The sequence below is a fragment of the Gordonia sp. 11cp genome (assembly GCF_057767225.1).
In genome coordinates this window covers 2,873,155-2,988,497 of the sequence record NZ_CM173437.1, presented here as the reverse complement: position 1 = coordinate 2,988,497, position 115,343 = coordinate 2,873,155, and the positions used below count along the sequence as shown (strand labels likewise).

The 115,343-nt window shown below is 65.9% G+C and carries 98 protein-coding genes, 4 tRNA genes and 1 pseudogene (1 of these 103 running past the window's edge); 45 read left to right on the top strand and 58 right to left on the bottom strand.

Annotated elements, in window-relative coordinates; translation table 11 throughout:
* Window positions 1-41, top strand: partial view of an HNH endonuclease signature motif containing protein gene (locus AC3B6C_RS13360; RefSeq protein WP_488373090.1) — the end only. The gene continues 1,576 nt to the left of window position 1, outside the view; only the last 41 of its 1,617 coding nucleotides appear in the window; its start codon lies beyond the left edge, outside the window; its stop codon occupies window positions 39-41.
* 70 nt (window positions 42-111) lie between these two features.
* Here the strand turns inward: AC3B6C_RS13360 and AC3B6C_RS13355 are convergent.
* From AC3B6C_RS13355 to AC3B6C_RS13345, 3 genes are all read right to left on the bottom strand, one after another.
* A tRNA-Phe gene (locus tag AC3B6C_RS13355) sits at window positions 112-185 on the bottom strand.
* Window positions 186-217: 32 nt separating this feature from the next.
* Window positions 218-294, bottom strand: a tRNA-Asp gene (locus AC3B6C_RS13350).
* A gap of 47 nt (window positions 295-341) precedes the next feature.
* Window positions 342-414: transfer RNA gene (locus AC3B6C_RS13345), tRNA-Glu, on the bottom strand.
* 182 nt (window positions 415-596) lie between these two features.
* On the opposite strand from AC3B6C_RS13345, the gene AC3B6C_RS13340 reads away from it, so the two are divergent.
* From AC3B6C_RS13340 to AC3B6C_RS13330, 3 genes are all read left to right on the top strand, one after another.
* Window positions 597-669: transfer RNA gene (locus AC3B6C_RS13340), tRNA-Lys, on the top strand.
* Window positions 670-1,199: 530 nt separating this feature from the next.
* Window positions 1,200-1,682, top strand: coding sequence for a serine O-acetyltransferase (locus AC3B6C_RS13335; protein WP_488373089.1), 483 nt, complete (start codon window positions 1,200-1,202; stop codon window positions 1,680-1,682).
* A 164-nt stretch (window positions 1,683-1,846) separates the two neighbouring features.
* Window positions 1,847-2,689 (top strand): SGNH/GDSL hydrolase family protein, encoded by an 843-nt coding sequence (locus AC3B6C_RS13330; protein WP_488373087.1) that lies wholly within the window; start codon window positions 1,847-1,849, stop codon window positions 2,687-2,689.
* A gap of 15 nt (window positions 2,690-2,704) precedes the next feature.
* Here AC3B6C_RS13330 and AC3B6C_RS13325 read toward each other — a convergent pair whose 3' ends face one another.
* On the bottom strand, window positions 2,705-3,133 hold the full coding sequence (locus AC3B6C_RS13325) for a hypothetical protein (protein ID WP_488373086.1): 429 nt from the start codon (window positions 3,131-3,133) through the stop codon (window positions 2,705-2,707).
* An 802-nt stretch (window positions 3,134-3,935) separates the two neighbouring features.
* Between AC3B6C_RS13325 and AC3B6C_RS13320 the strand changes: the two genes are divergently transcribed.
* The 3 genes from AC3B6C_RS13320 to AC3B6C_RS13310 all read left to right on the top strand — a co-directional run bounded on the left by AC3B6C_RS13320 (window position 3,936) and on the right by AC3B6C_RS13310 (window position 7,566).
* Entirely contained in the window at window positions 3,936-5,456 is a 1,521-nt protein-coding gene (locus AC3B6C_RS13320) for a sugar transferase (protein ID WP_488373085.1), read from the top strand.
* Between the two features lie 62 nt (window positions 5,457-5,518).
* Window positions 5,519-6,550 (top strand): GDP-mannose 4,6-dehydratase, encoded by a 1,032-nt coding sequence (gmd, locus tag AC3B6C_RS13315; protein WP_488373084.1) that lies wholly within the window; start codon window positions 5,519-5,521, stop codon window positions 6,548-6,550.
* Window positions 6,547-7,566: a GDP-L-fucose synthase family protein gene (locus tag AC3B6C_RS13310; protein WP_488373083.1), complete on the top strand. Its 1,020-nt coding sequence runs from the start codon at window positions 6,547-6,549 to the stop codon at window positions 7,564-7,566. The genes gmd (AC3B6C_RS13315) and AC3B6C_RS13310 overlap by 4 nt, the downstream gene beginning before the upstream one ends.
* Here AC3B6C_RS13310 and AC3B6C_RS13305 read toward each other — a convergent pair.
* Complete coding sequence (locus AC3B6C_RS13305) at window positions 7,534-7,977, bottom strand: LbetaH domain-containing protein (RefSeq protein WP_488373082.1); 444 nt, start codon at window positions 7,975-7,977, stop codon at window positions 7,534-7,536. The genes AC3B6C_RS13310 and AC3B6C_RS13305 overlap by 33 nt on opposite strands.
* Before the next feature lie 77 nt (window positions 7,978-8,054).
* Here AC3B6C_RS13305 and AC3B6C_RS13300 point away from each other — a divergent pair, with 77 nt between their 5' ends.
* The 11 genes from AC3B6C_RS13300 (at window position 8,055) to AC3B6C_RS13250 (ending at window position 18,657) form a co-directional block, all read left to right on the top strand.
* Complete coding sequence (locus tag AC3B6C_RS13300; protein WP_488373081.1) at window positions 8,055-9,347, top strand: glycosyltransferase family 4 protein; 1,293 nt, start codon at window positions 8,055-8,057, stop codon at window positions 9,345-9,347.
* Window positions 9,344-9,922, top strand: a complete 579-nt coding sequence (locus AC3B6C_RS13295; RefSeq protein WP_488373080.1) for an LbetaH domain-containing protein — start codon at window positions 9,344-9,346, stop codon at window positions 9,920-9,922. Before AC3B6C_RS13300 ends, AC3B6C_RS13295 begins: the two co-directional genes overlap by 4 nt.
* Window positions 9,919-11,058: a glycosyltransferase gene (locus tag AC3B6C_RS13290; protein WP_014925683.1), complete on the top strand. Its 1,140-nt coding sequence runs from the start codon at window positions 9,919-9,921 to the stop codon at window positions 11,056-11,058. Before AC3B6C_RS13295 ends, AC3B6C_RS13290 begins: the two co-directional genes overlap by 4 nt.
* Entirely contained in the window at window positions 11,045-11,893 is an 849-nt protein-coding gene (locus tag AC3B6C_RS13285) for a glycosyltransferase (RefSeq protein WP_488373077.1), read from the top strand. Before AC3B6C_RS13290 ends, AC3B6C_RS13285 begins: the two co-directional genes overlap by 14 nt.
* On the top strand, window positions 11,877-13,892 hold the full coding sequence (locus AC3B6C_RS13280) for a GDSL-type esterase/lipase family protein (protein ID WP_488373076.1): 2,016 nt from the start codon (window positions 11,877-11,879) through the stop codon (window positions 13,890-13,892). The genes AC3B6C_RS13285 and AC3B6C_RS13280 overlap by 17 nt, the downstream gene beginning before the upstream one ends.
* The gene (locus tag AC3B6C_RS13275) at window positions 13,889-14,545 is read left to right on the top strand and encodes a YveK family protein (protein ID WP_488373075.1); all 657 of its coding nucleotides are present in this window, start codon (window positions 13,889-13,891) and stop codon (window positions 14,543-14,545) included. Before AC3B6C_RS13280 ends, AC3B6C_RS13275 begins: the two co-directional genes overlap by 4 nt.
* Window positions 14,542-15,231 carry an acyltransferase gene (locus AC3B6C_RS13270; RefSeq protein ID WP_014925679.1) on the top strand — a complete coding sequence of 230 codons (690 nt, stop codon included), beginning with the start codon at window positions 14,542-14,544 and terminating at the stop codon, window positions 15,229-15,231. The genes AC3B6C_RS13275 and AC3B6C_RS13270 overlap by 4 nt, the downstream gene beginning before the upstream one ends.
* Window positions 15,231-15,953 carry a hypothetical protein gene (locus tag AC3B6C_RS13265; RefSeq protein WP_488373074.1) on the top strand — a complete coding sequence of 241 codons (723 nt, stop codon included), beginning with the start codon at window positions 15,231-15,233 and terminating at the stop codon, window positions 15,951-15,953. Before AC3B6C_RS13270 ends, AC3B6C_RS13265 begins: the two co-directional genes overlap by 1 nt.
* On the top strand, window positions 15,950-17,254 hold the full coding sequence (locus AC3B6C_RS13260) for an O-antigen ligase family protein (protein WP_488373073.1): 1,305 nt from the start codon (window positions 15,950-15,952) through the stop codon (window positions 17,252-17,254). Before AC3B6C_RS13265 ends, AC3B6C_RS13260 begins: the two co-directional genes overlap by 4 nt.
* The gene (locus tag AC3B6C_RS13255; RefSeq protein ID WP_488373072.1) at window positions 17,251-18,291 is read left to right on the top strand and encodes a YveK family protein; all 1,041 of its coding nucleotides are present in this window, start codon (window positions 17,251-17,253) and stop codon (window positions 18,289-18,291) included. The genes AC3B6C_RS13260 and AC3B6C_RS13255 overlap by 4 nt, the downstream gene beginning before the upstream one ends.
* Before the next feature lie 90 nt (window positions 18,292-18,381).
* On the top strand, window positions 18,382-18,657 hold the full coding sequence (locus AC3B6C_RS13250; RefSeq protein ID WP_488373071.1) for a cyclic-phosphate processing receiver domain-containing protein: 276 nt from the start codon (window positions 18,382-18,384) through the stop codon (window positions 18,655-18,657).
* A 3-nt stretch (window positions 18,658-18,660) separates the two neighbouring features.
* On the opposite strand, the gene AC3B6C_RS13245 is transcribed toward AC3B6C_RS13250, so the two are convergent.
* The 14 genes from AC3B6C_RS13245 to AC3B6C_RS13180 all read right to left on the bottom strand — a co-directional run bounded on the left by AC3B6C_RS13245 (window position 18,661) and on the right by AC3B6C_RS13180 (window position 35,221).
* A complete protein-coding gene (locus AC3B6C_RS13245) occupies window positions 18,661-19,656 on the bottom strand; it encodes a cellulase family glycosylhydrolase (RefSeq protein ID WP_488373070.1) in 996 nt (331 codons plus the stop codon).
* A 122-nt stretch (window positions 19,657-19,778) separates the two neighbouring features.
* Entirely contained in the window at window positions 19,779-21,212 is a 1,434-nt protein-coding gene (locus tag AC3B6C_RS13240) for a tyrosine-protein kinase domain-containing protein (RefSeq protein WP_488373069.1), read from the bottom strand.
* 114 nt (window positions 21,213-21,326) lie between these two features.
* The gene (locus AC3B6C_RS13235) at window positions 21,327-22,103 is read right to left on the bottom strand and encodes a WecB/TagA/CpsF family glycosyltransferase (protein WP_488373068.1); all 777 of its coding nucleotides are present in this window, start codon (window positions 22,101-22,103) and stop codon (window positions 21,327-21,329) included.
* 39 nt (window positions 22,104-22,142) lie between these two features.
* Window positions 22,143-23,516, bottom strand: a complete 1,374-nt coding sequence (locus AC3B6C_RS13230; RefSeq protein WP_488373067.1) for a hypothetical protein — start codon at window positions 23,514-23,516, stop codon at window positions 22,143-22,145.
* On the bottom strand, window positions 23,488-24,423 hold the full coding sequence (locus AC3B6C_RS13225) for a glycosyltransferase family 2 protein (protein ID WP_488373066.1): 936 nt from the start codon (window positions 24,421-24,423) through the stop codon (window positions 23,488-23,490). The genes AC3B6C_RS13230 and AC3B6C_RS13225 overlap by 29 nt, the downstream gene beginning before the upstream one ends.
* A complete protein-coding gene (locus tag AC3B6C_RS13220; RefSeq protein ID WP_488373064.1) occupies window positions 24,413-25,351 on the bottom strand; it encodes a glycosyltransferase in 939 nt (312 codons plus the stop codon). Before AC3B6C_RS13220 ends, AC3B6C_RS13225 begins: the two co-directional genes overlap by 11 nt.
* A gap of 1 nt (window position 25,352) precedes the next feature.
* Window positions 25,353-26,777, bottom strand: a complete 1,425-nt coding sequence (locus tag AC3B6C_RS13215) for an O-antigen ligase family protein (RefSeq protein WP_488373063.1) — start codon at window positions 26,775-26,777, stop codon at window positions 25,353-25,355.
* Window positions 26,774-27,907: a polysaccharide pyruvyl transferase family protein gene (locus AC3B6C_RS13210; RefSeq protein WP_488373062.1), complete on the bottom strand. Its 1,134-nt coding sequence runs from the start codon at window positions 27,905-27,907 to the stop codon at window positions 26,774-26,776. The genes AC3B6C_RS13215 and AC3B6C_RS13210 overlap by 4 nt, the downstream gene beginning before the upstream one ends.
* Before the next feature lie 92 nt (window positions 27,908-27,999).
* Entirely contained in the window at window positions 28,000-28,794 is a 795-nt protein-coding gene (locus tag AC3B6C_RS13205) for a nitroreductase family protein (RefSeq protein WP_488373061.1), read from the bottom strand.
* A 229-nt stretch (window positions 28,795-29,023) separates the two neighbouring features.
* Window positions 29,024-30,355: an oligosaccharide flippase family protein gene (locus AC3B6C_RS13200; protein ID WP_488373059.1), complete on the bottom strand. Its 1,332-nt coding sequence runs from the start codon at window positions 30,353-30,355 to the stop codon at window positions 29,024-29,026.
* 21 nt (window positions 30,356-30,376) lie between these two features.
* Window positions 30,377-31,342, bottom strand: a complete 966-nt coding sequence (locus AC3B6C_RS13195) for a GDP-L-fucose synthase family protein (protein WP_488376260.1) — start codon at window positions 31,340-31,342, stop codon at window positions 30,377-30,379.
* An 11-nt stretch (window positions 31,343-31,353) separates the two neighbouring features.
* Window positions 31,354-32,379 (bottom strand): GDP-mannose 4,6-dehydratase, encoded by a 1,026-nt coding sequence (gene gmd, locus AC3B6C_RS13190; RefSeq protein WP_488373058.1) that lies wholly within the window; start codon window positions 32,377-32,379, stop codon window positions 31,354-31,356.
* Window positions 32,380-32,417: 38 nt separating this feature from the next.
* On the bottom strand, window positions 32,418-33,719 hold the full coding sequence (locus AC3B6C_RS13185) for a UDP-glucose dehydrogenase family protein (RefSeq protein ID WP_488373057.1): 1,302 nt from the start codon (window positions 33,717-33,719) through the stop codon (window positions 32,418-32,420).
* Window positions 33,719-35,221 (bottom strand): sugar transferase, encoded by a 1,503-nt coding sequence (locus AC3B6C_RS13180; protein ID WP_488376259.1) that lies wholly within the window; start codon window positions 35,219-35,221, stop codon window positions 33,719-33,721. Before AC3B6C_RS13180 ends, AC3B6C_RS13185 begins: the two co-directional genes overlap by 1 nt.
* A gap of 1,539 nt (window positions 35,222-36,760) precedes the next feature.
* Here AC3B6C_RS13180 and AC3B6C_RS13175 point away from each other — a divergent pair.
* Entirely contained in the window at window positions 36,761-37,342 is a 582-nt protein-coding gene (locus AC3B6C_RS13175; RefSeq protein ID WP_488373055.1) for a hypothetical protein, read from the top strand.
* A gap of 120 nt (window positions 37,343-37,462) precedes the next feature.
* On the top strand, window positions 37,463-37,783 hold the full coding sequence (locus tag AC3B6C_RS13170) for a hypothetical protein (protein WP_488373054.1): 321 nt from the start codon (window positions 37,463-37,465) through the stop codon (window positions 37,781-37,783).
* A gap of 115 nt (window positions 37,784-37,898) precedes the next feature.
* Here AC3B6C_RS13170 and AC3B6C_RS13165 read toward each other — a convergent pair whose 3' ends face one another.
* The 5 genes from AC3B6C_RS13165 to AC3B6C_RS13145 form a co-directional block, all read right to left on the bottom strand.
* Window positions 37,899-39,737: a hypothetical protein gene (locus tag AC3B6C_RS13165; protein ID WP_488373053.1), complete on the bottom strand. Its 1,839-nt coding sequence runs from the start codon at window positions 39,735-39,737 to the stop codon at window positions 37,899-37,901.
* Complete coding sequence (locus AC3B6C_RS13160; protein ID WP_488373052.1) at window positions 39,734-41,692, bottom strand: hypothetical protein; 1,959 nt, start codon at window positions 41,690-41,692, stop codon at window positions 39,734-39,736. Before AC3B6C_RS13160 ends, AC3B6C_RS13165 begins: the two co-directional genes overlap by 4 nt.
* Entirely contained in the window at window positions 41,685-43,130 is a 1,446-nt protein-coding gene (locus AC3B6C_RS13155) for a glycosyltransferase family 2 protein (protein ID WP_488373051.1), read from the bottom strand. Before AC3B6C_RS13155 ends, AC3B6C_RS13160 begins: the two co-directional genes overlap by 8 nt.
* Window positions 43,127-44,536 carry a hypothetical protein gene (locus tag AC3B6C_RS13150; RefSeq protein ID WP_488373050.1) on the bottom strand — a complete coding sequence of 470 codons (1,410 nt, stop codon included), beginning with the start codon at window positions 44,534-44,536 and terminating at the stop codon, window positions 43,127-43,129. Before AC3B6C_RS13150 ends, AC3B6C_RS13155 begins: the two co-directional genes overlap by 4 nt.
* Window positions 44,537-45,195: 659 nt before the next feature.
* Entirely contained in the window at window positions 45,196-46,098 is a 903-nt protein-coding gene (locus tag AC3B6C_RS13145; protein ID WP_488373049.1) for an alpha/beta fold hydrolase, read from the bottom strand.
* A gap of 30 nt (window positions 46,099-46,128) precedes the next feature.
* Between AC3B6C_RS13145 and AC3B6C_RS13140 the strand changes: the two genes are divergently transcribed.
* On the top strand, window positions 46,129-47,052 hold the full coding sequence (locus AC3B6C_RS13140) for an alpha/beta fold hydrolase (protein WP_010844536.1): 924 nt from the start codon (window positions 46,129-46,131) through the stop codon (window positions 47,050-47,052).
* Window positions 47,053-47,211: 159 nt separating this feature from the next.
* Here the strand turns inward: AC3B6C_RS13140 and AC3B6C_RS13135 are convergent, their stop codons facing one another.
* The 4 genes from AC3B6C_RS13135 to AC3B6C_RS13120 all read right to left on the bottom strand — a co-directional run bounded on the left by AC3B6C_RS13135 (window position 47,212) and on the right by AC3B6C_RS13120 (window position 50,025).
* The gene (locus AC3B6C_RS13135) at window positions 47,212-48,120 is read right to left on the bottom strand and encodes a copper resistance D family protein (RefSeq protein ID WP_055477045.1); all 909 of its coding nucleotides are present in this window, start codon (window positions 48,118-48,120) and stop codon (window positions 47,212-47,214) included.
* Between the two features lie 19 nt (window positions 48,121-48,139).
* Window positions 48,140-48,691, bottom strand: a complete 552-nt coding sequence (locus AC3B6C_RS13130; protein ID WP_488373048.1) for a copper resistance CopC family protein — start codon at window positions 48,689-48,691, stop codon at window positions 48,140-48,142.
* Window positions 48,684-49,424 (bottom strand): YcnI family protein, encoded by a 741-nt coding sequence (locus AC3B6C_RS13125; protein ID WP_488373047.1) that lies wholly within the window; start codon window positions 49,422-49,424, stop codon window positions 48,684-48,686. The genes AC3B6C_RS13130 and AC3B6C_RS13125 overlap by 8 nt, the downstream gene beginning before the upstream one ends.
* An 85-nt stretch (window positions 49,425-49,509) precedes the next feature.
* The gene (locus AC3B6C_RS13120) at window positions 49,510-50,025 is read right to left on the bottom strand and encodes a YtxH domain-containing protein (RefSeq protein ID WP_488373046.1); all 516 of its coding nucleotides are present in this window, start codon (window positions 50,023-50,025) and stop codon (window positions 49,510-49,512) included.
* Window positions 50,026-50,097: 72 nt separating this feature from the next.
* On the opposite strand from AC3B6C_RS13120, the gene AC3B6C_RS13115 reads away from it, so the two are divergent.
* Both AC3B6C_RS13115 and AC3B6C_RS13110 read left to right on the top strand, forming a co-directional pair.
* Complete coding sequence (locus tag AC3B6C_RS13115) at window positions 50,098-50,937, top strand: GNAT family N-acetyltransferase (RefSeq protein WP_488373045.1); 840 nt, start codon at window positions 50,098-50,100, stop codon at window positions 50,935-50,937.
* An 80-nt stretch (window positions 50,938-51,017) separates the two neighbouring features.
* On the top strand, window positions 51,018-52,235 hold the full coding sequence (locus AC3B6C_RS13110) for an alkaline phosphatase family protein (RefSeq protein WP_488376258.1): 1,218 nt from the start codon (window positions 51,018-51,020) through the stop codon (window positions 52,233-52,235).
* A gap of 51 nt (window positions 52,236-52,286) precedes the next feature.
* Here AC3B6C_RS13110 and AC3B6C_RS13105 read toward each other — a convergent pair whose 3' ends face one another.
* Window positions 52,287-53,408, bottom strand: a complete 1,122-nt coding sequence (locus tag AC3B6C_RS13105; protein ID WP_488373044.1) for a DNA polymerase IV — start codon at window positions 53,406-53,408, stop codon at window positions 52,287-52,289.
* Between the two features lie 54 nt (window positions 53,409-53,462).
* Window positions 53,463-54,179: a hypothetical protein gene (locus tag AC3B6C_RS13100; protein ID WP_488373043.1), complete on the bottom strand. Its 717-nt coding sequence runs from the start codon at window positions 54,177-54,179 to the stop codon at window positions 53,463-53,465.
* A 285-nt stretch (window positions 54,180-54,464) separates the two neighbouring features.
* Between AC3B6C_RS13100 and AC3B6C_RS13095 the strand changes: the two genes are divergently transcribed.
* On the top strand, window positions 54,465-55,109 hold the full coding sequence (locus AC3B6C_RS13095; protein WP_488373042.1) for an Rv1733c family protein: 645 nt from the start codon (window positions 54,465-54,467) through the stop codon (window positions 55,107-55,109).
* Between the two features lie 32 nt (window positions 55,110-55,141).
* Here the strand turns inward: AC3B6C_RS13095 and AC3B6C_RS13090 are convergent, their stop codons facing one another.
* The 3 genes from AC3B6C_RS13090 to AC3B6C_RS13080 are packed head-to-tail and all read right to left on the bottom strand — an operon-like array spanning window position 55,142 to window position 60,217.
* Window positions 55,142-56,944, bottom strand: coding sequence for an Hsp70 family protein (locus AC3B6C_RS13090; RefSeq protein WP_488373041.1), 1,803 nt, complete (start codon window positions 56,942-56,944; stop codon window positions 55,142-55,144).
* A 45-nt stretch (window positions 56,945-56,989) separates the two neighbouring features.
* The gene (locus AC3B6C_RS13085; protein ID WP_488373039.1) at window positions 56,990-58,807 is read right to left on the bottom strand and encodes a dynamin family protein; all 1,818 of its coding nucleotides are present in this window, start codon (window positions 58,805-58,807) and stop codon (window positions 56,990-56,992) included.
* 27 nt (window positions 58,808-58,834) lie between these two features.
* Window positions 58,835-60,217 carry a GTPase gene (locus AC3B6C_RS13080; protein WP_488373038.1) on the bottom strand — a complete coding sequence of 461 codons (1,383 nt, stop codon included), beginning with the start codon at window positions 60,215-60,217 and terminating at the stop codon, window positions 58,835-58,837.
* Window positions 60,218-60,433: 216 nt separating this feature from the next.
* Here AC3B6C_RS13080 and AC3B6C_RS13075 point away from each other — a divergent pair, with 216 nt between their 5' ends.
* From AC3B6C_RS13075 to AC3B6C_RS13045, 7 genes are all read left to right on the top strand, one after another.
* Window positions 60,434-60,799: a hypothetical protein gene (locus tag AC3B6C_RS13075; protein WP_488373037.1), complete on the top strand. Its 366-nt coding sequence runs from the start codon at window positions 60,434-60,436 to the stop codon at window positions 60,797-60,799.
* A 63-nt stretch (window positions 60,800-60,862) separates the two neighbouring features.
* Window positions 60,863-61,402 (top strand): RNA polymerase sigma factor, encoded by a 540-nt coding sequence (locus tag AC3B6C_RS13070; RefSeq protein WP_010844550.1) that lies wholly within the window; start codon window positions 60,863-60,865, stop codon window positions 61,400-61,402.
* Between the two features lie 158 nt (window positions 61,403-61,560).
* Window positions 61,561-61,887 (top strand): hypothetical protein, encoded by a 327-nt coding sequence (locus AC3B6C_RS13065; RefSeq protein WP_488373035.1) that lies wholly within the window; start codon window positions 61,561-61,563, stop codon window positions 61,885-61,887.
* Between the two features lie 237 nt (window positions 61,888-62,124).
* Window positions 62,125-62,976 (top strand): endonuclease domain-containing protein, encoded by an 852-nt coding sequence (locus AC3B6C_RS13060; protein ID WP_488373034.1) that lies wholly within the window; start codon window positions 62,125-62,127, stop codon window positions 62,974-62,976.
* Window positions 62,977-63,062: 86 nt separating this feature from the next.
* Complete coding sequence (locus AC3B6C_RS13055; RefSeq protein WP_004023387.1) at window positions 63,063-63,434, top strand: VOC family protein; 372 nt, start codon at window positions 63,063-63,065, stop codon at window positions 63,432-63,434.
* A 25-nt stretch (window positions 63,435-63,459) separates the two neighbouring features.
* Entirely contained in the window at window positions 63,460-64,686 is a 1,227-nt protein-coding gene (gene glsA, locus AC3B6C_RS13050; protein ID WP_488373033.1) for a glutaminase A, read from the top strand.
* 71 nt (window positions 64,687-64,757) lie between these two features.
* Window positions 64,758-65,756 carry an alpha/beta fold hydrolase gene (locus AC3B6C_RS13045; protein ID WP_488373032.1) on the top strand — a complete coding sequence of 333 codons (999 nt, stop codon included), beginning with the start codon at window positions 64,758-64,760 and terminating at the stop codon, window positions 65,754-65,756.
* Window positions 65,757-65,821: 65 nt separating this feature from the next.
* On the opposite strand, the gene AC3B6C_RS13040 is transcribed toward AC3B6C_RS13045, so the two are convergent.
* The 15 genes from AC3B6C_RS13040 to rplJ form a co-directional block, all read right to left on the bottom strand.
* Window positions 65,822-69,778 (bottom strand): DNA-directed RNA polymerase subunit beta', encoded by a 3,957-nt coding sequence (locus tag AC3B6C_RS13040; protein WP_010844665.1) that lies wholly within the window; start codon window positions 69,776-69,778, stop codon window positions 65,822-65,824.
* Window positions 69,779-69,858: 80 nt separating this feature from the next.
* A complete protein-coding gene (gene rpoB / locus AC3B6C_RS13035) occupies window positions 69,859-73,347 on the bottom strand; it encodes a DNA-directed RNA polymerase subunit beta (RefSeq protein WP_035718262.1) in 3,489 nt (1,162 codons plus the stop codon).
* Between the two features lie 360 nt (window positions 73,348-73,707).
* A complete protein-coding gene (locus AC3B6C_RS13030) occupies window positions 73,708-74,646 on the bottom strand; it encodes a hypothetical protein (RefSeq protein WP_488373031.1) in 939 nt (312 codons plus the stop codon).
* Entirely contained in the window at window positions 74,646-75,290 is a 645-nt protein-coding gene (locus AC3B6C_RS13025; protein WP_488373030.1) for a hypothetical protein, read from the bottom strand. Before AC3B6C_RS13025 ends, AC3B6C_RS13030 begins: the two co-directional genes overlap by 1 nt.
* Window positions 75,291-75,389: 99 nt before the next feature.
* The gene (locus tag AC3B6C_RS13020) at window positions 75,390-76,631 is read right to left on the bottom strand and encodes an MCE family protein (RefSeq protein ID WP_010844669.1); all 1,242 of its coding nucleotides are present in this window, start codon (window positions 76,629-76,631) and stop codon (window positions 75,390-75,392) included.
* A complete protein-coding gene (locus tag AC3B6C_RS13015) occupies window positions 76,628-77,959 on the bottom strand; it encodes an MCE family protein (RefSeq protein ID WP_010844670.1) in 1,332 nt (443 codons plus the stop codon). Before AC3B6C_RS13015 ends, AC3B6C_RS13020 begins: the two co-directional genes overlap by 4 nt.
* Window positions 77,959-79,287 carry an MCE family protein gene (locus AC3B6C_RS13010; protein ID WP_488373029.1) on the bottom strand — a complete coding sequence of 443 codons (1,329 nt, stop codon included), beginning with the start codon at window positions 79,285-79,287 and terminating at the stop codon, window positions 77,959-77,961. Before AC3B6C_RS13010 ends, AC3B6C_RS13015 begins: the two co-directional genes overlap by 1 nt.
* Window positions 79,287-80,393 (bottom strand): MCE family protein, encoded by a 1,107-nt coding sequence (locus AC3B6C_RS13005; RefSeq protein WP_488373028.1) that lies wholly within the window; start codon window positions 80,391-80,393, stop codon window positions 79,287-79,289. Before AC3B6C_RS13005 ends, AC3B6C_RS13010 begins: the two co-directional genes overlap by 1 nt.
* Window positions 80,394-80,398: 5 nt before the next feature.
* Complete coding sequence (locus AC3B6C_RS13000) at window positions 80,399-81,481, bottom strand: MCE family protein (protein WP_488373027.1); 1,083 nt, start codon at window positions 81,479-81,481, stop codon at window positions 80,399-80,401.
* Window positions 81,478-82,848 (bottom strand): MCE family protein, encoded by a 1,371-nt coding sequence (locus AC3B6C_RS12995; protein ID WP_010844674.1) that lies wholly within the window; start codon window positions 82,846-82,848, stop codon window positions 81,478-81,480. Before AC3B6C_RS12995 ends, AC3B6C_RS13000 begins: the two co-directional genes overlap by 4 nt.
* A 1-nt stretch (window position 82,849) precedes the next feature.
* Window positions 82,850-83,677: an MlaE family ABC transporter permease gene (locus AC3B6C_RS12990; protein ID WP_044507639.1), complete on the bottom strand. Its 828-nt coding sequence runs from the start codon at window positions 83,675-83,677 to the stop codon at window positions 82,850-82,852.
* A 56-nt stretch (window positions 83,678-83,733) separates the two neighbouring features.
* A complete protein-coding gene (locus tag AC3B6C_RS12985; protein ID WP_004023366.1) occupies window positions 83,734-84,540 on the bottom strand; it encodes an MlaE family ABC transporter permease in 807 nt (268 codons plus the stop codon).
* Between the two features lie 2 nt (window positions 84,541-84,542).
* On the bottom strand, window positions 84,543-85,799 hold the full coding sequence (locus AC3B6C_RS12980) for an ABC transporter ATP-binding protein (protein WP_044506025.1): 1,257 nt from the start codon (window positions 85,797-85,799) through the stop codon (window positions 84,543-84,545).
* Window positions 85,800-86,268: 469 nt separating this feature from the next.
* Window positions 86,269-86,658 carry a 50S ribosomal protein L7/L12 gene (rplL, locus tag AC3B6C_RS12975; RefSeq protein ID WP_010844580.1) on the bottom strand — a complete coding sequence of 130 codons (390 nt, stop codon included), beginning with the start codon at window positions 86,656-86,658 and terminating at the stop codon, window positions 86,269-86,271.
* Between the two features lie 89 nt (window positions 86,659-86,747).
* Window positions 86,748-87,278: a 50S ribosomal protein L10 gene (gene rplJ, locus AC3B6C_RS12970; RefSeq protein WP_010844579.1), complete on the bottom strand. Its 531-nt coding sequence runs from the start codon at window positions 87,276-87,278 to the stop codon at window positions 86,748-86,750.
* A gap of 278 nt (window positions 87,279-87,556) precedes the next feature.
* Between rplJ and AC3B6C_RS12965 the strand changes: the two genes are divergently transcribed.
* The 3 genes from AC3B6C_RS12965 to AC3B6C_RS12955 all read left to right on the top strand — a co-directional run bounded on the left by AC3B6C_RS12965 (window position 87,557) and on the right by AC3B6C_RS12955 (window position 92,212).
* Window positions 87,557-88,756: a glycoside hydrolase family 76 protein gene (locus tag AC3B6C_RS12965; protein WP_488373026.1), complete on the top strand. Its 1,200-nt coding sequence runs from the start codon at window positions 87,557-87,559 to the stop codon at window positions 88,754-88,756.
* A 214-nt stretch (window positions 88,757-88,970) separates the two neighbouring features.
* Complete coding sequence (locus AC3B6C_RS12960) at window positions 88,971-90,998, top strand: CocE/NonD family hydrolase (RefSeq protein ID WP_488373025.1); 2,028 nt, start codon at window positions 88,971-88,973, stop codon at window positions 90,996-90,998.
* A 95-nt stretch (window positions 90,999-91,093) separates the two neighbouring features.
* Entirely contained in the window at window positions 91,094-92,212 is a 1,119-nt protein-coding gene (locus tag AC3B6C_RS12955; RefSeq protein ID WP_488373024.1) for a transporter substrate-binding protein, read from the top strand.
* On the opposite strand, the gene AC3B6C_RS12950 is transcribed toward AC3B6C_RS12955, so the two are convergent.
* Entirely contained in the window at window positions 92,153-93,685 is a 1,533-nt protein-coding gene (locus tag AC3B6C_RS12950; protein ID WP_488373022.1) for a PucR family transcriptional regulator, read from the bottom strand. The two genes, AC3B6C_RS12955 and AC3B6C_RS12950, sit on opposite strands and share 60 nt — an antisense overlap.
* Before the next feature lie 307 nt (window positions 93,686-93,992).
* On the opposite strand from AC3B6C_RS12950, the gene AC3B6C_RS12945 reads away from it, so the two are divergent.
* The 4 genes from AC3B6C_RS12945 (at window position 93,993) to AC3B6C_RS12930 (ending at window position 101,020) form a co-directional block, all read left to right on the top strand.
* A complete protein-coding gene (locus AC3B6C_RS12945; RefSeq protein WP_488373020.1) occupies window positions 93,993-96,044 on the top strand; it encodes a hydantoinase/oxoprolinase family protein in 2,052 nt (683 codons plus the stop codon).
* Between the two features lie 38 nt (window positions 96,045-96,082).
* Window positions 96,083-98,095: a hydantoinase B/oxoprolinase family protein gene (locus AC3B6C_RS12940; protein ID WP_488373019.1), complete on the top strand. Its 2,013-nt coding sequence runs from the start codon at window positions 96,083-96,085 to the stop codon at window positions 98,093-98,095.
* A gap of 76 nt (window positions 98,096-98,171) precedes the next feature.
* Window positions 98,172-99,812, top strand: a complete 1,641-nt coding sequence (locus AC3B6C_RS12935) for a purine-cytosine permease family protein (protein WP_488373018.1) — start codon at window positions 98,172-98,174, stop codon at window positions 99,810-99,812.
* Window positions 99,813-100,033: 221 nt separating this feature from the next.
* Complete coding sequence (locus tag AC3B6C_RS12930) at window positions 100,034-101,020, top strand: ABC transporter substrate-binding protein (protein ID WP_488373016.1); 987 nt, start codon at window positions 100,034-100,036, stop codon at window positions 101,018-101,020.
* Here the strand turns inward: AC3B6C_RS12930 and AC3B6C_RS12925 are convergent.
* Both AC3B6C_RS12925 and AC3B6C_RS12920 read right to left on the bottom strand, forming a co-directional pair.
* Entirely contained in the window at window positions 101,001-102,248 is a 1,248-nt protein-coding gene (locus AC3B6C_RS12925; protein ID WP_488376256.1) for an MFS transporter, read from the bottom strand. The genes AC3B6C_RS12930 and AC3B6C_RS12925 overlap by 20 nt on opposite strands.
* Window positions 102,249-102,496: 248 nt before the next feature.
* On the bottom strand, window positions 102,497-103,015 hold the full coding sequence (locus tag AC3B6C_RS12920; RefSeq protein WP_035718212.1) for a TIGR04338 family metallohydrolase: 519 nt from the start codon (window positions 103,013-103,015) through the stop codon (window positions 102,497-102,499).
* Window positions 103,016-103,059: 44 nt separating this feature from the next.
* On the opposite strand from AC3B6C_RS12920, the gene AC3B6C_RS12915 reads away from it, so the two are divergent.
* The 6 genes from AC3B6C_RS12915 to AC3B6C_RS12890 all read left to right on the top strand — a co-directional run bounded on the left by AC3B6C_RS12915 (window position 103,060) and on the right by AC3B6C_RS12890 (window position 109,362).
* Window positions 103,060-104,028, top strand: coding sequence for a YhjD/YihY/BrkB family envelope integrity protein (locus AC3B6C_RS12915; protein WP_488358729.1), 969 nt, complete (start codon window positions 103,060-103,062; stop codon window positions 104,026-104,028).
* Window positions 104,029-104,154: 126 nt separating this feature from the next.
* The gene (locus tag AC3B6C_RS12910; RefSeq protein ID WP_488373015.1) at window positions 104,155-105,282 is read left to right on the top strand and encodes an ABC transporter ATP-binding protein; all 1,128 of its coding nucleotides are present in this window, start codon (window positions 104,155-104,157) and stop codon (window positions 105,280-105,282) included.
* Window positions 105,279-106,661, top strand: coding sequence for an ABC transporter substrate-binding protein (locus AC3B6C_RS12905; RefSeq protein WP_488373014.1), 1,383 nt, complete (start codon window positions 105,279-105,281; stop codon window positions 106,659-106,661). The genes AC3B6C_RS12910 and AC3B6C_RS12905 overlap by 4 nt, the downstream gene beginning before the upstream one ends.
* A complete protein-coding gene (locus AC3B6C_RS12900; RefSeq protein ID WP_488373013.1) occupies window positions 106,658-107,515 on the top strand; it encodes a metallophosphoesterase in 858 nt (285 codons plus the stop codon). The genes AC3B6C_RS12905 and AC3B6C_RS12900 overlap by 4 nt, the downstream gene beginning before the upstream one ends.
* 1 nt (window position 107,516) lies before the next feature.
* Window positions 107,517-108,494 (top strand): carbohydrate ABC transporter permease, encoded by a 978-nt coding sequence (locus AC3B6C_RS12895; protein ID WP_488358725.1) that lies wholly within the window; start codon window positions 107,517-107,519, stop codon window positions 108,492-108,494.
* 139 nt (window positions 108,495-108,633) lie between these two features.
* Complete coding sequence (locus AC3B6C_RS12890; protein WP_010844563.1) at window positions 108,634-109,362, top strand: carbohydrate ABC transporter permease; 729 nt, start codon at window positions 108,634-108,636, stop codon at window positions 109,360-109,362.
* A gap of 153 nt (window positions 109,363-109,515) precedes the next feature.
* On the opposite strand, the pseudogene AC3B6C_RS12885 reads toward AC3B6C_RS12890, so the two are convergent.
* From AC3B6C_RS12885 to AC3B6C_RS12860, 6 genes and pseudogenes are all read right to left on the bottom strand, one after another.
* Window positions 109,516-110,337: pseudogene (locus AC3B6C_RS12885) on the bottom strand (LysR family transcriptional regulator); the annotation flags it as partial.
* A 115-nt stretch (window positions 110,338-110,452) separates the two neighbouring features.
* Window positions 110,453-111,283 carry a DUF2786 domain-containing protein gene (locus AC3B6C_RS12880; protein ID WP_488373012.1) on the bottom strand — a complete coding sequence of 277 codons (831 nt, stop codon included), beginning with the start codon at window positions 111,281-111,283 and terminating at the stop codon, window positions 110,453-110,455.
* A gap of 10 nt (window positions 111,284-111,293) precedes the next feature.
* Window positions 111,294-111,992, bottom strand: a complete 699-nt coding sequence (locus AC3B6C_RS12875) for a YoaK family protein (RefSeq protein WP_488373010.1) — start codon at window positions 111,990-111,992, stop codon at window positions 111,294-111,296.
* A gap of 52 nt (window positions 111,993-112,044) precedes the next feature.
* Window positions 112,045-112,503, bottom strand: a complete 459-nt coding sequence (locus AC3B6C_RS12870) for a VOC family protein (protein ID WP_488358722.1) — start codon at window positions 112,501-112,503, stop codon at window positions 112,045-112,047.
* Complete coding sequence (locus AC3B6C_RS12865) at window positions 112,500-112,976, bottom strand: helix-turn-helix domain-containing protein (protein ID WP_488373009.1); 477 nt, start codon at window positions 112,974-112,976, stop codon at window positions 112,500-112,502. Before AC3B6C_RS12865 ends, AC3B6C_RS12870 begins: the two co-directional genes overlap by 4 nt.
* A gap of 38 nt (window positions 112,977-113,014) precedes the next feature.
* Complete coding sequence (locus tag AC3B6C_RS12860) at window positions 113,015-113,287, bottom strand: excalibur calcium-binding domain-containing protein (RefSeq protein WP_035718198.1); 273 nt, start codon at window positions 113,285-113,287, stop codon at window positions 113,015-113,017.
* A gap of 185 nt (window positions 113,288-113,472) precedes the next feature.
* Here AC3B6C_RS12860 and AC3B6C_RS12855 point away from each other — a divergent pair, with 185 nt between their 5' ends.
* Window positions 113,473-114,357 (top strand): alpha/beta hydrolase, encoded by an 885-nt coding sequence (locus tag AC3B6C_RS12855; protein ID WP_488358719.1) that lies wholly within the window; start codon window positions 113,473-113,475, stop codon window positions 114,355-114,357.
* Between the two features lie 3 nt (window positions 114,358-114,360).
* On the opposite strand, the gene AC3B6C_RS12850 is transcribed toward AC3B6C_RS12855, so the two are convergent.
* Window positions 114,361-115,314 (bottom strand): L-lactate dehydrogenase, encoded by a 954-nt coding sequence (locus AC3B6C_RS12850; RefSeq protein ID WP_488373007.1) that lies wholly within the window; start codon window positions 115,312-115,314, stop codon window positions 114,361-114,363.
* Between the last annotated feature and the right edge of the window lie 29 nt (window positions 115,315-115,343).

Genomic DNA, 115,343 nt, shown 5'->3' with positions numbered 1-115,343 from the left:
CCGACCGTCAGGACTTCCTCGACAACCCGCCGCCATTCTGACCATGGCCCGGAAGAAACCACGTGCGATGCAAAAATCTCCACCAGCTGAGGCTGGTGGAGATTTGCGTTGTGGCCAGAGTCGGGATCGAACCGACGACCTTCCGCTTTTCAGGCGGACGCTCGTACCAACTGAGCTACCTGGCCGGAAGGAACCGATTCAACGAACCGAAACCTTTTGGCGACCCTGACGGGACTCGAACCCGCGACCTCCGCCGTGACAGGGCGGCGCGCTAACCAACTGCGCCACAGGGCCTTGTTAAATTATCTGCACGGTCCTCGTTGCCGAGTGCCGGGCAGGCGTACCCCCTACGGGATTCGAACCCGCGCTACCGCCTTGAAAGGGCGGCGTCCTAGGCCGCTAGACGAAGGGGGCCGATCGTGTTCTCCGTTGGGAGCTTGGATAGCTTATGACACGTCTCGCGCAAACCACAAATCGCCTGATCAGCGACATAAACGTGTCGTCTGGAGCAGTCCGACGACACGCCCGCCGAGGCGCCCGTTCGCCCGGCTTCTACACGTTGTAAACTCATCGACGCCCCGGCCGACCGGGGCCCTGCCCCTATAGCTCAGTTGGTAGAGCTACGGACTTTTAATCCGCAGGTCCCAGGTTCGAGCCCTGGTGGGGGCACGCGCTAGCAGGTAGAAATTGGGTGGAATGGCCACGTTGACGGGGCTTCCCGTCGACTCGTCGGAGCTGCCGCGCCCCGATATTTGGACCAAGCGCGCGACCGCATCTGCTTGGTCGCCGAACCGGTCGACGACGACGGCTACGTCTCACGGCACTGTGTGGGGTTGATTGAGATGTGTGATGAATGGAATGTTCACCGGTTAGGTCGCGCACCCGCACTGATCTACGCAACAGAAACCGCCCACCCATAGGTAAGGGGTGGGGCGCTGCAGTCCTGCTACTTCTCGTTATGGGCGGGCCGAAACGCAGTTACGCCCCTTTCCCGGTCAACACATCCGAATTCGGTTCGCAGGGAGGAACGTCGATTCCGGAGACCGAACGAACGGGTGCCAAGAGCTCTGGCCGCGCTCAGGCCAAGCGCACGCGAACATGACACCCCTCCGTGCGCCTGCGATCCGCGGTGTCGTCCGGACGGACCTTATTCACCATCCTGACGAGCCGCCTCGCGACGTCGGCCCCATACTGATGGGGTGACCGTTTTGCGTACATTGTCCACCGATCTGGCCCGTAATCCCGACCAATTCGGCAAGGTGGCTGTCGTTCTCTTCCGGCTGTCGCAGGCCAGCGGCCGACTCGGCGTCGTTTTCACAGTGCTGCTGCGGGCAATCTGCGGCGCCGACATCCCGCGCTCCGTCGCGGTCGGACCTGGCCTCCGTATCGCCCATGGCGGGAGCGGGATCGTCGTTCACCCCCACGTGCAAATGGGCGCTGGATGCGTGTTGTTCCAAGGCGTCACCCTAGGCGTGAGTGGCCGCAGTATGGCTGCCCCGGTACTCGACGACCGCGTGTATGTCGGGGCCGGAGCGGCTGTGCTTGGTGGCGTGAAACTCGGGTTCCGAAGCCGCGTCGGCGCGAACGCTGTGGTGCGCAGCGACGTCCCGCCGTTCTCGACCGCGGTCGGTACCGACGGCCGCGTGGTCACTCGCGAGGTCCCGGACGAGTGGTCCCGCTAGTCTCTGAGCGGCCGACCTCGAATTCGCGTGGGTGGCCAGGCAATCACCGGCGCGATTTCCCAGTCCCAGGTTCGAGCCCTGACGTGCGGACCACGACTCACCCGAACAGATGAACTCGCGGGCAGCGCAGTAAATTTGGGCGAGATTGCGCGGATACTCTGGCGGTGTTCCGGATTCGTCTCACCCTCTTCGCCGTTCTCAGCATCGCACTCATCTGCATGATTACACCGCCGGCCCCCGCAGCTCCGTCGAGCGCACCCGAGTACGTCGCCTTGGGGGACTCCCGCGCCGCCGCGCCCACCCGCACCTCTGCACGTCAGCCGGACGGGTGCGGACGCACACGCGACGGATACCCGACGCACGTTGCCGCCCAACTGGGAGTGACCTACACGTCGGTGGCCTGCGTCAACGCTTATACGTCCGACGTGACGACCACCCCGCAACTCACCCTGTTCGGCCCACGACCGGTCCAGATCAACGCGCTGTCCGGCTCGACGCGTCTCGTCACAGTGTCAATCGGCGGAAACGATCTTCGATGGTGGTCGCTGGTCTCCTCCTGCTTCACGCGCACGTTCGGCAAGGACGCCGGGTGCAGGCACGATCGCACCGTGGCGCGACGCATCGACTCCGGACTGCTGGCTGTCGCCCCGAAGATTGCGGCAGCATTGAACACGATCGCCTCCCATGCCCCCAACGCCCGCGTGGTTCTCGTCGGTCACGGTGGGTACTTCGGGTCAACTGGTTGCCCCGGCCAGGCGAACATCAGCAACGCCGACGCCGCGTACCTACAGACTTTCTTCGAAAGATTCGACGCGATCCTCCGGACAGCCGCCGTCACCCGGACGATGACATTCGTCGACGTGGCCTCCGCCGCGGTCGGCCATGACGCGTGCGCCGGCACAGCCCGCTGGTTCGAAGGCAACGACTCGCAGTCACAGACCCAGCCCCGCCACCCGACGCCGCTCGGAAGCCGGACGATCGCGAATCTGATCGCGCGGGCGCTCTAAAAAGCGCTGCCGAGGTCACGACGACCCGAAGAGGTCCAGGACCGAGCTGAGCGAGGAGCCCCGTTCCGGCGCCACGAAGGCGCTCGTCGGTGTACCCGAGGACTTTCCGGTCACGGTCAGATTCTGTTTGCTGACCTGGAGCGCCCCGCAGTTCAGGTAGGCGGAGTATCGGCCGGAGGGCAAACCCGTCGTCTTGATCGCCGACGTCCCGTGCGGCACCATCCGAACTCGTGGACTCTGGTGCGCGGCGGGCCCATAGAAGCTGACGTAACAGAGCTGATCACTGTCTTTCAGGCTGACGATCGTCGACACGACCGTGTTCGGGGCCGGCGTCGCCAGCGACACTCGTGCCGACGACGCGGCGGCAGCCGGGGATGCGGCCATCGCGATGCCGATTCCGACACCTGTCACAGACACGCCGAGCCGAACGAATAGCTTCCTCATGAGAAGGACCTCCGTAGATGACTTCGGGCTCCTCCCACGCTGGCACACGCACGCACCGAATAGTGCCCAGATCCACCTCAGTTGGCCCGAACAGACGATGCCGGCCCCTCGTCGACGAAATCGGTTCGCATCCCGCATGTTTGACCGGGACACCGCGGAAGGGGCCCCGACACGCAGCGTCGGTACAAATCTGTGCCATCTCACGGACGTGTTTCAAGACGTTTTGAGTAGCACCGCGTCGTGCCATCGCCTCCTCCCGACGGCCATCGACGCGTCCCTTTCCACCGCGTTTCATTGGCATTTGTATCGCGTACACGACGCCCCGAGAAAACGATTCACAAACATTGGCAGTCAATAGTCAACCACGGTTCATCAACCCGGGATTGTCAACTCGCAACACGAAAATGATCATGGCCGCGTGTCGAGTTGCGCGCCGCCGCACACGCCGACAGCCGACCTAGTCTGCATATGCGCAGTTCAGAAGGTGCAAAAACGGTAGCGACAGGCCCCTCACCGCCGTTGTCAAGACCACATTCATCCTTCGGGACAGTCGACAAGAATCACGTGACAAACGTTTCGAGCCGATCCGACACAGACAGTTGAATCGACGCTTCGTCGAGAATCGAGTCATTCGTCCCACTCACAGACCTTTCTCGACAATGCGGCGCACCCGACCGAAACAAGGTCGAAAAGAAACCGTGTGAATGGCCCGGAATTCGTTGTAGTGTTCCGAATTGCCAAGGCGGCTGCGAGCCGATCGCATCAATCGACCGCGCCTCTTGGGTTCACTCAGGGGGAGTACATGAGCGTTCCAGTTGACCGGTTCACGCGTGCCTTCATCGGCACGGAGCGTGTGCCGGGCACGGTGTCGGCCACGTCGCAGGGTTGGCTCGTCCAGTACGCGCGGCACGTCGCGTGGACCGATCTGTCACTCATCTCGATAGCCGTCCTGGCCGGGCAGTTCCTCCGGTTCGGCGCCGACCCGTTCCGGCCGATCGGTCGCGACGGAATCCCCGCACTCCTGGTCACCGCGACGCTCATCGTCGGATGGCAGACGGCATTGCGCGTTGGACAGGCCGGTGATCCACGCATCCTCGGCACCGGACCTGTTGAGTACCAACGGGTCCTGAGCGCGTGCTTCCTCTGCTTCGGCGCCTGGGCGATCATCGACCTCGCATTCGCTCTGGGCATCGCACGGGGTTTCATCGCGATCGCTCTCCCGGCCGGGACCCTGATGCTCGTCGCCGGCCGATGGGCCTGGCGCAAGCACGTGCTGATCGGACGCGAGAGCGGACGATTCCTGCGATCGGTGCTGGTCGTCGGTTCACGATCGTCGGCCCGAGCACTCATCGATCGGTTGAACACCAATCCCGCTCTCGGGTACCGGGTCGTCGGGGTGTGCCTCACCGATCCGCCCGGCTCAGCGCCGACACCGAGGTTCGTCGGTGACGCGACCCAGGGCGTGGTCGCCGACGTGCCGGTGTTCGTCGGGTACGACCGCGCGGCCGAACTGGTCCGCACATGCGGGGCCAACACCGTTGCGGTCACCTCCGCCGACGCGCTCGGGCATCGGGCGATGCGTGAACTCTCATGGGAACTCGAGAACTGTGATGTCGAGATGCTCGTGGCCCCGGGACTGATCGACGTCGCCGGCCCGCGTATCACCATGCGTCCCGAGGCGGGCCTCCCCCTGTTGCACATCGACCGTCCGCGGTACAAGGGGGCCAACCGCTTTCTCAAGCTGACCTTCGACAAGGTTCTGACAGTCTTTGCCCTGCTTCTCCTTTCGCCGTTACTCGCACTGTGCGCGGTGGCCGTGAAACTCGACAGCAGAGGCCCGGTGTTCTACCGCGCCGAACGCATCGGCACCGACAACACCCCGTTCTCCATGTGGAAGTTCCGGTCGATGGTCGTCGACGCGGACACCATGCGCGCCGGTCTCGCCGTCCGCGACGACGGGAACGGGGTCCTCTTCAAGCTCCACGCCGACCCTCGGGTCACCCGTGTCGGTCGAATCATCCGGCGCTACAGCCTCGACGAACTGCCGCAGCTGTTCAACGTGCTGGGCGGGACGATGAGCCTCGTCGGCCCGCGCCCACCTCTGCGCGAGGAGGTCGAGTCCTATGACCCGGTCGTCCGTCGGCGCATGCTCGTCCGGCCCGGGATGACCGGACTGTGGCAGATCTCCGGTCGCAGTGACCTGTCCTGGGAGGACTCCGTCCGACTCGACCTCTCCTACGTCGAGAACTGGTCACTGACAACCGACCTCGTCATCCTCTGGCGAACCGCGAGCGCCGTCCTCTCTCGTCGGGGCGCCTATTGACCGCCGCGTCCGCCCCTCATCCGAATTATCACCACGGCTCGACAACACCCTAAGGAAGCACCATGAAGAAGGCCCTGATCACCGGGATCACCGGTCAGGACGGCTCCTACCTCGCCGAACTGCTCCTGTCCAAAGGCTATGAGGTACACGGATTGATCCGACGCTCGTCGTCGTTCAACACCGCCCGGATCGACCACCTCTACCAGGACCCGCACGACCCGTTCGCCCGACTGTTCCTTCATTACGGGGATCTCAGCGACGGTGCGCGCCTGGTCACGCTGCTGGCATCGATCGACCCGGACGAGGTCTACAACCTGGCCGCGCAGTCGCACGTCCGCGTCAGTTTCGACGAGCCCGAGCACACCGGTGACACCACCGGGATCGGGTCGGTCCGATTGCTGGAAGCAGTGCGCCAGGCCGGCATCCGATGCCGGTATTACCAGGCGTCCAGCTCGGAGATGTTCGGCGCGTCTCCCCCGCCGCAGAACGAGGACACCCTGTTCTATCCGCGATCCCCGTACGGAGCGGCGAAGGTCTACTCGTACTGGGTCACCCGCAACTACCGCGAGGCCTATGGCCTGTTCGCCGTCAACGGCATCTTGTTCAACCACGAATCACCGCGTCGTGGAGAGACTTTCGTGACGCGCAAGATAACCCGCGCGGTCGCCCGCATCAAGGCCGGCGTGCAGAAAGACCTCTACATGGGCAACCTCGACGCCGTGCGCGACTGGGGGTACGCGCCGGAGTACGTCGAGGGCATGTGGCGCATGCTGCAGGCCGACGAACCCTCCGACTACGTCCTCGCGACCGGCGTGCCCTTCACCGTCCGCGACTTCCTCCAGCACGCCTTCGATCACGCCGGCCTCGACTGGCGCGAGCACGTCGTGTTCGACGAGCGGTACCTGCGCCCCACCGAGGTCGATTCGCTTATCGGCGATGCGTCGAAGGCCGAACTGGACCTCGGGTGGCGCGCTGCGGTCCGCGCGCCGGAGCTCGCACGGATCATGGTCGACGCCGACATCGCGGCCCTGAAATGCGAGGGCACCGAGTGGATCGACAAGCCGCACCTGCTCGCCTGGAGTCGCGCGTCATGACGATGTCCACCGCTCGAACGAGCTGGTCACCGGGGCCACTCGACCCGTCGGACTCCTTCTACGTCGCGGGTCATCGCGGCCTCGCCGGTTCGGCTCTCGTGCGAGCGCTCCGGCGGCGCGGGATCTCCGACATCATCGGTCGCACCAGCCGCCGGCTCGACCTCCGGGACCGGCACAGCGTCTTCGAGTTCTTCGCGCACACCACACCCGACGTGGTGATCTTGGCCGCCGCCCGGGTCGGCGGGATCGCCGCCAACAACAGGTGGCCCGTCGATTTTCTCTCCGAGAATCTGCGCATCCAGGTCAATGTCCTCGACGCTGCTGCCGCCTACGGCGTCGAGCGCCTGCTGTTCCTCGGGTCGTCGTGCATCTACCCGAAGTTCGCCCCGCAGCCGATCCGCGAGGACGCGCTGCTGACCGGCGCCCTGGAACCGACCAACGACGCGTACGCGATCGCCAAGATCGCGGGAATCATGCAGGTGCAGGCGACGCGACGGCAGTACGGGTTGCCCTGGATCTCCGCGATGCCCACGAATCTGTACGGGCCGAACGACAACTTCTCCGGGGAGACGAGCCACCTGCTGCCGGCGATGATCCGACGGTACGAATCGGCGCGCCGGGGGGCCGCGCCGAGTGTGACCAACTGGGGAAGCGGAACACCGCGTCGCGAGCTTCTCCACGCCGACGACATGGCCGAAGCCTGCCTGTACCTGCTCGAACACCACGACGATCCCCGTCAGGTGAACATCGGGACCGGCGTGGACCACTCGATCGCCGAGATCGCCGAGATCGTGGCCGACGCGGTGGGTTATGACGGCACGGTCGAGTGGGACACCACCAAGCCCGATGGAACGCCGCGGAAGCTTCTCGACGTCAGCACCATTCACGAACTGGGATGGCGGCCGACGATCGGTCTCGAACGGGGTGTGGCGGAGGTCGTCGACTGGTACCGGTCGACCTACCCCTCAGCGAGCGTGGGCAACTCACAGATCGGGGCCGGCGATGTCCGGGTCTGAGTCGTCGGTGATCACCGACGCCACCACCACCGTTCCGGGCGCGACGTCCCGGGAGACCGTCGCGGCGGCCCCCACCACCGCGCGTCGTCCGATGGTCACCGGGCCGGTCACACACGCCCGCAACGCGATCCACGCACCGTCCTCCACGACGAGTTCCCCGACCGCATCGGCCGGACACCGCAGTGCGGCGGCTTGCGAGACCACGACGTTCGCGCCGATCCGGATCGAACCCGCACTGTCGAGGGTCACCGCCTCACCGATCCACGAGTCTTCGCCGATCGCAAGCCGCGCCGGACTGGTCACCCGCACCCGGGGCCGCATCAGCACGCCGCGACCGATCTGCGCACCGAACACCCGAAGCACCGCCAGCCGAACGGAATTGGGCACGAACACCCATCCGATCGCGCGCATCACGAAAGGCCAAGCCAGCGATGACAACTGAGCTAACACGATCGCCATCGTATCGAACCGGACGCAATTCGGGGCCGGTGAACCGCGTCGTCGAACCGCAGGATCGGCCGGAGGAGCGCAAGTGTGTCGACTTCATCGCGATCAACTACGCGCCCGAGGTCACCGGTATCGCGCCCTACGTCACCGACATCACCCGGCGCCTCGCCGCCCGTGGGTGGAGCGTGCGCGTCATCACCGGTTACCCGCACTACCCCCAGTGGCGCCTCGACGGTGACATGTCGGATTACACGTCCACGGTCGTCGATCAGGGGGTGATCGTGGTGCGTGTCCCGCACAGCATCCCGGAAGGTACTGCGCTGGTGCCCCGCTCACGGATGGAGCTCGAATTCGGGCTGCGCGCCATCGTCGCCCACCTGCGCCCGGAGGCGGTCACCGTGATGGCCAGTCCGCCGCTCATCGCCTCGGCGTTGGTGATGTTGCGGCGCAAGATCGGTCGTCGCACGCTGTCGCCGATGGGGGTGTGGGTCCACGACCTGTACAGCCAGGCGGTCACCGAGGCGGCCGCAGGTGGCACCCTCAGCCGCACTCTCGTCGGCAGGCTCGAGAAGTTCGCGCTGTGTTCGGCCGACGAGGTGGCGGTGGTGCATCCGCGCTTCGGCGAGATCATCGTCGACCGTCTCGGCGTCGACCCGTCGGTGGTGACCCACGTTCGCAACTGGACGCAGGTTCGCCACGAGCCGCGCGCGCCTCGAGACATGGCGCGTGCCGAACTCGGCATCCCCACCGACGCGATCGTCGCGGTGCACGCCGGCAACATGGGCCAGAAGCAGGGCCTGGAGAACCTCGTCGACTCCGCTCGGCTGGTCGCCGGGTCGACGAGTGCAGCAGCGCGGAAGGTGCACCTCTATCTGGTCGGGGACGGCAACCAGCGTCGGCATCTCGAGGACCGCGCCCGCGGGTGCCCCGACATCACCTTCGTCGACTCGCTCCCCGACGATCGGTTCCACCTCATGCTCTCCGCCGCCGACGTCCTGGTGGTCAACGAGAAGCCCGGCGTGGTCGAGATGTCGTTGCCGAGCAAGCTCACCACCTACTTCAGCTACGGAATACCCGTGGTGGCAGCCGTTTCCGATGATGGGATCACCGCTGCCGAGGTCCGGCGCTCGCACGCCGGCGTCGTCGTCCCGGCGGGTGATCCGGCTGCGCTGCTCTCGACCATCGCCCAGATCGCCACCGACACCACCGCGGCACTGACCATGGGTGAGGCGGGCGAACGGTATGCGGAGGAGGTTCTCGGTGCCGATGCGGCAGTCGAGAGGTTCGAGATGTGGCTGCACAAGCTGTCGCACCACGCCTCGGTACGGGCATGACCGTGACGACGCCGACCACGACAACCGCGCGCTCCGAGGTCATGTCCGAGCTGGAACCCCGACGCCTGTGCGACTACATCGTCGACAAGTCGGATCGCGGACGCAACCGACTGTGGATGATCACCTGGCTGGGTGTCGGTGCCGTCCTGCGAAGCGGCGTCGGCGGCACACTGCTGCGCTGTTCCCTGTTGCGCGCCTTCGGCGCACGGGTGGGCGCTGGTTGCGACATCCATCGCAGCTTCCGAGTCCACTTCCCCTGGAAGTTGGGCCTCGACGACGGCGTGCGGATCGACCGCGACGTGTGGATCATCAATCCGGAACCGGTGTCCATCGGCGCCGAATGCACCCTCGGCCGACGTACGGTCATCTGCTCGGGCGGGCATGATCACCGCTCGCCCACCTTCACCCGCACGAGCGAGTCGGTCGTCATCAGCGACCGGTGCCACCTCGGCAACGGCGTGACAGTGCTGAAGGGGGTTGTGCTGCAACCCGGTACGCACGTGCCGGCCGGAGCGGTGGTCATCCCGGCGATCTCGGCGAAGTCGCGTCGGACGGCACCGGGTGGCCGGCCATGAAGATCCTGCAGGTACTCACACTCCTCTCCCCGGCCGGCGAGTTCGGCGGCCCCGCCACCGTGGCGGTCAACCAGAGCAGCGCGCTGGCCGCACTGGGGCACGAGGTCACGCTCATCGCCGGCTCGTGTGACGGGCCCGCACCCGCCCCCGACGTGCCCGGCGTCCGGGTCCTCACGTTCCCGACGCGAACCGTCGGCCGCGGGCGGAACTTCTCCCGCCTCGTCGCGCCGTCGATGCTGCGCTGGATCCGTGCCCACGCCGGTGATTTCGACGTCGCGCACGTCCATCTCGGTCGCGACTTCGTGACCCTCCCCGCCGCCCGCCTGCTGTCGTGGAGCAACGTCCCGACCCATGTGCAGACACACGGAATGATCAATCCCCGGCCGTCGCTGCCCTACCAGGTCATCGACCGGGCCCTCACGATTCCGGCGGTGCGCGACGCCCGAACGGCGTTCTACCTCAATGACGTCGAACTGCGGAAACTCCGCTCGGCGATCGGAGATGCGCCCCACTACCGATATCTGGGCAACGGTGTGCCGCTGCCCGACGCGGCCTCGACAGCCCGAACCCAGCCCGACGGACCGCCCGAGGTGCTCTTTCTCGCCCGGTTGCACCCCCGCAAGCGAGCTGTCACGTTCGCCCGCGTCGCGACCGAACTCGCGCCGCGATTCCGGGCGCTCTTCACGATCGCCGGACCCGACGAAGGCGACGGGCCGGCCGTCGACGAGGTGCTGCGCAGCTTCCGAGCGACGCACGACGCCGAGATCGCCTGCCGCATCCGGCGCGAACCACCGGTCCCCGCCGGCCAGGTGGCCGACCGCCTCGCGCGGGCCACGATCTACGTTCTCCCGTCGATCCATGAACCGCTGCCGATGTCGGTCCTCGAAGCAATGGCCGCGGGCCTGCCGGTGGTGGTCACCGACACCTGCGGGTTCGCCGGCCTGGTCGCCGACGCCGACGCCGGTCTCGTCGTCGACGACTCGATCGGTGCGCTGTCGGCGGCCCTGACCGGACTCCTCGCCGACCCGGACCGCGCACGCGCACAGGGATCGCGGGGGCGGCGCGCCGTCGAACAGCACTGGGGCATCACGTCGATCGCCCGACAACTCGAGGAGCACTACGATGCGGTCAGCTGAGCTCGCCGACACGACGGACAGCACGGAGACCGTCCGCGTCTCCATCCTTGTTCCGTCCTTCAACCCGGGGGCTCATTTCGAACCGGCGATCCGGTCTGCGCTCCGCCAGCTGAGCGCACTCGACGAGATCCTCATCCAGGACGCGGGTTCGACCGACGGAACCCAGAACCTCATCGCTGCTTTCGTGGAGGCAGACCCGCGGGTGAAGGCCGTGGTCGAAAGCGACGAGGGACAGTCGGACGCCCTCAACCGCGCGCTGGCCCGCGCCGGCGGACAATGGGTGCTCTGGCTCAACGCCGACGACGTGCTCGTCGAGGGCGCACTCGCCGCTGTCCGCGCGGCGGTGCGCGATTCGCCCGGCGCAACAGTGCTGACCGGCGATCACCAGCTGCTCCGGGCCGGTGGCGAGGTGGTCGGCAACTACCATGGCAAGCCCATCGAGACACGAACCCTGTTGCGGCGGTCCACATGCGCGTCGTTCTCCGGTTCGGTGATCATCCGCCGGGACTATCTCGAGTCGCTCGGCGGGTTCGACAAACACCTGCACTGCACGATGGACTACTCGTTGCAGTTCCGGATCGCCGAGACCGCGCCGGAACAGCGGTCGATGCCGGTTCCGATCGGCGCGTTGCGCTTCCACGATGCCTCGAAATCGGCCAACCTGTGGCGGACCTTCCTCGTCGAATCGTTCCGCCTGCGGATGCGGTATGCGACGTCGCCCGCGGACCGCCTGCTGGGACTGGTGGGCACCGTCGAGCAACTCGCCTCGTTTCTCGTCTTCCGCATCCGGTTGACCCCGGGCTACCGAAGGTTGCGCGGTGTCCTCCGTGATTGACGAGAGCCGCGCCGGCAACCGGCTGCGCACCGACGCCACCGTGCGGATTCTGGCCCGGGCGGCCAGTTCCGCGATGCTCGGCGCGTTCCTCCTGCTCCTTGCCCGAGCACTCCCGGTCGACACGTTCGGCCAGTACGTTCTCGCGTACACGCTCGGCGTGGTGGCCGGCCTCGCCGTGGGCTTCGGTGCACCGATCCGGGTGATGCGCGTCGGCGCATCCGACGATGACCACGCCACCGCGGCAGGTCTGTACGTCGCGCACACCATCGCGGTGTCCACGGTCTTCCTCATCATCGTTGCGGGACTTGCCTTCTCCGGTCTGCCCCTGATCGTCGTCGCGGGCGTGATGTTCGCCTACTCCGACACCGTGCAGAACTTCGCGCAGAACTTCCTGGCAGGCGCCCATGCGCATACCGCCGCCAGCTGCCTCGTCGTCGTGCAGCGAGCCGTACCCCTCGCGGTGTGGGGAGTGCTGGCTTTGTCCGGAAGCGACCTGGGTGCCGCCGCGCTCGTCGTGATCTTCGCGTGCACGGCCGCGACAGCGCTGCTGGTGCCGGCGGTATCCGTCGGGGTCCGGGGACTGCGCACCGCCGCCGGTGAGCTCCGCGGGCCCGGGGCGGGCACCGCGCGCTACTGGGCGCTGGCGATGTCGGGGACGCTGGCACAGCTGCAGGTCTCGGCTCTCGCGGTCTGTGCGCCCCCGCTGACCGTCGGCTACTTCGCGATGGCGACGCGCGTCACCGGGCCCCTCACCCTGCTTTCCGCCGCGCTGTCGACAGTCGCGGTCCCCGAGCTCGCCCGGCACGTCGACGACGCGTCGACCTTCGACCGGATCTACCGTCGCTACCGAAACGTCGTCGGCGCCTACTGCGTCGTCGTCGTCCTCGCGGCATGGCCGGTCGCCTGGGTCGTCGTGCAGATCGTCGGCGCCAAATACGAACCCGCCCAGAACCTGCTCATCGGCATGATCATCGCGGCGGGGATCTCCTCGGTCTCCCAGGCGATCAGCTCCAAGCACATCGCGGCAGGCCGACCCGGCACGGTGACCGCGGCGATCGTCCTGGGCGGTGTGGTGACGCTGCTCTTGCTCCTCCTCGCCGGCGCGCTCGACCACCTCGATGCGATCTGGCTCGCGCCCATCGCCGGTCAGCTACTCGTACTCACCGCCCTGCTCTCCGACGTCCACGAAGGTGGGAGAATGACCAGACTCGTCCGAACACATTGGGAGAAAGCACTTCTGGTGGTCGCCGTGGTAGCTCTCACCTTGACCGCCGGCGTGGCCCTCGCCGCCGCGCGCAAACCCGGAGCCGAAGTCCACCGAGCCGGCGTCGAGGTCACCTCCGCCGCGTCGACATCGCGGTCGGCGAACAGCGCTCCGGCGGACAGCGACGCGGTCACGATCCTCATCGTCGGCGACAGCTTCACCGAGGGAACAACATACGGCGGCAAAGGCAGTTCCAACTGGACCCGCATCGCGCAGGGTCGGCTGTCGCAGGAGCAACTGAACGAATGCCCCGTTCTGCTGCGGGTGTCCGGCCGGGGTGGAGCCGGCTACCTCACCACCGGGATCCGGCAGACGACGTTCGCTTCGGAGGCGCAACGACTGCTCTCTCCGGACGTCTCGGCGATCGTGCTCGTCGGTAGCGGCAACGACCTCTCGCATCCGGCGAAGCAGTACCGGGCCGCGGTCAACGACACCATCCGCGCGGTGCGCAAGGCTCGACCGGAACTGCCCGTCGTCATCGTCGGGCTGTCCTGGATTCACAACACACCGGCCGCTCCGGAGTATGCGCGCGCCAACAGATTGCTCGCCGACGCCGCGAAACGGCACGGGGCATCCTTCGTCGACCCGATCAGAAGCCGTTGGTACGCCGCCCCACGCGACCACTCGATCGTGGGCGCTGATCTGCGCCACCCGACCGACGAGGGGCACGCCATCATCGCCGACCGCATGACGCCCGTCCTGGAGAGCCTGGCACGGAAGGGCAGCTGCGAATGAGTACGCCCGGAGTCACCCACAGCCGCCCACGGGTCACCCGTGTCGTGACCGCACTGGGAGTTGCTGCCTGCGTCGGACTGATCCTCACGATGGCGGTCGGCACGTTCTCGGCGCAACACTCGACGGTGCAGGCGACGTCGCGTGTCGTGCTCACCTACGAACGCGACGCGATGCAACTGCCGCAGGATTTCGATCCCGCACCCACCATGCTCCTGACACGGAGCATCGAGTCCTACTCGACATTGGTCACGAGCGAGAACTTCCTCCGTCGAGTGATCGACACCCACCACATCGCGATGAGTCCCGCTGAACTCCGCGGGGCAGTGTCGATCACGGCACCGCCCGAGACGACGATCATGGACTTCACCGTCCGAGGCGACGACGCGCGCACGGTCGAAGCCGCCGCGATGGGCGTCGGCCGCGAATTCACCACAGCGCTCGCCGAACTCGAGTCGCCGGCACCTATCGAATCGCTCGTCCTCGGACCCGTCGACGCCCACGAGACATTTCCCGATGCGCTGGTGCGTACCGCTCTGCTCGCAACCCTCGCGGGACTGACCGCGTGCGCTCTCGCGGTCATGTACACGCGGCACCAGGCCGACACACCACGATCCCGACCCACACCGACCGCGAATGTCTGGAGGACACCATGAAGCGACCCAACAAGTGGCTCAGCCTGATTGCCTGGCTGCTCCCCGCGTCGAAGACGAAGAACGCGGTACTGCGCACCCTGGGCAACACCATCGGCCACGACGTCAGCCTGGGACCGAACCTCGTGATCGGCTGCGGACCGTTTCGTGTCGGAGACCGCGGAGTGATCGCACCGTTCAACATCTTCCGGCAGTTGGCGCGCGTCGAGCTCGAGAAGGACAACTTCATCGGCCGGCTGAACCAGTTCACGGCAGCACCGTCGTATCAGAAGTTCAGCGACCGCGCCGGAGTGCTGTCGATGGCCGAGCAGGCAGCTGTCACCAACCGCCACTACTTCGACTGCTCCGGCCGGATCGAGATGGGGCCCTACAGCGCGGTGGGCGGCACCCGAAGCCTCCTGCAGTCGCACGAGATCGACATCGTCGAGGACCGGACCACCATCGGCACCATCACCATCGGTGAGCGGAGCCTGACGGCGACCGCGTGTCTCATCCTCAAGAACGCTGCGATACCGGCGTACTCACTCGTCGCCGCGGGTTCGGTGGTGACGGCGTCGTCGCATCCGGCTGTCGGCGACGCCGGGCTGTATGCCGGGGCGCCGGCACGATGGCGACGCGAACTCCCCGAATGCAAGTGGTGGTACCGGTCGTCGTACATGACCCCGGTGCGGGAGGTCGAGGGATTCTGATGTTTCCGACCTCCAAGTCCCGACTCTCGACGGCACGACTTGCGCTGTTGGCCGTCGCTGTCATCGCCGGCGGTTCGGCATGCAACACCACTGCTCAGGCCGAACGGTCTGACGATCGGGTCGCCTCGGCACAGGGCGCTGCGGTGCACGTCGATTACGCCACAGCGGCCGCGGTGCCGCCCGGCTTCGTCGCCGTGGAGCGGGGCCGCAACCTGCATCCGCTCCGGGTCTCGGACGGGCGTCTGCTGCACGGTCGGTCCTCGGCGGCCGATGCCGCGTCCTACCTGTCGACCGACCTCTCACCCGCGCGGGTCACACGAATCGGGGCGACCGTCGGCTTCTCGGGAGACGACGCCGGGGCAATTGCTCTGCTCGTCAGCGCAAAACCGGTGCCGCAGGACGAGTCCGACGCCGCCCCCGACGCCGCGGTGCACTTCGTCGCGACCCGGACGGGATGGTCGTATGCGATCTGGGAGGCCGGTGACGCCGGCCAGACGATCCTGGGCCAGGGCACCTATCGCATCGCCTTCGATCGTGACGCGGCCCGGTTCGAGATCGAACTCGACGGGGACCGGGCGAAGGTCTACCTGCCCGACGCCACGTCGATCGTGTTCACCGACAGCCGTATCGCCGTCTTCGGCGGCAGTTGGGCGACCTGGGAACTGTACGAGGATGCCCCGGGCACGAGCCCCGCCTCGTTCCGGGAGCTGTGGGCGTCATGACGATGATCTTCGCGACGTTGCTGGTGGCACTGGGCCTCTTCGTCGCAGTCGCGTACGACAGGCAGTGGGCCCGGCATGTCGATCGATTCCTGTGCAGCTGGTTGATCGCTTTGACGGCATGGCCGGTCATCGTCATCTACGCGGTCGCCCCGGCGTTGTGGTCGTCGGCCGATGCCGCCGGAGCGATCTTCGCGGTTCTGTTGTACGGTCCCGCAGCGGGTATGAGTGTGGCGGCCGCCCTCCACGCGGTGGCCACTCGCGGCTTCCGCATCGACGGCTCGGCCGCCATCCTCGCACTGCTCATGGGGTACGCCTGCGCGGCGATGATCGTCGACGGTTCGGGCAGGGTCGTCAATCTCGTCATGTCGATGGCTCTGCTGGTGGGTTTCGTGTTCCGCTACCGGTCCTTCGGGCTCGACGCGGTGGCCCGGTCTGCCCGCATCGCGCTCGTCGTGACGGCGGGAATCCTGCTGATCTCCGTGCTGTTCAACTCGTCTCGCGTGGTCGGTGCATGCCGGATCGACAAGTGCACCGACCTCGGTGCGGTGCTCACCTCCCCGTTCGCCGGCAACGGCAATCTCGCAGGTATCACCATCACTGCACTCTTGCCGTTCGCGGTGTATCGCGTGGCCATGTGGCGTGTCCTCGCCGCCGTCGCGGGGGTCGCGTTGATCGGCCTTCTCGCCGGCAGCCGAACAGCTTTCGGCGGGATAGCGGTCGCCGGCCTGCTCGGAGTGCTGTTGGCCCTCCCGTCGATCACCGCTCGGGTTCGGAACCTGATGCTGGGTCTCGCGCTGGTCGCAAGCGCGGTCTACTCGCTGTTCCCGCTCTACATCGGCTACACCAACGCCGATTACAGCTTGCGGGGCTATCTGTGGAACCAGGCCCTGCGGGAGATTCCCGACCAGTGGTTCTTCGGACACAATCCGGCGTTCTGGGTGGAGTCCGGTGCGTCGCTGTTGTTCAAGGCCAACTATTCGCCGCACAACGGTTGGCTGGAAATCCTGCTGTCGGTCGGCGTCTGGGGAGTCGTGCTGATCGTCCTGGCCGCCGTCGTCAAAGTGGTTCAGACAACCGATGCGACGACCCGGGCGTATCTGCTCGCCTACTTCAGCACGATCCTCGCCCTCAGTTCGCTGGAGGCGGTGTACGTCCCGTACTTCCTCGGCATCGCACCGTTCGCCGCACTGCTCCCCTACTTCCTGTACCAACACCGTTCGCCCGCTCACCGTTCAACCCGATCCCCGTCACCCGTGCCCGGTCACGAGGTGCTCAACGAGTCACAGATGGAGCTCCGATGAAAGTCCTCAACGTCATTGCCGCAAAATGGATGCTCGTCGTGGCATTCACCCTGATCGGTCTCATCGCCGCCATCGGCTATTCGCTGCTACAGCCGCAGACCTACGTCGCGACCGTTCGGACCTACATAGCCACCGGCACTTCCGACATGCTGGAGGCCTACCAGGGCAACCAGGCGGCCCGGGCGAGCATCCAGACGTTCGCGGTGCTGGCGACCGACCCGACCGTTGCACAGCGAGCTATTGATAGATCAGGGGTCGACATCTCGCTGCCGCAGTTCATCTCAGAGATCTCGGTCAGCGTCCCGCCGCAGACCGTCATCCTCGATGTGTCGGTCCAGAACTCGACGTCGGGCGACGCAGAGCGGTTGTCCACCGCACTCGCACAGGAGCTCGTCGGCACCGTCACCGCGCTGCAGGAACCGACCAGCGGCGGCCCGGGTGCGCTTCGACTGGTGGTCGTCGACCCGAACACCCAAGGTGCCGTTCGACAACAGCTCATCGACCCGGTCCTCCTCGGCGTCGGCGCGGCCGGCGGCGCGCTCGCCGGCGCCTTGCTCGCACTGCTCCTCCACCGCCGGCGCGGCGGCGTACCCGAAGTCGAGGAGTCAGACCGCACCCCGGACGGACCGACCACGGGCGACATCGAGGTGACGATCAACCGTCCCTCGAGCGCAATGAGGAGCCACCATGTGCCGGTCGAAGAGTCGGCGGTGAGCAATCACTCGCCGCTGGTCGAGCAGCCGATGAGCGCAGGGCACAGCCGTCACCCACTGGTTGAGCAGCCGACGGGCGCAGGGCACAGCCGTCACCCACTGGTTGAGCAGCCGACGGGCGCAGGGCACAGCCGTCACCCACTGGTTGAGCAGCCGACGGGCGCAGGGCACAGCCGTCTCCCGCTGGTTGAGCAGGCGACGAGCGCAGCGAGGAGCCGTGTCGAAACCACCGACCGTCCTGCCGCGTACACCGCTCGCCACACTCTCAGTCGGCATTCGGCGACTCGCCGTGGTGGGTTTCTCGGGCCGGGTCGGGAGAAGTGACGGCGCACGAAACCACTTCGCAGTGAACTGGACGGCGTCCAGGAGAAATTGAAGTGCTCAACCCGTGCCCGTCTGGGAGGATCGCCGGTCATGAAACTGTGGGTCGACGACCTTCGCATCCCGCCAGAAGGTTGGGAATGGGCCAAGACGAGTGCCGAGGCGATCAGAATCCTCATCGCACGGGTCGATGAGGTCGAGGTGATGTCACTGGATCACGACCTCGGTGGTGACGACACAACCCGGGCGGTCGTCCTGTGGATGTGCGAGCACGAACGATGGCCTCGCAAAGTGCTCGTGCACAGCGCCAACCCGGTCGGTGTCGACTGGTTGACCGGGATGATTGAGCGGTACCAACCCCGCGACTAGCCCTCAGCCCAGGAGACCCTGCAACGCGCCGACGACAGGTTTGGGTGAACCGTCGAAACGGTACAAACCGAAGTTCGAATTGTCATCCGCCTTGTTGGCGGACAGGTCGCGGGACGTGAAAAGGAAGATGGCCGCGATCCACGACAGCCCGTTCGCGCGGTTCACCGCGTCGACGATGATGCTGGATTGAACGGATTCTGTGGTCGATGCAGGGGTGTTTCCGGTCGGCTGGCCGAACTCGGTCACCCATATGGACTTGGTGGAGTCGCCGTTCGTCACCATGATCGCGCGCCCCTCGGGCAGAACGGCTGCGCCGCCCCCGTCGCCTGCTCGTGGATCTGCGGTGATCGGGTAAGGCAGCGTATATGGGTGGACGCCAATGCCGTTGAAGTACGGCTTCGCGCCTAGCGAGTACATGTCCGAGATGAAGGTGACATCCCGGGTCTCGGTTCGAAGACTCGACAGCCCGCCAGTGATCACCGGCTGGTTGCCACCGCCCGCTCTGATACCTCCGAACGCCGCCTTGAGCAGTGGAACGTACTCACCAGCCGTAGGCGGAATCAGGTAGTGCGCGAGGTTCGGTTCGTTCCACACTTCCCAGGCGGCAACTCGCGACGAGTACCGCAGCGCCACCTGTCTCGCAAACTCGCCGAAAGTGGCGGGATTGGCGGGGGCGTTCCCGTTTGCGAGGGGGTTTGCACCTGACTTCTGCGCCCACACCGGTGCCGGCCCCTCGAGGTTCATCAGGATCGACAACCCCTTCGCCCGGGCAGCACTCACCGCCGCGTCGAGACGTGTCCAGGTAAAGGAAGCCGAGCTCGACGGCTGCAGCAGATTCCATTTCGCCGGAATCCGAACGGCCGTCGCTCCGGCCGCCTTGATCTGCTCGGCCTCCCCGGCGAAGTCGGCGCCAGCGTACTGGGTCGAGATCGAAGCAACGCCTACCGCCACCCGGACGGCGGCCTCTGAGTAAGAGTGCACGCCGAGTACGCCAGTCACAGCAATTCCCGCTGCAAATAGCGCCGTGCACAGGCGTCGCGTTCTAGTCACTTTCTCAGTATTGCGGGCTTAGAACGTGCGCGCCACGTGTTCGTACGTTCTCTCATCTGAAACCCCAGTGACTAGGGACTGGGCACCGTAGCCTTCGATCTACGCACGACATCCGCAGACGCGTCCGTCCCGTAGTAGGAATAGCTGTACGTAAGATGCCGTGCACGGACGTCGTTGAGAACAACTCCTATGACTGGCGTCTGACCGGCGCTGACCTCGTCGATCGCCGAGACAAGTTCCCTTGACCGCGTCCGGCCGCTCCGCACAATCAGAAGCGTTCCGTCAACCCACTGAGACAAGACCGCGGCGTCGGTAACAGGAAGTACTGGAGGGGAATCCACCACGACGAAATCGTAATGGTTCTGCAACTCTGCGATAGCAAGTCTTGCTCTTTGTGATCCCAGAAGCTCAGCCGAATTCGGCGGGAGCTGGCCACAAGCCAGCACGTCCAGCCGGGAGATTCCGCTCGGCTGCACCAGATCGGCCATCGTCGCTTCACCGCGAAGGTAGTCGGTGAATCCGACCTCTTGACTGCAACCGAGTCGTTTGGCCAGGGCAGGCTTCCGCAGATCCCCGTCGACCAGCACAACCTTACTGCCGGCCTCTGCCAACGACACCGCAAGATTGATAGCCGTCGTAGTCTTACCCTCGCCCTGATTCGGACTTGTGACCAGTATCTTCTTTACTGGATCATCTACGTTCGCAAATGACAGGTTGGTGCGGAGCCGACGGTATGCCTCCGCGGCTGGATTCGAGCCCCCCCCGAAGTCCACGGCGCCGGAGGACTTCAGCGAGTCCTCAGTCGGCACATCGCCGATAACGGTAAGGCCGGTAATGCCCTCGACGTCGCCCGAAACTCGAATTCGATTGTCGAACCTCACCTTGAGAATCACAATCAGGAGACCCAGCACAAGACCTACGCCAAGGCCCAGGAGGCCGTTACGGACCGGCTTCGGCTCAACCGGTGTAGCGCTCTCGACGGCCGGGGTAACGACCGTTACCTTCGCCAACGCATCGCCACCCCCACTTGGCTGCTCCAGGGTACTCACGAACCGACTTAGCGACTGCGCCACCGCATTTGCAAGCGTAGCCGCCACTGGAGCGTCTGGACTCGTAGCGCTGATCTGCAGCAGCACCGTATCCGGTTTTGTTGTTGCCTCGATCGCTCCACGAGCCTCGTCGACACTCATACCCAGCTGGCTCTGACTCAGAGCGTCACCGACAATGGCGTTCGACTGAACCAGCTCCACATAGGACGCCACGCGCTGCTGGCTGGCCAGGGATCCCTGGTAGGCGCTCTGCGTGTCGGCATCAGCACCTGATGTCACATACACCGTAGCGGTCGACTTGTAGATCGGCGTCTGCACCGCGCTCGCGGCCAACGCGCAGCCCCCCACAACTAACGCGGAAACCACAATGATCCACCAGAATCGACCTAGGCGCACAAAGACAGACCTGGCTCCACCAGCACCTGTCGGGTGCGCTTCTCTCGCTCGAAGCTTCATTAATTCGACCTCTTCTCAGTGTCCAAGCGTGCAAAGCTGCTGTCCGGTCGTCGCCGCGATACGACTATCAAAACGGGTAAGACGTTGAGCTGCAACTGCGGTGCTAATCTTCCGCTAAGGATTTCGGGCTCCACTCGATTGTCGGGCGACTGCCCTAAGGAACTTCCAGTTGGACACCGTGTACCTTCGCCACAACCTCCTGGGCTCGCGCGCAAACCGAAACGCCCACTCTAGGCCAGCCTTTTGAAAAATCAGCGGCGCCTCTTGTGTAGTACCCGCCACGAAATCAAAGGCCGCACCTACACCGATGCAGGGGCGCCCAACTTCCGGGGCGAGTCGATTCGAGAGGAAGTCCTGTTTCGGTGAACCCAGTGCCACCCAGACGATGTGAGGATCTGCCTCCAAGACCCTGGACACGCACTCGTCAATCAACGCACCGTTCACGGGACCGAACTCTGGTGCCCACGAACCCGCGATTGCCACACCAGGATATTCTTTTTCGATCGCTGTCGTCAGAGCCGACAAAGTATCTGGTGTGGTCCCCAAGAAGAAGTGTGTCAGGTCTGCGTCCAGGCCAGCTTCGAGTACCGATCGGAAGAGCGACGGTCCGCGGACGTGGTATTTTCGAAGACTGTGCCCGCGAGATCTACCTAGGATTACCGCTACCGGTGTGCCGTCAGCAAGGTTCGAGCCGGGCGAGTTCAAGACCTCGAGGTAGGCCGGATTCTCGGCTGCAGCTCCGATCGAGTAAGCGTTCACCAGCCGGACAGCCAGAGCACTTCTGTCTAACGCCGCCCGCTTGATGGTCTGCACCGAGGCGGCTAGGTCAAGACCATCAAACTTCACCCCACCAACCACCGAGGGACCGGCATCCGCCGGAACTGTGACCATCAGAACTCCAATCTGCTTATTTCATTCTAGATTGCGCAATCAGCCCAATGACTGCTGTGAGGAGTCGAACTTGAAATCGACATCCGAGTACCAACTGACCGAACTGTAGGTGATGAGACGCTCCGAGCCCCCAGGTGTGAATCGCGGTCTGACGATAGTCGCCTCGTGATCAACCGCGAGCTCGTCCGGCGACGCAGGGTTTGAACCCAGAGACACCCGCTCAAGTACGGAGGGCCTAGAGTTACGAGCCAGATAGACAAAGTCGTCACGACAGGGCTCGGCGAAACAACCCCCGGCCAGATAGTTCGCGTCAACCCGGTAACCGAATGCGGGACCCGCCGGCCCTAAATCGACCGTTTCCCAGCCAGTCCCGCTAAGCACCGAGACCCTATACGACCCAGCGTCTGGCGCGTTCTCGTGCCATTCAGACCACAGCACCGCCGGTGCCTTGGGGCCGGATCGCATCGCAAACAACCTGCGTGACGTTTCGCTACCCGCGGGTCCAACAGCACAGGGCACGGGCAACTCCCGCGACCCTGTCAACAGATTGAGAGGACCCTCATCGATTGGGTGCGAGTTAGCTTGCCTGTCGTTGCCCAGCACTCTGATAGTCCTAGAAACCGAGTCAACCGTTAGCGCCCAGATGCCTGAGAACCAACTGTTCGGATTGGCCGCCAACCCCAAGCGAATCTCTGGTCGTTCGGTGGTCCAGTTCCCAATAGACGATGTGCAGTAAAGCTGCAGCCCGGCGGCACGAACGAGTGGCAACCGATTCAGCAGCGTGACGTCACCGCTAATCTGGTCCACTGTAAACTCAATCACATCCCAATGGTCGAAAGACCTGGTGAGGAGCCAAAAGTAATCGACAAGCGGATTACCATCTGCTCCCTCGGTGGACATGTGACGGATGCGGAAACACTGACCATAGTTGGTATGCTCAAATTCAAACTCGCGCATTTCAAACTCGTAAGTTTCGCCATAGGCCAGCGACTCAATCGAACCGTCTCGGTCTGACACCTTCAGATACAGCTCTCGATGCTCACCGTGTCGCGCGAAGCCGAGGACCATCCGATGGCCGTTCTCCGCGTAGAGCCATGCCGCGTTGTGGTCATCCACTCCCCAGGCTGGGTGGGCGGCCGTAACCGTTCGGGTGTGTGCGCCGCGCGACGACTCCGACACCACAATCTTGCCTTCTGAGGTGTACGAGGTCTTAACCAGTCGTTCGTACGGAAACTGCAAGAGCGCGGCGACAGGAGCGGTCCACCATTCGTCGATGCCGTCCTCGATGTCGAGGAGTGTCGAACGTGGATTCGCCGGCTCGCTGCTCGGCGTACCGCACGCAGTAAGGACGACTCCGAGCGCACTTCCGGCCAACACCTGACGCCTAGTGAGCATTTGTGTCTTTCCGATCATCCCCGTGCACCTCGTCGGACGAAAGATCCTGTTGGCTCTCCCGCACGACCTTTGGAACCCGTTGCGTCCACAAGTAGCCGAAGAAGCCGCGTTCGTAGGCCAATTGTGTCCTCGCCAATGTCCATGCGACCCTTACACCGCCACCGAGCAACCCCTGGATCGCGCGCTTGGCCACCCGAGCCGGTAGCAGAACTGCTCGTCTGGCACCGGCCGACATGCGCAACGACTGCGGTAGCAGATCCGCAGTACTCTCCCCGTATCTCAGAAACTGTGCGCGCAACGCCTTAACCTCCGTACGAGCACGCCACTCGACGAGGCAGTGGTGCGAAGTACCGATCGAACCGCCGCTTGCCTCCAACACTCGCCAGCACAGATCCGCGTCACCGCCACTTCGGACGTCTCGAAAACCGCCGACTGCCGTAAACGCCTCGGCCGATACCCCGAGATTGCAAGTCGGAAAGTACTGCCCCATCGGATGACTGCTGTAATTCTGGATCGTGAATGGCTCGTAAACCGCTGCGGCACGCTCGGCGACTGTCTCTCCCACAGCCACCCTGACCTCCGTGTAAGACAAGGGGTTATCCCTCAGCAAACTCCTGTGCTCGGCCAACAGGCCCGGAGCAGCCAGACAGCGGGCGTCGAAGAAAAGATATACGTCCACCTTGCCCTGAAGGTGGCTAGCGCCGAAGTTTCGAGCCGCGTACGGGCCGTGCCCGTCTAAGCACCGGACCACCTCTGCGCCAGCAGCTTCGGCGACGGCGAAAGTCTCGTCGGAACTCGAATCGTCGACGACCAACAGCCGATCGGACGGGTCCAGATCCCGGGCGATGGACGCCGCAGCACCTTCAACTAGCGAGGCGCAGTCTTTGGCGGGAATTATCACCCCGATTGAGACCTCATGCGACATGTGGACCTCCGACCGTCTGCTTCTGACCCACCAGCCGATCCGCACCGGCACGGATTCGCCTGAGAGCCTGCGCCGGCCAGAGCAACGAAGCGAGCGTGTAGTACGCAAACCTGGGTACTAGCGATTGGTGGGCCATACCAGCCCTATACAACGCTAGGGAGGTAGCAATCAACCTCACGCTGGCGCGTTCCACCTGACTTTGCTGCTTCGCGAACTCCAATTCAGTCATCTCCGGTCGACCGGACTTCCGGCGCCTATGATTTGATATCGCAAGCGCGATGTTCTGACGAACTCGAATCATAGAGGTAGCGTTTATACCGGTGGAGTGAAACCGATAGTCGAGCACCTGATTACCTAGGTTTGCCAGGCTTCCTACCTCCGACATCTTGAGATAGAAGTCCCAGTCCTCACCTACACCTCCAGACCAATACCCTCCCACCGAGAGGGCCACATCCCTGCGAAATGCTATCGACGGATGGCACAAAACATGGGCTCCGTTGAGCAAACCGTCCACGATGCTCTCGTGATCCCGAGGGAATGAAGTGGTTCCCAGTATTTCGGAGTCCGTGAATCTTCGGACCTGCCCGCCGACGAGCACAACATCAGAGTTGGCTCCGAGATAGGAGACTTGGTGCTCGATACGATCAGGCTCGGCCAGATCGTCGGCATCCATACGTACGACAATCTCCGAGGTGCACACCGTTAGTCCGTAATTCAAAGAAGCGGCGAGCCCCTCGTTAGTCCTACGGATCACGGTCAGCTCACACCCGTTATAAAAGCGCGAAAGCCGGTCCACAGAACCATCCGTACTTCCGTCGTCTATTAGGACAATTTGATCTGGGCGCAAGGTCTGCCTCGAAATACTGTTAATCGCAGGCTCGAGATATTCCCCTGCGTTGTAGGTCGCCATCAGAACACTGACAGACATCTCACGCTCCCTTTGCCTGTACCGCAACTCGATCATCCCGCCCGAGATCAGAGGCATCCGACCCCGACCGAATGCACATGAGCGCCAGAAGCATCGGAAGTAAGAACTGAGGCGTAGAGAAGATGTTGTCAAAGTACGCGTAGACGATGACCGAGAGAGCAATGGCAATAATTAGACCAACCATCACTGGGCTCACAGTATTACGCACTAGCCTTATCAGTCCGATGAGCATGATGGCGGCTAGACCCACCGATCCAACTACACCCATGTCTACTAAGAAATGCAGATACTCGTTGTGGGGAGCACGAAACGCAGACTGCACACCGGTAGGTTTCAATATCTCGTTCGCGATGCTCGCGAAACCGAGACCATTACCCAAAACTGGGCGCGCGCCGAACTGGTCAAAATAGAAGGCCCATGCCTCATCACGCCCAGAGGAATTGAAACCGCGCTCCAATGCTGTACTTCGAGACCGCTGCAAGAGCAGAGGAAGGATAGCTGCACCAGAAACGATCATCAGTCCGAACCCATACAAGCCAGCGCGTGCCTGATTTATGGACATGGTGGAGAAAGAGATATCCGGGCCACGGCGTTGCCATATCACCCATAGGGCGCAGACGAATGTCAGTAGCAAGACGGCTGTGGCAGTGATCGCGCCTCGAGTGAGCGTGGCACAGCACAGAAGAATATTGAGTGTCACCATGGCGGTCGAGATAAGGGAATCACCGAACATAATTCCGTACGCCAGGCCAGCAATTACTCCTACAAAACTCATCATTGCTAGATGCGCGGGGATCGATGCGCCAGATAACCGGACTACGCCGGTGTACTCGTCCTGGAAGAGGGCAGAGTACCCAACAACGCGTAGCGCGACCCCATAAGCAATCGATACAGCTGGCAACGCGGCGATTGTGAACAACATTACCTTGCTGTCCATGGGAGACAGACGCACCAACAGGACCATCCACGCAAACGAGAAGCCAATCAACGCTCTAATCAGAGTCGCCTGATCGATACCGCTTGCCGCGAAGAGAAGACCATAAATAGCAAAACCGCCGAACAGGAGAATCGCTAAGGTCGCCGTCAATGAGAATCGTTTGCGCTCTCTCAGGAGCAGCACGCCCACCAGCGCAAGAAGCAACACTTTCTGCACACCGTCCTGCCCCAACCCCGGCACAGCGGGCAGCAAATACTGCGAATGCGCGGCGACGATGGTGAAAAGACATGCAAGCGGTGTGATCGTCGGCCAGAAGAGCGCGGTGACGAGGAATGCGACAAACACGGCGGCTACCCCGACTATCGGGTGAAGAGCGATCCCAAGCCCACAGACGGCAAGAGCTGCGACCGCACCCACAACGAAGATCGCCGAACGATAATCCCGTTCGTGCGATCTGCGCACGACTTCGAGCGGGAGCGGGCTCGTCATCGAACCAACTCGCCAGACACCCGGCTATCGAGCACACCCGCCGATATCACGTCCCACATTCGAATCGAGGCCTCTTCAAGGGACTGTGAGCGAGCACTCAGATGACTGCTGAATTCTGAACTGCGAACTCCACGAAGTAGAATATCTACCTGGGCGTCGACCTCGCGCTCTACTTCGACAATCATGTCTGGACACTCGAAATCCGACATCAACGCCGCATACTTGTGGCTCCACCCGTGCACGAGCGTCGGTACACCCTGGGAGAGAGCACTAATCGCTGCATGGTAGCGACCGGATACGACGCCAACGCATTCGCCGATTAGACCTTTGAGTTCAAGCCCATCGAGGCCCGAGAAGATGCGTATCGTTCCGGGCGCAAATCGCTCTGCCACCTGCCTCAGGATCGCAAGATCATGCTCCCCTTCATGGCAAACGCCAATTACATTTAAGCCAGCGTCTGACAGATGCTTTCCGATACCTGACAGCTGGGTTACGTAGCCATCCACTCCGAGGTTCTTCCTCTTGGCAATATTCCAATTCGGGACAATCGCCACTACATCGGGAGGTAGGTCGAAGTCAATAGTCTTGCTCGCACGGAGACCAATAGTGAAATCGGGTGCGGACCTTACTACAGGGTGCGGGATGTCACCCTCACAATCGACGAGGCTAAGCACGTTCCGGAGCGACTCCGCGTCGCGTGCAAACACCATCTCAGCCTTCTGAAGCACAGGCGCAACCGAGTGTCCGGAATCGTCGAACGGTCCGAAAGCTTGCGGAAGGAAAACAACCGGCACTTTCTGCTCGTGCCACGACGATATCGTGCTCAACCTGGAGTCCAAGTGGGCCCCCACCCATTCATCGCCGTAGCAGAATCCGGACGCGTCCAAGACAAGATCTATGTCAGTGGGCAGAACGTGAGGGACCAGCGCTTCAAACCTACGCCGCATGCGTGCGGATCTCGATGACTGCTTGCCCAGGGCCTGTTTGGCTAGGCTCGCCGCCGCAGCCAGCCTCGGGTGCAGCAGGGTATACACGCCTACGCTACGACACTGTTCGCTATACCCGATGTTGAACTCCACAACTGGGATCCCGCCGCGGCTGCGGATCGCCTGAGAGGCGGCAACCAGCATCAGAAAGGCGCCCTGGTTAGTGAATTCAACCCCTGTGATAAGTACATGTGGGATCGTGCGCCGGCTCGGTTCTAGCGAGGGCATAACTGCATTCATTTCCAGCTCGCAACGGCCTCGACGGATCGCTTCACACTTCGAGGAACCGTCTGGCCCGCCTGAGGCACGCCGAACGAAATCAACATAACTACCCTCTCATCCCGGTCGAGACCCAAAAGGCCGGCGATCTGTCGATTCTTTGCTGCGATGTCCGGCCAATTGATGCAGCAGGTCGCGTATCCAAGGGATTCCATCGCTAAAACAAATCCCTGAGCGAAAAGACCTCCGTCCACATAGATGGCATGGCGGTCACGGGCATCCGCGTAACCTCTCAGCTGGCCGACTATTACCAGAATTCCCGGGATCTGATCTGCAAACCCCGCGGTTCCCATCGGCAGCCTAGACAAGTCTGTAAGCAAGTTGGGCTCGGTAACCACTTCTAGGCGCAGACTCTGTCTATTGCATGCACTAGGTGCGGTCAGCCCCACTTCGATCGCCGCCGCGATATCGCTTCGGTCCAGTACGCCAGACGAGTACCACCTTGTCGATCTCCGGTGCACCGCAAGGCTACGAAGCGCACCGTAGGTAGCAGCGTTCGATGGGGGCTTCGAGTCGTGAACAAAGGGCCCAAAGCGCTGCGCCTCCTCAGTGTTCCCCCGCGACGAACCGGCCAAAAAGCTAGCCCTCGCCTTAGCAATGACTTCCGACGCGGATCTCGAGGTCGCGTCAAAGTAAGCGCTTAGTACGTCGGTGAACCATCGAAGCTCCGCCTCATCGCGTGAAGACGCAGCGTAATTGTGGTAGGTAGCTACGGTCTGTCTTATGTAATCTTCCGCGAAGGTATCTCTCATAGGTCGAGATATCAAACCCTTCTCGAGTCTGTGTACCGAACGCCGTAAGAACATCTGATTGGAGTCCGTCGCGCTCGTGTCGTAATGGGCCATTCGCCCCGCAGCCACGGCGGATCGTTCGTCTGCGAAGCGAGACGAAACTATGAAGTGAACTCTTCTTCCCACAATTTTTGGGCCATAGCTGTCCACTAACCGGTTGGCCTTGTCTCGAACTTTGGAGGCAAGATTCTCACGACGTTTCAGCATGTACGGCTCTCTCTCGAAGCAGTCGGCTGGCGTGCGTGCCGGATTTGACGGTTCTTCGGACACCCATAAGGCTGAGGACGAGGATGCTTCGGCCCTTTCTAGTCAGCAAGAAGATGCCGAACGAGGAAACCGCGTACGCGACGATCGTCGAAGCAGCCACCCCGACAAGTCCCCAGCGATGGGCAGTGAGGGCCGCTCCTGCGACCACGATCAGCAGGCATGATGCGTTGCTGGCTAGGCTGTAGCCATAACCTCGCTCTATCAGCAAGATTTTGCTGACAAGCTGCCTCTGGAATACCAATAGGATGGTCACCGAGTACAGCGCAATGAGCATCTCGGCCTCCTCGAACTGAGGCCCATACAGGATTGCCACTGCTGGCGGTCCGACTACGCAGCCGGCAACAGTGAGCACAGCCCCCCACATGAGAACCGTCCTGGATGCATGGTGCGCCCGCTTCTCGTAAGCTGCGGCGTCGGTACTGGCCGCCGCGAGAGGGTTGAAAACGACGGTTGTGATTGCAATACCAATGACACCGATCGCTTCGATCGGCCGGGTCGCGGCTGAGTAGACCCCGGCGGCCGACGCCCCGAGTAACCACCCAACCATTAGTAAGTCGGCACGGGTTGCAGCCGCTGCGGCGAGACCAGAGATCCAAAGGAGGCGCTTGTCGCGCAATTGAGCCCGAACCTCCCGAAAGGCGAATGCACCACGAGAGAATACTCGAAGTAGACCGCCCACAATCGGCAGGAGAGCGAGTTGCCACAGAGCGGCCTCCAGCCCCTGCAAGATAAGAACCGATGCGACGGAGCCACCCCATGCAAAGATAAGTTTGGGGACAGCGATGACTAGGACTAGAACAAGCCTGACTGAGGCTATCGCGTTGAACTTTCCACGCGCAGTCAGAATCAGCTCAGGGAGGTCATACGCACCGATTGCATACCCAGCGAACAGAGCTCCCATAAAGAATATGTAGCTTGAGTCGTTCGAGACTGACACAAAAACGACAAAACCCACAATGAAGATTGGCGGTATTAGCGAGGTCCGCACTGCTGATATGGATATGGCGGCAGTGTCACCGCCGTCGGTCTGCCGTAGGAGACTGAGCACCCCTGCTCCGGCTAGACCACCGGTAGATCCAAGTTGCAAGAGAGTGACGAACGCGATCGCCAGTGAGAACTGGCCAAGCGCGGCTGGCCCCTGTGATCTCGCGATCAGCACGGTGACTAGAAAAAGAGAGACCATTCGGGCAAGCTGTGTAAGCGTAAGTAATGCACTACTGCCGATTCCGCTTGAACCCGAAAATTTCTTAGACAAAATATCCGCTGCCCCTTCGGATCACGAGCGAATCTTCGTCAAGTTGTCCCGATACCACGAGATTGTGTCGCGTACGCCGTCCTGAAGATTGATCGAATGCTTCCACCCCGCGGTGCGTAACAACGTGACGTCCAGCAGCTTACGGGGCGTCCCGTCAGGCTTCGTTGCGTCCCATCGCGTCGCACCATGGAAACCCACGGCGTCAGCAACCATTCGCGCAATCTCCACTAGCGAGTGGTCCTCGCCTGTGCCAATATTCACCTGTTGGTCGCCGTCGTAGTTCTCGAGCAAATACAGACATGCCGAGGCCATATCTTGAACGTGCAGAAGCTCTCTCTTGGGCGTACCTGTTCCCCAGTTCACAACTTCACTAGCCCCACTCCGAACCGCCTCGTCGTAACGGCGAATTAGGGCCGGCAGGACATGGGAACCGGTCCGAGAGAAGTTGTCACCCGGCCCATACAGATTTGTCGGCATGGCTGATATCCAGTGCAGTCCATACTGCCGCCTGACCGCCTGAACCTGCAATATCCCAGCGATCTTGGCGATCGCATATGCGTCATTTGTTGGTTCGAGGGGACCCGTCAATAATGATTCTTCCTTGATCGGCTGCGGCGCATACTTGGGATAAATACATGAAGACCCGAGGAACAGAAGGCGAGGAACCCTTAGCTCTAATGCCGCATCGAGCACATTATTTTGAATCCGGAGATTCGTCGATATGAAATCGACCGGAAACGTACTGTTTGCAAGGATGCCTCCAACTTTGGCGGCGGCCAGCACAACCACCTTTGGATCTACTTCCTCAAAGTAGCGGAAGACCGCGTCCCGGTCCGTCAGATCCAGCTGGCTGCTTGTCTGGCCGACTAGATTAGTGAAGCCCTCTGACTCGAACAGCTTCCACACCGACGAACCCACGAGCCCGCGATGCCCTGCGATGTACGTGGTTGCATGCCGGTCGAGCGGGGTAGGCGCTTCAAGTGTCATGGCGTGTTCTGTCACTTCACCCAGTCCCTGAGTACCGGCTGGTCGATCCAGGGTTTTCCCTCACATTCAAGGGCAGCAATATCCGCGTCAACCATGATCCGAGCGAGTTCGGGCGCCTCTACCGCTGCGCGCCAGCCAAGAACGCGTTCCGCCTTCCCCGCGTCGCCAACAAGCGCATCGACCTCGGTCGGCCGGAGGTACCTGTCGTCGAATCGAACGTGTTCTTCCCAGTCCAAGCCAGCGTGCTCGAATGCGGTAACGAGAAAGTCCTTGACGGTGTACTTGCCTCCTGTTGCGAGCACGTAATCGTCAGGTTCGTCCGCCTGCAGCATGCGCCACATGCCTTCCACGTATTCCGGCGCATATCCCCAGTCTCGTACAGCATCCAGATTACCCATGTAGATGAACTGCTCGATTCCCGCCTTAATTCGTGCGGCAGCTCGGGTGATCTTCCGAGTCACGAATGTTTCTCCGCGCCTTGGTGACTCGTGGTTGAACAGAATGCCATTCACCGCGAACATCCCATATGCTTCTCGATAGTTTCGCGTCACCCAGTAGGAGTAGACCTTGGCTGCGCCATATGGGGATCTCGGGTAGAACAGGGTCTCTTCGCTTTGCGGCGGTGGCGACGCTCCAAACATTTCGGAGCTAGATGCCTGGTAGAACCGACACCTGACTCCGGCCAGCCGCACAGCTTCAAGAAGGCGAATTGAGCCGATCCCAGTTGTATCACCGGTATGTTCGGGCTCATCGAAACTGACTCGCACGTGCGATTGTGCAGCCAGGTTGTAGACCTCGTCCGGGTCAATTGACGAAACTAGTGTCACTAAGCGGGCGCCATCGCTAAGATCGCCGTAGTGCAAGAACAACCGCGCACTCGGATCGTGGGGGTCGACATAAAGGTGATCGATTCTGGACGTGTTGAACGTCGACGAGCGACGAATCAACCCGTGGACCTCGTAACCTTTGGCGAGAAGCAGTTCCGCCAGGTACGAACCGTCCTGCCCGGTGATTCCCGTGATGAGCGCCTTTTTCATGATCTCCTCTAAGAGCTGTGGTTGACGTCCGGACGGCGCTAGACGCGGTAGTGCCAGCCCGCGCTGGTCCACTTCGGAGCGTCGAGGCACATACGACCGTCGATGAGGTTCCGACGCCGGACGCGGCCGCCTAGTTCGACTGGATCGAGGTCTAAGAACTCTCTCCACTCGGTCAGTACGAGGACCACGTCGGCCGCATCGCAGGCCTCGTAGGCGCCGGTTGCATAGTCAAGTGTTGGAAAAACTGCGCGCGAATTCTGCATCGCCTTCGGGTCGTACACAACGACCGAGGCGCCCTGAAGCTGGATCTGGCCAGCAACGTTGAGCGCCGGTGAGTCTCTCACGTCGTCGGATTCCGGCTTGAACGCCGCACCCAAGATCGCCACGCGCTTACCAAGGAGGGAACCTCCACACACATCGCGAGTGAGCTCCACCATTCGAGTCCGTCGACGCATGTTCACGTTGTCGACTTCACGAAGAAAGCTCAGTGCTTCCGCTGCGCCGAGTTCACCGGCTCGGGCCATGAACGCACGAATGTCCTTCGGTAGGCAGCCCCCGCCGAAGCCGATTCCCGCGTTGAGAAATTTGCGTCCGATCCGGACGTCATGTCCGATTGCATCCGCCACTGCCTGAACGTCGGCGCCAGCTGCATCGCACACCTCGGCAACGGCGTTGATGAAGGAGATCTTCGTGGCAAGGAACGCATTCGCCGAGTTCTTCACCATCTCAGCGCTGGCAGGATCGGTGGCGATGAAAGGTGTGCCGTCCTTCAGCATCTCTTGATAAATCTCGCGGCACACCGACTCCGCTCTGCCACCTGGGAAAGACCCGATGACAAGTCGGTCAGGATGAAGGGTGTCTTGGACTGCGAAGCCCTCTCGCAGGAACTCCGGATTCCATGCAATTTCGACGTCGATGTCCTTGGCTAGTTCGTCGGCGCGCTCGGAAAGATTCGCAGACGTACCGACGGGCACGGTGGACTTGCCCAGGATTAGCGCGTCCCTGGTCAGCAGCGGCACAAGCTCCTCGAGTGCACCATCGACGTACCGCAAGTCTGCGCTGTATTCCCCCTTCTTCTGCGGTGTGCCCACCGCGATAAAGAAGACGTCTGCGAAGTCTGCTGCTTCCTGATACGACCCGGAGACTGTCAGTTGTCCGGAATCTATGTGCCGCTTCAGAAGTTCGGGCAAGCCCGGCTCATAGAACGGAACCTTTCCGAGTGCGAGCTGTTCGCGTTTCTCCTCTACGACCTCGATGCCAAGTACCTCGTGACCAAGCTCGGCCATGCACGCTGCGTGGGTAGCACCAAGGTATCCCAGGCCTAGGACGACCAGTTTCATTAGTAAGCACCGTCTTTCGCGAGTACCGCCCTGGCGGTCTTCCACAGGATGAGAGCGTCTTGCATGATCGACCAGTTCTCGACATACGACAGATCCAGTCGCACGGACTCCTCCCAGGAGAGATCAGAGCGCCCGGATACCTGCCACAGGCCTGTCATGCCTGGTTTGACCAGCATCCGGCGAGCTACCCTGCCGTCGTAATGCTCGACCTCATCCGGCAGGGGTGGCCGCGGTCCAACCAAGCTCATGGTTCCGGTCACGACATTCAACAGCTGGGGTAGTTCGTCGATGCTGTAACGGCGTATAAACCTTCCGACTCGCGTGACACGAGGGTCGTCACGCATCTTGAACAGCAGCCCTGCACCTTCGTCCAAGCTCCTGAGGTCGTTCTTCAACTGGTCAGCATCCTGAACCATTGACCGAAATTTCCACATCTCAAACGGTCGATTATTGATGCCTATCCGCTGGGCTCGATAGAAAACAGGGCCTCTGCTGTCCAGCTTGATCGCGGTCGCAACAACTGCGATCACGGGCGCAATCGCTAGGAGTATTGCTGCCGCGCCAACACGGTCCACCATCGCCTTTCGGAATCGGTTTGCACCTTCGTATCGTGGTTTGTCGATGTGAAGCAGGGGAAGCCCCGCTACAGGACGAAGCATCATGCGAGGCCCGGCGATGTCGGTAACACCGGGCGCAACCAGCATGTCGACATCCATGCCCTCTAGATCCCAAGAGAGTTCCTGCATCGCGCCGTGCCCCAGCGCCTCTGCTGATGTGACAGCAACGGTGGTCGCGCCCGAACTCTCCACCGCGTGGCACAAGTCGTCGAAGGAGCCAAACAGCTCGACTTCTCGGAGTTCCCGTAGTCCGGCCCGAGAACTCGTGTCGCTACGGGGTTGGCAGATCCCAACAACGCGATAGCCGAGCTCCGGTTGCACCTCAAACCGCTTCATCAACGGCACCGCCGAGTCGAGCCGGCCCACCACCAAGACGTGTTCCAGGTTCTCCGCATTGCGTCGCTTGCTGGCCAGCCGTTGACGCCAGACCCAACGAGAGAGTAGAAGTCCGACGGTTCCCAATGGCAGCGCCACCGCGAGAAATCCTCGTGCAATATTCAGCCGAAACAGCAAGTCGATGATGGCGAGGAGTCCAAATACGCTCAGGCACGCTGTCACCACACGGCTGTATTCTTGCGAGCCAGACCCGACCACCCGGCGGTCAAGCGTCTGGAAGGCTCGCAGAGCAAACAGCCATGCCGCCGCCAACGCGGTTGAGACGATGATCGCCGGCACTTGACTTGCACCGTTGGGTGCCATCGCTCCGTCTGCACCGAACCGGATCAGCTGAGCGACCAAGACAACCAGGATGACAATGGCCGCGTCCGACCATGCCAGGCAGGCGAGGTAGCCCTGCAGCCAGGTACGGGACTTGCGAGGAGCCTTGCCTGCCGTGCGCAACCGGCCGCTTGGAGTACTCGCGCCCGTTCGGCTCGCATATTCCATGGCTCGATTACTCACCGCACCTCCAACCGACCTCATTACTGCGGTCTGACTTGGCTAGGAATACGTCCTAAAACCAGACTCGAACGAAAATCACTCTGACTCTCTGCCATTTCTTTGACGACGAGTGAATGCTGCAAATCGTATGGCAGGGCGCTGGGATGCACAACTTCAACGACAAACGTCGACGTCCGAGCTTCGTCGTTTACCTGCCTTTAACTCACAGAGCAACGGCGCGCAACTTCCGCGAACTCCGCACATCCAGATTGACGCGATGTTGCGCTCTGCGCGCGAAGACTATCTATGCTCCGACGACCCATGAGGCCACAACCAGAGCCCGCCGCTCCACCTTAGCCGCAGTTCAGGACACTGCATGTACGTACCGCGACCAGCGCAGCACGCCGTAGCGTCTCCGCTACGACGCCGCCACCTTGAGACATGCGTTGCGTACTTCGATTCGAGAATCCGATCAGCGATCCGTTGCTCGTGTTTTCCTATTGCGGATCGTTTGCTGTCCGAGTTCCGCATTTATGGATCGGAAACCTCAGAGATTCGCCTCGACGAAACGCATCGCTGCGGTAGCGCCGCTCGCTACATAACACCGGTAGACCAATCTCACAACAAAATATGGGACCAAGATCTATGTCACTCAGGTCTTTTGCGGATTGGTGGTCCTGAACGCCCAGGCGCTACCAAGTAGGCTGCGGTCTGTGCCGAAAACTCGAGTTTTGGTCGAACCCTGCGCCGGACAGATGGACCCGTCCAGTGCCTGAACCTCTAGACGACACCTCCGGCAGAGACGCGGAGCCAAGTCGCCGCCGATTCCTCAGGACGGCCGGGTGGGCCGGCGCCGTAGGGGTCGGGGCGGCGGGGCTCGCCAGTTGCTCCGATGCGACCGAGCGGACGCCGACAACAAAAGTGGAGGCGCGGGCCCGGACAATCATCGCGGACGTCTCCAGCACCGCAAGTGCGGCCCTGAACAGCGCTGCGCTAGACCGCGCGGTGGCTGAAGGGGTCAGCGCCGGAACTTCTGTGGTCATCCCGGGCGGCCTATTTAGACACGAGGGATTCAATCTGCCCAGCGAAGGCAAGTTCGCCTTAGCGGGCAGCGGCGCGGGGGTGACCATTCTCGAGAACGTCGGAGCCAGCAACTCGATCAAAGCACACGGCTCTCCCGGGGGTCCGTACACCCAAGATTGGGTTCTGTCAGGTCTGACACTGACGACGGATCGGGTCCGACAGAGGCAAGTCGGTCTAGACATCAAACTCGCATCGCGTTTTGCCGTCCGGGACGTCCACATCCAGGGGCACGGGGTCGGCGTTCGTCACACTTCGGCATGGGGCTGTCTGTACGAGAACTGTCGTGTAGTCCGGTCAGAGCTTGGGTGGCACTTCCCCCGTAACGAATTCGCACCGTCGTCACCCGTGGGTCTACAAAACTGCGGCGCCTGGGACAGCCGCGTCGCGGTCCTCATCGAAGGCGGCCTCGAAGCTTGTACATGGGCTGGGGGCGACCTGGCCGGCTGCTCGGAGGGGGTCCGAGTGTTCGGAGACGACGCTCGATCGATTACTCTGCAGGGCCTTAATTTTGAGCGCATAACCGGTGCTGACCTGGTCGTCGGCGACGATGAATCGGGGCCGTCATCCGTAGCCGCGACCGGTTGCCGATTCCTGCGGACCGACCGAGGGGCCCTGTCGGTCAGCTTTACCCGTGGGGACGGGCTGAACCTCGACCACTGCCGTTGGACCAACTACGACACCGCGGTGCGTCAACTGCCCTCGGCGGGTCGACTGACTCTGATCGCGAACAGCCAGTATCAGGTCGACCAACTGCTGGCTACTGGGAATACACCAATCGATCATGCAACCTTCGTCACGTCGGTCGGACAGTTCACCTCGTACGTGACCGCGGACAAGGAGTCCCACTTCCACGCAGTGACCACTGCCCAGGGTGTCCAGACTCGGCTGCTTGCTGGTGAGGGCAAGCGATCCGTCTCAGATACAGACTTCGACATAACACCCACGGCTGGCTGGACATGCCTGGTGAAGGACACGTCTGACGGCTCGGTTCGCCATGCCGTGCGGGACGCCTCACGATGGTATGTATCGGAGCCCTATACGTGAAGGCCGGTTTCTGCGACTTGTCATCCCGCCGCTACCTACCTAAGCGCAGTACGAGTGAGATGTAACGCGTTAGACAGTCGCTGTCTCCCAGCATCAAGGAGTTGCACCCATACTGGCCTGATGCCAGACCCGTTCCACGCCCTCGTACTGATGAATCTGCTCTTTGTTGCCGGTGCCTGGTGCCTGGCCCGGCCGAGCTATGCCGCAGCCACGGTCCTCGCAGCCACCGGCGTTGCCTGGGCGCTGTGGAATCAGCCGATCGAGGGTCGGGTTCTGGTGTCCTTCAATATCGAGCACGGCATAACCGAATCCGACATTCTGTCGGTGCTGGCGGTCGTGATCGCCGCTGTCACGGTCTATCGGACGAGGGAACTGTCCCGGCCGAAGAACACGATGAGCGCCGGCGCAGGTGGGGGTTTCGACAAGCTCAACCAGCAGTAAATCGAGCTCAACCAGCAGTAGACCGAGCTCAACCAGCAGTAAGGAAGCTCAACCAGCAGTAACAGCTCACCGTCGTGAGGAGCTCGGCCGGCAGCAGATCGCTCGACCGTCGAGCTCACCCCGAGCCTTTGATGCGGTAGATGCGGAACTGAGGCGTCCCGCTGGGACTTGTGACCGTCATTTCCAGCGTGGCGATCCCCGCACCGTCGTCCCACAGCGTCGGATAACGGACGTTGATGGCGTCGAGCCGGCCGAGTCCGGTCGGCCGCGGGGTCAGGATGTACTGGACGCCCTGGGACTGCGGTTGGTTGAGTTTGGCGAAGAAGTCGTAATCGCTGCGGACCACGAATTGCTCCGGCCGGTCGGAGAACAACCAGATCCGCGAGATGCCGAAGGTGTCGACGAGCACCGATCCGGGCGGGAGCGCCTGGTCGTCGAACCAGCCAGCCACGTTCCGCGACACGTCGCCGAACCAGTAGAACCAGAATTCCGACGGCGGATAGCGGTCCGGCCAGAACGCCGACCGCAGGCCGTACTCCTCTTTTCCCAACGACGGGGTGAGCATCGACGTCGCGGTCACCGGTAGCGAGGTGACGAGCACCAGTGCCATGAGTGCGGTGAGGGAGGTCCTTTCGACACGCGACCTCCGCAGGCTCCGGTCGCTGCTCAAGGAGCGGGGTGTGGGGGCCCCTTCGTGGCTCGTCGCTAACGCTCCTCGCACCTCAGGGAGCGGGGGTGGGCCCGCTTGCGCCTTTCGAGGCAAGGGTTTCGAGAAGCGGGGGCCACGCGCGACGAGTATGGCGACCACGACGAGGGGTGTCGCCGCCATGTAGAAGCGGAACCAGCCGAAGGTCGAACCCAGGATCACCGCCGACATCTGGAACAGCAGCACCGAACCGAAGAGGACACCGACCACCGCCGCGTCGACGCGGCGCCGGCGAACCGCGACCCACCCGACGATCGGCAGCACCGCGAACAGCAGCGGCTGCATACCCAGCAGATTGCCAGCGATGACCTCGGCGAGCGGGCCGGCACCGACGTCCTCGGCGGAGATGATCCCCGCCGCCTCCACCTGGGCGGCGTTGCCGTACTGAGAGGAGAACTGGGAGAACGCGTTCCCGTCGAGCAGCCATCCCAGTCCCGCCCACAGGACGAAGGCGAACACGGTGGGCATCACCACGATCGTCGCGTCGTGCAGACCGAACGGCGCGCCGGTCCGCCACGCCGTACGTCCCCGCGTACCCGCCGGGCGGTGACGCCGCGTCGACATCACGAACACGCCGAGCGCGACACCGGCAGCGGCCGGCAGCGCCTCGTATCGGGTCAGATAGGCCAGCCCCAGCGCGACACCGGCAACGACGAGATCGACGACGCGGAAGCGATTCACCCACAGCAAGACCCGACGACACGTCCAGAGCAGGAAGAAGAGGAACGGCGCCTCACTCATCCCCATCCCCGCATACAGGACGATCATCGGATTCAGCGCGAACGCGGCGACCGCGGTCCACCGGAGCACCCGTCCGGCGCCGTAGTCGAGAGCGATGCGCCGAACCTGGCATCCCGCACCGGCCATGAACAACGCGCTCATGACCGCGCCCGCGAACCCGACGCGTCGCAGCTCCGGCCAGCGGTTCAGCGGCCAGTGCGACGACAGCTCGACCAGCGGGATCTCGACGAGGCTGGGCAGCGGGTTCCACACGAAACCGATCGCGCCCAGATGAGGGTCGCGGCTCCAGATGGTGAACCCGGCGTTGCCCACGCGACTGCTCGCGTCGGGGTTGATGTAGCCGACGATCAGATACAGATAGACACCCACCGCGAGATAGGCGAACGCCAGCCCGGCGAACAGGGAGATCCCCCACCACTGGACCCGGGTGAGCCGACGACGGCCAGAGGCGTCGACGCCCTGGACCATCGTCGTCCCCGCACCGCGCTCGCGGACCTCCACTGTCACGGAGTGTCGGCGCCGTCGGACGGTTCGTCGGAACGCCGGCGGTACACCGTGATCCCGACCGCGACGAGTACCGCGACCGCAACCACCGCGATGCTGATCCCCAGCCACATCAACCAGCTGGTGCCGACCTGATCGACCTGTGCCCGCGGACCGTCGGCCCGGATCGTCAGCAGCTCGGTCTGACCCGCGCGACCGGCCACCAAGACGTCTCCACGAAGATTCGCCAGATCCCCCTGCTGGTCATCGAGGTAGGCGAACAGCGGGTCGACGAGATCCCACGAGCCGGATGTGCTCACCAGCACAACGGTGCGTGAGTTCTGCGCGAACGCCTGGATGGTCCCCAGCCCGTCGGGGATCGCGAGACGGATCTGGGCCGCCAGATCGACGAGCGTGGACGAGTCCTCGGTGTTGATCGGCGGATTCAGCGCACGCGCGTTCTCCGCCGACGCCACCACGAGCGCACCGGTGTTGCTCGCGATCGCCTGGTCGAGTGGCACCAGCACCGGCGCCAACGCGGTCGCCGAACTCCGCTGGACCGATGCGATCAACTCGGCAGCGGCGTCGAGCTGAGCCGGGTTCGTGTTGTCCAGGGCTACCTGCACCGTCGGTTGCCAGCCCAGCGGGATCGACGAGAAACCGCCCATCCGAACCGGTGTCGTGCTCGACGACGCCGTCGACGACGGGTCGATCTGGAAGCTCAGCGGCACACTCCGCGGCGAGCAGGCACCCGGACCCGGCTCGTAGGAGATCCGGAACTCGAGCGGTTCGTTGGCCGCGACCTGAGCGGCCGGGATGGTGAATTGCGTGTCGAGGGTGCCCGAGGCGTTCAGCGCGCTGGTGTGCAGGATCTCGCCGCCACTGACCGCCATCACGTTCGCCCGCTCGTCGTCCCGAACCGGCGTGTAGCGCGCGAGCAGGTGCACGTTCACCAGGCCTGGCCGTCCCAGCGACAGCATCGTCGGATCGAAACCCGGAACCAGCGTCGTGATTCCGAGTACTTCAGTGGACAAGCGGTCCGAGAACTCGCCGAAGGTCACCGAATCGGAGCCCTGGATCTCCCGGTCCGACACCGATTCGACTGCGGCAGAACTCGTCTGGGCGAGATCGGTGAGCCCGTCGCGGAACAGCGCCACCTGGTCGGGCAGTGAGTCGGCGTCACCGCTGATCACCAGCGCCGCCGACGGTTGTCCGGCACGGTCGAGACGGACACCGCCCGGACCGTCCTCCTCGCGGATCAAGATCGTGCGCTGCAGCGGGCCGCCCGGCGACGGCACACCCTCCCCCGTCGACTCGATGACGTCGATCGACACCCGCTGGGGTCGATAGTGATCAGTGATGGCGGCGACCGCCCCCAGAGTGGCCTGGGCGACTGCGACACTCGGGTTCTCGGGCGTGACGATCGTGACGCCGCCGACCACGGTGCCGAAGAAGTCCTGAATCGTGCGCGGTGACGACGCGACCCCGGCATAGGCCACATTCAGTCCGGTCAGAGACACATCCGGAATGGGTCCACAGACGGAGTCGCCGGTACCGTTGCGCAACGTCATACGCAGATCGGCCCGGCCGTTGTCGCCGACGGGCACTGCCCCGAGCGGTACGGAGAACGGCGTGCTCAGCTGCCGCGGGCCGAACCGCGGTACGACGACGGTTCCGACGATCGTGCCGTCGGACCGGGCGACCTGGATGAAGGCGTCGGACACATTCGTCGCCGACGCCACCACTCCGGACAACCGCGTCGGGGACATGCCCTCCGGCACCGGGATACTCACTCCGACCGGGACGTCGGCGCTGTCGAACGTCACCGAGTTGCCCATCCCCAGTTGCCGCCAGTCGAGCGTCGTGAGCCCATCACCGGGCGCAGCGGCAGCCGGCGCCACCGAGGCCACACCGACGATCAGCGCCGCCACGGTCGCACACCAGATGCGGCGAAGACGGACACGGGTATTGCTAGGCATTCTCAGAACCTTTCGGCGGTCGCGGGGCCCCGGGCATGGACGAGAGCCCGTGCACGGTCTTCTCCCAGTAGGAGGGCTTGTAGACGAGTTGGGCCATGCTCTTGATGGCCGCCATGGACTGCAGGAACCAGTAGCCGGGCACGAGAAGGGCCGCCCCCAGCAGATAGGGCTTGTCGCGGGTACGCGCGGAGACGACACCCAGCATGATGGTCGCCAGGTTGCCGACGGTGAACATCAGCAGGCAGAGGTAATAGACGGGTCCGGGGAACACACTGTTCATGAAGTCGGGCTTGCCCGCGAACCACACCAGCAGCAGTGCCCAGAAGAGCAGGTTCAACGTGTTGGCGATCGGCATCCCGGCCGTCAGGTTCGAGATACGCAGCGCCGGAACGAGTCCGAGTTCCCGAACCATGGACAACGGGTTACGCATGTGCACGAGGAAGGTCTGCAGATAGCCCTTGTACCACCGGGATCGCTGCCGAACCCAGTTGACGACATCGGCATTGGCCTCTTCGCCGGTCAGGGAGTCCAGCACCACTGTGCGGTATCCGAAGCGAGCCAACCGGATTCCGAGATCGGCGTCCTCGGTGACGTTGTAGGCGTCCCATCCGCCGACCTCGCGCAGCACCTCGGTGCGGATGTGATTCGACGTCCCGCCGAGCGGGATCACGCAGTTCGACGCGCTCAGCGCGGGCAGCATGTACGAGAACCACTGGTCGTATTCGATGGCGAACCAACGGGTGAGCAGATTCTCGCGCTCGTTGTAGTAGCCCAGCCGCGCCTGGACCGAACCGACTTCCGGCCCGCTCCTCGCGAACACCGCCGCCGCCTTGCGCAACTGGAGCGGGTTCGGGATGTCCTCGGCGTCGTAGATCGTGACCAGTTCGCTCCGCTCGGTAGGCAGCGCCATGGCGTGATTGCACGCCTTGGGTTTGGTCCTCGGCTCGCTCGGCGGCACCAGCACCGGGGTGATCCCGGCGAGGTCCGCCCTGCTGATGGCGTCGATGGTCTCCTGATCGTCCTCTTCCAGGACCAGAAGAATGTCGAGTTTGTCTGCGGGATAGTCGATTCTGCCCACCCCGGCAACCAGATTGGTGACGATCTCCGGCTCGCCGTACACCGGCAGCAACACCGTGTAGACCGGCAGGTCGGCGTCGTCGATCTGGCGTGCCTGCTCGTCGGAGACGGTGAGGACGCCACGTCCCGACATCCCGCGGATGACGAGGACGAACTTGTCGATGCTCGACACCAGGAAGTAGACCGCACACACGCTCAGGAGCACCGCGAGCGACGCGCGCCAGGCGATGACGAAGGCGGTGGCGATCACCAGCGCCACCAGCAGCAGACCGACCTGCTGGTGCCGGCTCAGCGGGTGCCGCGCGGACAGAGCGGAGACGTGCGGCCCGTTGGTGATCCGCGTTGCGTCGAAGCCGGTCATCGCGACGGTTGTTCGACGGCCTCGACCATCGACCACGCCAGATCGGTCAGCGCGACGTCCAGTGCCGAGTCGGTGGCGACCTGATCCTCGGCGTCGGTCCCACCACGGATGAGCCAGCCCGCGGGGTCGACGACGGTGGTGCCGTAGCTGGGTGGCCTCGGCTCGGTTACCTCCGACGACCCCGCCTGATCACGAGCGGCCATGAGGTAGAAGGCGAAGTAGCGCTCGCCGGCCGGGGTGGGGACTCGCCAGCTCCAGAATCGACCGGTCCACAACGCCTCATCCGAGGTGCGCACCGACTCGAGAGTGTTGGCGATACTGCCGATCCGGGTGTGCCGGCCGTCCGCCGACGCCGGCGTGGCGTCGATCGTCGCCGGCGGCACCGTCTCGTACCACAGCCCGCGCCGGTAACTGGAGAAGCGACCCAGGTCGGTGGTGGAGTACACGTCGACGTACGCGGTGGACAGCGGCCTGGTCTGCGGACCGGTCACGCCCGCCGTGATCCGGTACCGCCGCACATCACCGCCGGAACCCATGACCCGCGGACCCCAGTCGAACACCTGGGGCTCGGTGATGCCGATTCCCAGCGTGCGCATCTGCCCCAGCCAGTCCTCGCCGATCGGCGGCGAGGCAACGGGTTCCGGCGAGTTCGGCGCATGCGGGGTCAGTCCCAGGATCACCAGCGCCACAAGCCATCCCGAAGCCAGCGTGACCATGGACTGCTTGGGCAGGGCCGCAGGTGTCGTCCCGACACCTCCGCTGCGCACACGCACGATGATCGCGATCGACGTCACCGCGGCTGCGGGCACGGTGAAGGCCAGTGCCGGAGCACCGGACAGGACCCACACCAGCCCGAGGCCGACCAGCGCCGCGGCACCCGTCGTGGCAACCGCGACTCGCGGACGCCGGCGCAGCGACATGTAGCTCACGACAAGCCCGAGACCGACCGTCAGCACTGCGAAGGCAGTCGTCGACCCGCCGAACGACTGCCCCAGGAGCAGGAAGTTCGGCGGGAAACAGACCAGCAAGAACGCCCAGACGAGGTAATCGCGGACGACGCGCCGGATCCCGAAGATCACGATCGACGCGGCGAACACCCAGATGAGCAGCGGCAGCAGATCCGCGTGCCAGAACGCGGCGACCGCGGGAATCCGGGGAACAACCAGCGCCGCGGTCAGACCCAGTCCCCCGCCGATCACCACGACGAGGATGCGATCGAACTCGCCGTCACCGATCTCGCGACCGCGAGGCGTGGCGTCGAGGCCGAGTGCGATCATCAGCCCCCACACCGGGATGAACAGCAGATACGCCGTCGGCGACCCGTCGGCGAGCGCCGTGATGTTTGCGGAGATCGCCGGTGCGAACGCCAGCATGGCGGCGCCCACGATCGAGACGTAGCGGACCACGATCGACACCTCGCGCGGTCTGGTGAGCGCAACCCGGACTCGTCTTCGGCGACCCGGCTTCGGGTTGGACGGAGCACGGCCTGTGTCGACATCCGCAATCGGCGGTGCCACGGGCACGAAGGAATCAAGAACGGTCATGGGCCCTCCCCCTGGACGATGCCCGAGCCTCGAGCTCGGGCACCGAGAGCGACTCGACGCCAACCCCGCGGGGCCTCCCCTGACATCCGAATCGCGAACTACCGGAAGACTAACGCTAAAGAGATTCTTGATAAAGCCGCCCAGGGATGGTGACGTCTGGCGCGATGGCGCGAATGCAGCCTCGACACACAGGCGAAGATCTCACTTCGAGATCACATGATCCCCACCAGCACTTGTATTTTCAGAGTTCTTGCGTCACCTGGAACAAGGCGTCACCAAAGTGCGGCGACATCGGAACCCTGGCACGCATTTGTGGGCATAGTCACGGAGCCAGAAGTGGGTCATGCGTACCAGTCCGACGACCGAAAAGCCTGCGCCACAAGCACTGACAACGGATGACTGTCGATCAGAAGGCGAGGACTGATGATCGCTAGACCCCGCCGAACGTCTCTACCGACTGACAAACAAAATTTGTCGGTCGGTAAGCGCAGCGCGCCGAGCGAACGGAATCACTCAGAAGATCAGCCCTCAGCGGACGTGTGAACTCCGACGGCCGACGGCCTCGTGACCGCATCGACCGCCTCGGTGAACGGCGGGATGAAGAAGCGTGCCCCGAGGACACAGCACGCGTGACCACCGTCGACCTCGAATCGCTGCGCGCCGGGGATGCCGTCGACCAGCAACTGCTGACGTTCGGGTTCGACCACGCGGTCGCGGATGGAGACGACCACGGCGGTGGGTACGTCGACCTCGTGCAGCCAGTCACGGGAATCGAACTCCCCCAAGCCGTTTCCGAAGTCACCGAGGTGCGCGAGCGGCGTCGAGAAGAACTGTCGGAGCGCCCAGATGGTGGTGTGGGACGCCTTGTCGAGGCTCTTGTCGGACACCCTCGGCAGCACCCGGTACACCGGGCGCAAGATGCGTCCCATGCGTTCCGACGACGCGCGGTGCCGGGGATCGTTGGTGCTGAAGAACGGGCCGGTCGAACACAGCACCAGGCCGGCCACGCGCTCCGGGTGGCGCCGCCACACCAGCTGCGCGATCCCGCCACCCATCGAGAATCCGGCGACCGTGAACCGGTCGATGCCCAGGACATCGGCGAGCGCGACGACGTCGTCGGCACAGTCACGGAGATCGAATGTCTCGGACTCGATGCCGCGGCCGTGCCAGCGCGCGTCCAGGGTGATGACCCGGTAGCGGTCGTTGATGGCGGGGATGGTCGGGTACCAGCAGAGCAGCCCGGTCGTCAGCACCGAGTGCAGGAGGAACACGGCGGGAGCGTCGCGCGGACCCGAGTCGGTGACGAACGCCCGCCCGCGCCCGGGGAGCTCGACCATCCGTCCGCCCGGGATGTCCCGAGCCGGGTACGGGGTGAACACGTGGCGGATGGCGCGCGCGGTGCCGTGAACGAACTCGGGGATCACGCCATCAACGGTACGTGAGATGCTGGTCACATGATCGACATCGCCCGTCCGAAAATCGAGGGGTCGATCGCCGTCGCCGACGGTGATCGTCGGATCGGATTCGCCGAGTACGGATCGGCCACCGGACGGGCCATCGTCTGGCTCCACGGAACACCCGGTGCGCGACGCCAGATCCCCGTCGAGGCGCGCGCGTACGCACTCGAACGCAAAGTCCGGCTCATCGGACTGGATCGCCCGGGCGTGGGGTCGTCGACCCCGCATCGGTACGACAACGTCGCTGCCTTCGCCTCCGACCTCGCCGAGGTCCTCGAAGCCCTGGGCATCGACGACTTCGCGATCATCGGGCTCTCCGGCGGCGGACCGTACGCCCTCGGCGTCGCGCACGCGATGCCCGACCGGGTGACGGCGGCCGGCATCCTCGGCGGTGTCGCGCCGACGGTCGGGCCCGACCGCATCGAGGGCGGCGCCATGCGCCTCGGCACGCTCTTGGCGCCACTCGTCAGCGTCGCGGGCGACCCGATCGGCCAGGTGCTCAGTGTCGCCCTCGGCTTCGCCCGTCCCATCGCCGAACCCGCGATCACCATCTACGGCCGGCTGTCCCCGCAGGCGGACCGAGAACTGTTGGCACGACCGGAGTTCCGGGCCATGTTCCTCGACGACCTGCTCCACGGCGGGAGCCGCCGGATGGCCGCGCCGTTCGCCGACGTCGTGGTGTTCGCACGGGACTGGGGTTTCCGCGTCGGCGACGTCACGGTGCCGGTGCGCTGGTGGCACGGCGACGACGACCACATCATCCCGTACGCCCACGGCGAGCACATGGTGTCGCTGCTCCCCGACGCGAAGCTCTACGAGATGCCCGGCGAGAGTCACCTCAGCACCCTGCACATGGCGACCGACATCATCGACGAACTACTCGCGCTGTGGGACCAGTCGCGACCGCCGTTGGGCGAGTGAGGCTCGACCCCCCCGCTCCCTGAGGTGCGAGCGAAGCGAGCCACGAAGGGCATCACAACGTGCCTCACCAGGCCCTTCGAGGCTCGTCGCTATCGCTCCTCGCATGTCAGGGACCAGGGGTTATGCAGTTCTTTCGGATTAGCGAGCAGGTGGGAAAGCTCAGCCGGCGGGGATCGGCGGTGTCGCCGACAACCCGGCCGCCAGTCCCAGCGCCACCGCCATGATCGCCAGTTCGACGACGGCGGCACGCACGGAGGCCGTCTCGCTGCTGCGATGCCGCTGCACCGCCGGTAACCAGCGTCGTCGATGCCAGGCCGCGAGGCCCACGAGGATCGCGAGCACCGCGGCCTTCGCGAGGAGGATGCGGCCGTAGCCGCTGCTCACGAGGTCGGCCGGACCGCCGATCTCGACGAGTCCGGAGACCACGCCGGTCACCGTGAGCAGACCGACCGCCCAGGGGGCGCGGCCGGAGAAGACCGGCAGGCTGCGCGCCCACCCCGACCGCCCGCGGACCGTGATCAGCATCGCCGCGAGAAGCCCACACCACCAGGCCGCGGCCAGCGCGTGCGCACCGATGAGGAACGGACCCCACGAGTCGTTGCCCGCGTGACCGGCGATCGAGGTGGCCAGCACCCCGATCGCCGCGAGCGCACCGACCACCAGGACGGGTATCTCGATCCCGGTCAGCAAGTCCAGCACCACCCACACGACGATCAGCAACGCGACGACTAGCGCGACCATCTCGGGTGCACCCGAGAACAGGACGTCGCCGAAGTCGCCGGCCGTCACCTCGAGCACCTCGGTGCCCGCCCGATCGGCGGTGCGGATCCAGGCGCTGACCAGTACCGCCAGCACCCACACCCCGGCGAGCAGGCCGATCACCCGGGTCGAGGGCTCGGCGTCGACCGTCGGTAGCGCACCCAGGCCGAGCAGCACCACGGAGACGCCCAGCGCGAGGGTCGTGGGCACGGCGACCAGGTCCGGACCGTCGGGACGGGCGAGCAGCCAGCTCACCACCAGACCGCCGGCCAGGGTCACCACGAGGATGAACCCGTTGCGGAGTGTCATGTCACGATCCGGATGGTCGTCAGCGCCGTGTCGACGGTCGCCGGCTCACCCAGAACACGACGCCGAGTCCGACGATCAGGACGACGGCGGCCCCGGCGATGAACCACCACACCGGGATTCCCTCGTCCGACGAGGCGTCGACGGCCTCGATCGCCGGGCCCGGTTCGCCGTTGCCGGCAACCGCGAGCTCGAAGGTGCGCTGCCCGCTGATGACGTGCCCGTCGGCCGAGGTCACCCGGTAGTTGACGACGTACTCGCCGGCCGGACCGAGCTCGCGCACGCCGACGCGCACGTTCGGTCCGTCGACCGAGGGGTCACCGGACTGCCAGTAGTGATCGTCGGGGCCGACGACGTTGAGCACCGCATACGACGACTGGACCGGTTCGTTGAAGGTCAACGTGACCGTCTGCGGGCCCGACTGCACCGTCGCGCCCTCGGCGGGGTCGGAGGACACCAGCCGCGAGTGCGCCGACGCCGGGGCCGCGGCCCACGATCCGACGAGCCCGAGACACAGCAGCGCCGCAAGCACCAGGACGACGCGCCGAACAGCCACCGGACGACGGTCAGGCATTGCCGCCGCCACGGCCGTTACGTCGGAGCACAGTCAGCGCGGCCACGCCGATCACCGCGCCGAGAGTGCCGACGACCAGGCCGATTCCACCGAGCCATCGAGCGGCGGAGTCCGTCGAGGACGACTCGGCGGTCTCCGAGCCCGAACCGTCCGACGCCTGCGCGCTGTCGGTCGGAGCGGCGGCGTGCGAGCCGCCGTGGTGGCCGTCGCCGGAGTCGGGCGGCAGCGTCAGGGTCGGCGCGGGCTTCTCCGGCTCGGAGCCGTCGGCGGGCGTCGGCTGGTTCCAGTCGGCGGTCTCACCGTCGGCGTAGGTCTGCAGCGCCGGGAGTTCGACGGTCTCCTGCTCGGGGAACGGTCCGCCGGAGAACCGGAACTGGCCGAACTGCCCGACCGGAACGCCCGGCGAACCCGGGTCGGCGGTCCAGGTGATCTCGGTGACCTTGTCGTCCTTCTTGGTCACGACGGACTTCCAGCCCGGCATCACCTCGGGACGCGCCGAGGTCAGACCCGGCAGCGTCACACGCAGCCCGGTCGTCGCCGCGGCGTCGGACTCGTTGGGGACGACGAGGGTGACCACGCCGTACCCGCCCTGCGTGACCGTCGGTGCGTTGGCGGTCACGTGCGCCGACGCGGCACCCGCACCCGCGAAGGAGGCGAGGCCGACGACTGCGGCGGCGGTGGCGGGCGCGATGATGCGGCGGGCTATGGTCGCCCGCGGAGAACTGAGCTTCATTGAATGTGTCTTTCGATGGTTTTCGGGACCGGGCGCATGGACGCGTGCATCGACCCCACATCTGTCGATCTGGGGTTCGGGCGCGTCAGAACGTGCCGGGTGGTCCGCGAACGCCGTTGCCGCACAGCGCAGGTGCGGCCGGAACCCAGGGCTGCGTCCAGAAGACGGGCGCTGCCGGGCGCGCCGCGAGGGCGACCGGCGGCACCAGCGATCGGATGACCGTGCCGATCGAGGCCAGCAGATGCGCACCGGCGACGATCAGCGCCGCGCTGAGCGGGATCGCCACCAGGTGGGTGAGGAGCATCGGCAGCGTCGAGGTGCCGTGGGCGGCGTGCCCGGCGTCGAGCGCGAGAGCCCAGTGACTCGCCGCCTGCGCGACGGACAGGATGATCGTGGTCGACACCGCGGCCGTCAGGAATCGTCGCCGGCCCGGCGCGAGCAGCATCGAGGCGACCGCGCCGATCGCGACGCTCAGCAGGATGCCCGACGAACTCGGCATCGCCCCGCTCGCCGCACCGTGCGCGGCGACCGCCACCGCGGGAACCACACCTGCCGCGGCGACGCGCGAGAACGCGTCGGGCGATCGGGAGGTGCGGGACATGCCTTGATACTAGATCGGCGGGCTGGGCCAACCCTGACCCCGGTGCCGCCGGGCGATGACACAATCGTTCCCATGTCGGATGCAACCCTCGGTGTCGAGGTTCGTGAACTGTCCTCGCCCGACGAACTCGAGGACCTGCTGCGGATCTTCGACGACGTGTGGCGGCCGGACCCGACGAACCGTCCCGTGGGTACCGACATGCTGCGGGCGCTCAGCCACGCCGGCAACTACGTCGCCGGCGCCTTCATCGGCGACCACCTCGCCGGTGGCAGCGTGGCGTTCTTCGGCGCACCGGTCGGCGAGACCCTGCACAGCCACATCACCGGGGTCACCCGGCGCGGGCGCGGACACCAGGTGGGTTACGCGCTGAAGATGCACCAGCGCCGGTGGGCCCTCGAGCGCGGCCTGTCGACGATCACGTGGACCTTCGATCCCCTCGTCGCGCGCAACGCCTACTTCAACCTCGCCAAGCTCGGTGCGACGCCGATGCACTACTACGAGGACTTCTACGGCGAGCTCGGCGACGAGCTCGGCGGGGACGCCGACTCCGATCGGGTACTGGTCGCCTGGGATCTGAACACCGCTGCGCCGGCGGGGCCGGGGGTTTCGGGGCCGTCGCAGTCGGTGGACGAGCTGCTCGCCGACGGAGCGGTGTCGATCATCGACGTCGACCAACCGTCCCGCCCCGTCGCACACCACGAGCGCGTCACCCCCGACGCCGGCGTCGTCGTCGAAGTGCCGCGCGATGTCGAGTCGATGCGGGTGAGCGCCCCGCTCGACGCCGCCCGATGGCGGATCGCGCTGCGGGATGCGCTGTCGCCGTTGCTCGTCGAGGGAGAAGCGCGTCGTGCCGTGCGATTCCTGCGGTCGGGACATTATGCCTTCGGTCCGGCCGGTTCGGGGGCTCGGTGACGGAGACGGTGGACCCGCTCGCTCTGCTCCCGGCGTCCGAGGCTGTGGACCCGCTCGCTCCGCTCCCGGCGTCCGAGGCTGTGGACCCGCTCGCGGCCGATCCGGCTCCTGCCGAACTGACCCCGACCGAACTGACCCCGGCCGACTGGCACGGCTTCCCCCACACGCTCGCCGACGTCCTGCCCGCCGCGTCGGTTGCGCTCGGAGTCGCACAGGGCGGCGCGGGACCCGTTGTACCGCCGGGCGATTCGGTGGTGGTGCTGTTGATCGACGGACTGGGCGCGACTCTGCTGGACGACTACGCCGACCATGCCCCGACGCTGCGCGAACTGACGTCGACGACGCTGCGGGCCGGGTTCCCGGCGACCACCGCCACCAGCATCCTGAGCCTCACCGCCGGGGCGTCGTGCGGAGTGCACGGGATCATCGGGTACAGCTTCCGCCCGGGCGACGAATGCCGCACCCGCGGGTCCCGGCGCGTTCTCAACTCGCTGCGCTGGACCCTCGACAACGCCTCCGGCCCGTCGGCGTTGATGACCTATCCCCCGGCCCTCGTCCGCACCGAACGAGGCAGCCTGGAAGCGCTGGCGGCCGAAGGCGTTCGGGTGACGTACGTGATGCCCGGCGAGTTCCGCGGAACCGGCCTGACGATGGCCGCGTTCCGTGCCTCGGGGCAGTTCGTGCCCGCCGTGACCCCCGACGGCATCCGGGAGGCCGTGCTGACCACCCTGCGTCGCCGGAGTCGCCACCGTCGGTTCGTGTACGCCTACTACAGCGAACTCGACTTGGCCGGCCACATCCACGGCCCGGGGTCGGCGGAGTGGCTGGCGAAGCTGCATGTCGTGGAACGGCTCGTCGCCGATCTCGCTTCCGAATTGAACGACGGGACAACCCTTCTCGTCACCGGTGACCACGGGATGATCACCGCCGACCGGGCGATCGACATCGACACCTCACCCGTCCTGCTCGACGGAGTCGACGCGGTGGCCGGCGAGGCACGGGTCCGCCACGTCTACGCGACACCGGGATCGGCCGACGACGTGCTGAGCGGGTGGTCGTCGTATCTCGGCGACGCCGCCCACGTCGTCCCCCGGGAGCAGACAATCGATGAGGAGTGGTTCGGACCGATCGTGAGTGACGCTGTGGCACAACGCATCGGCGACGTCGTCGCGGTGGCCCGCGGCAACACCACCCTCACCCGCAGCACGCGCGAGACGATGGAGTCGATGATGCTCGGCCATCACGGCGCCTGGACCACCGCCGAACAACTCGTGCCGCTGATCGTCGCGTCGGGGTAAGACGGGATTCCGTAGCGGGAATGCGCGCCATTTGCCCTCTGCTGCTACGGATCACGCGTCGTCGGTCACCAGGTCCAGGCGCACGCCCAACAGGCGGACCGGGCGGTCGATGTCGAATCTGCCGAGCAGGTCGGCAACCACCGACTCCAGCTCATCGTAGTCGAGGCTCGGCGCCGGGAGCTTGCGCGACTTGGTGCGGGTGTAGAACGTCGTGGTGCGGACGGTCACCGCAACTCGGAAGGGCAACCGCTCCTCGCCGACCACCTGATCGAGCAACTCGCGCAGGAGTTCGGCGGCGGCGGCGCGCATCTCGGTGGCGTCGGCGAGATCGGTCGCGAAGGTCCGGGACTTGGAATGCGAACGGGCCAGATACGGTTCGGCGGTGATGGCCGAATCGCCACCCCCGCGACAGAGGACGTACAGCCAATTGCCCTGGTGCGGTCCGAAAGTGGCGATCAGGTCCTCACGAGGGGTGGCGATCAGCTCGGTCACCGTGTCGACCCCGGCGGCAGTGAGTTTCGCCGACGTCTTCGGTCCCACGCTCCACAGGTCGCGAGTCGGCCTGTCCCCCATCAGGTCCAACCAGTTGCGGTCGTCGAGCAGGAAGACGCGCGGGGCGTCGACGCCGTCACCGGGAGTCGTGGCCGGCGGGCGTTTGGCGAATCCGGTGGCCATCTTGGCGCGCTGCTTGTTGTCGCTGATGCCGACGCAACTCGTGAGCCCACATCGGTCGAGGATCTCCGACCGGATCCGTTCGGCGAGGTCGACGATGGCCTCGTCGTCGAAGGGGTCGACCTCCGCGCCGCGCGCACTCACACCGAGATACGCCTCGTCCCAGCCCCAGACCTCGACCGGATGGCCGGTGGCGCGCAAGACGTCCATGACGTCGGCCGACGCGGCGTCGTAGGCACTCATGTCGAGCGGCAGGTACACCGCGTCGGGCAACTTGCGGTGCGCTGCCCGCAGCGGCATACCCGCACGCACGCCCACGTCGCGCGCCTCATACGACGCGCAGGTGACCACCTTGCGCGCCTCCGTCGGGTCGCCGTTGCCGCCGACGATCACCGGCACCCCGACGAGCTCGGGCGCCCTCAGCCGCTCGACCGCCACCTGGAACTGGTCGAGGTCGACGTGCAGCAGCCACCGATAGCGCTGCGGAACCGAAGTGGTCACGCCGCCCAGGGTAATCCCCGAGCGTCCCCGAGATCACCCGGCGATCCGGTCCGATCAGCCGGCGATACGGACGTCGACCTCGCCCAGACCCGCCGACCGGCACGCCGTGCGCAACGAGTGTGGGTTGTAGCGCAGCACGGACAGCCGTCGGTCGGAGCCGTGACCGGCCTCAGCGAAGGCCGCACTCGCAGCGATGATGTGGTCGGTGAACTCGGCGCGCGCGGCGGGGTCGGCCTCCGCGACCACGCAGCGCAGCACCTGCTCCACGAGGGCGCGATCCCGATGGAGCGGCGGTGGCATGAGATTGAGTGCCGGAGAGGCAGTTCCGCAGTTCGTCGGGTCGGTCAGCGCATGCGACGCGGCAACCAGGTAGGCGACGGCGACCAGCGTCGGGCGCCGGTCATCGTGGTCGGGTCGCGAGACGGCGGCGCGGTATGCCCGCACCGGCTCGGACGTCGCGACATCGGTCAGGTCGGCGTCGTGCCCGGGCCCGGTCAGCCCCAGGACAGCGAGCGCCTCATCGTGTGGAGACGGAACCTGTTCGGCGGCAACCGCTTCGGCGTGCATCAACCGCAGGCGTGCAACGATCGCCTGGTGCCGTCGAAGCGCGGCGTCGATCTCGGGCACGAGATCGGCGGTTACCCCGAACACCGCGGAGTCCTCGGCGAGCGCCGCGTACCCGGACAGGACGATCGACTCCTCGATGTCGATCGCCTCGACGATCGCCGACGACGTGAGAAACGTGCGCGCACCGCGTCTCGACGCGCGCACAGACAAAACGCTGGTCAACTGAACCCCTCCACATAGACCATGAACAGTGACGATCATGAACACGACGACGAGCACGATCGGTGCCCCTCGAGTCGACCCCCTACGCCCCGGCACCCCCACTGATTCGGCCGGTTGGCGCAAGCTGAGGATACGCTGAGTCGAGGCGGTATGTGAGTCGAACGACTGAACTTGCCGGGTTCGACGCCCGCATAGGGACCAAAGGCCCTGTCCCGGCGGTCCGCTTGCAACGACCATGTAAGGGGCGACCGGCATCAGGAGGGCGACATGCTGCGATTCCTCGCCCGCGAACTCCACAGCTGGCGTGTCATGCACGCATCGTCGAACGGTCTGGTCCGTCGCGGGGACCGTCTGGAAACCGTGACCCTGGTGATGCTGTGGCTGGCCGCCGTCGCGGGTGTGATGATCGCCCTGACCGTCGGCGGCGACACCTACGCGGCACACAAGACGGCGGCCGAGAATCAGGAACCGCGACATTCGGTGAGCGCGACGATCATTCGCACATCGGGCCAGGGCAGCGGCGACCAGAGCGATCAGCCCAGCCACATCCAGGACAAGGTCATCCAGGACAGCGTCGACCAGAACGGTGCCGGCCCGGATTCCGACTACACCACCGTGGCGTGGCAGGACCCGAACGGCCACCGGCTCACGGCAGCCGTCGACGCCGAGCCGCTCGACTCCGTCGGCCGGGTGCGCGTCGTCTGGCTCGACGCCTCCGGCTCGGTTGTGGACCCGCCCGTGACCACCACCGACGCCGTGATGGAGGGTCTGATCGCCGGGATCGGGGTGGGGATGTTCGTCGTGCTCGGGTGGTGGGGCTCGACCGTGCTCGTCCGCGCGGTCGCCGATCACCACCGGTCACGGCGGTGGGACGCCGAATGGCGTCAGTTCGACATCGACAGCCATCCCTGATCGGCGCCAGCTTCTCAAAGGCGCCGGGTGCGTCAGCCGCTGACGACCGCCCAGATGACGAAGGCCACCCAGGCGACGGCGCCGAGGATGTTGACGACGAGCGCCGTCGTGGTGAGGGCGTCGCGTCGGCCGCCGGCTCGGGTGATCCCCACGACCGTGAGCACCAGGCCGACCACCGTGCCCAGACACAGCGGGAAGCCGAGAATGCCCACGATCAACCCCGCCAGGCCGAACCCGTTCACCTTTTCCGGCTGCGCAACAGGTTGCGCGGAAACGGGCTGGGCCGGAACGGGCTGCACCGGAACGGGCGGGGCCGAAACGGGCAGGGCCGGAACAGGCTGGGCGATGACAGGCTGCACCGGAACAGGCTGGGGCGGAACGGGCTGCGCGGAAACGGGCTGTTGCGCGGGCGGCACGAAACCGGGCCGGCCCAGTACGGGCGAGGTCCCGGCAGGCATCCGGTGCAACCGGGACCACTGGTCGGGTCGTAGGTCGGCCGGACCGACGGCCGCGAACACCGCGCCCGGCTGGACGGCGGCCCCCGGCCGCAGGTCGAGGCCGTGCAGCGTGCCCGCGACCGGCGCGTCGATCGTCACCCGCCCGGCCGGGGAGTCCACCGTGGCCAGAGGCTCCCCTGCCCGCACGATCTGCCCGTCCCGTGCCGAGACCCCGGCGATCACCGAGCCGGCCGGCAGCGACGGGAACGCGATACGACGAGCCCACATACCGGTCCCGACCTTGTCGGTGTCGATGCCGGGGACGACATTGGTCGAGCGGAGGAGGCCGCCCTGCGCGACGACGACCTTCGGGTCACCGATCCGGGCGACGCGACCCACCGACGACAGCGCGGACTGCAACATCGGGATGCTGCTGGTCCCGCCCGTGACGTAGACGATGACGGGTCCGTTGGGTCCGGTGCCCGCGGCGTCGGCGCGGGCGATCGCATCCCGGGTCAGCTCGACGGCCCGTTCCACGAACGGCCCGATCATCGACTCGAACTCGCGCCGGGTCAGCAGCAGCGTGTGCCGGGTACCGGGGAGTTCGATGACGGCCTGCGCGGTGTCGGACAGCGCTTCCTTCGCCGCCCGCACCCGGTCGGCGAGGGCGATCGCGGCCGCCGGGGCGCGGAGCCGGCCCGGGAGGTCGGGATCGAGTTCGGCGGCTTCGTCGTGCACCCATCGGATCATCCGGGCGTCGAGGTCCCGGCCGCCGAGGTGGTTGTCGCCGCCCGACCCGGTGACGGTGAATCCCTCGGCACCGTCGCGGACGAGGACCGCCACGTCGCAGGTGCCGGCACCGAAGTCGAAGACGCACATCCGTTCGTCGCCGCTGACGTCGTGCCCGCGGTAGACGTAATACCAAGCGGCAGCCAGTGATTCGGAGGCGATTCGCAGAGTGTCGGCGGGGATTCCGGCGCGCTGGGCCGCGCGTCGGAGGACGTTCTTGCGCCGCTCGCTCCAGCGGTCCGGATGCGTCAGGACGATCGAGTCGAACCCGGGCAGTCCGCTGTGGCGCAATGCGGTGCGGTGCACGTGCCGCAGCACGGCGCCGATCAGATCCTCGACCGGCCAGAACCGGTCGCCGAGTTCGATCTCGCCGTCGTCGATCCGCGACTTCGGGGTGTCCTCGAAGGCGTCGGGGGCCTGCAGCCTCCGGAGCACCGCCTCGTGACCGACGACGATGGACGCGTCGCCGGCGAACACCGCCGAGGGCATCGCGGGTCCGCCCTGCCCGAGCGGCACGATGACCGGCTCACCCAGCCCGACCCGATATGCGGCCGCAGTGTTGCTGGTGCCGAAGTCGATACACAGTCGCCGCCTGCTCTCCTGCGCCACGTGGCCACCTCCTCAGGTGCAAATCGTTGCACACGACACCGGTATTCATCCGGCGGGCGCTCGAAGAACGCGGGCGATCGACTTGCGCACGTTGTCCACGGCGACGATCTGATTGCGGAGATCCGCGGCGGTCTTCTCGCGTTCGGCCGCGGACTTCTTGGACTCGGCCGCGGCGTCGTTGAGGATCTTGGTCGACTCGGCCAGCAGCTTCTCGAGCAGTTCGTCGTAGGCGATCTGCAGGTCGCCGCTCGCCTGCGCCTTGATCGACTGCAGCTGGGACCGCACGTCGGCCTTCATGTCGTTGACCGCTTTCGTCAGCCACTTGCGGTGATTCTCCTTGCCGACCTTCGACGCGCGGAACCCGACGACCACACCCGCCCACACCGGCACCGCGACGACGTTGACCACCGGGATGATCGCCAGCGGCCCGCCCGCGGCCACGATGGACAGCAGGATCGGGTCGACCATGTTCTTCCACGGCGAGATCTTCTCCTGCCCACGGAGCTTGAGCTCTCCTGCGCCGCCGGCGATCTGCCCGACGAGTTCGTCGGAGATGGCGGCGTCGGCGAACAGCGCATCGGCGATCCGCTCGATGCCGGCGACGAACGACGCGCTCACCTCGCGGGCCGCGGCCTCGAGGTCGACGGTCATCTGCGCGATCAGCTCCTGACCCGCCCGGTGCGGTTCGTAGAAGCGGAGCTTGTCGATCCGCGTGGACCACTGGCCGAGCAGCGTGTCGAAGCGGTCGCGCATGAGATCGTCGGTACGCAGCGACGCCGCGGTGATGTCCTGCGTGAGGCGTGCCCGCCACTCCCGGCGGCGATCCTTGAGGCGCTGGAGACGGTCCCGCTCGGCTTCGATGTCGGCACGTTCGGCGGGGGTCGCGGTGGCGGCCTTCATCTCCAGGACGAGGCGGGTGCGGACGTCGTCGAGTCCGGCGAAGGTCAGCTGCAGCGCATTGCGCACCGGGGACGCGGCACCCTCGCGGACCAGCGGGCTCAGGGCGTCGACGAGTTCTCCGACGCCCGACGCCGCGAGCGCCCGTTCGCGACGATCGGGATCGGTGATCGCCGCGGCCTGCGCGGCGATGCGGTTGGACACGCCGATGATCGGGATGTGGGCGAACCGAGGGGCGTTGGCGCCGATGAGTTTTCGGTTCTCGGCCACGATCGTCCGCCACTGGCGCATCACGAGGTCGGTCTTGGTGACCACCAGCACCACCGAGGCGACCTCCTCGCTGACGCTGCGCAGGAAGTCGAGTTCGGGTGCGCTCAGCGGTGCGGTCGCATCACACACCATCACCAGCACCGACGCCCCGCGAGCCGCGCTGACGGCGGCCTCGACGTGTTCGGGGACCAGCGACCCGACACCGGGCGTGTCGACGACGGTGACCCCGGGCAGCAGCGCGGCGTCGACCCCCACGCGCGCCGAGACCGGGGGCACGAGAACGGAATCGATGGGCGTGCCGGGCGCGAGACGTTCCGCGGGGACGCCGGCCGCGTAACGCCCGCCGACGGTCACCCAGTCGGCGAGCTCGGTCGCCGGGATGCGGTGCGCGGCGCCGGGGAACTCGACGAGGGCCGTCCCGGCCGGCAGGTCGTCGGTGGCGGGGGTGTACCGGACGTAGACCGACGTGGTGATCTCGGTGTCGACAGGCGCGAGTCCGCTCACCCCGAGAAGGGTGTTCACCAGTGAGCTCTTGCCCCGGCTGACCTCACCGATGACCACCACGGTGCCCTGCGGCGCCGGCCGGTCGCGGACGCGCAGAGCGCGGTCGGCGATCGCGTCCTCACCGTGCTTGCGCAGCGCACCGACCGCCGTCTGCAACACCGCCTCGGGCGCGGTGGGTTCCTTGGAAGTCACCGTCTGCTCTCCTCGTTCGCCATCGCGTCAGTTGACCCACAGTCCGCGCCGGATGAGTTGATAGGTCTGCTCGAGGACCAGCAGCGCCTCCCGTTCGGCCGACGTCGCCGCGAAGGCACGCCTCGACCGGCAGTCGGTGGCCCGCTGCCGCGCGGCGTCGGCGAGCTGAGGTGGCGCGGCGTTCGGCGGCAGCGACAGCAGCACGCGCACATCGCGACTCGCGACCACGAGGTTGAGTTCACCGACCAGTTCGCTGTCGGGCTGCCACCGGGCGAGGGCCTCGAGCGCGGTGACCTCGCGGAGCCGGTGCAGCGCGGGTGACGTCTCGGCCTCGTCGATGGCCTCCAGGAAGGCGTCGCGGCGCGCACTGCGGTAGGCGGACTCGCGCAGTGCGGCCAGAACGGTGCGGGCCTTGAGGATGTCGCCGACCGCGAGGAATCGCCGCCCGATCGCCAGTCGCAACTCATCGATACCCGAAACCCGGTGCAGCCATTCGCAATAGGCCCTCGCGCCCTGCCGCGCGATCTCGCCGCCCGCGTCCATCGCGTAGGTGCCCACGAGTTGCTCGAGCCGGCCCAGTTCGTCGACGTCGATCCCCGGCGGAGCAGGCATCCCGCCGTCGAGGATGGTCAGCAGCTCCCACGACTCGAGCTGCCCGCGTCGCGAGATCTGCGCGGTCTCGCGTTCGGTGACCCCGCAGACACCCGCCTCGGCCATCAGCCCCGACACCGCGACCACCGCGCCCGCGATCGCCGGGAACCGCCGCCACACCCGACGCGCGATCTCCTGGGCCTTGAGCATCGGGTTGTCGGCGGCGATGAGGTCGGCCTGCGAGATCACCAGGATCGTGTTCTGCGCCGACGCCCCGGCATCGGCGAGGAACGCGACCTCGTCGGCCTTCGGTCCCGCGGCGTCGTCGAGCAGGAACAGGATGACGTCCGGCCGGGCGAGCCGCCCCCGCCGGCCGAACACGCGCCGGGTGGCGATCTCGGCGGTGTCGGTGAACCCCGACAGTCCGGGGGTGTCGACGACCCGGAAACGCTCGCGGAGCAACCGCGACGGGGTGTGGACGACCGCGTGGTCGATCTCCTCGGCTGGTCGGCCGAGGTCGCCGCGCATGGGGCCGGGGAGTTCGGTGACCGTGCCGTCGAGGCCGATCACCTCGACCCGCTGCGGGTTGCCCTCGGTGTACAGCGCGGCGACCCGGGTGCACTCGGCGCGGTCGGTCGGGGCGACGCGGTCACCGACGAGGGCGTTGAGCAGCGTCGACTTGCCCGAACTCACACGTCCGACGAGGGCAACCGTCAGCGGCTCGGCCAGCTGGGCGCGCAGGGCGTGCAGTCCCGCGGGATCCGGCGACAGCGGGCCCACCTCGTCGAGCAACTGCTCCACGCGACCACGCACGGTCATGCGCTGCTCCACGAGATTGACCTCCCGAGACATTTCCGAATCCGGTGGGAACATTCCGGGCTCGGCGGCACTCCTAGGTACGTGCCGAGAATTCTCCATCACTCCTCAGCGCCCGGCAGTCGACCGGATGACAGTATCCGTGTCGAGTACCCGCGCGTCGGAGAATCCGGCGGTACAGATATCGGATGACCGACACACCTGCAGAGGCGGAAGACCATGACCGACAACCTGGATGACAGCTTCGAAGACGGGGGTTCCGACGGGGACGGCTTCGAGGAATGGCTGCGTGACACCGATCCACCCGCCGAACTGAGCGTGCCCGAGGCCGCGTGGGACGCCGCCGTCGACACCGCCTTCGACCCGTCGTACGAACTCACCACCGACCTGACCGCCGCACCCGGTCCGGATCCGCTGGACGCCGAATCCGACGCCGATGTCGCCGGCTTCGACGACGTCGATCCGCTGTCGGACGACGTCGCCGGGGATCAGCCGGTGTCCGGCCCGGACGACGACGTCTTCGGCGGAACCGAGGATTCGGTGGACGATCCCTTCGAGGCCGGGACGATCGATGACGACTTCTGAGAAGCGCGGCATCGAAAATCGCGATGCGCTGCCACGGCAGGGAGGCGGCCCTACGATGAGCGGGTGCAGTCGTTGATCGACGAATCCCCGTCCGGCGCGGATCTTCTCGAACGCGCGCGCGCCGGAGATCAGGCAGCCTTCACCACGCTCGTCGAACAGCATCGAGACCGGTTGTGGGCCATCTGTCTACGCATCACCGGCAACCAGCACGACGCCGAGGACGCGATGCAGGACGCACTCGTCGCCGCATGGCGCGCGATCGGCAACTTCCGGGGCGACGCGCAGCTGTCGACCTGGCTGTACCGGATCGGTTCCAACGCCGCGCTCGCCCGCATCCGCAAACGCACGGATGCCGATGACATCGCCGATCACGACCCGATGAGCCACCTGGACGTCGCCGCGCAGGTCGTGGTGTCCGATCGCATCGCCGAAGCGTTGTCGCAGGTACCGGACGCCTACCGGGCGACTTTCGTGCTGCGCGTCTACGGCGAGTTGAGCTACTCCGAGATCGCCGAGGCGCAGGGCATCGGTCTGCAGACCGTGCGCAGTCGCATCTCCCGCGCGCGCTCCATCTTGTCCGAGTTGCTCGCGGACCTGCGGTGACGGCAGTGGCGCGTGACCCGCGCGACGGCGTAATCCGCGCGAATGAACGCAACGCGACTTCGGGGCACGGGGGAACAAACCGGGCCAGACTCACCTCCAAGTAACCAGAACCACTTCACCTCCCGGCGCCACCACGCCGCACCCGAAAGGACCCCGCCATGAGCACCGAGATCCCCGCCGACGCCGTTCTCGTCGACACCGACGGCGACGGAGCCGTCGACGCCGCCCTCACCGACGTCGACGGTGACGGCACCACCGACGCCATCCTCGACACCGACGGCGACGGCCAGGCCGACTCCATCGCCTACGACACCAACGCCGACGGCGAGATCGACGTCATCGAAGCCGACACCGACGCCGACGGATACACCGACATCGCCGTCGCCGACACCGACGCCGACGGCACCTTCGACACCGCCGTCGACGACCAGGGCAACGTCGAGGTCGGCGACTTCGGCAGCATCGACGGCGGCGACGCCGTCTGACCCCTCCGTTTCCATAGCCCGAAGCCGCGGTACACGCGGCTTCGGGCTATAAAACGGTGTGGGGGTCGCGGCCCAGATTCGCCCGGCGGTCCGATTCTCGGCGGGCTGAGAAATCTCATCCAGCTGAGCGACGTCGAAGGGCATATTGCCCTCCGCCACCCGTGAGATGGACGAGAAATCGCGGACACCGGCCGGTCCCGATGAAACCGCGGACCGGTTCGCTGCGTCAAAGCAGGCATGACCTCGGATTGTGGCGTCTTCACACTGAACGAACTGACCGCGCTGGGCTGGACGGCGGAGGACATCAAGCAGGCCCGGCGCACCGAAACCCTGACCCCGCTTGGTTACGGGTGGGTTCGCGTGGCCAACGCCGATTGGCAGGCCGTGGCTGCAGTGACCGCGGGCGGTGCGCTGTCCTGTGTCAGCGCCCTGCGTTTCCACCAGAAACACGGCCACCCTGGGATCTGGATACCGTCGGGGCACAACGAGACCCACGTCCGGCGGAGCAAACACAAGAAGAACGCACCGCGGCCGAGCGGCCCGTTCCGCTGGTGCCAAGGGTTCGGACAACCGCTGCCGGTGAGAACGGCAGTCGACCCGATCCCGTTGGCGATCGGTTGCGCGGCGCGTTGCCTACCGGCCGAGGAGTGGATCGCGATCGTCGACTCGATCCTCAGCACCACCGAGTGGACCATCCCGGATCTCCAGGCCGACATGGGACGCGTCGCCCGGTCGGTCTCGGCGATGTTCGAGCGGTGCGATCCGCGTTCGCAATCCGGGACCGAATCGATCGTCCGGCTCAGACTCATCGCCGCCGGTTTCGACGTGGAGGTGCAACCGTCCATCGGTGACCGCGAGCGAGCTGACCTGCGAACGGGGTCATTGCTCATCGAATGCGACGGCGAGTCGTACCACTCGGACAGGGCGGCCTTCGGCAACGACCGTCGCCGAGACCGGATGACGATGCTCGACCGGTGGATGACGATGCGACTGACGTACGACGACGTGCTCTATGGATGGGATCAGGTTCTCGAAGAGATCCGTGCGGTCACTCGCCAAGACCGGCATCGCATCCGTCGTCGAAGATGACCCGCGACGCGGGATCGTCGAATAAGGACCGTATCTGTCCGCATCTCTTGAGAGTCTTGTGTCACACCACAACCCCAGGAGGAACCGTGAACTGGACACTCGAGCTCGTCATCCTGCCGGTCAGCGACGTCGACCGCGCGAAGGACTTCTACTCGAAGATCGGCTTCAACGTCGACCATGACCACGTCGTCTCCGACGAGATCCGCTTCGTCCAGATCACCCCGCCCGGGTCCGCCTGCTCCATCGCCTTCGGCAAGGGGCTCACCGACGCCGAGCCCGGGTCGGTGAAGGGTCTGCAGATCGTCGTCACCGACATCAACGAGGCTCGGGAACAACTGCTCGCGGCGGGCGTCGACCCCGGCGAGGTCGACGAGCAGGCATGGGGCCACTTCGTGTACTTCGCCGATCCGGATGGCAATTCCTGGAGTGTGCAGTACATGCCCTACCGGCAGAACTGAGCGTCCCGGGTGGCTACCGTGGGATATGCGCTCCCCCATCGACGACTATCTCGAACAAGTCCTGAGTGACTGCCGCGACGACGACGGGGGCGAGGTCGCGACCGGCAATCGCGAACTCGAACAGGCGGATCCGTCGTCGTTCGGCATCGCCCTGGCCACCATCGACGGCACCGTGTACACCGCGGGCGACGCCGACCACGAGTTCTCCATCCAATCCATCGGCAAGGTGCCGGCCTACGCTCTCGCCCTGCGGGACCGGGGACTCGAGACGGTGCTCGAACGAGTCGACACCGAGCCGTCCGGCGACGCCTTCAACGAGATCTCACTCGAAGCGGAGACCGGACGACCGCGTAATGCCCTGATCAACGCCGGCGCGGTCGCCGTCCACGGCATGATCGACGGCTCCGACGCGACCGACCGGACCGACCGGATCATCGATCTCATCAGCACCCTCGCCGGTCGCAGAGTCGAAGTGGACCGGGAGGTGCACCGCGCCGAGCTCGCCTCCGACGACCACAACACGGCCCTGGCCTACCTGCTGCGCTCGGCAGGCAAACTCGACAGCGAACCCGATGACGTCGTCGACGGATACGCCGCCCAGTGTTCCATCCGGGTCTCCTGCCGCGATCTCGCCGTCATGGGGTCCGTACTCGCCAACGGCGGGATGTCGACCGGCAAGGACGAGAGACTGCTCGAAGGCTGGATCACCCGGCATGTCCTGTCCGTCATGGCCACGTGCGGCATGTACGACGGCAGCGGCAGCTGGATGGCGAGGGTGGGCATTCCCGCGAAAAGCGGTGTCAGCGGCGCGATCCTGGGCGTGCTGCCCGGGCAGGTCGGGCTCGCGGTGTGGTCGCCGCAGCTCGACGACCAGGGCAACAGCGTGCGCGGCGTCGCGGTCTTCGAACGACTGTCCCGCGACATGGAACTGCACATGATGCACGTGGCGCCCACCGGCCGGCCGGCGCTGCGATCGGCGACCGAACGGAACGGCGAGACCGTCGTCGAACTCCAGGGCGACGTCCGTTTCGCCGGGGCGGAGATCGTCGCCAGCCGTGCCTGCGAAGGATTTGCCACCGACGCCGTCGTCCTCGACCTGACCCACGTGCGGGTGGTGGACGACGCCGCCCGGCGGCTGATCGGCGAGGTCGCCCGACGCCTCGGTGAGGACTACGACGTGCGCATCGAGGATCCGAGCGCCCTGATGGTTCCCGACGACGCGTCAAACCCCGATCCCAGCGCGGACGCCTGACGGCCGGCCTTGCGCAGAGCGCACTCCCGGAACCGCGTACCCCTTCATCGGGCCGGCCATAGACTGGCCGGATGTCCGGGAGATGGTTCCATTGGTCCTTGATCGCGACGCTCGCGGCGATGATCGTGTTGGTCGGAGCAACTCCCCCGAGCGCATCCGCCGCGCCGGCTGCCCGTCCAGAAGTGGTCGTGTCGTCGTCGTCGATCGCCACCGAATGTGCGGGTAAGCCCGTCCGGGTCGCGGCCCGCTGGTACTTCCCACCCGGTCAGCCCGCCGCGGTCGTCTGGCTCCAGCACGGCTTCTCCCGGACCGGGGCCAACCTCGACATCGTGGCCCGCGCATACGCCGACGCCGGCTTCCTCGTCGTGAGCCCGACGCTGGACTCGGTCAACCTCGGCGGGTGCGCCGTCGCCTACAACATCGCCGACAACGCGGCTTTCGCCCGCACGATCGGCGGGGTGTTCGGTTCGGGACAGGAACTCGACAGCCCGCTCGCGGCGAGCCTGCTGCGCGCACGAGACGCCGCCGGACGGACCGACGTGACGATGCCCTACCGGATGATCTTCTCGGGCCATTCGGCCGGCGGTGAGTTCGTCGTCGTGGCGGCCGACGCGCTCCGCCGCGCCGACCCGGTTGCCTACCGCCGGCTGGCCGGACTCATGCTGTTCGATCCGGTCAACTCGTTCTTCGGCGGCCACTTCACCGCTGCCGCAGCGACTCTCGGCGCCGATCGGCTGCCGATCCGGGTCATCGCGTCGCAGCCCTCGGTGTCCAACAACTTCGGCCAGGGTGTGTCCGTCCTGCAACGGACGACGCGGCAGGCGTTCCTCGGCTCGCGACTGGTCACCGGCATCCACATCGACGCCGAAGGCGAGTCGACCGACCTGATCGGCGAACTGTCCGAACTGGCCGTCCCGCGTCCCCGCAACGGCCGGGTCCTCCGCACGCTGGCCACCGGCTGGTCGTCGGACATGGTGACCGACGCCGTCACCGCGACCTACTACCCCGGCGGCCGTTACTACGACCTTCTGCTCGACATCTGCACCGTCACCACACTGCCCGTGGGCTGAGCAAACGCGAAACGGCCCCCGCACTCGCGATGAGTGCGGGGGCCGCGTCGTGTTCGGGTCAGTGACTACCGGTAGTCGTTGGAGAACCCGTAGTCGTCCAGCGGCACCGCAGCGCCGGCCGGAGCACCGAAGGTGCCGTCCGGGCTGTAGTAGGTGTCGTCGTACGACGGCACCGCGTATGCCGCGGCACGCGCCTCCTCGGTCGGCTGAACCTGGATGTTGCGGTAACGGTTGATACCGGTACCGGCCGGGATCAACTTACCGATGATCACGTTCTCCTTCAGACCGATCAGCTTGTCGCTGCGGCTGTTGATCGCCGCGTCGGTCAGGACACGCGTGGTCTCCTGGAACGACGCCGCCGACAGCCACGACTCGGTCGCCAGCGAGGCCTTCGTGATACCCATCAGCACCGGACGTCCGGCAGCGGGCTCGCCGCCCTCGGTCACGACCTGACGGTTGGCCGCCTCGAACTCGGCGCGCTCGACGAGCGAACCGGGCAGGAACTCGGTCGAACCGTGGTCGATGATCGTCACGCGACGCAGCATCTGACGCACGATGGTCTCGATGTGCTTGTCGTGGATCGACACACCCTGGCTGCGGTAGACCTCCTGGACCTCGTTGACCAGGTGGATCTGCACCTGACGGGGACCCATGACGCGCAGCACCTCGTGCGGGTTGGCCGAGCCTTCCATGAGCTGCTGGCCGACCTCGACGTGGTCGCCGTCGGCGAGGAGCCGCTCGGAACCGTCGTCGTGCTTGAACACGCGCAGACGCTGACGCTTCGAGATCTTGTCGATGACAACCTCTTCCGAACCATCGTCCGGGATGAGGGTGATCTTGTAGAAGCGGTCGTCGTCCTCGAGGCGCACCCGGCCCGAGACCTCCGCGATCGGCGCGACGCCCTTGGGGACGCGAGCCTCGAAGAGCTCCTGGACACGCGGCAGACCACCGGTGATGTCGTCACCGACGCCACCCTGGTGGAACGTACGCATCGTCAGCTGGGTACCGGGCTCACCGATCGACTGGGCCGCGATGATACCGACGGCCTCTCCGATGTCGACGAGCTTGCCGGTGGCCATCGAACGGCCGTAGCACATCGCACACACACCGGTGCCGGTCCCACAGGTCAGGACCGAACGGACCTTGACATGCGTGATGCCGGCGGCCAGCAGCGCCTCGATGGCCGGGTCGCCCAGGTCGTGACCGCGCTCGACGATGACGTTGCCGTCGGCGTCGACCGCGTCCTGCGCCAGCGTGCGGGCGTAGGTCGAGGTCTCGACATGTGCGTCGCGGATGAGCGAGCCGTCGGCCTGCTTCTCGGCGATGGTCGTGGTGATGCCACGCTCGGTGCCACAGTCGGTCTCACGCACGATGACGTCCTGCGACACGTCCACCAGACGACGGGTCAGGTAACCCGAGTCGGCGGTACGAAGCGCGGTGTCGGCCAGACCCTTACGGGCGCCGTGCGTGTTGATGAAGTACTCGGCGACGGTCAGGCCCTCGCGGAACGAGGACTTGATCGGGCGCGGGATGAACTCACCCTTCGGGTTGGTCACCAGACCCTTCATGCCCGCGAGCGAGCGGATCTGGGTCATGTTGCCCGCGGCACCCGACTTCACGATCATCGGGATCGGGTTGTCGTCCGGGTAGTGCGCCTCCATGGCCGCACCGACCTCTTCGGTCGCCTGCTTCCAGATCTCGACCAGCGAGTCACGACGCTCGTCCGGGGTGAGGGCACCGCGCTGGAACTTGCGCTCCAGGCCGTCGGCCCGCTCCTCGTACTTGTCGAGGATCTCGGCCTTCTGCGGCGGCACGAGCACGTCGGCCATCGAGATGGTGACGCCCGAACGGGTGGCCCAGTAGAAGCCGACGTCCTTCAGCTTGTCGACGGTCTGGGCGACCACGATCATCGGGTAGCGCTCGGCGAGATCGTTGATGATCACGGCCTGACGCTTCTTCGGCATCTGCTCGTTGACGAACGGGTACTGGATCGGCAGCAGCTCGTTGAACAGCACCCGACCCAGCGTGGTCTCGATGTCCCAGGCCTGACCGTACTTCCAGCCGTCCGGGAACTGCTCGGCCTCGATCTCGGCCGGCGGACGCTGATCGGTCAGACGCACCTTGATCCGCGAACGCACGGTGAGTGCACCACGATCGACGGCCATGATGGCCTCCGACGGGTTCGAGTAGACGCCACGCTCGACGTCGTCGCCCGTGGCCGGGGTGTACTCGCCGATCGCACCCTCCTGGAGGGTGGTCAGGTAGTACAGACCGGTCACCATGTCCAGACGCGGCATGGCGAGCGGGCGGCCCGACGCCGGCGACAGGATGTTGTTCGACGACAGCATCAGGATGCGTGCCTCGGCCTGCGCCTCCGCCGACAGCGGGAGGTGCACGGCCATCTGGTCACCGTCGAAGTCGGCGTTGAAGGCCTCACACACCAGCGGGTGGAGCTGAATGGCCTTGCCCTCCACCAGCTGCGGCTCGAAGGCCTGGATGCCGAGGCGGTGCAGCGTCGGTGCACGGTTCAGCAGCACCGGGTGCTCGGAGATGACCTCTTCGAGGACGTCCCACACCGCGGGACGCTGACGCTCGACCATGCGCTTGGCCGACTTGATGTTCTGCGCCTGGTTCAGGTCGACCAGACGCTTCATCACGAACGGCTTGAACAGCTCGAGAGCCATCAGCTTCGGCAGACCACACTGGTGCAGTTTGAGCTGCGGACCGACGACGATGACCGAACGGCCCGAGTAGTCGACACGCTTACCGAGCAGGTTCTGACGGAAACGACCCTGCTTGCCCTTGAGCAGATCGCTCAGCGACTTCAGCGGGCGGTTGCCCGGTCCGGTGACCGGACGGCCGCGACGACCGTTGTCGAAGAGAGCGTCGACCGACTCCTGCAGCATCCGCTTCTCGTTGTTGACGATGATCTCGGGAGCACCCAGATCGATCAGTCGCTTGAGGCGGTTGTTGCGGTTGATCACGCGGCGGTACAGGTCGTTGAGGTCAGAGGTCGCGAAGCGGCCACCGTCGAGCTGCACCATCGGGCGCAGCTCCGGCGGGATCACCGGCACGGCGTCGAGGACCATGCCCAGCGGCGAGTTGCCCGACTGCTGGAACGCCGCGACGACCTTGAGTCGCTTGAGCGCACGCAGCTTCTTCTGGCCCTTGCCGCTACGGATGGTCTCGCGCAGCGACTCGGCCTCGGCGTCGATGTCGAAGGTCTCGAGGAGCTTCTTGATCGCCTCGGCACCCATCGATCCCTGGAAGTACTCGCCGTAGCGCTCTTCGAGCTGACGGTAGAGCTTCTCGTCGATGATCAGGTCGCCCAGCGAGAGCTTGACGAACTTGTCCCAGATCTCCTCGAGGCCGTCGAGCTCGCGCTGAGCGGCGTCGCGCATACGACGCATCTCGCGCTCGGCACCGTCGCGCACCTTGCGGCGCACGTCGGCCTTGGCGCCCTCGGCCTCCAGCTCGGCGAGATCCTGCTCGAGCTTCTGTTGACGCTCGTTCAGGTCGGCGTCGCGCTGGTCGGCGACAGCCTTCTTCTCGACCTCCATCTCCGCTTCGAGCGTCGAGAGCTCGTTGTGGCGGAGCTCGTCGTCGACCGCGGTGATGACGTAGGCGGCGAAGTAGATGATCTTCTCGAGATCCTTCGGCGCCAGGTCGAGCAGGTAGCCCAGCCGGCTCGGCACACCCTTGAAGTACCAGATGTGCGTGACCGGTGCGGCCAGCTCGATGTGGCCCATGCGCTCACGGCGCACCTTGGCCTTGGTCACCTCGACGCCGCAGCGCTCGCAGATGATGCCCTTGAAGCGGACGCGCTTGTACTTACCGCAGTAGCACTCCCAGTCCCGGGTGGGGCCGAAGATCTTCTCGCAGAACAGGCCGTCCTTCTCGGGCTTGAGCGTGCGGTAGTTGATCGTCTCCGGCTTCTTGACCTCACCGTATGACCAGTTGTGGATGTCGTCGGCTGTCGCCAGACCGATCTTCAGTTCGTCGAAAAAGTTGACGTCGAGCACTTGTTACCTTTCCAGAGCTCTGTTGTCAGTGGGCGCGGGCGCCGGGAGTGAATCCGGCGCCCGGCCCGAGGTGGTGAGGGTCAGTTGGCGAGATCGTCGACGGTGGCCGACTCGTTGCGCGACAGGTTGATGCCGAGGTTGGCAGCAGCGCGCTCCAGGTCCTCGTCGTCGGTGTCGTGCATCTCGATGGCCGCACCGTCGGAGCTCAGCACCTCGACGTTCAGGCACAGCGACTGAAGCTCCTTCAGCAGCACCTTGAACGACTCGGGGATACCCGGCTCCGGGATGTTCTCGCCCTTGACGATCGCCTCGTAGACCTTCACGCGGCCCACCACGTCGTCCGACTTGATGGTCAGCAGCTCCTGCAGCGTGTACGCCGCGCCGTAGGCCTGCATGGCCCAACACTCCATCTCACCGAAACGCTGACCACCGAACTGCGCCTTACCACCGAGCGGCTGCTGGGTGATCATCGAGTACGGACCGGTCGAGCGAGCGTGGATCTTGTCGTCGACCAGGTGGTGCAGCTTGATGATGTACATGTAGCCGACCGACACCGGGTACGGGAACGGCTCACCGGAACGACCGTCGAACAGCGTCGCCTTGCCGTCGCCGTTGACCATCACCTCGCCGTCGCGGTTCGGCAGCGTCGAGGACAGCAGTCCGGTCAGCTCCTCCTCGCGAGCGCCGTCGAACACCGGGGTGGCGGTGTTGGTGTCGGGCTCGGCCGAGTACATGTCCTCGGGCAGCCTCGACGCCCACTCCGGCACACCCTCGGCGACGTTGATGTTCCAGCCGGCCTTGGCGACCCACCCGAGGTGGGTCTCCAGGATCTGACCGATGTTCATACGACGCGGCACACCGTGGGTGTTCAGGATGATGTCGACCGGGGTTCCGTCGGGCAGGAACGGCATGTCCTCCTGCGGGAGGATCTTGCCGATGACGCCCTTGTTGCCGTGACGACCGGCGAGCTTGTCGCCGTCCTGGATCTTGCGCTTCTGGGCCACGTACACGCGGACCAGCTCGTTGACGCCGGGAGCCAGGTCGTCGTCGTCCTCGCGGCTGAACACGCGCACGCCGATGACCTTGCCGGTCTCGCCGTGCGGCACCTTCAGCGAGGTGTCGCGGACCTCACGGGCCTTCTCACCGAAGATCGCGCGCAGCAGACGCTCTTCCGGGGTCAGCTCGGTCTCGCCCTTCGGGGTGACCTTGCCGACCAGGATGTCGCCGTCGCGGACCTCGGCACCGATACGCACGATGCCGCGCTCGTCGAGATCGGCGAGCACCTCGTCGGAGACGTTCGGGATGTCCCGGGTGATCTCCTCGGCACCGAGCTTGGTGTCGCGGGCGTCGATCTCGTGCTCCTCGATGTGGATCGAGGTGAGCACGTCCTCTTCGACGAGACGCTGGCTCAGGATGATCGCGTCCTCGTAGTTGTGACCCTCCCACGGCATGATCGCCACGAGCAGGTTCTTGCCGAGCGCCATCTCACCGTTCTCGGTGCAGGGGCCGTCGGCGAGGACCTGGCCGGACTCCACGCGCTGACCCTCGTCCACGATCGGACGCTGGTTGGCACACGTGCCGTGGTTGGAACGCGCGAACTTGCGCATCCGGTAGGTGTCGCGGGTGCCGTCGTCGGACATGACGGTGATGTAGTCGGCCGAGACCTCTTCCACCACACCGGTCTTGCCCGACACGATGACGTCACCGGCGTCGACGGCGGCACGCAGCTCCATGCCGGTGCCGACCAGCGGCGACTCGTTGCGCACCAGCGGCACGGCCTGACGCTGCATGTTCGCACCCATCAGGGCGCGGTTGGCGTCGTCGTGCTCGAGGAACGGGATCATCGCGGTCGCGACGGACACCATCTGACGCGGCGAGACGTCGAGGTACTCGACGTCGGTCGCGCCGACGAACTCGACCTCGGAGCCCTTCTTGCGCACCAGGACACGCTCGTCGGTGATGCGGCCGTTGCCGTCGAAGTTGGTGTTCGCCTGTCCGATGAGGAAGCGGTCCTCCTCGTCGGCGGTCATGTACTCGATCTCGTCGGTGACCACACCGTCGACGACCTTGCGGTACGGCGTCTCGATGAAGCCGAACGGGTTGACCCGCGCGTACACCGACAGCGAACCGATCAGACCGATGTTCGGACCCTCAGGGGTCTCGATCGGACACATGCGGCCGTAGTGCGACGGGTGCACGTCGCGCACCTCGAGGCCGGCGCGCTCACGGCTCAGACCGCCCGGGCCCAGCGCCGACAGACGACGCTTGTGGGTCAGACCCGACAGCGGGTTGTTCTGGTCCATGAACTGCGACAGCTGGCTGGTCCCGAAGAACTCCTTGATCGCCGCCACGACGGGACGGATGTTGATCAGGGTCTGCGGAGTGATCGCCTCGACGTCCTGGGTGGTCATGCGCTCACGCACGACACGCTCCATACGCGAGAGGCCCACGCGGATCTGGTTCTGGATCAGCTCGCCGACGGTACGCAGGCGACGGTTGCCGAAGTGGTCGATGTCGTCGACCTCGACGGGCACCTCGACGCCACCGGGGACGGTCATGTAGGTGGTCGTGTGCGGGTCGGCCTCGTGCAGACGCACCAGGTACTCGACGGTCGCGATGATGTCCTCGCGGGTCAGTGTCGACTCACCCACCATCGGGTTGCCGGTCAGGCCCAGCTTCTTGTTGACCTTGTAACGGCCCACGCGAGCGAGGTCGTAACGCTTGTCCTTGAAGAACAGGTTCTCCAGGAGGTTCTCCGCGGACTCCTTGGTCGGCGGCTCACCCGGACGCAGCTTGCGGTAGACCTCGAGCAGCGCCTCGTCCTGGTTCCCGGTGTTGTCCTTCTCCAGGGTGGACATCATGATCTCGGAGAAACCGAAACGCTCGGTGATCTCCTCGGCGGTGAAGCCCAGCGCCTTGAGCAGCACGGTGACCGGCTGACGGCGCTTGCGGTCGATACGCACACCGACGGTGTCGCGCTTGTCGACGTCGAACTCCAGCCACGCACCGCGACCCGGGATCACCTTGACGGTGTGCAGGGTCTTCTCGGTGGTCTTGTCGATCGAGGCGTCGAAGTACACGCCCGGGCTACGGACCAGCTGGCTCACCACGACACGCTCGGTGCCGTTGATGATGAAGCTGCCCTTTTCGGTCATGATCGGGAAGTCGCCCATGAAGACGGTCTGCGACTTGATCTCGCCGGTGTTGTTGTTGATGAACTCCGCGGTGACGAACAACGGCGCCGCGTAGGTCATGTCCTTGTCCTTGCACTCCTCGACGGAGGCCTTGACCTCGTCGAAGTGCGGCTCGGAGAACGACAGGGACATGGAACCGGAGAAGTCCTCGATCGGGGACAGCTCGTGGAGGATGTCCTCGAGCCCGCCGGTCGGGTTCTCGTCACCGCGGGCGATCGCCTTGGCGCGCCACTCCGGCGAACCGACGAGCCATTCGAATGAATCGAGTTGGAGGTCGAGGAGGCCGGGGACCTCCAGCGGCTCGCTGATCTTTGCAAACGACGCGCGATGCGGCGCGCCGGGGATTGTTGAGGTGGACTGGCGGTTGACTGCCAAGATGCGTCCTTCCAACACGACGTTATTCACAACCTAGATGTGCAGTACGTGGCTTGATGGGCCGTTCGCTGGTGACACCCTGGGATCGGCGATCACCGCAGCACACACGTCTAAGGAGTGGCCGAAGAAGGATCGATAGATGGACAGGAGGCAGCCAGCGCAACGTCCAACTGTAGCAGAAAATAGACGCACTTTGTCAAGCCGTCTGGAAACGATTTCGCGCGGGTGGCTGCCTGCACGTCGATCGCTGGTCACAGCGTGGCCCGACATCGCCTCCACGTCAAGCGCTACGCGCGAAATTCGTGAAGTTGGGTTTTGCCACCGCTGCCGACCTGGTGATCTGCGTGCGCGAGAGGCCGATCAGAAGGGCTCGACAGCCTGAATCCGCCACTGATCACCCTCACGCACCATCGCGAACTGTGCGCGCGGCGCACCGCTGTTGGTGGCCATGCTGTTCTGGGTCTCGCTCACGACGAGGTTCGCGATGACGGTCGCCGTCGCGCCGTCGTCGGCTCCGCTGAGGTCCCGCACGCCGATCGCGTCGACACGACACTCCGCACCCGTCTTGGTCTGCGTGATCAGCTCACGCTGCGCCTTCAGGGTCTCGTCGAACTCGGTACGCGCCTGACCGGTGAGGGCGTCCTGAGCACGCTTCTGCCACTCGTCGAGTTCGGTGTGGTCGTACCCGAACACCGCGCAGATCCGCTCCTGGGCCTGCGAGGTCAGCTGCGCCGTCGACTCCTGGTCCACGAACGCCTTGTTGGGGCCGATCTCGGCACCGGGATGAAATGCCAGGATCGCGGCGACGACGAACAGCCCGGCCGCGACCGCGGCGAGCACGCCCGTGCGGATGCCGAGGAAGTTGCGCGCACCGCTCCCCCGCCGGTTCGACCGCCTGCCGGGACGCCGCCCCATCGGGCGGTCCTTCGTGCCCGTGGTCGGGGCACCCGACGCCGACGCGTCGCCCCGACGCAGGGTCGAGACCCGCGCGACCGGCTTGGCCTTGGGCTTGGTGAGGTCGGGCTTGGTGGTGTCGGGATTGATGGGGGTCTCGGGCTCGGCCGACTCTGCGTTGACCGTGGTTGCGTCGCGAGGCTCGTCGCCAGGCCCTTCGAGGCTCGTCGACTTCGACTCGCTGCGCTCGCTCAGCCCGGCGGCTTTCGCTCCTCGCACCTCAGGGGGCAGGGGGGCTTCCGCTTTCGCTCCTCGCACCTCAGGGGGCAACGAGGTCCTGCCGGCTACCTTCGGGGTCGGACGGCGCTTCGGGGTGGGCTTCTTCTTCGGGCGATCGGTGGCCATCAGTTGCCCCCCTCCGGAGCCGGGGCCGCGGGAGCGGGCGCACCGCCGGCGTCGGTGTAGGCGATGCCCTCGAGTCCGAGGATGTTCTCGGCCTTCCAGGCGTCGCCGTCCTTGGTCATGCTGACGTCGAAGCCGCGCGTCTCGTCGATGCCGGGCTGGCCGGGACGTTCGAGTGTCGTCACGACATAGACCAGCACCTTGGCCTTGTCCTCGTCGGCGTCGACCTCGCTCGGTGCGCTGCGCAGCAGTCGCGCGCTCAATTTGGCGGTGTTGGGACCGGCCGTCCCGAGCATGTCGAGGACGCTGCCGTCCTTGCCGCCGAGCACCTCGGTCTTGGCCTTGCCGGTCAGCGAGGCCTCGGCACGTTCCCGGAAGCCGTCGAGATCGGCCGGGTCGATCGTCGTGATGTTGAGGACGGCCTGCTCGGCCGCCTGCGTCGCGGCGTCACGGGTCTCCTGTGCGGGGTACTCGTCGAAGTAGACGTTGTAGGCGCGTACACCGAACACGGCCACGAGCACCACGCCGACCACGACCGCCACTGCGGCCAGTGCGGCCAGTGCAACCGGCGCGTACTTCGCCGCCCGGCGCACGGCGGGGCGGATGCCGCTGGGCTTCTTCTCTGTCGGTTCTGGGGTGCCAGTCATCGGGAACACACTGTATATATCGCTCCTGAGCGCAAGCCAAGGCCACGAGCCAGACCATGCGGCCTGATCGCGACGGCGTCGCTCGTCGGGTGGTCGGGTCTACCGCGGCCGGACACCGAGCAGCGCTGCGAGCTGCCGGGCGAGCGGGTTGAGGTTGAGCTTGTCGGGATCTTTCTTGGGGGTGTTGTCCCACGGCTGCGGGTAGGCGGGGTTGGCGTATTGGGCGCGTTCGGCGCTGCGCACACCGGTCGGGTTGCCGAACGGCACCGTGCACTTGGCCTCGGTGTTGAACGCGAAGTCGTCGTAGCGCGGATCGAAGTCCGGATTCTGTCGGCGTGCTTCCGCCAGCACCAGATCCGTGCTCTCGTAACCGCGGGTACAAGCCGCGGGATTGTTGGTCTCGAGGACGACGCCGAAGTGGATCTGACCGTCGCCCGGAGCGGGTGCGTGGCTACCCGCCGACAACGCGGACAGCATGGCGAACGTCGTCGACGTCGTGTAGGTGGCCGGCTCGATCGTGCGGGCCACCTCGGCGAGATCCTTCACGACCTTGGAGAGGTCGTTGCCGTTCTTCTGGATCAGCTCCGAGATCTGGGTCGCCGACAACGTGCCCGTCGTCAGCAGTCGCCGCAGGTCGGGATCGGCCGAGGCCAGCGTCGCGGTGACCAGATTCAGGTTGCGCGACCACGTGAGGATCGCGTCGGACTGATCGGCCTGGGTGCCGAGCACTACGTTCGAGTTCTGGATGAGCGCGACGGTCTCACTCAGGTTGTCCACGCCGGCCCGCGACAGCTTGCCGAGCGAGTCGACGAGGCGGGTGAGGTTCTCACCCTGCCCGTTGAATGCGCGGCCGAGTTCGGTGATGACGGTGTTCAGGTCGTCGACCGGGATCGAATCGGTGAAGTCGATCGCCGAGGCGACCACATCTTCGAGCGGCTCGGGAAGCGAGTACTTGGTGATCGTGTCGCCGCCCTTCAGGTACGGCCCTTCCGACGACGTCGGTTGCAGGTCGACGAACTGCTCGCCGATCGCGGACCGGTTCGCGACGACCGCGGTCGCCGACGCCGGGATCTCCGGCCCACCCGAGTCGATGTCGAGCGCGACGTCGACTCCCTCGGACGTGAGCGTCAGCTTGCCGACGCGACCCACGGGCACACCCTGGTAGGTGACCTCGGCGTTGGTGAAGATGCCGCCCGAATCGGGCAGCTTGGCGGTGACCGTGTACATGCCGACACCGGCGAGCTTGTCCAGGCGGGCGTATTTCGCGCCCACGTACACCAGCGCCACCAGACCGACGATCACGAACACGATCAGCTGTATCTTGACGAGCTTGCCGATCATCGTCCTGCTCCTGACGGGTTCTGGGTGGGCGCCGCCGGTGCGAGTCCCATCGCGGCCAGCGGGCCGTCGAGGATGCCCTGACCCGGGGTCGCGGGAGTCGGCATCGGGCCGGCGCCCTCTGCCGGCCGGGAGAAGGACGCGGGATAGCGCCCACCCGACGGCGGGGTGTTCGGTCCCGGACGCCAGTTCGGACCCGGCGGAAGCAAGGTGATGGTCGGCCACCCGTAGCGCGGTCCGTTGCCGCGGTAGTACGGATTGCGCGGGTCGACCGGCACGCTCACGCGAGCAGGCGGCGAGTACTTCGGGGTCCCCTGGCCGACGCCGAGCGCCTCGAGCTGATTGAGCACGCGGAGGTCGAGCGTCATGAACAGGTTGGTCGAGTCACCGCGGACACCCGGCAACAGCCAGTCCGGGAACGGGTGGGTGAGCATCAGCGGCGCCGCGGTGATGAGATCGGGAGCCGCGGCGGCGAGCTGGGTGAGCACCGGCCGCAACGCCTTCAGATCGTTGATCAGCGCCGTGCGCGACTTGCCCAGCACATCGGTACCGACCTGGCCGAGCTGATCGAGCTTGGTCAGCAGCTCGACGAACTGCGGTCGCTGCTCCTCCAGCACCTCGACGCCCGCGGGCAGCTGCTTGAGGATGCGGTCGATCTGCGCGGTCTGCGCGGCCGTGCGCGTCGACAACTCGGCCAGACCGTCGATGGCGGTGATGATGTCGTCACGCTGCCGGTTCAGCCCGGCGATGAGGTCCTCGGTCTCGCCGATCAGGTTGCGGACCTTGTCGGTCCGGCCGTCGAGCGCCTTGTTCAGCTCGGTGACGATCGGCTGCAGCTGATTGAGACCACCGCCGTTGAGCAGCAGGGCCAGTGCGCCGAGAACCTGCTCGATGTCGGTGGCGGTGCGTGTCCGCGACACCGGGATCGGCTGGTCGGGGTTCTGGCGCGGCGCGTCGGCACTGCCGTCCGGTTCGGTCAGCGCCACGAACTTCTCGCCGAGCAGCGAGGTCTGCTGCACGCTCGCCTCGGCCTCGTCGGAGAGATCGACGTTGTTCTGCACCTCGACGGTGACCTGGGCGAACCACTGGTCGTTCGGCACCTCGACCTTGGTCACGCGCCCGACCGGGATGCCGTCGCGCTTGACCGTCGACTGGGGCACGAGGTCGAGCACGTCGTCGAACTGGATCTTGTACGTGCGCGCGTTGTCCCCGGTGTTCACGCCACCGGGCAGCGGGATCGACTGGATGCCGTTGGACATGCAGCCGGTCACCAGCAGGGTCAGCGACAGTGCTGCGCCGGCCATCGCCGTACGCATCGACGAGCGGTTCATCAGTTGCCTCCCCGGGGTCGCGGGGTGGACGACGGGGCCGGCGACCTCGAGGGCGACGGGTTGCCGATCTCGGGGTCGGGGTTGCCCGGGACGGTGCCCGGCACCGGCGCGCGCTGCAGCTTGTTGTTGCTCATGATGCCGAACGGCAGCACGGGCAGCAGCGGCTCGAGCACACCCTCCTGGATCTGGTCACCGATCTCCTCGCACTGGCTGATCAGCGGACGCAACGTGTCGCTGAACTGATCGGCCGCGGGGTTGCCCGGCAGCAGCTGCCCGAGGTCGAGCAGGCGACACTGCGCTCCGATCAGGTCCTGCAGGTCCGGGATCGTCAGCCGCATGGCCAGCGTGCCCGACTCGGCGTCGTAGGCGTTGATCAGGTTGTTCACCGTGATCGGCAGCACGGTCAGGACCTCTTTGAGGTTGTTCTTCTGGTCGAGCAGCGCCTGGGTCGTCGGCTGCAGGTCCTTCACCGTCTCGCCGATCTGCTCGCGATTGTCGGCGAGGAAGGTCGCCACGTCGCCGAGAGCGATCGACAGCTTGTTCAGCGCGGCGGCGAGCTGCTCGCGCTCACCGGCGAGGAACTGGTTGAACGAGGCCATCTGGGTGTTGAACTGCCGTACCTGCGCATCGTTCTCGCGCAGTGCGCCGACGAACGTGTTCAGGTTCTTCACGGTGTCGAAGAGGTTGCCGCGCGAATCGCTCAGCGTCGTCGAGGCCTTCGACAGTCCCTCGATGGCAGCACCGAGCTTCTCGCCGTTGCCCTCGAGGTTCTCCGCGCCGGTCGTGACGAGTTCACTCACCGCGCCCTGGCGGCCGGTGCCGTCGGTCTTGTTGGCGCCATCGGGTCCGAGGGCGTCGGACAGTTCCTTGACGCTGGCGTAGATCTGGTCGACCTCCACCGGGACCATCGTCTGGTCGACGGAGAGGGTGAGGTCGCGCGGCGCCTTCTCCCCACCCGTGTAGGCGGGGGTCAGCTGCACGTAGCGATCCGCGACGACCGACGGGATGATCTGCACCGCACGGACATCCGCGGGCAGTTCGACGCCGCGGTCGACGGTCATGGTCACCTTCACCGTCTCGCCCTCCGGCGTGACCGAGTCGACCTTGCCGACGGCCACGCCGAGCACCCGGACGTCGGAGCCCTCGTAGATGCCGACCGACCGCTTGAAGGTCGCGGTGATCTTCGTGGTGCCGATCGAGGAGAACACCCACCAGAGCGCTCCCGCGAGGATGAGCGCGATGATCAGCCCGATCACGATCACCACGATGTGCCGCGGCGTGAACCAGCGGCCGGGACCCGAATTCTGGGTCAGATCCGGTGTGGTCATCAGCCGACTCCCGTCCCGCCCTGGTTCTCCAAGGCCTGCTTGTTCGGCGGACGCGTCGTGTTCTGCTGTGGCAGCGCCGGCGGCAGCAGGTTCACCACCGAGGACTCGAACCAGCGACCGTTGCCGAGCACGTTCGCGTACAGGCGATAGAACGGCGCCATGTATTTGATCGAGTCGCGGATGTTCTGGTTCTGACGCTGCAGCAACTCGTTGACGCCCTTCAGCGCGTCGAGTGCCGGTCCGATCTGCTCCTCGTTGTCGCGCACGATGCCGGTGAGCGAGTCGCTGAGGCTCGTGGTGCTGGCCAGCAGCGCCGAGATGTTGCGCTGGCGGTTGTTCAGCTCGTCGAGCAGCTGACCCGCGCCGCCGATGAGGCGCACGAACTCCTCGTTGCGATCGGCCAGGATCTTCGAGGTGTCCTTCGTCGCGGCCAGCAGACGCTGAACCTCCTGGTCGCGGCTGGAGATCGTCTGCGACAGGCGGGCGATGCCGTCCAGCGCCGGACCGGTCGTACCCGCGGTCCCCGAGAAGGTGTCCGAGAGCACGCGCATCGACTCGGCCAGCTGGTCGTTGTCGAGCTCGCCGATCTGCTCGGCCGCGCCCGAGAACGCCTCGATGACGTCGTACGGGGCCACCGTGTCGGTCAGCGGGACGTCGGGATCGGCGGGCTCGCTGCCACGCGGGTTCAGCGACAGGAACTTCTGACCGAGGATCGTCTTGATCTGGATGGTCGCCTGCGTCTGGTCGCCGATCCAGGTGTTCTCCACCCGGAAGGTCACGTTGACGCGATCCCCGTCGAGGGTCACGTCGTCGACCTCGCCCACCTTCACGCCCGCGACGCGGACCTCGTTCCCCGGCTTCAGACCGGCGGCCTCGGTGAACTTCGCGGTGTAGCGCGCACCCGCGCCGAGCAGCGGCAGTTCGGCGAGATAGAACGAGCTCAGTCCGAGCATCAGCAGGATCAGGATGCCGATGGCACCGATGCTGACCGGGCTGCGCCGGCCGCCGAAACGCCGGTGCGGATGCTGCACCGGGGCGTCGGTCTCATCGCGTTCGGTGTCGTTCATCTTCGGGTCGCGCACGTTCGGATCGTTGTTGTCTGCCATCGTGGTCACCCCCCTGGCCGGTCGTCTGCCCAGCAGCGCGTCGCCGCACTGGTGTAGAGCACATGGTTGATGTCGGGCAGCGGGACCAGCGGCTGCGTCAGCACCGGCGACTTGCCGTTGCCCGCCACCACGTCGATGCCGCACAGGTAGAACTGGAACCAGGAACCGAATGTCGCTGCGCGACCGATCTTCTGGAGCTTGATCGGCAGATTGGTCAGCGTCTCCTCGATGTCCTCGTCACGCTTGTTGATCTGGTCGGCCAGCGACTTCAGTCCGGCGATGTCGCCCTGGATGGACGGGCGCGTCGCACCGAGGATGTTCGCCGTGACCGAGGTCAGGTTGGAGACCGAGGTGATCGCCGAACCCACCGAACCGCGTTGTGCCGCAAGGCCGGTCACGAGCTTCTCGGTGTTGTCGAGGAGGGCGGTGAACTGCTCGTCGTTGCGGTTGACCGTGTCGAGGACCTTGGTGAGGTTGGTGATCAGCTCACCGATGACCTTGTCCTTGTCGGCGATCGCGTTCGTCAGATCGGCCGTGTCGCTGACCAGACGGGTGATCGAACCACCCTGCCCGTCGAAGATCGCGATGATCTGCTCGGTCAGCTTGTTCACGTCGGAGGCCGACAGCTGCTGGAACAGCGGCCGGAAACCGTTGAACAGTTCGGTCAGGTTCACCGGCGGGTGGGTGTCCGTGACGCCCGGCGTCAGGCCGAACGTGTGACCCTGCGCGACCGTCTGCGACGGGTCGCCCGCCCCGCGCTCGAGGGCGAGGTACCGCAGACCGGTCAGGTTGCGGTAGCGGATGAAGAGCTGGGTGCCGTCCGGCAGACGATCGCGGTCGACGTTGAACGAGACCTTCGCCTTGTTGCGGTCGTAGACCTCGACGCTCTCCACCTGCCCGACGCGCACGCCCGCGATCCGGACGTCGTCGCCCGGATTGAGCAACGTGGCGTCGGTGAACACGGCGTTGAACTTCGCATCACCGTCACCCCCGGCGTTGGCGATGGTCACCGCGAGCAGACTCGTGGTCACCACGGTGACCACGCCGAAGACGATCAGCTTGATCAGCGGTCCGACGATCGACTTCATTTGATGTCGACCTTCGCACCCTGCAGCGCACCGCCGCCGATCATGGTCACCCAGGTCGGCACCTCTTCCGGCGACTTACCCGACGTGGCGCCGTAGATGACCTGCAGCTGCTTGCGATACTCCGGGTCGTCGAACGGGTTGGACTCCACCGCCACGGGCTTCGCACCAGCCGGGGCCGACGAGACGGTCCCCGCCGGGACGCCGCTGAACTGGGGCTGCGGGAGCTGCCGGACGTTGCGCGGGCCGGGGTTGCGGGACGGCGGCTGGTAGCTGCCGTCAGCCAGGCCGCCGCCCGGGTACTGCGGGAACGGGCGGTCGCCACCCATCTTCGGGTCGTAACAGACGGCAGGTGGATCGAGGTCCATGAAGCGGGGTTCGTCCTGGTTCGGTAGGTAACGGCCACGGGGATTGACGAACTGCAGGTTCACTCGCACACCCGGGTTGTCGGTCCCCTCGCCGACGATCTTGCGCGACTCCGGGATCAGACCCGCGAAGTTGCGGAACGTACACACGAAGGTCGGCGACTGCTTGGCCAGTCCGACGAGCAGTTCCTCGGAGTCGACGGCGAGGTCGATCAGGTCGGTGCGATTGGCGCGCAGCCAGCCGGTCAGGTCGTCGGAGGCGACGCCGAGGGTGGCGATGAGCGTCCGGAGGTCGTCCTGACGCTCGACGATGGTGTTCGTCGTCGTGCGCAGCGAGTCAAGTGCGTCGACCACATCGGGCAGCGCCTGCGAATACGTCTGGGAGAAGCTGGCGAGTCCCTCGAGGGTGCCCTCCAGTTCGGGCAGGTTCTCGTTGATCTCGCCGAAGATCTGGTCGAGTTCCTCCAGCGTCGTGCCCAGCTGCTCACCGCGGCCGGACAGCGCCGACGACAGCGAGGTCAGCGTTGCGTTCAGATCCTGGGGCGGGATCGCCTCGAGGACCGGCAGCAGCTTGTCGAACAACTGCTGGATCTCCAGGGCGTTGCCGCTGCGATCGGTCTCGATCGTCGCGCCGTTGCTCAGCGTCGGGCCCGAATTGTCCTCGGGCACCTGCAGAGCGACGTACCGCTCACCGAACAGCGTCTTCGGCAGGATGCGCGCGGTGGTCTTGTCCGAGAGCGTCGAGGCCTGATCGGGGTTGAGCCCCAACACCACTTCGACGCGACCGTCGGGTCCGGGCTTGACCTCGCGCACCTCGCCGACGGTCATGCCGCGGGCCTTGACGTCGGCGTTGGCCGGCAACGCGTTGCCGGTCGAGTCGGTCACCAGCGTGACATCGGTGAACTCGGTGAACGACTTGTTGAACTTGGTGATCGTGAGGGTCAGGAACAACGCGACCACGAGAAAGAACACCAGGCCGAGCAACCGTTTACGCAGCAGCGTCACGCTAACCCCCCACTCGCACGGTCGTCGTGGTACCCCAGATGGCCAGACCGAGGAAGAAGTCCAGGACCGCGATGAGCACCAGCGCCGCTCGGACCGCGTGACCGACGGCCACGCCCACACCTGCGGGACCGCCCGAGGCGTAGTAGCCGTAGTAGCAGTGCACCAGGATGATCACGAACGCGAAGACCAGCACCTTGCCGAACGACCACAAGACGTCGGCCGGTGGCAGGAACAGATTGAAGTAGTGGTCGTAGGACCCGCCGGACTGACCGTTGAAGACCGTCGTCACCACACGTGAGGCCAGATACGCCGACAACAGGCCGAGCACGTAGAGCGGGATGACCGCGATGAAACCGGCGATGACACGGGTCGACACGAGGAACGGGATCGACGGCACGGCCATCGTCTCCAGCGCGTCGATCTCCTCCGAGATGCGCATGGCGCCGAGCTGGGCGGTGAAGCCACAGCCCACGGTCGCCGACAAGGCGAGGCCGGCCACCAGCGGCGCCACCTCACGGGTGTTGACGTAGGCGGAGAGGAAGCCGGTGAGTGCCTGCGAACCGATCTGATCGAGTGCGGCGTAACCCTGGAGGCCGACGACCACGCCGGTGAATCCCGACATCAGCACCATCACGCCGATCGTGCCGCCGATGACCGCGAGCCCGCCCGAGCCGAACGCGACTTCGGCGAGAAGACGCATTACCTCACGCGTGTAGTGCACCAGCGTCTTCGGGATCCAGGCGAGCGTGCGGCCGTAGAACGACATCTGCTCGCCGGCACCGTCGAGCACCTTGAGCGGCTTGCCCAGCTGCTTGCGGGCCTCGTACATGTAGTACTCGGGCCGGCTCTTGGCGATGGTCACACCGCCCCCACCTTCGGTCACGTCTAGCTCCCCTTCGGTGGGACGACCTGCAGGTAGACCGCAGTGATGATCAGGTTCGCCAGGAACAGCAGCAGGAACGTGATGACGACGCTCTGGTTGACCGCGTCACCCACGCCCTTCGGGCCGCCCTTGGGGTTGAGGCCCTTGTACGACGCCACGACTCCGGCGAGGACGCCGAAGATCGCAGCCTTCAGCGTCGAGACCCAGAGGTCGGGAAGCTGCGCCAGCGCGCCGAACGACGCCAGGTAGGCGCCGGGCGTGCCGCCCTGGACGACCACGTTGAAGAAGTAACCACCACCGATGCCGATGACGGCGACCAGACCGTTGAGCAGCATCGCCACCAGCACCATGGCCAGCACACGCGGAACGACGAGGCGCTGGATCGGATTGATGCCGAGCACCTCCATCGCGTCGATCTCCTCGCGGATGGTGCGTGACCCGAGGTCGGCGGCGACGGCCGAACCGGCCGCGCCGGCGATCAGCAACGACGTCACCAGCGGCGAACCCTGCTGGATGACGACGAGCACGCTGGCCGCACCGGTGTAGGACTCCGCACCGAGCTGCTTGATGAGCGAACCCGTCTGCAGCGAGACGATTGCGCCGAACGGGATCGCGATCAGCGCGGTCGGCAGGATCGTCACACTGGCGATGAACCAGGCCTGCTGGATGAACTCCCGCCACTGAAACGGGCGCACAAAGGTCTGGCGTGCAACATCGACGAAGAGCTGAACGATATTGCCGGTCTGTGACAGGGCACCTGTCCCGGCTTGCGCGATTCGGTCGACGCCACGCGTGGTGGCACTGCTCATCCTTAGGGAGTCCGCCCTTCGTTCCCATCAGCACGATGGCTGGGCTTGGTCAGTGCATCACCGGGTGTGTGCCACTGCTCGGTCGGGGCATCGCTGCCGCCGTAGTCGATGACGTCGGTGTTGGCCTGATCGGACCGCGCGTGCCCGGCGGTGACGCCGGCGGGGGCGGGGGTCCACTCGTTGTCGCCGCCCCGGCTCTCGCCGCCCCGGCTGTCGCCGGGTTCCCGACCGTTCGCCATGTTGTCGGCGTGGGCGCGGCTCTCCTCGCGGATCTGGTCTTCTTGTTCCTGGCTGCGCCGGATCGCCTCCTGCGCGTTCTCGGGCAGGTCGGGCAGCATCGCGTGCACGCGTTCGCGGTGACGGGCGATCGCCTTGCGTTCGGGCATACCGGGATTGGGCTGCACCTGCGGGATGATCTCGGTGAAGTCCTCCTTGGTACCACCACCGGAGATACCCGCGGCCTGCATCGCCTCTTCCTGCTTCTGGACCGCCTCGTCCTTCTCCTCGGACATACCGATCGGACCGAACCGATCACCGGAGAGGAACTGCTTGACCACCGGCTGCTCCGAGGTCAGCAACTGCTCACGCGGACCGAACATCACCAACTCCTTGCGGAACAACATCCCGATGTTGTCCGGAATCGTCCGCGCGATGTTGATGTTGTGCGTCACGATCAAAATCGTCGCATCGATCTGCGCATTGATGTCGATCAACAACTGGCTGATATAGGCCGTACGCACCGGATCCAGACCCGAGTCCGGCTCATCACACAAAATGATCTGCGGATCCAACACCAACGCCCGCGCCAGACCGGCACGCTTGCGCATACCACCGGAGATCTCACCGGGAAGCTTGTCCTCGGCACCGGTCAGACCGACCAAGTCGATCTTCTCCATCACGATGTCGCGGACCTCGTTCTCCTTCTTCTTCGTGTGCTCACGAAGCGGGAACGCGATGTTGTCGAACAAACTCATCGACCCGAACAGCGCACCATCCTGGAACAACACACCGAACAGCTTGCGGATCTCATAGAGCTCCTTGGCCGAACACTGCGTGATGTCGGTGCCATCGATGATCACCGACCCCTGCTCGGGATGCAGCAAACCGATCAACGTCTTCAAAAACACCGACTTACCGGTACCCGAAGGACCCAACAGCGCCGAGACCTCCCCCTCCGGCAGGGTCAGCGACACATCACGCCAAATGTTCTGCGAACCGAACGACTTCGTGAGCCCCTCGACACTGACCTCAACACCCACAACTTCCTCCAGACGATCGCTGCCCCCGAGGCGGCCACGGTGTGACCGCGCACCAACCGGCGGCATGTGTGGTTGGGGTCACTCTAACCGACCCGACCCTGCCCACGACGCCACCGCGTGGTTCTCAGCATTGGCTGTGAGGAAAGCTACCGCCCGGTAACTCTCTCGCGACGATGACAATATCCGATGGTTCGCGGTGAGGGAAGTGGGGTCACGCCCCCCGATGTGACGGCCACCGCAGACCTGGGCTCGACCTGCGGGACATCGAATCGACGACCTGACCCCGCCCCTCGGTTCGAGGGGCGGGGGTGGTCGAAGTGATGTCTGCTTCTGATTCGGATGAACCGAATCGGCCGTTACGACGTCCGAGTGTGATGACCGATTTTCCTGCAGACCTCTCGGCCACCCCCGGACAGCAACGAGCCCGGAACAGCATTGCTGTTCCGGGCTCGTGAGCGGTAGGTCGGTCTTACTTGACCGAAACCTTGGCGCCGGCCTCTTCGAGCTTGGCCTTGGCAGCCTCGGCGGCGTCCTTGTCGACCTTCTCCAGCAGAGCCTTCGGAGCGCTCTCGACGAGGTCCTTGGCTTCCTTCAGGCCCAGGCCCGAGACGACCTCGCGGACGACCTTGATGACCTGGATCTTCTTGTCGCCGGCACCCTCGAGGATGACGTCGAACTCGTCCTGCTCGGCAGCAGCCTCGGCGCCACCGGCAGCCGGCGCACCGGCAGCGGCAACGGCGACCGGAGCGGCCGCGGTGACCTCGAAGACCTCTTCGAACTTCTTCACGAAATCGCTGAGCTCCAGCAGGGTCAGTTCCTTGAACTGATCGATGAGCTCGTCAGCGGTGAGCTTCGCCATGATTGGCGTCCTTCCTGTCGGTCCCCGTACGGGGGTTGGTGTTCATCCCCGTACGGTTCGGGGATTGTGGTGGTGGTGCGGCGGACGACCTATTCGGTCTCGCCGGCTTCGTTCTTCTTCTCCTGCAGGGCCGCGGCCAGGCGCGCCACCTGCGAAGCCGGCTGGTTGAACAGACCGGCGGCCTTAGCCAAGTTGCCCTTCATGGCACCGGCGAGCTTGGCCAGCAAGACCTCACGGGTCTCAAGGTCGGCGATCTGCTCGATCTCGGCAATGGACAGCGCGCGGCCGTCCATGTACCCGCCCTTGATGACCAGAGCCTTGTTGTCCTTGGCGAACGTCTTGATCGCCTTCGCGGCCACAACCGGCTCACCTTCGATGAAGGCGATCGCGGTCGGACCGGTGAACAGCTCGTCGAGCCCTTCCACGCCCGCCTCAGCAGCGGCACGCTTCACCAGGGTGTTCTTGGCGACGGAGTAGGTTGCACCCTCACCGAGGGAACGTCGCAGCTGGGAGATCTGGGTGACGGACAGACCACGGTATTCCGTGACAACCGTCGCAGTGGAGCCCTTGAACTGCTCTGCGATCTCCGCAACAGCGGCGACCTTTTCGGACTTGGCCATACTTCGCCTCCTCTCCTCGTCACTATGAGTTGGTCGAGTTCAACCAAGAGCGACGGGCGCAGGGAGGCGATCGAGGGCGGAGATGACAAACGCCCCGGCACACAGGCACGGGGCGTGAACGCACACACTGAACGTGTGGAGCGACATTCCTCGTTCATCCTGCGTGGGCCGGCGACCTCGTCGCGCCTTCGTCCGGGAAATCCCGACGACCAACGGTCTCTGGTTGAACCGATACGACACACGGGTGTGCATCACATCGAGGACTAGGCTACGCGGACGTGGACGAACAATCCAAATCGCCCGATCCGCACGCCCCCGATGACCGCGCGCGGGCCGCCGCGGACGCCGTCTACGACCGCCACCTGCAGCGGGCCTTCTGGCTTCCGGGAACACGCGCGGCCGCGGTCGCCTGGCCGATCGGACGCATGCAGGCGCAGTTCGGATCGTGGCACTACTGGTGGCACGCCCACCTCGTCGACCTTCTCGTCGACGCCGCCATCCACCGGGTGGCCGGCTCATCCCACGGCGACCGGTCATACGACCCCGACATCGCCGACGACGTCGACCGGTTGCTGCGCGGCATCCGGATCCGCAACGGCGGCCGCTGGACCAACAACTACTACGACGACATGGCGTGGCTCGGACTCGCGATCGAACGCGCCGACCGCCATCTGCACCTCGACCACGCGGGCGGACTCCGCGTGCTCGCCGGCCAGATGCTCGACGCGTGGGTGCCCGACGACGGGGGCGGGATCCCGTGGCGCAAAGCCGATCAGTTCTTCAACGCGCCCGCCAACGGCCCGGCCGCGATCCTGCTGGCACGCACGGGTCATGTCGAGCGCGCGGTGGCGATGTGCGACTGGATGGACGCCAACCTCGTCGATCCCGACACCCACCTGATCATCGACGGCCTCAAGAGGCTCCCCGACGGTTCGCTGAAGCCCGAGACCGGCACCTATACGTACTGCCAGGGCGTCGTGCTGGGCGCCGAACTGGAGGCCCTGCGCGCGACCGGGGATCGCACGCACCTCGACCGCCTGGCCCGGCTCCTCGACGCCGTCGAACGCCACTCCTGCACCAACGGGGTGATCGACGGAGGGGGCGGCGGCGACGGGGGCCTCTTCCACGGCGTGCTGGCCCGTTACCTGGCGCTCGTCGCCACCGACCTTCCCGACGTCGGCGGTTCGGATGATCTGCGTGCTCGTGCAGCACGGATCGTGACCCGAAGCGCGGACGCCGCGTGGGCCAACCGCACCGAAGTCGCCGGACACCCGGTCTTCTCCAGCGACTGGCGCCGACGTGCCGTGATCCCCACCGATGATGGAGCAAAAGCCCAGTTCGTGGCGGGTGCGGTCAATCCGTCGGAGGTCCCGGAGCGAGACCTCTCGGTGCAGCTGTCGGCCTGGATGGTGCTCGAAGCCGCGGCGGCGATCGACCTCGGTTTACCTGAATGTGACCAGGAACACACACGCCGATGACCAAAAAGACGCCGCCCGGTTAGCCATCCGATACCGGGCCTGAGTTATTCTTCAACGAATGCGTGAAGTGACCTGGAACACACTGTAATCCGCAGCCAGCGGACGAACCGGGGAACCCACGACCGACACGACGGGGTGTCGGTGTCCACCCGGCCGTCTCGATCCGTGCAACAACCCGCGGGTGCGCCACCTCCCCCAGGCAGGGTGATGCACCATGACGTATCAGCTGGATCCCACACAGTCGCGCGCACGGGTCGTCCCGTCGACACGCACGCGCACCAGCGGTGCGCCGCATTTCGGCACCCTCCCCCTGGGCGATCCCACTGGCGGCGCCGACGGCATCCGGTGGCGTGAACAGGTCGACGGCAAGCAGCTCTACCCACGCGTGGTCATCGACCGCAACGTCTCCATCACCATGAGCGACGGCGCGGTCCTGCGCGCCACCGTGATCCGCCCCGCCAACAGGTTCGGGCAGACGATCCTCACGCCCTACCCCGCGGTCGTCAACATCAACCCGTACAACCGGGCGGCCATCGACTTCATCGACCAGACCCTGCACGCCCCGGTCCTCGGCAAGGCGCTGCACACCGCGTCCCGGTCGATCGACGCCACCGGCACCGCGCTCGAGGGACTCACCACGCTGACGAAGACGCTGTCGGGTGGCGTCTTCGACGTCTTCGGCATCAATCGGAACCTGGTGCGCAGCGGGTACGTACAGGTGGTCGTCGATGTCCGCGGAACCGGTGCGAGCCTGGGCAAGTGGCAGATCCTCGGCCCTCGCGAGCAGCAGGACTCGGTGGAGGTCATCGACTGGGTGACCGAGCAGGAATGGTGTGACGGAAGCGTCGGGATGGCCGGTTGGTCGTACTCGGCCATCAACTCGCTGCAGGCCGCGGACAAGCGGCCCGCCGCGCTCCAGGCCGTCTTCGCGGTCGAGGGGTGCGACGACCTGGTGCGCGACATCTACATCACCGGCGGCATGCCGTCGGCGTTCATCCCGGTGTGGTTGTCGGCGGTCAACATGCTCAAGTGGGTTCCCAACCCCGCCAACGTGATCCGCGACCTCGTGCGTGGCGACGCGGTGCGCTGGGCGATCGACCGGGTGAAGTCCCCCGCCACCGAGATCCCCTCGTTGCTGTGGGGGTTCCTCACCGCACGCGATCCACGTATCTTCGACGACCCGTACTTCGACGACCGCGATCCGGTCGTCGACCGCATCGAGGCGCCCACCTTCACCGTCGGAGCGTGGCATGATCTGTTCGGCCGCAGTGCAACCGGCGTCTACGAGCGGTTACAGATGGAGCCCGGACGCAAGCAGATGATCGTCGGCGACGGTTATCACCTCGACGTCGGGTCGGGGTACGGCGGTCAGTTCGCTCCCCCGCGTCTGGACGTCCTCGAACGCGCGTGGTTCGACCGCTGGCTCAAGGGGCACCGCAACGGGATCGAGTACTACGGACCGGTCACGATGCTGCAGCAGGGCGGCGCCTGGACCGCGGGCCAGAGCTTTCCCCGCCCGGGGGTGGCTCCGACGCGGCTCTACCTCACCGCCGAGTCATCGTCGACCGCCGACCATTCCGTCCACGACGGGTCGCTGAGCACCACTCCCGCGCAAGGGGTTTCGTCGTTGCACGTACGTCCGGACAGCCGCGGTCTCCGTTCCCGCGACATGACCCAGGTGACCGCGGGCGCGACCCTGGTCCTCGGCGCCGACTACGCCAAGGACGCGCGTTACCAGGAACGCGGAGCACTGTCGTTCACCACCGAGCCGGTACTCGAGGCCACCCCGATCAGCGGCGCGATGAACCTGCGCCTCAACGTCGCAACCACGGCACACGAGGCGATCTGGGCGGTGACCGTGAACGACGTCGCGCCCGACGGCACGTCGGTCGTGCTGACCAACGGCGCGCTGTCGGCATCGAATCGCGCTCTGGACCAGTCGAAGTCGACGTACGCCGACGACGGCAGCCTGCTCTCCGCGCACCACTACCTGTCCCACAAGCGCAAGCTGCCGGTGCCCGCCGACGAACCGATCCGCCTCGACGTCGACCTCGTCCCCACCGATGCGGTCCTGCAGCCGGGTCATCGGCTCCGTGTCGACGTCTACGCCGCGAGCCTGCCGCGCTACCTGACCCTGGTGCCCGACCTCATCAAGGCACGCGGCCGCCGCCATCAACGTCTCGTGCTCGACCCCGACCACCCGAGCCACCTGACCCTGCTGGCCGGCGACGGGCTGCGCTGAGGTCGTTCTCCGGACAGGCCGAGGAGCGGCCCAGCTGGCATAGTGGCTGCCATGCACACGGATCGCGCCGATCGGGGACCGACGTGAGACTCGGCATGCTGTATTCCCTCTCGGGCAACCAGGCGGAGATGGAGCAGTCGATCCTGGACGGGGCGATGCTCGCGGTCCACCAGATCAACTCCCGCGGCGGCGTTCTGGGTTCGGACATCCAGGTCGCGATCTACGACGACCACTCCGAGGTGTCGTCGACCGCCCGCGGGGTGGATCATCTGTGCACCGCCGAGAACGTCGACGCCATCGTCGGTGGGTACACCTCCGCGGCCCGCCTGGCGCTGACTCCGGCCATTCACGCGAACGCCTCGTTGTTGATGTATCCCACCTACTTCGAAGGTGAGGAGACCGACTCGCGGATCTTCTACTGCGGCGCGGCGCCCAACCAGTACATCGCCGACTATCTGGCGTGGATCGCCGGCACACTCGGCCGGCGCGTGTACGTCGTCGGCTCGGATTACATCTATCCGCGCGTTCTGGCCGAGGCGATCCGACGACTGGCCGGAAGCCTCGGGATCGAGATCGTCGGTGACCGTTACGCACCCCTCGGAGAGACGAGGTTCGAATCGATCATCGACGACATCGATCGCGTGCGTCCCGACGTCGTGGTCTGCAATCTCGTCGGCGCCGACTCGACGACCGCGTTCTACACGCAGTATCACCTCGTCGGACTGACCCCGGACACGGTTCCGATCGCGGCGACCGTCACCACCGAACTGGACCTGGCCCACATGCCGACCGAGGTCAGCGACGGTCACTACATGGTCGCGACCTACTTCTCCGAGCTCTCGTCGCCGGTGAACGACACGTTCCGGCGCGATCTGGCCCAGGTGCGGGGCCAGCGGTGGAGTCACGCCGCCCAGATCGGGGCGTTCAATGCGGTGCACGCGCTCGCGCTGGCCGCCGAGCAGGCCCAGTCACTCGACGTCGACGCCCTGTCGCGCGCGCTCATCGGCATCCGTTTCGAGGACAATCCCGAGGGCGCACCGTTCTACTTCCGTGCCAATCACTACAGTTCGCATCCGTCCTACGTCGGCCGTGCCGCGGGCGGGAAGTACGAGGTCATCGCCGACTTCGCCGCACGCCAGCCCGATCCGTGGTGGTCAGGGAGCCGTCCGCCGGCTCCGGTCCCCCCGCCCGCGGGACGTCTCGCCGACGCATAGGGCGAGGTAGTAGTCGGTGCGGTCGACCATCGACTGCAATCCGCGTCCGGTCAGCTTCTCGATGCGGGACAGGCGGTATCGCAAGGTGTTGATGTGGATGCCCAACTCGTTGGCCGTCGCGCCCGAGTGGCAGTCGAGCGCGAAGAACGTCACGAGAGTCGACACGTAGCTCGTGTCCTTCTCCTTGTCGTAGGCGAGCACGGGGTCGAGCAGCGAACTGCGCAGCGCCGCTGACCGTTCGGAGTCACCGGCGAGCAGCGTCGCGGCGAGCGGCACCGGCAGGGCGATCGTGGCCGACGACTGGTCGTCGGCGCGGGAGTTCCGTTCTGCCATCTGCCGCGCGTTGATGAGCCCCCTCGTCAGGTCGTCGCTGCTGCGGATCACGTAGGAACTGCCGCCGACGGCGAGCTCGGCGTGCCGGGCGACGAAGACGTCGGCGAACATCTGCAGATGTGCCTCGAAGTCGCGTCCCGTCGGGGGCGTCGAGTCCTTCTCGGTGCCGGTCTTGATCAGCGCGTATGCCACCGAGTCATGCGCTGCCGCAACGGTTGCGAGGCCCGCGCAGGCACCCAGGTCGTGCAGTGCGTCGACGACCCTCGCCGCCGAGGTGTCGCTGTGCGGCCCGATGATCACCGCCACCGAGTGGACGCGGTCACCGGTTCCGTAGCCGAAGGACCCCACCCACGGATCCATCGCCGACGACGGGATCCGCGCCTCGATCAGCTCGCGGACGAGGGCTCCTTCCAGCGGCCTGCGCATCGTCCGGTTCACCCGCAACAGGTACGCGTCGGCGTCGGCGTCGTTCGCGAGTTTGCGGACCCGGGTCGATTCCAGGGGACGTCGACGCGGATTCGAGAGCACCAGCGCCGCGCCCGACCTCGGCAGGGAGATGTGCAGGGCCGCGGCGGTCCCGGGAATCGCGTGCAGGAGAGCCGGGGGCAGTGCGGTGGACTTTCTCAGGAGATCGGTGTCGACGGTCGCGGACGGCACCGTGAGTACCGCGCCGTCGAGCACCACGGCCCCGCTGATCCCCGACGCGCGGTGAAACGCGCCGAGGGACGCCAGAATCGATGCCACCGGGCCGGATTCGTCGATGGCATCGTCGACCATCGCACGCGGCGCGACGACCATCTCGACGTCGCGGAAGCTCCTCTCCCTGGGGAGCATGTAGATCGGCACACCGTGGCTCACGCAGGCGGACACGAACTCGGCGGACAGGTTGTCGTCATCGGTGTCCACCACCACCGCGGCCGCTGCGCACTGCCGCAGGGTCGCCGCGAACGTCTCCGGTGCTCCCGACGCCGGCCACCCCGTCGGGCCCATGAGGACGAGGTCCCCCGCGCCCACCTCGGCGGGCTTGATCCGACCGACCTCGCAGGTTCCGGACACCTCCACGTGTCGCGTCCGCTCGGCGGCCCCCGGAGTGACCGACAGCAGACCCACACCGACGACGACGTCACCCACCGTCGCCATCCGATCGCCTCCTCGCCGCCGCCCTGTTCGTCGATTATCGGTGCTCACAGTCGTTCTCACCACCCGACCGCACACCGCCGTCGTTGTTTCCGTTGTGTGACATCACGTTTCCGGTCCATGTCGGACACATCCGCGTTACGCGCCGCCCACGACGGTTTGCGCAGGTCGCGCGCTCTCCATCGGTCCGTCGCGTGTCAACGTCCAGCGGTCGGCGCCGTGGTACTGGCTGATGAGCCAATTGTTCGGCGGGCCCGCGCCGGGTTTCGTGATGGGCGTCCCGAGACCGCCGAGCCACGAGGAAGTACCCATGACGAAAGCCATCAGCCGGACCGACAAGGTCCGTACCGCCGTCGACATCGGCGGGACGTTCACCGACGTCTTCATCCAGCACTCCGACGGCACGATCGTCACGGCCAAGTATCCGACCCAGAGCAACCCCATCGAAGGCGTGCTGGCCGGGATGGAGCAGGCCGGCGTCGGATGGGAAGATGTCGAATTCTTCTCGCACGGAACGACAATCGCGACCAACGCACTCATCACGAGGAAGTTCCCGAAGGTCGCCCTGGTGACGACCGAGGGATTCCGGGACGTGATCGAGATCCGGCGCGGCGACCGTGAGTCCTGGGATCCGTACCAGGAGGTCGCACCTCCGGTTGTCCCACGTCGCCATCGCCTGACCGTCAGCGAACGGATCGGTTACGACGGAACCGTGCTCGAGCCGCTCGACGAGGACGCTGCCCGCGAGGTCGCACGGGTCCTGCGCCGCCGCGAGATCGAGACCGTGGCAGTGTGTTTCGTCAACTCGTTCACCAATCCCGCACATGAGAACCGGATGGCCGAGATCCTCACCGAGGAGCTGCCGGGCGTGTCGATCACCACCTCCAGCGATGTCCTGCCTGAGATCTTCGAGTACGAGCGGTTCTCGACGACCGTCGCCAATGCCGCCCTGGTCCCGATCATCGGCCCCTACGCCCGGACGCTCGAGGGCCGGCTCGCGGATGCCGGCTACGACAACGATGTCCTGCTGCTCCATTCGGGCGGCGGAGTCATGACACCGGCCATGGCCGAGAAGTACGGCGCCCGCCTGGCCGCCTCCGGGATCGCGGCGGGGGCGATCGCGAGCCGGCACATCGCCCGCACATGCGGGTTCGAGAATTCGATCGGGTTCGACATGGGCGGCACCTCGACCGACGTCTCGCTCACCGACAACGGCGTGCTGGCGACGACCAACATGTGGAGCGTCGCGTTCGGCCACCCGATCTGCTTCCCCAGCATCGAGGTGCTCACCATCGGCGCCGGTGGTGGTTCGATCGCCTGGCTCGACGACGCCGGTTCGCTGCGCAACGGTCCCCAGTCCGCGGGGTCCGACCCCGGACCGGCCTGCTACGGCGCGTCCGGGGATCTCGCCACCAACACCGACGCCAACCTGATCCTGGGCACCGTCGGCAAGAAGCTGGCCGGCGGCGTCAAGGAGCTCGACGAGTCGATGGCACGGGTCGCCCTGGAAAAGATCTCCGCGCCGCTGGGTCTCGACGTCGAGACGGCGGCGCAGTCGATCATCAAGGTCGCCAACGCCAACATGGCCGACGCGATCCGCCTGATCTCCATCCGCAAGGGCCACGACCCGCGGGACTTCGCGCTGGTCGGTTTCGGCGGAGCCGGCCCCCTACACGCCGCCTACCTCGCCAAGGATCTGGGCATCCCGACCGTCATCATCCCGCCGCACCCGGGCGTCACCTCGGCCATGGGCTGCATGTTGGTCGACATCCAGCACGACATCACCCGGATGTACCTCGCCGACGCCGACGGCGCGGACCTCGACCACCTGGCCGCGACCTTCGCCGAGTTGCAGGAGGAAGGACGCGAACGACTGACGGCCGAGCACGTCGACCCCGCCGACATGCTCTTCGAGTACTACCTCGACATGCGCTACGAGGGACAGTGGCGGGCGATCGCGGTGCCCGTGTCCATGCCGCTGACGAGTCTGGACGAGGTCGTCGCGACGTTCCACGCGACACATCTCAAGGAGCACAACTTCGCGGCGGAGGACACCGGCGTCGAGATCTACCGGATCTCGTTGCGCGCCATCGGACTCACCCCGCGGATGGACGTCACACCCGCCGTCCTGATCGATCCGGCGACCTTCTCGCCGGAGCCACTCGAGGTGCGGGACGTGCTCTTCCCCGACGAGGTCGCCCGGCTGGCGACGCCGGTGTACGACCGCGCCGGCCTGCCGCCCGGAGCCGTGCTGACCGGCCCGTGCATCGTCGACCAGCTCGACTCGACGACCGTCGTCCCGCCGCGGACATCCGCGCGGGTCGACGAGTGGGGCAACCTCCTGCTCACCGCCGCCGAGTGATCTCCCAACCGTCTCAGACAGAACAGGAAACCCCAACCATGGCAACAACACTCGACCCGGTCACGTTCGAGGTGCTGAAGAACGCCTTCATCAACACCGTCGATCAGATGGCCGAACAGATCCTGCGCACCTGCTACTCGTTCGTCATCTACTCCCGTGACTTCTCCTCGGCGCTCTGCGACACCGAGGGCAACACCGTCATGCAGGGCACCGGCGACATCGCGGCCCACGTCGGAACACTGCACTACACCGCGAAGGCGGTCATCCGGCAGTTCGAGGGCGACATCCATCCGGGCGACGTCTTCGTGATCAACGACGTCTACGAAGGCGGAAGTCACTTCAACGACACCCGGATCATCCGGCCCATCTACTACCAGGGCGAGCTGCTCGGCTACGCCCAGGCCAACGGCCACTGGGCCGACGTCGGCGGCGCCACTCCCGGGTCGTTCAACGTCAAGGCGCTCGATCACATGGGCGAGGGACTGCGGATCCCGCCGACCCGCCTGTGGAGCAAGGACCAGTTCCTCGAAGACGTCGCCTACCTCATCGCGAAGAACACCCGCAACCCGCGCGACATCATCGGCGACATGCAGGCACAGGCGGAGGCGACCCGCGTCGCCGAGCGCGAGATCCAGCGTCTGTGCGACAAGTACGGCGTCGAGACCATCAAGACGGCGATGGCCGAGGTGCAGGACTACGTCGAGGATCTCACCCGCGCCAAGATCGCCGAACTTCCCGATGGTGTCTGGTACACCGAGGATTACATCGATCAGGACCCGGCGCGCGGGGAGGGACTCATCCCCATCAAGACACGGATGACGATCTCCGGAGACACCGTTCACTACGACCTCAGCGAATCACACGCGTCGATCTCGTCGATGCTCAACGCGGGATTCGGCGGGTCGTTCGCCGGCATCGTCGCCGGCACGAAGATGCAATTCCCGGACATCCCACTGAATTCCGGGTTCTACCGCGTCGTGACAGCAGACCTCGGGCCACTCGGGTCGGTGGTCAACGCCGACTGGCCGTCGCCGTGTGCCGGCTTCTGCTCGGGCCCGTTCGAGAAGATCATGAGTTCGGTCTTCGAGATCTGGTCGGACATCCAGCCCGAACGGGCGATGGCGTGCACGTTCAACCTGGAGTACCTCCTGGTGGGCGGCCGAGATCAGCGCGGCGACGGCAATCCGAATTTCATGTGGTACGACTGGATGATGGGTGGCTGGGGCGCCCGCAACGGCGCCGACGGCTACAACGCATCCGCTGCCGTCTTCGGAGTCCAGTACGGCACACAGCCTTTCGAAGGGCAGGAGCGTCTGGCCCCGGTCCTCACATCGTGCCACGACCTAGTGCCCGACTCCGGCGGGCCCGGCAAGTTCCGCGGGGGCCTCGGCGCCGAGAAGGGCGGAAAGCTGTGGGCCAGCGACAACACCGTCATGTCCTACTGCTGTGATCGCGAACGGTCGGTCACCTGGGGACTGTGGGGCGGCCTGCCGTCCATCCCGCACGGGGTCTGGCTCAACAAGGGCACCGAGGACGAGCAGTACCTCGGCTCGATCTTCGCCGCGGTCCCCATCAAGTCGGGAGACGAGTTCACCCGTCCGTCGGCCGGTGGCGGCGGTCTCGGGGACCCGCTCCAGCGCGACGTGGACGCCGTGCTGGAGGACGTCATCGACGGATACGTCTCGATTGCCCGGGCGGAGAAGGACTACGGCGTCGTCGTCAAGGAAATCGATCCCGAGATCTTCGTATACGAGGTGGATCTCGAAGCCACCCTCACCGCACGCGAGTACATCCGCAGCAATCGGCACGCGTGGATCGAACGCGACCCGCAAGCGGTCTCCGAGGAGTACCGCTCCGGTCTGATCAATGAGATGGACTGTGTCCGCCAGTACGGCGTGATCCTCGACTGGGGCAGCGGTGACGTCCTGACCAACACGACGTCGCAGTTCCGGCAGATGTTGCGGCGGCGCACCGTCATCCACTGGACCGACGACCCCACCGTCGACTTCGTCCCGGGCACGCTGACGGTGTCGGAGCCGGCCACCGTCTGACGTTCCCGGCACCGGGACCCGATTCGTACGACACCCAGCGGCGCATCTGACCACCACTCGAACACCAAGGAATGCAATGACTCTCGACATCTCGTCCTCCAGGGCGGGCGGAGTTCCGCCCCTGGACGTCACATACACCGACGATCCCCAGGTCCTCGCACGCGCCGCGGCCGAGGACTACTCCATGCACATCGTGCCCAACTCGTGGCGGACGTCGCGTTCGTCGGTGTCGATGGCCTGGTTCGGCCTGATGAGCGCGATGTTCTTCGTGGTCGTCGGCGCCACCGTCTCGCTCTCCGTCGGAGCCGCCGACGCCCTCATCGGCATCGGACTCTCGGTCGTGGCCTACGGCGCCATCAACTCCGTCGCCGCCAAGTTCGCCAATCAGACCGGAACCAGCGTCTCGCTGTTCTCCCGCGTCGTGTTCGGCCGTGCCGGATCCGCCTTCGCCGCAGCCCTGTTCGGGATCACCATCGCGTATTACGTGGTGGCCGAGGGCGCGATCGTCGCGTCGGCCCTGCACGCCTACTTCGGTGCACTCCCGATCGCGTTCTGGGCGTTGGTGGTCGTCGCCTATCAGGCGCCGCTGGCGTGGCGCGGTGTCGCCACCTGGCTCGACCGGCTCAACGGGGTGCTGTTGCCGCTCTATGTGGTCGGGCTGGTCGGTTCGGTGGTGTGGGCGATCGCCGAATACGGTTACAGCAACGACTGGCTCACCTACGAGCCGGAGGCCGCGGCCGATCTCGGGGTGCCCGGGTGGTGGTACGCCTTCGTCATCTACATGGGCGTCTGGGTCGTCACGATGATGGCCTGGGACTACGCGCGATTCGGCCGCCCGCAGGATGCGACCTTCAACGCACGGGTGTCCTTCGGTACGCCGTTCTACGTCGTCACCCTCTTGATCAACGCGGCGGTCGGTATGTTCCTCGCCCAGACCATCACCATCGCCGGACCGCTCTCCGAGGAGTCGGCGATCCTCGGGATCGTCGGCATGATGGGTATCTGGGGTCTGCTGTGGGTCGTCGTCAGCCAGACACGCGTCAACAGCGGCAACTTCTACCTGGCGTCCACCAACTTCCAGAACTTCTTCGCCCGCACGGTCAAGTTCTCGATGCCCCGCACCTTCTGGGTCGGCGTGGTCGCGGTGATCGTCTACCTGATGATGCTGACCAACGTGCTGTCCTGGATCACCACCTCCCTGCAGTACCAGGGCGTCCTCATCGTGGGATGGGTCGCCATCGCGCTGACGCACATCGCCTGGATGCGGCTGCGTCGGATTCCCGCCGACTCCCTGGAGTTCCGCCCGGGACGCGTGCCCGCGGTCAACCCGGCCGGCGTCGGCGCGTGGGCGGCCGCGTCCGTGATCGGCATCGCTCTCGTCTTGTTCGGCGGTACTTTCGGCGCGGTGTGGGCGTCACCCATCGCCTTCGTCGTCGCCGGCGTCATCTACGCCGTGGCGCTGAAGTTCCGGCGCGAGGGCTGGTTCACCATGCAGCGACCCCACGACCCTCGCGATGAGGTCGACGACATGTGGGAGGCACGCATCCGCTGTCACTGCTGCGATGACAGCTACATCGCCTACGAGATGGACCGCGACCCGGCCGCCGGACATGCGCCGATCTGTCTGGCCTGCGCATCCGACGACGTCGAGTTCCAGCGAGCCGCGGATCGTGAGGCTGCTGCGTCGAAGGCCTCGAGGACACGCGCCGCCAGTTGACCGACCGGACCTCCGGACCGGGTTGCCCTCCGTGGCAACCCGGTCCGGATCGGTCGTCGACGTGGTGGATCGATCGTTCGCGGCGGGCGACCCATGTGGCGGGGCGCCCGCTAGCGCCTGTGATCGATCGCGCAGGGGCCGGTCGGCCCACCGGGTTAGGATCACCTCACTACTGCTGATGAAAGAGGTATCGACTCGTGGTCGTGATGAATCGCCGAAGAATGCTGACGTTGAGCCTGACCGCCGCCGCCGCAGGCGTGCTGGCCGGCTGTGACTCCGAGGGTCGCCCGGCAGAGGGTGCACCTGCTGCGGTGACGCCCGAATCCGACGCCTTTCCGGTCACGATCGATCACATGTACGGGTCGACCACCATCGAGCGCACCCCCTCGCGGATCGCGGTCATCGGTATCGGTGATGCCGACGTGCTGCTGGCACTGGGTGTGATGCCGGTGATGGTGCCGGTGTGGAAGGGCTCGACAGACGACGGCATCGGCGAGTGGGCAGAACCCAGGATCACCGGCGACGATCCCGAAGCCCTGGCCAACGCCACTGCAGACTTCAGCGTGTCCGCGGTCGCCGCCGCCCGGCCCGATCTGATCGTCGCCGTGAACAACGCGATCGACGAGCCCACCTATCGGCTGCTGGCATCCATAGCGCCGACGGTGCTGCACGCGGCAGACCACACCGACTGGGTGCTGCCCTGGCAGGAGGTCACCACGAGGATCGGCACGGCCGTCGGACTTCCCGGTGCAGCACGTGAGTTGGTCTCTTCCACCGAGGATCTGGTGGTCAGCCGACGGCGCGACAACCCACAGTTCAGCGGCCGGACCGCGGCGATGGTCGTTCGGTGGGGGGACGGCAACCTCCGCGTCTACAGCCCGGAGGCCGCACGTACACAGTTGCTGACCGGTCTGGGATTCGGGCCGCCGCCGGCGCTCGCGGGTGCGTTCAACGGCCAGTTGTTCGTCGAGATCTCACTGGAGAACATCCCGATGATCGACAGCGACGTCATCGTGTTCGACAACTGGCCGAACTCGCGCACCGAGATGGAGTCCCTTCAGTTGTTCTCACAGCTGCCCGCAGTGCGTTCCGGCGCGCTGGTCGGACTGGACCCGATCGTGAGTGACGCGGTGTCCATGCCGAATCCGCTGACGATACCTTTCGTGCTCGACGAACTCGTCGAACAACTCAAGACGAAACCTCTCTGACGCCGTCGCGCCGGCCCAGGCGGATGTGCACCGCCTGGGCACGGTACCAACCGATCAGGCCGGCCACGGCCAGCATGATCACAGCGGTCACGGGAGCCCACACGGCCGCCGTCGACAGATCGCGGGCGTCGGCCACGTCGTAGAGCGCACCCACTCCCGCCGACGCGGCGAGACAACCGAGCCCGGCGACGCTGTTGAGCAACCCGAAATATGCGCCGAGATGTCGTTCTGCGGCCAATTTCGCCACCGTGTCGCGCATCGGGGGGACCATCAACATCTGGCCGAGGTGCAGCAGCGCGACCCACGCCGCGAGCGCGGTGTTGCCGACGGCGACATCGTGTGGCGAGATCTCTGCGAACACCGGTGCGAGGAACGACAACCCGATGATCGCCATCCCTCCGATCACTGCTCGGCGATGGCCGATGCGGTGGGCCACGGCAACCATCGGCCGTTGGCAGACGATGACGAGGACGGCCGCCCCGGCGTAGAACCAGCCGAGGCCGGACTCATCGCCGGTCAAGGACTGCAGTTCCACCGGCAGCATGAGGTACACCAGGCTGAATGCGGCCAGCTGTGTGCCGCACAAGACGGCGTAGGTCATGAACACCTTGTCCGACAGCACCGTTCGCCACACCGCGGACAACGCGGGAGAACCGGGACCCCCGTCCGGGTCGGCCGTGGTGCGCACCGTGGCGGGGAACCACCGCCAGAACGCCACCCACAGCGCCGCGAACAAGGCGGCCGCGCAGCCCGTCGTCCATGCGAACGGCACACCCAGCAGCGACGTGCCGATGATCGGCCCGATCACGGTGCCGATACGGCTGCACATCTGCTCGAGGCCGAACAGTTCGGTCCGCCTCATGATGTCGTCGCGTTCGAGCTGCGCACCCACCGCCGCGTTCGCAGCTTCGACGGCAGGCGCGAACAGCGCTGCCGCAACGCCTATCAGGACCACCCCGGCGATGATCCACGGCAGGGTCGTCACGAAGCCGAGCATCGCGAACCCGACAACTCGCACGGCGATTCCGAGAAGAATGATCGCCCGGGGACCGAACCTGTCCGCCAGGCTGCCGCCGAAGAAGAACAAGCCCTGCTGAGAGGCCATCCGCAGGCCGAGCACCAGGCCCACCACCGCGGCGGAGAAACCCAGGTCGCTGCTCAGACGCACAGCCAGGAACGGGACCACCAGGTAGAAGCCGACATTGAACAGGGTCATCGACGCCAGCATCAAACGGACCGGTCCGGGCAACGCCCGCAGTTGCGACCACCCGCTCGACGGCGTCACCAGTCCCTCACCACATTTCGTCCGCGAGACCGGGCCCGAAGAGTCCCCGGCCGTGCACCCCGAGGGCACCTGGGAAACCTACCAACGCCGCGGACACACGCGGCGACCAGAGGCTACGAACGGATGCTCCGACACCTCGAGGACGTTCCCGGCGAGTGGCCCCGGGCTCCGCGCCCCCGCGACGAGGATGGTCAGCCGATCCCGGAATCGCCGAGCACGACCCGATAGACGAACGCCGCCTCGGGCCCGAGTACGAGCCCGACGAGTTCGATGAGCGTCAGCACGAATCCGCGCCCGTGCGCCGGGCCGGTCGTCCCGTCGAGGTGGTGGGCGAGTTCGTGCAGCACCACCAGTTCGCGGAGCGCCCAGCGCCCCTCGGCCGCCGACGGGATGGCGATCTCGGCGGCGAGCGGCGCGCCGTCGGATCTCCGGACCCGGGCGGCGTAATGGGCGGATCGCTGGCCGCGCCGCTCGCGGACCGACACCGGTTGTGACGACCGCTCGAAGCGCGATCGCACCCCTGGCAACGCCAGCACCCTGGTCACGTAGTCGTCGACGGCGTCGACCGATGCGAACCTCGCCTCGGCCGGCAGAGTGATCTCGGTGCCCGCCAGCTGCACCGTCCGCGACGACGACACGTTGTCGAACAGACGGTGCACGAGGTGCTCGGCCTCGTAGAATCTTGCGCGCCCGGTGTCTCGTTCACTCACGGCATCGCCCATGATGAGAGACCCCGGAGCCGATGGGAGAGTTCATGCGCCGTCCTGATCTCGATGCAGTGCGCGAGCGCGTGATGCGGCTGCCCGGCGCCTCCCTGGTTCTCCGCATCGTCATCGACATCGCACGAGGAAACCTCACCGACCGGTCGATGACCCTGGCAGCGCAGGCCTTCACCTCGATCCTCCCGATCGTGATCCTCGTGCTCTCCCTACCGGGCAGCGACGTCGTCGACGACGCACTCACCGGGCTCGGCATCCCGGTCAGCAGCTTCGACACGCCCACGATCGACGACCCGACGTCGGCCACGACCTTCGGCGTCCTCGGTGCGCTGATGACCATCGCCGGCGCCACCTCCCTGTCACGTGCCCTCGGCCGAATGTATGTGTCGATCTGGGACGTCGCCAAACTGTCGTGGGGCGGCTTCTGGCGGTGGGTCGTCGTCGTCTTTCTCATCCCCGCAGCGGTGACCGCCCAGGGCCTGTCCACGGGATTGCAGGCCACCTCGGTGTTCGGCATACACGTCGGCGACCGCGGCATCCTCGGGATCGTGCTGATCGTCGCCGTGACCCTCCTGATCTGGTCGGCCACGTTCACCGCGATCCCCCGGCTGCTGGTGTCGTCACAGGTACCGATGAAGTTGCTCCTCCTGAACGGACTCGGCACCGGCCTCCTCATCACGGTGCTGCTCGCCGGCACCCACGTCGCGCTGCCCACACTCGCCGCAGGAACGATTCGCAGCTACGGCACGCTCGGCGTCGTCTTCGTCGCGATCAGCTGGCTGTTCGTCTTCGCACTGATCCTCGTGGTCACCGCCATCGTCGTACACGCCACGGCGACCGACGAGGGCCGCGTCGGCCGGTGGGTGCGGCGGTGGGCGGGCACCCCGGCGCCGTTCGTCCCGCAACCGTCGATGGCCTGGTACGACCGTCCCACCCGATCCCCGGGGGCGTCCGCGATCGACGACAGCGCACCCGGCGATCGGCATCGCCTATCCAACCCCTGAGTGCGCCGACGGCGACCGACACTGGCTGAGCAAGTCGAGCCACGTGAGAGGGGCCGGAGTGAAGCGCCATGAGTCATCCCCCAACCGCATCCAAATCGGGTCGCCTCGATCGCGAGCGTCTCGCCGGTGAGCCGGATCGAACTGAGTGGACTGACGATGGAGTTCGGCTCGACCCGCGCACTCGACGCGGTCGACCTCGACATCGCCGACGGAGAATTCATCGTCTTCCTCGGACCAAGTGGTTGTGGCAAGTCGACGCTGCTGCGGCTGATCGCCGGCCTGCTCGAGCCGAGCGCCGGTGCGGTCCGGATCGACGGCCGCGATGTCACCGGCCTGCCACCCCGGGAACGCCGGCTCGCGATGGTCTTCCAGAGCTACGCACTGTATCCGCATCTGACGGTCGCCAAGAACATCGCATTTCCACTGAGGGCACGCCGGATGCGACGCAAGGACATCGCGGAGCGGGTCACTCGTATCGCCGGGACCGTGCAACTGCGCGAACTCCTCGAGCGTCGACCAGCCGATCTGTCCGGTGGTCAGCGCCAGCGCGTCGCACTCGCTCGGGCCATGGTGCAGGAGCCGGGTGCATATCTGATGGACGAACCCCTGTCGAACCTCGATGCGCAGTTGCGTGCGGCCACCAGGACAGAACTCATCGATCTGCATTGCCGGATCGGATCGACGTTCCTCTACGTCACACATGACCAGGTCGAGGCCATGTCGATGGCCACGCGCATCGTTCTGCTCAACCGCGGCGGCATCGAGCAGGTCGGCACTCCCGACGAACTCTACGACCGTCCCGAGACGACCTTCGTCGCAGCATTCCTCGGGGCACCGCCCATGTGTCTGTTCGACGCAACCACCACCGCCCGTGCCGGTGAGATCGTCCTGCGCGCAGAAGGACTCGACATCCCACTCGGCCTGGCCGCACCGCCCGGCTACGCCGATCAGGTGGTCACCGCGGGGATTCGACCCGAGAAGCTGCGATTCGATCCCGCCGGAGCCATCGGCGCACTGGTCCACGCCGTGGAGAACCACGGCAGCGACGAGATCGTCCACCTCCGCGCCGGCACCATCGCCCTGCAGGCGCGAATCGCCCGCCCCGGCCGAATGCGGGAGGGCGACCACGTCCGGGTGACCGTCCCCGTTGACGACGTCCATCTCTTCGACTCCCCCTCGGGGCGCCGGCTGCGCTGGTCGGAGACGCTCGAACCCCTTGACCACCATCTGAGCCTTCAAGGAGCACCGTCATGAGACCCACGAACTTCGTCCGCCGCGCCTGGACCGTCGCGGCCCTCGGCACAGCGGTCCTTGTCGCGCTGTCCGCGTGCGGCATGGGAGCCTCATCCGAGAGCAACTCATCCGCGCGCGTCCCTGAACTCGCCCCCGGCCAGCAGGTCACGATCGTCTTCGAGAGCTACAACTACGGCCTCGCCGGCGCATGGACGGACACCTTCAACACACTCATCGCCGACTTCGGCGAAAAGTATCCCAACATCACCGTCAAGGCGCAGAAGCCACAGGGCAACAGCCCCAACCCCGCACGCGACGCCATCTCGAGCGTGCAGAAGCAGTCGGTCGCCGGCAGCCCGCCCGACGTCGCGCAGCTCGGGTTCGGCGACTTCGGTTTCGTCGTCGACCAGCTCGGCGCGCAACCCCTGTCGACCCTCTTCGGTCCCGATGCCATCGAGCAGGCATTCGGCGGCGAGCACCCGTACGCGGAAAGCGTCCGAAACCTCGCGGTGTCCGACGACATCACGTTCGGTATCCCGTTCGTCATGTCGACGCCCGTCTTCTACTACAACGCGGACCTCTTCCGCCGTGCCGGTCTGGATCCGGAGAAGCCGCCCCGCACCTGGGACGAGGTGCGGACGGCTGCGGCGGCGATAGCCGACAGGACCGGCGCGGGCGGCGTCTACATCGACTGTCTGACGAAATCAGCCACCGACTGGTGTTATCAGGCGCTCGTGGGATCGGCAGGAGGACAGGTCATCTCCGATGACCGGAGCACCCTGTCATTCGCCGACCCGGCCGCGGTCGAGGCCACCGGGATGGCACAGCAACTCGTCGAGATCGGGGCCACACCGGCGTACACCCAGCAGCAGGGATACGAGGCGTTCACGCGCGGCGACATGGGCATGATCCTGGAGAGCAGCTCGATGCAGTCGACGTTCCTCAAGGGCGCATCCGGCAAGTGGGAGCTGCGCGCAGCGCCGATGCCCGCCTTCGGAGAGCAACCCACGGTCCCGACGAATTCCGGTGTGGCCCTCTACGCTTTCGCCAAGGATCCCGCCAAGCAGCGCGCTGCCTGGCAGCTGATCCAGTACCTGACCGGCAACGAGGCCTTCACCACGATCGCCAAGGGCATCGGCTACCTACCGTTGCGCACGGGACTGGTCGACGACCCTGCCTATCTCGCCGGCTGGGCCGAACAGAACCGCGACCTACTCGAGCCGAATCTCGAACAGCTGCAACGTCTCGAGCCCTGGGTTTCGATGCCGGGCAACAGCTACAAGCAGATCCAGGGAAATCTGATGACGGCAGTGGAGAAGATCGTCTACCAGGGCGCCGACCCGCACACTGCCCTGAGCGAGGCCCAGCGGTTGTCGACGAGTCTGATGCCGGCGCAATGAGCACACCGACCTGCACCATCGTGCAACTGACCGACACCCACATCGTGGCACCGGGAGAGCTGGTCCGAGGCGTCGTCGACACCGCGGACAACGTGCGCGCCGTGCTCGAGCAGATCGTCGGATCGGGCAGGAACGTCGACGCATTGCTGCTGTCCGGTGATCTGACCGACGACGGCGACATCCGGGCCTACCGGAGGCTGCGCGATCTCGTCGAACCGGCGGCCGCCGCACTCGACGCCGAGATCATCTACGCCATGGGGAATCATGATGTGCGAGAGAGCTTCCGAGCCGGACTGTTCGATGATCGCGGTGATCCCGATCGTCCACATGACACGGTGCACCTCCTCGGCAGCACTCGCGTCATCACCATGGACAGCACCCGACCGGGCCGTCACGAGGGCTGGCTCGACGACGACCAGTTGTCATGGCTGCGTTCGGAGTTGGCGCACGCCGCACCGGCCGGTTGCACAGTGCTCGTGCTGCATCATCCACCACTGAGATCGGCCATCCCGCCGATCGACGGGTTGCGTCTACAGCATGCCGCCCGACTGGGCGACATCCTCCTAGGGTCGGACGTCAAGATGATCGTGTGCGGACACTCTCATCTGACCGGCAGCGGTTCCCTCGCCGGGATACCGGTATGGGTCGGACCCGCGTTGTCCTACCGCCTCGACACCTTCGCCCCCATCGGCAGACACCGCGGCATCTTCGGATTCGGTTTCAGCCGTATCGATATCGTGGACGGTACCGTCGTCGCAACGGCCGTCGAGGCGACCCCGTCCCAACCGGTGTACGACGTGTCGGAGAGCGAGATACTGGCCAGACTCCGCGATCTCGCCCGCCAGGGGACGTGACGTGTTCGTGCTCGATTCGGAGGTTGCACCCCCAGTACGGGTCGATCCGGCTCCCGCATCGGCGATCACCGAGACCGGCAGACAGCGCCACAGCCGACGCCGGCGGCGACTCGGGCGGTCGGCATTGCCGTATCTGTATCTGTTGCCGGCGATCGCGATGCTCGCGGTCTGGATCTACCGCCCGCTGGGCCAGGCCGTCCAGTTGTCATTTCATTCGTGGAATCTGCTGCCCACCAGTGAAATGGTCGGTGTAGGTGGAGCAAACTATCGGCGGCTCGCCGAGATACCGGCGGTCGGTGACTCGCTGCTGCGCACCGGCGAGGTGATACTCGGACTGCTTCCGTTTTCGGTCGTCGTCCCGGTCATGGTCGCTTTCGCGGCCCGAGGGATCACCGGCCGGATACGCACCGTGTACCAGGCCGTCATCTTCGCGCCGTTCCTCGTGGCCCCCGTGGCGTCGGCGGCGGCATGGCGCTGGCTCGCGGAACCCGAAGCCGGCGTGATCAACCGCACCCTCGGCCTCGAGGTCAACTGGATCAACGACACCCGCACCGCCCAGCTCGCCATCATCGTGATCACCGGTTGGCACATCATCGGGTTCGCGGTCCTGGTCGTGTCCGCCGGAATCGCCAACGTGAACCCCGATTACGACGAGGCCGCACGCGTCGACGGAGCGACGCGGGGCCAGATCGATCGGTGGATCACTCTGCCGCTGCTGTCCCCGTCCCTGCTTCTGCTCACCCTGCTGACGGTGATACTCAGCGCCCAGTGGACGTTCCCTCTCATCGACACCCTCACGCAGGGCGGCCCGTCCGGCTCGACCACCAATGTCTACTACTTGCTGTGGGAGTACGGTTTCCAGACTTTCGACGCCGGTATGAGCGCGGCGGTCGGCGTGGTCGCGTTCGTCCTGTTCGGACTGCTCGCCGCCGGCTTGATGCGCCTCACCGAGAAAGTGACCTTTCATGACGACCGATGAGCTGCGGGCACCCGACTCCCCTGTTTCCCGGTCCGCCACAGGGGTACGCCCCACCACCGCATCGACCCGCCCGGCTACGGTTCGAGGCCACCTCACACTGGCTGCCATCGCCTTCACCTGCGGGTTCCCCATCTACTGGATGGTCGCGACGTCGCTACGTCACCCCGACGACCAATACTCGCTTGCCCCGCTGCCATGGCCGTTGTCGATCCAGAACTATGCCGACGCGGCGGCTCAGACCGACGTCCTCCGCCTGCTGTTCAACACGTTCGCGGTCGCCACCGGATCCACGGTCGCGCAACTGCTCATCGCGTTACTCGCCGCCTACGCGTTCGCGATGTTCGATTTCCCGTTCAAACGCGTGTTGTATCTGGGATTCGTCGGCACCTGGCTGGTGCCGTTCCAGGTCACCATGCTCCCGAACTACGTCCTTCTCCAACAGCTCGGCCTCCTCAACACGCTTGCGGGCGTGGTGATGCCGACGCTGTGCTCGGCGCTGGCCGTGCTCATGCTGCGCCAGCACATGGACTCGTTTCCCAAGGAACTCGTCGCCGCCGCCGAGATGGACGGCCGTTCATCGTGGTCGATTCTCTGGAGAGTGGTGGTCCCCAACCTGCGGCCCGCACTGGCCGCGTTGGGTCTGTTGCTGTTCATCAACGCCTGGAACGAATACTTCTGGCCGGCGGTGGTCCTACAGCGCACGAGTTCGGTCGTGCAGCTCGGACTGCGCAGTTTCATGACCGCCGAGGGCACCAACTGGGGCGCGATGATGGCGTTGGCCGGGATGACCTGTCTGCCGGTGTTCGTACTGTACCTGGCCCTGCAGCGGCACATCGTGAACGCGTTCGTCCGGTCCGGACTGAAGTAGGGCGACACCTGTGAGAAGAGAGGTGGATTCGGCACGGCGGCCGTCCATCACGGTGCTCCGGACGCGGTGGGCGCCAGAGTCGGTGTCGGGGTCGAGGCAGTCCAGGAAGTTGACGAGCGCGGGACTGGTGTCATCGGCGCGCCACACCGCATAAAGGTCGACGACCGGAACGGGATCGAACAGCTTCACCGCAACCGGATCCGAGCCGGAGACCCCACGTCCGACGACCACTGCGCGCGGCAGCGACGCGAACCCGACCAGGTTCTTCACCGAGACCATGTGCGCGGTGGCACCCGGATCATCCGCGTTCTGTGCGATGGTCATCTCGATCCCGGCGTCGTCCGCCGCGCCGAAGATCGAGTCGTACATCGCCGGTGTCTGGGCTCGCTGGAAGAGCAGACAGCGCTCGGAAGCGAGTTCGGCGAAACGGACACTCGGACGCCCTGCCCACCTGTGCCTGCGGCCGACGATCGCCACGATCGGAATGTTCGCGATGAGCCTCCGCGAACGGAACTCGTGCGTGTGCGGTCGGCCGTACATCAGCGCGAGATCGAGGGTGCCGTCGGACAACCCCGTCAGTTGCGGACCGGTCCGCTTCTCCCACAGCGAGATCGAGATGTCGGGATACGCCTCGCTCATCCTCGCCATGGCACGGGGCAGGACGTGATGATCGGCCGGCAGGTTGTAGCCGACGTTCAGCGAGCCCGAGATACCATCCGCGGTCGACTTGGCACTGGTCGCCGCCTTCTGCAGCTGTTGCAAGATGAGTCTGGCGTGCTCCTCGAAGGCCACCCCCGCCGATGTCAGCCGCACCTCGTGCGAATTACGTGCCACGAGCTGGACACCCACGGTCCGCTCCAGCTTCTGGAGCTGGGCGCTCAGCGACGGTTGTGTGAGATGGAGCCGCGCCGCAGCCCGACCGAAATGGAGTTCCTCCGCGATCGCGATGAAGGAGACCAGGTGCCTGAATTCCACGGTTTCCCCCGAAGGTCACGTTCACGACGATTCTCTGTCGCCCACGCTAGCGGTGACACCTAATACCCGGTGAACAGCATGTGAATGCCTGCGGGCGACATCGAGCACCGTTGGTTCAACCCTCCAGCGCGCCTCGGGCGCCGCCGAACTCGCGGTCGGCACCGATCTTCGCCCGGCGTCCCGCATGGTCACCGGCTCGGCGTGCGGCCTCGGAGTATCCGGCGGACGCACTCGACGGACGCCAGGTACCGCGGGCGCTCGACTCCGTCCGGTAGAAGTCGGTCACCTCGATCTCCTTGTTGCGCAACGCGACCGCCGTGGAACGGGTCGACTCACCGGAATCGCGTTCGGCGGCGATGGCCTCGTCGCGCGCCGCGTCGCGGGCCTCGACGAGGCGCTTGCCGATGCGCTCGGCGAACGCCGACTGGAAGTTGAGCCGGGCGGTGATCGGTGACAACGGCTTCTCCTCGACGACGCGGCGGGCACGCCACCCGCTTCCCCGGGTGACGACCCGCGCGAACGTCTCGCCCTTGTAGGCGCCCGACCGCAGGTAGGCGTCACTGGCCGCGACCATCTGCACGATCAGCGACGTGTAGAGGGCTTCGCAGGCGTCGATGTCGGCTTCGTAGCCGTAGGCGAGCACGAAGGTCGAATTGCTCGCGACGTCGACCGTCACGTCGTTCGCCATCGAGATCGCGACGAAGAGCTGCACGTAGGTGCGCAGACCGCGTTTGCCCGGTTCGCCGATGGCGATCTGACGGCTGACCGGGGTGACCTTCTTGCGCGCGGCGGGGTCGTGGGCCCGCGCCACGGCCAGGTCGATCGACGATGCGGTGGCAAGCCGCTGGGCGGCCTGCATGAAGGTCTCCGCCTCGTGCTCGTTGTCGGTGTTCTCCGCCTGACGGAGAAGTGCGGAGATCCGGGTGAGCAGCTTGTCGTCGCGCATATGTTTCAGACTATCCAGCGGCCCGTTCGGTTCCATCCGAGCGCGAATTGCCTCGAGACGACGTCTCGGCGACGCGAAGTGCCAGGGCACCCACGGAGATCAGGACCCCGACCCACAACCCGGCCACTCCCCACTGCCGTTCCGCGAATCCACCGCACACCGCGCCGAGCACGAACACCGGCCACATCCAGAACACCGACAGCCACGCCCACGGCCGATCGGTGCCCAGCGACGCGACCAGTTCGTGCGCGGACTTCACCAGCGTGCCGGTGACGTAGGTCAATCCGCCCTGGACGGTCGACGTGTGCGACAGCGCGGAGTTGATCGCACCGGTCGCCACCGCCACGACGATCATCCCGGCGGTCGGCGATGCGGTGAGCGCGACGACGGTGCCGACGAGGAGCGCGGCGGTCACGGCCACGAGAACCCAGACCGGCGAGCGCGCGACCCAGCGACTGATCGCGGCACCGCCCACGGCGCCGCCGAAGAACGCCGCGACGAGTCCGGCGACGAGAGCGATCGTCGACCATCGGCCCGCCGACGTCGACTCACCCAGGATGGTGGAGTTGCCGGACATGAAGGCGACGAAGCTGCCCTTCAGCACGACGAACGCGATGGCGTCGACCAGTCCGGCCACGAACAGCAAGGCCGCGGCGATCGCGACGTCCGGGTGTCTGCTGCTCAGGTACCTGTCGAGTCGGGCCGCCATGGGCACGAATCTAATGCCCGCGCGTCCGGTCGGGCTGTTCGACGGCCCCTGGTCACCTGCCCGGTGCCCACCGCGCGATGTCCTCGTCCCCCACGGGCCGATCCTCGACAGCCCGCTGGGTCATCCGCAGCGGATTCCCGAATGGATCCCGAAACGCGCAGTCGGTGCCGTAGGGCTGGTCTTCGGGGTCCTGGGTGAACTCGACGCCGCGTGCGACGAGGGCCGCGTGGGTGCCGCGGCAGTCGTCGGTGGACAGGATCGTCACCGGCATCGCCCCCTGCGTCACGAGGTCGCGGACCTTGTCGGCCGTCTCGCCGGACAGCGCGGGCGGCCCGGGCTTCTCGAGGAGGATGAGCCTGTCGGGCTGTCCGGGCGGCGCGACCGTCAGCCATCGCATGAACCCCATGTCGACGTCGGTGTCGACCGTGAAACCGAGTGTCCCCACGTAGAAGTCGAGCGCGACGTCCTGGTCGAGGACGTAGATGGAGTGGATGCCGATGCCGTTGATCACGGTTCCGACGATACGACCGCCCGTGCGGCCCGCGCTTCTCTGAAATCGCTCACTTCCGACGACGTCGGGACATCGGCGACCGCATCGGCCGGCCGGGTCCAGCGGCGCACATGACACCCGGGCACGGGAAGGGGCACCACATTCGTCCGGTAGGTGGTGGGACTGCAGCCGACGACCCGGGTGAACGTCCGGCCGAAGGTGCCGGGACTGTCGTAGCCGACGCGCAGCGCGATCTCGAGCACCGGGCTGTCGGTGGTCCGCAGCAACGCGCAGGCTCGCTCGATGCGCCTGCGCTGCAGGTAGCGGTGCGGCGTCTCGCCGAACACGGCCCGGAACCGGCGGATGAAATGCGACGACGACATCACCGCGATGCGGGCGAGCGTGGCCACGTCGAGATCGTCGGCATAAGCGCGGTCGATGGCGTCGCGCGCGCTCAGCAACCGTCGGTTCTCGGCCTCGCGCGGGGTGAACATGTCACCCAGTGTCGCCGATGTTCGGCGCTGACGGTTGATCAGCGTTTCTCGCAGGCGATCCCGTCCTTGTCGCGATCGCTCTCGCTGTTGGCGTCGTAGAGAGCGTCGTCGACGGTGAACGTCGTGACCGGGGTGCCCGACGTCGAGTCGACGGCACCCGTCTGGCCCACACCATGCGGATGATCGGCGTTGAGTGCTGAGCAGTTGGCGTAATCGGTCGCCGCCGACGCGGGTGCCGCCACCATCAGCGGGGCGACCGTCATCGACGCCGCGGCCAGGAATCCGAGGACCATCTTTCGCGAGCAACGCATCGTGCTTGACCTTCTTCTGTGTGTCCCCCGACAACTCATCGTGACGAGGTGACCTTACGGGGTCACGTTGTCGACAAGCGCGCTCATGGCGAAGATTGGTCCGGCCGACGGACAGGCGGGCTGTTGTCTGACAACGCGTGTTGATACAGTCCGCCCGAGAAACGCACACGACCAGCGGGGGAAGAATGATCAGGAACGACGTCGAGTTCGATTCGTCGGGGACGACGTGCCGGGCCTGGTGGTACCGCCCCGACGGCTCCGCCCCCGCACCGGTGATCGTGATGGCACACGGCCTCGGCGGGGTGCGGCAGATGCGGCTCGACGCATTCGCCGAACGGTTCACCGAGGCCGGATACTCCTGTCTGGTCTTCGACTACCGCCACTTCGGGGACAGCGACGGCGAACCGCGCCAGCTCCTCTCCATCCGCCGCCAGCTCGACGACTGGGCCGCGGCGATCGCCTTCGCGCGACGCCTCGACGGCGTCGACTCGTCACGAATCGTGTTGTGGGGCACCTCTTTCGGCGGAGGCCATGTCCTCGTGGCGGGTCGTCGCGACGGTCGGGTCGCCGCGGTGATCTCGCAGTGCCCGTTCACCAGCGGGATCGCGTCGACCGCCGCGCTGGGTGTGGTGTCCGGCGCGAAGGTGACCGTGCGCGCGCTCGCCGACATCGTCGGGTCGGCATTCGGCCGGCCGCCGGTGACCGTGGGGCTCGCGGGCGAACCGCGAACCGCGGCGCTGATGACGGCACCGGATGCGGTGTCGGGATATCTGCCGCTCATCCCCGAGGGCCTCGAACTGCCCAACGAGGTCGCCGCCCGGGTCGGCCTGACGATCCCGTTGCACTCCCCCGGCCGGGCGCTCAAAGACCTCGACTGCCCGACCCTGCTGTGCGTGTGCGACGGGGACACCGTGGCTCCGGCGCGCCCGACGGTCGAATACGCGCGGCGCGCGCCGCGGGCCCGGGTGATCCGGTATCCGGTGGGCCACTTCGACATCTACATCGGCGACGACTTCGAGCAGGTCGTCGGCGACCAGCTCGAGTTCCTGCGCGCAACCGTGCCCGTCTAGGTCCTACAACCCGAATCGCGCCTGCATCGCTCGCAGCGTCTCCGCCGACGCCAGCAGTCCCGCGCGTTCCGAATCCGACAGCGGGACGTCGAGCCGGGTCTGCGCACCGCCTCGGTCGACGACGGTCGGCAACGACAGGCACACACCCTCGAGCCCCTCGATGCCGTCGGCGCGTGTCGACACCGGCAGCACCCGGTGCTCGTTGTTCACGATGGCTTCGACGATCCGCGTCGTGGCGAGCCCGATGGCATAGTTCGTGGCACCCTTGCCCTCGATGATGGTGTAGGCGGCGTGCACGACCTCGTGGTGGATGCGTTCGCGCGCAACGGCATCCAGCGCCGGCCGGCCGGGCAGCGGTTTCCACGACGTCAGCGGCACCCCACCGATCGTCGCCGAACTCCACAGCGGGATCTCGGTGTCGCCGTGCTCGCCGGCGATGTAGGAGTGCACGCTCTGCACCGCCACGCCGCAGTGCTGTGCGAGGAGGAATCGCAACCGCGACGAGTCGAGCACGGTGCCCGAACCGAAGACCTGGCTGGGTGAGAGACCGCTGATCTCCTGGGCGGCGTAGGTGACGATGTCGACCGGATTCGTGACCATCACATAAATGGCGTCAGGGGCCACCTCCAAGACACCCGGGAGGATGGCGCGGGTCAGACCTATTGTCGCCTCGGCCAATTCGAGGCGGGACTGACCGGGCTTCTGCTTCGCACCCGCGGTGAACACCACGACGTCGGCGTCCGCGCACACCGACACGTCGTCGGATCCGTTGATGTCCGCCCGCGGGACGAACTCGAGTCCGTGGGACATGTCGAGCACTTCGGCGGTCACCTTGGCCGCGTTGATGTCGAGGAGCGCGATCGTCCGCGCCACCCCGCGGATGAGGGATGAGTAGGCGATCGCGGTACCCACCGCACCCGCCCCGATGATGGCCAGTTTCGTGTCTCGTGCATCCATCGGTTCACCGTTTCCGCCGTCACGTCGCC

Excerpts from the sequence above, each read along its gene's own strand:
- AC3B6C_RS13325 (WP_488373086.1), bottom strand. The coding sequence starts at position 3,133 with ATGAGGAAGCTATTCGTTCGGCTCGGCGTGTCTGTGACAGGTGTCGGA.
- AC3B6C_RS13320 (WP_488373085.1), top strand. The coding sequence starts at position 3,936 with ATGAGCGTTCCAGTTGACCGGTTCACGCGTGCCTTCATCGGCACGGAG.
- gmd (WP_488373084.1), top strand. The coding sequence starts at position 5,519 with ATGAAGAAGGCCCTGATCACCGGGATCACCGGTCAGGACGGCTCCTAC.
- AC3B6C_RS13310 (WP_488373083.1), top strand. The coding sequence starts at position 6,547 with ATGACGATGTCCACCGCTCGAACGAGCTGGTCACCGGGGCCACTCGAC.
- AC3B6C_RS13305 (WP_488373082.1), bottom strand. The coding sequence starts at position 7,977 with ATGCGCGCGATCGGATGGGTGTTCGTGCCCAATTCCGTTCGGCTGGCG.
- AC3B6C_RS13295 (WP_488373080.1), top strand. The coding sequence starts at position 9,344 with ATGACCGTGACGACGCCGACCACGACAACCGCGCGCTCCGAGGTCATG.
- AC3B6C_RS13290 (WP_014925683.1), top strand. The coding sequence starts at position 9,919 with ATGAAGATCCTGCAGGTACTCACACTCCTCTCCCCGGCCGGCGAGTTC.
- AC3B6C_RS13285 (WP_488373077.1), top strand. The coding sequence starts at position 11,045 with ATGCGGTCAGCTGAGCTCGCCGACACGACGGACAGCACGGAGACCGTC.
- AC3B6C_RS13275 (WP_488373075.1), top strand. The coding sequence starts at position 13,889 with ATGAGTACGCCCGGAGTCACCCACAGCCGCCCACGGGTCACCCGTGTC.
- AC3B6C_RS13270 (WP_014925679.1), top strand. The coding sequence starts at position 14,542 with ATGAAGCGACCCAACAAGTGGCTCAGCCTGATTGCCTGGCTGCTCCCC.
- AC3B6C_RS13265 (WP_488373074.1), top strand. The coding sequence starts at position 15,231 with ATGTTTCCGACCTCCAAGTCCCGACTCTCGACGGCACGACTTGCGCTG.
- AC3B6C_RS13260 (WP_488373073.1), top strand. The coding sequence starts at position 15,950 with ATGACGATGATCTTCGCGACGTTGCTGGTGGCACTGGGCCTCTTCGTC.
- AC3B6C_RS13255 (WP_488373072.1), top strand. The coding sequence starts at position 17,251 with ATGAAAGTCCTCAACGTCATTGCCGCAAAATGGATGCTCGTCGTGGCA.
- AC3B6C_RS13250 (WP_488373071.1), top strand. The coding sequence starts at position 18,382 with ATGAAACTGTGGGTCGACGACCTTCGCATCCCGCCAGAAGGTTGGGAA.
- AC3B6C_RS13240 (WP_488373069.1), bottom strand. The coding sequence starts at position 21,212 with ATGAAGCTTCGAGCGAGAGAAGCGCACCCGACAGGTGCTGGTGGAGCC.
- AC3B6C_RS13235 (WP_488373068.1), bottom strand. The coding sequence starts at position 22,103 with ATGGTCACAGTTCCGGCGGATGCCGGTCCCTCGGTGGTTGGTGGGGTG.
- AC3B6C_RS13230 (WP_488373067.1), bottom strand. The coding sequence starts at position 23,516 with ATGATCGGAAAGACACAAATGCTCACTAGGCGTCAGGTGTTGGCCGGA.
- AC3B6C_RS13225 (WP_488373066.1), bottom strand. The coding sequence starts at position 24,423 with ATGTCGCATGAGGTCTCAATCGGGGTGATAATTCCCGCCAAAGACTGC.
- AC3B6C_RS13220 (WP_488373064.1), bottom strand. The coding sequence starts at position 25,351 with ATGTCTGTCAGTGTTCTGATGGCGACCTACAACGCAGGGGAATATCTC.
- AC3B6C_RS13215 (WP_488373063.1), bottom strand. The coding sequence starts at position 26,777 with ATGACGAGCCCGCTCCCGCTCGAAGTCGTGCGCAGATCGCACGAACGG.
- AC3B6C_RS13210 (WP_488373062.1), bottom strand. The coding sequence starts at position 27,907 with ATGCTGGTTGCCGCCTCTCAGGCGATCCGCAGCCGCGGCGGGATCCCA.
- AC3B6C_RS13205 (WP_488373061.1), bottom strand. The coding sequence starts at position 28,794 with ATGAGAGATACCTTCGCGGAAGATTACATAAGACAGACCGTAGCTACC.
- AC3B6C_RS13195 (WP_488376260.1), bottom strand. The coding sequence starts at position 31,342 with ATGACACTTGAAGCGCCTACCCCGCTCGACCGGCATGCAACCACGTAC.
- gmd (WP_488373058.1), bottom strand. The coding sequence starts at position 32,379 with ATGAAAAAGGCGCTCATCACGGGAATCACCGGGCAGGACGGTTCGTAC.
- AC3B6C_RS13185 (WP_488373057.1), bottom strand. The coding sequence starts at position 33,719 with ATGAAACTGGTCGTCCTAGGCCTGGGATACCTTGGTGCTACCCACGCA.
- AC3B6C_RS13180 (WP_488376259.1), bottom strand. The coding sequence starts at position 35,221 with ATGGAATATGCGAGCCGAACGGGCGCGAGTACTCCAAGCGGCCGGTTG.
- AC3B6C_RS13170 (WP_488373054.1), top strand. The coding sequence starts at position 37,463 with ATGCCAGACCCGTTCCACGCCCTCGTACTGATGAATCTGCTCTTTGTT.
- AC3B6C_RS13160 (WP_488373052.1), bottom strand. The coding sequence starts at position 41,692 with ATGCCTAGCAATACCCGTGTCCGTCTTCGCCGCATCTGGTGTGCGACC.
- AC3B6C_RS13155 (WP_488373051.1), bottom strand. The coding sequence starts at position 43,130 with ATGACCGGCTTCGACGCAACGCGGATCACCAACGGGCCGCACGTCTCC.
- AC3B6C_RS13140 (WP_010844536.1), top strand. The coding sequence starts at position 46,129 with ATGATCGACATCGCCCGTCCGAAAATCGAGGGGTCGATCGCCGTCGCC.
- AC3B6C_RS13135 (WP_055477045.1), bottom strand. The coding sequence starts at position 48,120 with ATGACACTCCGCAACGGGTTCATCCTCGTGGTGACCCTGGCCGGCGGT.
- AC3B6C_RS13130 (WP_488373048.1), bottom strand. The coding sequence starts at position 48,691 with ATGCCTGACCGTCGTCCGGTGGCTGTTCGGCGCGTCGTCCTGGTGCTT.
- AC3B6C_RS13125 (WP_488373047.1), bottom strand. The coding sequence starts at position 49,424 with ATGAAGCTCAGTTCTCCGCGGGCGACCATAGCCCGCCGCATCATCGCG.
- AC3B6C_RS13120 (WP_488373046.1), bottom strand. The coding sequence starts at position 50,025 with ATGTCCCGCACCTCCCGATCGCCCGACGCGTTCTCGCGCGTCGCCGCG.
- AC3B6C_RS13115 (WP_488373045.1), top strand. The coding sequence starts at position 50,098 with ATGTCGGATGCAACCCTCGGTGTCGAGGTTCGTGAACTGTCCTCGCCC.
- AC3B6C_RS13095 (WP_488373042.1), top strand. The coding sequence starts at position 54,465 with ATGCTGCGATTCCTCGCCCGCGAACTCCACAGCTGGCGTGTCATGCAC.
- AC3B6C_RS13080 (WP_488373038.1), bottom strand. The coding sequence starts at position 60,217 with ATGACCGTGCGTGGTCGCGTGGAGCAGTTGCTCGACGAGGTGGGCCCG.
- AC3B6C_RS13075 (WP_488373037.1), top strand. The coding sequence starts at position 60,434 with ATGACCGACAACCTGGATGACAGCTTCGAAGACGGGGGTTCCGACGGG.
- AC3B6C_RS13065 (WP_488373035.1), top strand. The coding sequence starts at position 61,561 with ATGAGCACCGAGATCCCCGCCGACGCCGTTCTCGTCGACACCGACGGC.
- AC3B6C_RS13060 (WP_488373034.1), top strand. The coding sequence starts at position 62,125 with ATGACCTCGGATTGTGGCGTCTTCACACTGAACGAACTGACCGCGCTG.
- glsA (WP_488373033.1), top strand. The coding sequence starts at position 63,460 with ATGCGCTCCCCCATCGACGACTATCTCGAACAAGTCCTGAGTGACTGC.
- AC3B6C_RS13045 (WP_488373032.1), top strand. The coding sequence starts at position 64,758 with ATGTCCGGGAGATGGTTCCATTGGTCCTTGATCGCGACGCTCGCGGCG.
- AC3B6C_RS13030 (WP_488373031.1), bottom strand. The coding sequence starts at position 74,646 with ATGGCCACCGATCGCCCGAAGAAGAAGCCCACCCCGAAGCGCCGTCCG.
- AC3B6C_RS13025 (WP_488373030.1), bottom strand. The coding sequence starts at position 75,290 with ATGACTGGCACCCCAGAACCGACAGAGAAGAAGCCCAGCGGCATCCGC.
- AC3B6C_RS13020 (WP_010844669.1), bottom strand. The coding sequence starts at position 76,631 with ATGATCGGCAAGCTCGTCAAGATACAGCTGATCGTGTTCGTGATCGTC.
- AC3B6C_RS13015 (WP_010844670.1), bottom strand. The coding sequence starts at position 77,959 with ATGAACCGCTCGTCGATGCGTACGGCGATGGCCGGCGCAGCACTGTCG.
- AC3B6C_RS13010 (WP_488373029.1), bottom strand. The coding sequence starts at position 79,287 with ATGACCACACCGGATCTGACCCAGAATTCGGGTCCCGGCCGCTGGTTC.
- AC3B6C_RS13005 (WP_488373028.1), bottom strand. The coding sequence starts at position 80,393 with ATGGCAGACAACAACGATCCGAACGTGCGCGACCCGAAGATGAACGAC.
- AC3B6C_RS13000 (WP_488373027.1), bottom strand. The coding sequence starts at position 81,481 with ATGAAGTCGATCGTCGGACCGCTGATCAAGCTGATCGTCTTCGGCGTG.
- AC3B6C_RS12990 (WP_044507639.1), bottom strand. The coding sequence starts at position 83,677 with ATGTACGAGGCCCGCAAGCAGCTGGGCAAGCCGCTCAAGGTGCTCGAC.
- AC3B6C_RS12985 (WP_004023366.1), bottom strand. The coding sequence starts at position 84,540 with ATGAGCAGTGCCACCACGCGTGGCGTCGACCGAATCGCGCAAGCCGGG.
- rplL (WP_010844580.1), bottom strand. The coding sequence starts at position 86,658 with ATGGCGAAGCTCACCGCTGACGAGCTCATCGATCAGTTCAAGGAACTG.
- rplJ (WP_010844579.1), bottom strand. The coding sequence starts at position 87,278 with ATGGCCAAGTCCGAAAAGGTCGCCGCTGTTGCGGAGATCGCAGAGCAG.
- AC3B6C_RS12960 (WP_488373025.1), top strand. The coding sequence starts at position 88,971 with ATGACGTATCAGCTGGATCCCACACAGTCGCGCGCACGGGTCGTCCCG.
- AC3B6C_RS12955 (WP_488373024.1), top strand. The coding sequence starts at position 91,094 with ATGCTGTATTCCCTCTCGGGCAACCAGGCGGAGATGGAGCAGTCGATC.
- AC3B6C_RS12950 (WP_488373022.1), bottom strand. The coding sequence starts at position 93,685 with ATGGCGACGGTGGGTGACGTCGTCGTCGGTGTGGGTCTGCTGTCGGTC.
- AC3B6C_RS12945 (WP_488373020.1), top strand. The coding sequence starts at position 93,993 with ATGACGAAAGCCATCAGCCGGACCGACAAGGTCCGTACCGCCGTCGAC.
- AC3B6C_RS12940 (WP_488373019.1), top strand. The coding sequence starts at position 96,083 with ATGGCAACAACACTCGACCCGGTCACGTTCGAGGTGCTGAAGAACGCC.
- AC3B6C_RS12935 (WP_488373018.1), top strand. The coding sequence starts at position 98,172 with ATGACTCTCGACATCTCGTCCTCCAGGGCGGGCGGAGTTCCGCCCCTG.
- AC3B6C_RS12930 (WP_488373016.1), top strand. The coding sequence starts at position 100,034 with ATGCTGACGTTGAGCCTGACCGCCGCCGCCGCAGGCGTGCTGGCCGGC.
- AC3B6C_RS12925 (WP_488376256.1), bottom strand. The coding sequence starts at position 102,248 with ATGCTGGCGTCGATGACCCTGTTCAATGTCGGCTTCTACCTGGTGGTC.
- AC3B6C_RS12915 (WP_488358729.1), top strand. The coding sequence starts at position 103,060 with ATGCGCCGTCCTGATCTCGATGCAGTGCGCGAGCGCGTGATGCGGCTG.
- AC3B6C_RS12905 (WP_488373014.1), top strand. The coding sequence starts at position 105,279 with ATGAGACCCACGAACTTCGTCCGCCGCGCCTGGACCGTCGCGGCCCTC.
- AC3B6C_RS12900 (WP_488373013.1), top strand. The coding sequence starts at position 106,658 with ATGAGCACACCGACCTGCACCATCGTGCAACTGACCGACACCCACATC.
- AC3B6C_RS12890 (WP_010844563.1), top strand. The coding sequence starts at position 108,634 with ATGGTCGCGACGTCGCTACGTCACCCCGACGACCAATACTCGCTTGCC.
- AC3B6C_RS12880 (WP_488373012.1), bottom strand. The coding sequence starts at position 111,283 with ATGCGCGACGACAAGCTGCTCACCCGGATCTCCGCACTTCTCCGTCAG.
- AC3B6C_RS12875 (WP_488373010.1), bottom strand. The coding sequence starts at position 111,992 with ATGGCGGCCCGACTCGACAGGTACCTGAGCAGCAGACACCCGGACGTC.
- AC3B6C_RS12865 (WP_488373009.1), bottom strand. The coding sequence starts at position 112,976 with ATGTTCACCCCGCGCGAGGCCGAGAACCGACGGTTGCTGAGCGCGCGC.
- AC3B6C_RS12860 (WP_035718198.1), bottom strand. The coding sequence starts at position 113,287 with ATGCGTTGCTCGCGAAAGATGGTCCTCGGATTCCTGGCCGCGGCGTCG.
- AC3B6C_RS12855 (WP_488358719.1), top strand. The coding sequence starts at position 113,473 with ATGATCAGGAACGACGTCGAGTTCGATTCGTCGGGGACGACGTGCCGG.
- AC3B6C_RS12850 (WP_488373007.1), bottom strand. The coding sequence starts at position 115,314 with ATGGATGCACGAGACACGAAACTGGCCATCATCGGGGCGGGTGCGGTG.